The following is a 115,343-nucleotide window of genomic DNA, read 5'->3' on the forward strand; positions in this document are numbered from 1 at the left end:
TACAAACCCAGCAGAAAAAAACATCCTAGGTTTAGTCGAGATTTCATTTTGTGCCCAAACATTTACCAATGTGAGGCCTGCCAGAAGTAATAGTAAACAAGTTTTTTTCATTGTACCAAAATTTAATTGTTAATTAATGGTACAAAAATGAGCGTGCAGAAAGTTAATTTCGTTGACCAAAGTCAATAAATGATATTGAGTAAAAAATTATTTACGAGCCCTTATGCGGCTCAGAGTCTCGGGTTTGATTCCAAGATAAGAGGCTATCATATATTGAGGGATTTCTTGAAGAAGCTTGGAATTTCGATTTACAAGTTCATAATAGCGCTCTTCAGGACTAGATGAATGAAAGGCATCCAAGCGCTTGGCCACCATCAGATAAAGGTTTTCTGCTATTAACCTCCCGAGGCGCTCTATAGATCTGTGTTTATCATAAAGATCATGAAGGTCTTTTTTACTGATTTTGTAAATAGTGGCATCTTGTAACACTTGAATATAATGCTCGGAGGGTCCACCAGTAAGAAAACTGCGGTAATTGGTCACAAAATCTCCTGAAAAAAAGAAAGCAGTGATCTTTTCTTCCCCTTCCACCTCGTGATAAAAACGAAAGATACCTTCTGTAACAAAAGCTATAAAATCGCATGAACCACCTTCTTCCAAAAGAAAGGATTTTTTGGGAAAGCGTTCTTTGACGAGGCAGTCAGCATAATCTGCCCATTCCTGGTCCGTCAACTTGATAAGTTTAGAAAAATAAGATCTTAATTGTTGCATATGGCCTTTGCTAAGGAATGGTTTATTTAGTAAATCAGATCTACTTATTATCGTATCGAAAGCGAGATTGAATCACATAATCCATTTCATCACTTATCCATTCCGAAATTACCAATAGTTTTTCCAAATATCTCAGCCCAAATGCGGTCAGTTTGTATTCTACTCTCAGCGGAACTTCCGGGAAAACTTGTCTGCTTAAATAGCCATCTTTCTCTAAAGTCCTGAGTCTTTCAGTTAAAACTTTAGCGGATATTCCATGAATAAACTTTTTCAAGTCACCAAACCTCAAGATTTCGTGCCCTCCCAGAAATAATACTATCAAAATACTCCATTTATCAGAGGCTACGGATAGCACATCTCTAATAGGGCAAGTCTCAAGTGGTACCAAAGGATCATAATTGAAAATTTTTTCCAACTTTTTTTTGACTTCAACTGCTTGATAATCAATTACAGTTTCTGTTTGGTTACTTGATTTCTCCATGGAAACATATTGCTATAGTTACTTTTAGATACTAGGTTTGTAAAAGTAATTATTTAAATATTTAAGACAAACATTCTTATCCTATAATTCATTAAATCATGAAGAATTTTAAAATGACTACCCCCTTGGTAGAATTGGCTACCGCAGATGAAGTACAAAAAAATCTCTTGAATACTGCAAGAAAGGAGAATAAGATGATTCCAAATATGTACAAGGCCATGGCCAATTCTCCGGCATTACTTGATACCTATATGCATGGCTACAGAAAGTTTAAAGCAGATGGGATATTTTCACCGGCAGAACAGGAAGTAGTCTTTTTAACTATTAGTGCAGAGAACCAGTGTACTTATTGCATGGGTGCACACAGTTTATTGGCAGACACAGTAGCTAAGGTTCCTGTGGAAGTAACCGAAGCTATCCGAAGCAATAAGGAAATACCGCAGGAAAAATTTAGGGTGCTTTCGGAGTTCACAAGTGTGATGGTTAACCAAAGAGGTCTCCCATCCGAAGATGATGTTCAGAAATTTTTGAAGTCAGGCTATTCAGAGCAACATATTTTGAGCATTATCCTGGCGATTTCAGTTAAGACCATCAGCAATTACGTCAATCATGTCTTTGAGACAGAATTGGATAGTGTATTCAAAGCACGAGAATGGAAGGGATATAAGGCTACCAGAAATTTTGTCAACTTTTTTAGAAGGGAGGCAATACCTTAATTCCATGGTGGACTCTTCTCAAGAAAATATTTTTATTGGACATAACGCGAATCTCACTTTAAAAAATTAAGATTTTCCTCCGCCACTATCTGCCATCTTTTTTGTCGGTGCTTGTAAAACTGCTTGGCAAAAGAAGTGATAATACCTGTCATTAGACCCCCGTAAATCGTGATGGAGTCTTCATAATAAATACTGCCATTGTCTAGGTCTTTCATTAATATATTGTGATTCCATACCTTGGCCCCTCTATCCCATTCTTTGGTAGTGATGGTATGGTTTTGTTCATCGATATTATCAATAAACAAATAATGCGTTCCTCCAAAAGGTATAAATCCGAATACCCGCATTTTTACTTTGTAAGTTTCTCCAACCTTCCATTGTTTGGGAAACCCCTCACCAAGAGGTTTAAACCGAATCATTCCTTTGGCTACAAACTCTAAAAGAGCCGGTGATTTTACTTTATTCCAGGCACTGTCAATATCCATGGGAATTTCTGAGCTTACTGTCAGTTTTTTTGCTTTTACCTTTTTGCCCTTATACTCAATAGTGATTGGTTCAACTTTGGCATTGGGCTTGTTTTTTTGAGCATGGGCATGCATACTGAGAAAAAGAAGTAGAGGAGTCATCATCTTGATCATTGCGTTTGTAATTGTATTGATTACAAAATTCGCAACAACAGACCACGCAGTCATTGATTCAAATCAAGAAAGTCGACTTCCAAAAATCACCTTTCAGAGGCCTTTGTGAATGGTGTTTTTGACCTCTTTGTTTTTCATTAATCGCTTCTTCACCCTACTTAAAGTTTCTGGAGTCATATTCAGATAAGAGGCGATCATGTATTGAGGGACCCGCTGTATTAAAGTCGGGCTTTCTACTATGAAGGTATTCAATCTTGTATCATAGTCATCATGTAAAAGCCTGTTTGCACGAAGGACAGAGGTCACATAAGCAGATTCTGCCAGTTTCCTACCTACATGTTCCCACGCTTTCGAGCCTTCAAAAAGCTGATTGAGCTTGTCTCTTTCTATGCTGTAAACCAATGAATCTTCCAAGGCTTGGATAGGTCTTATGGAAGGACTTTGTGTGAGGTAGCCAAAGTAATCCGTCATAAACTGGTTTTCGGAGAAGAACAGCATGATTTTTTCTTCTCCTTCCACCCGGTAAAAAAGTCTAAACAAGCCTGATTCTATGAAAGAGATTTTATTGGAAAACTGACCTTCTCTGAGGTAGAAATCTCCCTTTTTGAATTTTTCCTGATAGAAAAATCCGAGCGCCATATTTAGCTCTTCATCCGAAAATTTATGTAAGGATTGTAGGTTTTTTTTAAGGTTCATTTCTATTTGTCAACTCCCTTTTAATTTCTCACCCCTTGAAGCAAGGTCTGCAATTTGTTCAATTCTAGAGACTCTGGTCTTCTCAGTTTTTGCAAGCTTAATATACCGCAATACAAACCTTTTGCTGGAATCATTGATGGCATAGAAAAATTCAGTGGCTCCTTCATATTTCTTCAATGCATTTTGCAGGTCTTCGGGAACAACCAAATTGTCAACATCTTCCATAAAATCCCATAAGCCAGCCTGCTTAGAAAGCGCAATGGACCGAAATCCTGCATCTTGCATTTTGCCTTCTTCAATTAATTTAGCTGCTCGGTCTTTGTAAGTTTTTACCCAATGTTCAACTTTCCTCGGGGATATCAATTGCATGGTTCTATGTTCATCCAGTTTTCTCCTGATCCCATCTATCCAGCCAAAACATAACAACTCATCGAGTACTTCAGAAGTGGAAAGGTATTTGTCCGTAACCGTTTTCTTGAAGGTGACCAGCCAAACGCTTTCTTTCTGAGTATGATGATGTTCCAGCCATACCCTCAACTCCTGAGTGGAGGAGACTTCAACTTTTTGGAAGTTTTCTGTTTTGATCATTCAATTGATTCTTTTAAGCATTAAAAAGTCCACTTTATTATATCTCATTTCTGTATTTAATTGTTTTGAAAGAGAGTACAGTGGGTAACTTTTACACAATCAATTTACCCAAATAGCTTTATCTCTATCCACAAATTCCTTAACGATGGTCTGCTGCCTCCCCATTAATTTTTCTACCCATTATGACATGGTAAGGGCTTTTTGAAACCGGGGAGAATATTGCAGCATGACATAAACATGATAAATGGAGTGGCTTAGGCCTTACTTCCTTTTTTACATATCTCTAAGACCGGCATATATCTGATGAGTATGGTCAGACGCCTTAACCACCTCCATTCTTACAAATATTTTCACAGCTCACTTTTGGTAACTTTCAACAGGGAAGTGTTCTGGAAATGTCTCTGAGTTATTCCATCAAGTCTAAACAAAATTTTCATTCACCACTTTCCAAAAAGCTTCGGGAGTGAGGGGTTTATTGACCAATTCTTTTACTACAGGTATTGTAGCAGCCCTTTCTTTATCGTCTGGATTAACACTTGTAGTAAGTAAAACCACTACGGATCGATCATGAACATCTTTTGTCAGTTCATTGTATTTGACTAAAAAATCCCAACCGGTCATGCCAGGCATATTGATATCAAGAAAAATAATGCCCGGCTGTGGGTAATCAGCATAAACCCCTTTGCTAAGCAAATAGTCAAGCCCTTCTTTGGCGGATTGCAAGGATTGTATGTGCACCCCTGTTTCCTCTTCCAATATTATCGTATGATAAAAATTTGTTGCTTCATCATCATCAATAAGCAGGACGCAATCTAATTTATAATTTTTATCTATCATGTGATTTTCTCTAAAGTGAAATGAAATGAGCTACCAACCCCTTTTTTTGAGGTAATCCAAATTTTCCCACCATGTTGCTCTACGATTTTACGGCAATAGGCCAAGCCTAAGCCTGTCCCTTCATATTCTTCTGTGGGATTCAAACGTTGGAAAATGAAAAATATTTTTTCATAATCAACCTCATCAATTCCAATGCCATTATCCTTTACGCAAAATTCCACATTCACTTTGTTTTCAATCGCAGATACTTCTATGAGCGGGGAAGTATCTGGTTTCTTGAATTTCAAACCATTGCTGATCAAATTTTGAAATAGCATACGTAATTCAACAGGATTTCCTCTGATATGGGGTAAGTCTTTGATCGAGATTTTCCCGTTAACAGATTTAAGGGCGGAGTCAAAATCAAGCACTATATTGTTTAACAGCTCTTGACAATCTACTTGTTGGGTCTCCCGCTTGTTCCCTATTCTGCTGAATTCCAAAAGTCCTTTAATCATAACTGTCATCCTTTTGGTTGCAGTGGTCACATAATCCAACATCTTTTTTCCTTGTTCGTCGAATTTTGTGTAATGTTTCTTAGAAATCAGGTGGGTCATATTCCCAATGGTTCGAAGAGGCTCTTGTAAATCATGACTTGCAATACTTGTGAACCTTTCAAGTTCACGATTTTTAAGCAATAAATCTTCATTCAGATTTTCAAGCTGTATTTTGTTTTCTGAAAGTTTCTGTTGCTGGATATCTAATTCCTTGACTTTTTCAAATAATGCAGCTGAGCTATCCGATAGTTGGTTGTTGATTCCCTCAAGACTGGAAAAACTACTTTTGGCTATAAAGACAAGCGTGACGCAAGTCCAAATGACCACCAGTGATATCACCATATTCATTCCTGAAAGATTACTTTGGTTGGTGCTCATTTGCTGGGTTTGTACGACAGATATAATTGTGAGCAAAGAACAAATCGCAGCTGCGTAAATACTTGCATACTTTCCGGGTAGGAGCCAACTGTATAATATCACTATAGCATACATACTGGCCACAGCTACTGTGCTATCCGTATTCAAGTCCACTGCAAAAATGACACTGGTGATTAATACTGCCATGAAAATCAAAACAGCATTTTGGAACAGCATCATCGATTGGCGTTGGGTAACCATCATTCAGACTTGATATTTAATCGCTCTCTCAATTCAACAATTTCAGCTTCATACAATTTCAGTTTCTTTTCCAACTGATATGTTTTTAGTTGGTCATCGGGTTTAACTTCTATCAATTTAGGCAAATCTCGAATCAGTACAAAAGCAGTAGCCATACTCACAAGAGCGGTCAGCAACCTTATGAGAGCACTTAGCCGATAAGCAGGCCACCAAAACATCAAGGCATCGATCAGATGTGTACTCCCGCAAAGGATAATAAAGGCACCAAAAAGCCAAAAAACAGGCAAGAATGGCAGATTATGTCGTTTTTGGATGAAAAAAATAATTATGGCCGGTATTACAAAATAAGCTAGCCAAATAGCCATGTCGCTGGTGATATACAACCACCCATGAAAAGATGACCATTCGCCACATACCCACCGAGCTGGCCAATCATCGGCAGAGAATAGTTTGGTAATAAAGTCCTTCACTTGCTCCATAGGGTGTTCGCAATTTTTGGTGTAAGGTAAATATAGGTGTTCCATGGCGGAACTAAAAGGATTTAAGAATTACAAAACTTTGCGGGACCAAAGTGCCAACGAGCAGGAAAAAAGAAGAAAATGGACGGTTAAGCAAACACATACATACCAATTTGAAATATTTCAAAAGCTTGGTCATTTCTTTGTTCAAATTAATTCTATATTAAATTGAGTAAAAAGTTATTGAGCAACCTTAACAATTTGAAAATCTTGAACTGGTATCTTTATAAATAGTCCCGTCTACTTTTGTTTGGTCTTTTAAAATCATTCGATCACAAAAAAATGCTATGAACAAGCTATCAATATTATCATTATTGTTAATTATGTCCTGTGCTGGGACCAAAACCAATACCAAATTTCTAAATATTGGCGCTAATGAAGTTGTTACTGTAACTCCTTACGATTATTCCTACCCCACAGATACCACATTCAAGATCCTCTCTTGGAATGTTGAGCATTTTGTAGATCAGTTTGACGATCCATATATTGACAATGCAAGAGAAGATACCCCACCGGAAAACATGGAGCTCAGGCGTGAACTCTTCTTAAAAGCCTTAAAAAAAGCTGATGCCGATATAGTTGTTCTTCAGGAATTTGAAAGTGCTAAATACTTAAAACAGCTGGCATTAGATTCATTGCCTGAGATGGGTTATAGATTTTTTGCAGATATTCCAAGTCATAACTGGTATATGAATGTAGTCATCATGAGCAAGTTTCCTATGGGAATTATGTATGGCTATGGAAACGTAAATACTCCTTTGCCAAATTATCTCACTGAGACGGGTGTACAGGAAAGTCAAAATCAAATCAACACACGAATGTGGTCAATAGAAATATATCCTGCTGCTGACTATGAAATTCTACTCACAGGAGTACACCTTAAAGCAGGAAGAAGTGATCGCGATGTCGCTATGAGAAAAGGTCAGTTAAACTTCTTAGTCAGCCAATTCAACCGCATGCTTGCAGAAAATCCAGATAGAAATATGGTAATAGTAGGGGATTTTAATGCAATTCCTACCAGTGAGGAATTAAGCATTTTAATAAATAATGACAATTTGAAAAATGCTTTTATTGATCCAATAGATCCGGAAATCTATTCACATCCTGCAAATGATCTAAGGTGGAGACTAGATTACATGCTGGTAAATAAGAATATGCATCCCGAAATAATTGACAATACAATAAAAGTTGATAATTTTTTCCCTGCTGATACCATGAGAATTATTAGTGATCATTTACCTATAACTGGAAGCTTTCTAAAAAAGGATTGACAAAATATTTATTCTAATTTGTAATAAAAAAATCTATGGGATTTTCCCATGCATATATAAGTTTTGAAGTAATTATTTATAATTAAAATCTTAAAACCTAACTACAACCTTCACAGCCGCAGCCATTACTGCTTTTCGGTTTTTTCTTAAAAAATAGCCTGTAAATCCCCAATCCAAGAACCAGAAAAAACAAACTAAACACAATGATTTCCTGCCACATATTATACTAGAATTTGATAAGTGATCAATGCTGCCATATAAGCTACTGCTGTCATGACAACGGTCTGAAGGATGGGCCACTTCCAGGTTTTGGTTTCCCGTTTGACCACTGCCAAGGTACTCATGCACTGCATGGCGAATGCATAAAACACCATCAAGGAAATCCCTGTTGCCAAATTGAATACTTTTTCACCCGTGTCCGGTCGGGTCTCCTGTGCGAGTTTTTCGCGGATGGTCAGTTCATTGTCCACATCACCTCCAATACTGTAAATGGTGGCTATTGTGGCCACAAAAACTTCTCTTGCTGCGAAAGAAGTGATCAGTGCTATTCCGATTTTCCAATCGTAACCCAAAGGTTTGATGGCAGGTTCTATGGCTTTGCCCAAAATTCCTATAAACGAGGCTTCGAGCTTTTTTGAAGCATACAGTTCTTCAATTTCAGTGGCATCCTCTTCTGAGTTTGCTGCCTCCAATAAGGTAATTTTTTCCGCTTCCAATGTATTCATGGTAGTGGGAGGTCCATAGCTTGCCAAGACCCATAAGATAATCGAAATGGACAAAATCACCTTGCCTGCCTCAAACACAAATACTTTGGATTTGCTGTACATGGTCAACAGGACCGCTTTCCATCTGGGGAAACGATAAATGGGTAATTCGGTCAGGAGAAAGCTTCGCTCTTTTTGTTCAAACACCAGATTGAGCAAAAATGCACCTATGAGGGTGGCGACTGTTCCCAGCAGATACATGCCCAATAGCGCCAACGCCTGCATGTTAAAACCGAAAACAGTTTCGGCGGGTATCACCAATCCAATGATAATGATGTAAACAGGCAATCTTGCCGAACAACTCATCCAAGGGGTGACCAAGATGGTAATCAATTTTTCTTTGGTATTGCTGATCGTCCTTGTGGCCATTACCGCGGGTATCGCACAGGCCAAACCCGAAATCAAAGGTACCACACTTTTGCCATGCAAACCGAAGGGTCTCATGATACGATCCATTAAAAACACAACCCGTGACAAGTATCCGGTGTCTTCCAAGAAGGCTAAAAATCCAAATAACAGGGCTATCTGAGGGATAAATATGACGATACCCCCGATTCCCGGAATCAATCCTTCAGCAATAAAATCAGTCAAAACTCCTTCAGGTAAGTAGGAAGAAATCCAAGCAGAAAGTTCGGCAAAACCCAGGTCTATCCAGTCCATTGGCACTCCTGCCCAGGCAAAAATTGCCTGAAAAATCAAGAGCATGATACCGATAAATACCAGATACCCTAATAAGGGGTGCAGCAGAAACCCATCAAGATTTTTGGTGAATTTGCTCGTTTTTGCGGAAGAAGAGGAAATAGTGTCTTTTAAGATTTCTTTGATTTTGGCATATCTTCTCTTACTTTCTTCAATTTGTGCGGCTTGCCTATCAAAGTGAAATTGTCTACATACCTCTTCAATCCACTCCTTTTCCATTGATGAAAGCAACTTATTGGAATCAGCAAAAATCAGGTATTGGAATGCCTGATATAAGTTTTGGAGTCCAAATTTATCCCTTACTTTTTCCAGTAATTCCTGATTGGCAATTTCGGTTATTTCAAGAAACAGCTGGCCTTTCCCGAATTTTTCATCAAAAACCAAAGACCGGATTGCCTCCATTCCCACTGATTTTCGGGCGTCTGTCATGACCAAAGGTACACCGAGGGTCTCGTAGAGTTTGTGGGTTTTAATTTTTACTCCATTTATCTCAGCAAGGTCCTTCATATTGAGTACGAAGGCCAAAGGCAATCCAAGATCTAAAACCTGCGTGCCCAAAAGCAGGCTCCTTTCCAGATTGCAGGCATCGAGGATAACCATTACCGCATCAGGTTTTTCCTCTTCCATTCCCGTGAGTACCCTTAAAGCAATCAATTCATCTTCGGATTTTGGGAAAATACTGTAAGTACCCGGAAGGTCTATCAATTGAATCTGTTTGCCTGAATTATTTAAGTAGCCCAAAGTTTTATCCACAGTGACACCCGGGTAATTGCCTATCTTCTGGTTCAGTCCTGTCAATTGGTTGAAAATACTGGATTTACCGACATTGGGATTACCGATGATGGCGATTGTTTTTTCTTTGGGCTGTACTGTGGGCTGCGTGGCCATTGGGTTAAGAAGGTTGCAGTGGATGATTGCTTTTGATGCTCTTCAATTCTTGAAGTTCCAATTCTTGTTCAGCAACTTCAGGGATAACCTGTATCAGACCTGCTTCGCTTATGCGCATGAAGACCATATTATTACCTACTTCAAATGCAATGGATCCCGAAAATGGAGCTTGATGCAGCAGTTTGATTCTTTTACCAACCAAAATACCTATTTCCAAGAAGTTGACCTGTAAAGGTGAATCAATTATGGAATGGATGATATAGGATTGATTCGGGTGCATTTCTAAAGCAGACTTCATACAAAATCATTTTAAGATCAAAATATAAGACTATTCAGCTGCAATTTGCAGTCGATTTTACATAGAAACAATTTTATTTAGATTAGTTCTTGATAAAATCACTATTTGATCAAAATATAACCGAAACTCATTCCCAAGAACGGTTGAAAATCACTACCGGTGATATTGAAGGATAGGTTTAATTGAGTCCTCCCAAGTAATGCCCCAAGCCTGTACCCGAGACCTAAATTGGTTATCCATGCTTCAGCGTCTTCCCAATTTCCTGCCCTCCGGGAAGTAATAATATACCTATGATGGGTATGGATGTTGATGCTAAGCCCTGAATAGAGTTGATAAACCCCTCCTTTTTTTCCAATTTTTTGGTTACCCAATCTTTTATCCATAAAGAAATAATTGTTGATTAGAAAATTAGATCCCTCCCGGCAACTTGGCATTCCGGGAAATTGGCGATGCACTTGGGTACATCCACCCGGTAAAAGTAAAACGCCATATGCCAATCCCACTGGTTCCAACCGATATCCTATAATCAACCGCTCATTAAAATAAATTTTAGGTTCAAAATAAATACCAACAGCTGTAGTAGTATTCCATTTCATGTTGGATTGGTTATAGACCAGCCCTGTGGTCAAACTAAAATCCGATTTATTCTCTTTTTGGGCATATGAGTTGCTCAAACAAAGAAACAGGAAGATCAAGATCAGGTGCTTTCTCATGATTGAGGAGATTAGGATTTGACAATTTTTGATGGGTATATTATGGGTTTTCGATAAGATATATGACTTTTTCCTCAGGGTTAATGATAGTTCGGAAATGCGAAAGGAAATCCCCTCCTATAATTCCAGCTACTTCAAGATCCATCAAGACTGATAAATCCTGTTCAAAAACCTGTTGCCTAAAAACTTTTCCTTTGATTTCAAATTCAAGGTAGCCTTCATTGGAAAATTTACTTATGCTTGGATCGATTACAGTTACGGGAGAACCTGTATCTATCATAAATTTCAATTGTTGGTTTTGCACTTTGGATAAAAATATCAACTGCCCTGTATCCATAGTGAATGGAAAACTTAACCACTCGTTCTTTGGTTCGAAACCATTTTTATACAAAATAAACCTACTGGTTTTGTAGTCTATCTCTGTAATGTAATTTCTAAAATATCCCCATCCAAGCACAGCATGAAACTCATATCCGATCTGTTGAGCTACAGACTCCATTTCCCCTTCCTGCATGGTAAAAATCATTTCCTTTTCAAGCCAATTCCCAATCATGATATGATCTACTTTGCCTTCAAAAAGCTCCCAAGTGTTTCCAAATAAATCCGCTACTTGAGCATTGGTGCTTTCAATTTTGAGTCCCAAATCTTTTACAAGGCTGGATGATAATTGCAATTCGTGCCCATCTCCAAAATCAATCATAGCTTTAACCGGAGACCCATTAACTATGATTTCTGTAAAAATCAGCCCATATTCCGTGATTTCTAAAGATATTTCTGAAATACTGTCAGGATTGTATAATTTTTCATTTGAATTAAAGGCCTTAGCCTTACCAAAAGTTAAGAGGCAAAGCACAGCAAAAAAAATTACTGTATTTATAGGGTGTTTAAAATCCGTCCTTTTCATTCTTTTACCGAATATGTTAGGAAAATCACAGATGAAGTTTTCTCCCATATTTAGCTTTATTTCACTAAAGCCCTTATTTGACTCTTACAAAGCGTCAAAAAATGCTTTGTAAAATACAGACGAAAGAAAAGCTTTACATGTCCCAGAGTTTTCTATGTTTTTTTGATCTCCAATGGAATGATTAAAAATAATTGGATTACCCAAAACCAGGCTAATGTATTCTATAAAACATTTCCTTCAAATCAGGGGTCGGTATCATGCAGGAATCTTTTTTTCAAATCATTTTTCACCTATTTGATGCTATAAAATCATAAATTGGATCTCTTATGGGTATTCTTTTGTAAATCCATGATTTTAACAACAAGTCTGAAATTTTAGAAAACTGTAAAGTCACTAATTGTAACTTCCGAGTTAAACTGCCAACAAAAGAGTAGAATGAGAAAATAGATGGGTAAAACTATAAATCAGGATTAAGAATTGAATGCAGTGATTTGGAATCCAGGTAGGAATTGACCCGTTTTTTCACCAAAAAATTTTCATCCATCAGCAGCATAAGGGGCGGGGCAAAAGGATTATTTTGACCATTGAACAAAATGGCCAAGTCATGGAGCGGAGTTCTCGATTTTTTCAATTGTCGATTGGAAAAAACCATTCCATCGAAAATCACGTCTTCTGGATTTTCTGCATCGAATTTGACTGCATAATAGTTTTCAGATAGCTCAGCGACAATAAACGGTTTGGTGAAAACCTCAGCCTCCATTTTCCGGCAATAGGTACACCAATCTGTATGGAAATACAAAAAAACAGGTTTTGGATTGACCCGCAATGAATCTTCCAACTGCTCGAAATCCAGCCAAAAATCAGAAGATTTTTCCTGAGCAGGAGAATGCCTGCTCAGGAAAATCAGGATCAATATGACAGGAACTGATTTCATCAGAGGAAGTTACCGATTTTTACCCCTATGAAAAAGGTTCTTGGTCTCATTGGGCCATAAACAAAATCTGAATCCCTGGTTGGACCGGTACTGAAATCACTCTGGAAACTGTCAAACATATTTTGTACACCTCCGCTTAATTCCATATTGAATTTATTTTTCAATTGCCACCTATAAGCCAATCGTAAATTCACGTCAAAGAAGGAAGGTGTATCAATCAGCTCGATAAATGCATCATCATTGACCACCAAAGGAGCTACCATCGAACCGGTGTAGATACCGGTCAGATCCAAGGTAAATTTTTTGTTTGGAGTCCAATTGGCTGCAAGGAAGCCATAGGTATTTGGTGTTCTTATAAATTCAGAAACAGTAATTTCCGGAAATTCAGTGGTACCTTCCTCCGGCTCAAATAAAACTTCGTCTTCGTCATACAATGCCCTTTGGAGGGTACCACCCATCTGGAAGGAAAAATATCGGGAAGGAGATATGGAATATTCAAAATTCACACCCGAAACAGTCGCTCCGCTGCCGTTTCTGGTTTCCTCCAAGAATGAGCCATTGACCTGTTGTCCCAGATTCACTCTTTGAAATTGGTTGTTCAGTTTTGTATAAAATCCTTCAATCAAAAAGTTACTTTGAACGATCCCGGTATTTTTACCAAAATTCAGGGAAGCTGTAAAGGCATCGGATGTTTCCATTTCCAGGTCATTGGCCAAAATGACAAACCTTTGCTCACCCGCTACAGAAGAAATGTGCAGGTCTTCATCGAATGCCTGAGGTGCCCTGAACCCTCTTGCATAGCCTCCCCTCAATTGTGCTCCCGGCATCAATTCGTATAAGACGGTAAATCTTGGACTCAATACCCCATTATTGAAATCTACAGCTCGGTTAATATTACCGATCTCATACACGCCATCCACATTGACAACATCATATCTGGTTCCCATAAAGAGCGTCAATTTATCTGCTGCTTTCCATTCAAATTGACCATAAAAACCTACTGAATTGACTTTTTGATCAATTAATTTTTCATAACCTGCAATTTCATCCTTTACAGAATTTCCCTGATATTCAATTCCACCTACAAAAACATTCCTTCCTGTAAAATTATGGGTGAACTGGGTTCCCAAAACACCGGCAAAGTCATTGGTCAATCCATAGGCACTGGCTGCTGCGATACTATCTTCCAATGTTCGCTCACCTCCAAGGCCGCCATAAAAACTCCTTCTTGTCCCTGAAAGCAAGCTGCCATAGGTGGACACTTTCGATCTCCGGTCCTTACTGAACTGATCATAGGTCAGACCTACGTTTACAATATTATGATCCAGTTGCTCTGCGATATCTGTAAAATGTGGAGGCAGTTCCAATTGATCTCCACCCCTTCTGAATTCATCTATGGCATTTACATCCAAAGTCAGCTTACTGAGCTCTGTAGGCTTATAAAATGCCTTTGCACCAAAAGTGAGGTTATTTAACTGAACAATTTCGGTAAATCCGTCACCATCGGCATCAAATCCGCCCCTGTCTCTTTTCATACCGTAAAAAGTAACACCGCTGTTAAGGTCTTCACTGACGACTGATCCATTGAAATTTAGGGTATTATCGGGAATATCTCCTCTTAACAAACCAAAATTAGACCCAATTTGCCAGGAGTTTTCCACAGGTTCTTTGGTGATGATATTGACAGTTCCGGCTATGGCATTAGAGCCAAATAGTGCAGAACCCCCACTTCTTACAACTTCCACACGCTCAATCATATTGGCAGGGATCATTTCCAATCCATACACTCCGGTCAAAGTGCTGAAGATGGGCCTGCTGTTAACCAGAATCTGGGAGTATGGACCTTCCAATCCATTCATTCTTAATTGGGTAAATCCACAGTTCTGACAGTTGGACTCTACCCTGATACCGGGTTGGTAACTCAAGCCCTCTACCATGGTTACAGATTGTGTGGCGTTGAGGATTTTGGAACCAATGACGGAGACTACGCTAGGGGCATCTTCCCTATTGAGTTCGTATCGGCTGCTGCTCACCACAACTTCATTCAGACCAATTCTGTCCTGATTGATTTCTTTTGTAAATTCTGTGGTTTTACCTCCTTTGATAGTAACATCCATAACAGTCGTAGCAAAACCTATTGCCCTGATCTGCAACTTGTAATTCCCGGCAGGGATATTTGCGATGCTGAATTTCCCGTCAAAATCAGATATGGCCCCGAATCCTGTGTTTTGAACCATTACGGTAGCCTGGACAAGCGGGCCCTCATCACTTGTCAAAATCCCTTGAATATTCCCTATTTGTTGGGCCAAGGAAGGTCTCCACACAAGAAAAAGCATAATTATAATCAGTATGTATTTTTTCATTTTTGGTTTTGGTAAAAAGGTGGTATAAGTTGAAAGATTACTCCAAGACATTGATAGGTTGGAATAACTAATAGCTAAAATCATGGAAGATGACTTTGCTTTAAAAGCAATAGGATTTACTTGTTTTTTTTATTGCCTTATTAAAAAGATCAGACCAAAACCGGAGGTCCCCTTACATCATGGAAGGGTTTATTTTTCCTTTCGTAAGAAGTTAAAACTATTGAAAAAGTTGTATTTAATTCATTGGAAAAAGGGCGTATTTCAAAGTCAAAAAATTCCAATCCCAGAATCGGTGCATTGTATATCAGATCATAGAGCTCATATTCTTTATTGGAATGGGTATCCTTCTTTTTATTACCCTCTTTACCAAAGTCTAAACTATAAGGGTGGGCATGAAGCGCTACAAGATTGCCCTCATACCAATGGGAATGGACAAAAAGAATATTGTTGAAAAGCGACAAAAAATAGATCAGCATGAATATGCCAAAACCTACTTTTCGAATATTTGATATATTACTTTTCAATTCTAAAGGTTTAAAGAAGAGTAACCAATTATCTTGAAACTTGTTTGAAAAATTCTATTTACAAACGAAGATTTGGATGAAGGGTTTAAACTATTTTATCAAGGTTATACTTTTTAATCAGCTGCAAAGATTGTTAATATGAAACAAAGTTGCAAAAAAATAAAATTCAATATCCTTCTGCATTCGAATCTACCTTTCCCCAAAAGGTTCTGTAAACAAAATAGCTGTACAGTAATACCAATGGTCCGCCTACAGCTGCAAATCCCATCATTATCTTAAGTGTCTTGGTAGAAGCTGCCGCATTGTATATGGTGATGCTGTTTTCCTGGACATCATTAGACCACAATAATCTTGGGTAAAGCTCGAAAGCAACGATGACCAAGAGTAATGCAATAGTCAGACTGGTAAATATAAAAGCCCAACCGTACTTTTCCTTACTTGCAAGTCTGGGTACATTGGCGATACTCAAGAATACAAGAAATGGGATGACAAAAAGGATTTGATTTTCTTTGAATACTACCAATAGATGATCTAGGTTAAATAAACCATATGCTGTGGTAATTATATAGGAAATAATAAAAAATGCCATACCCATCTTAAGAAAAACCTGGACCCTATTGTATAGTTTTCCTTCTGTCTTCAAAAGTAAATATATGGCTCCATGCATCATAAACAGCGCAAGACTGGTCACCCCTACGAGTATGGAAAAGGGGTTTAGAAACTCGAAGAATCCGCCTCCAATATATTCGAAATTTTCATCCAATGGCATGCCGTTCAGGATATTCCCTAAGACAACACCTAGCAGGAAAGCCAACATGATACTAGAGATCGAATAACTCCAATCCCACATTTTTCTCCACCACGGCATATCTTCCATATTCCTGAATTTGATAGAGATACCTCTGAAAATTATAAATAATAGGAAAAGTATAAAGGGAGTATACATAGCTGAAAATAAGGTTCCGTAGAACACAGGAAAACCTGCAAACAAAGTTCCGCCACCAATGACCAGCCAAACCTCGTTTCCATGCCAGGTAGGATCTATGGCTTTTAAAGCAACTTCCCGGCTACTGTCTTTTTTGAAAAACATATGCCAGGCTCCTGCCCCAAAATCAAAGCCATCCAAAATGGCATAACCTGAAAAAAGCCCTCCAACTACCAAAAACCACCATGTGGGGTAATCTAATCCAAATAAAGTCTCCATAGCTTCTTGTTATTTTGAAATTAAGTTTGCAATTTCTTTATTCAAACTGCCACCATCAAAGTCTGTATCACTTGATGGTCCTTTTTTTATTGCTTTATTCATCAAATAGATAAAGAGCAATAGAAGTACCGTATAAACGATAAAAAACAAGATCAGCGAGAACAAAACCTGATTGGCTTGGACGCTTTTTGACAGGGCATCTGAAGTTCTCAATAAACCATATACTACCCAGGGCTGTCGCCCCATTTCCGCAGCAAACCAACCAAATTGGTTGGCTAACTGAGGTAATATAGCCGTAAATACGAATACCCACAATAGCCATTTGTTGTCAAATAGTTTGCCCCGTTTCCATTGCAATAATCCAAATAGACTCAAAGCAATCAAAAACATCCCTATAGCAACCATGAGATGGTAAAATTGAAAAACGGCATTGATCTGGGAGGGCTGGTCTTCTTCAGGAAAAGCATTGAGTCCCGTAACAGGCGTTTTAAAATCCTGATGCAGCATAAATGATAGACCGCCTGAAAGCTTTAGTCCCGTTACTGTTTGATTTTCCTTGTCAACCCATCCGAATAAATAAAGGTCAGCAGGAGCTTCTGCCTCAAAATGCCCTTCCATGGCCGCCAGTTTAGCAGGCTGATTCACAGCAACACCCTCGGCTGAATTATGACCTGTAAACAATTGAGCCAAAGAGCTTACAGCGGCTACCACCAATGTGATTTTAAATGCTTTTTTGGACATTACAACAAATCTACCCCTAAGGATGTAATAGGCATGTACGCTTAAGATTAGGAATGCTCCCGCTAAGAATGCGCCTAGCCAAACATGTGTAATACGGTCGACAGAAGATGGGTTAAAGACCATCGCCCAAAAATCCACAATTTCCGCTCTGGCCTGCATTCCTTCACCTACAATATGGTACCCTGCAGGAGTTTGTTGCCAAGAATTGGCCACTACGATCCAAACCGCAGAAAACATGGATCCCAAAAACACCGCCCAAGTCGCTACAAGGTGTACCCAAGGTTTTACACGATTCCACCCGAATAATAAAATACCAAGTGCACTACTCTCCAAAGCAAAAGCAAAAATACCTTCTGCCGCCAGTGCGCTCCCAAAAATATCCCCCACATATCGCGAATACGTAGCCCAATTGGTTCCAAATTCAAATTCCATCACAATCCCTGTGACCACACCTATGCCAAAGGTAATGGCAAAAATTTTGGTCCAAAACTTGGCCAGCACTTCATATTCTTTCTTCTTCGTCCGAATATAGATACTTTCAAAAACCACCATCAACAGTCCTATGCCAATACTCAAGGGCGGGTAGATATAATGAAAGGCGATAGTAAAGGCAAATTGAATACGGGATAAAATTTCTACATCCATGATTATTTTTTTTATTCTCTTATTGAAATGCTCTCATCAAAATCTTTTTTGAACAAACATTGAAGTCATAAGTGCTGGGATGTACGTGATTCAATTAAAGTTAAAAATAATTCTTCGGCAAGACTAATAAGGTGACTTGACTCACATATTCCCTATTTACAGTTTTGTTAAAATTAAATTGTAAGCGCATGAATGATAGAATCACTCAAAATCAGGATTAACCCACTGGAATTAAGACATTAAATTTTTGAGAGATTTTAAGTAATTTATTTGGCCCCATACTTCACCACAATCGCCAACTGCCCAGCATGATAAGCCGTATGGGTCGTAATTCGCCCTAGGGCTTCAGCTTTTGTTTTTTTTCCAAATTCCTTGGTTTCGATGACAGCTTTCCAATCTTTTTGACTTTCGATGGCTTTTTCCAATTGTATTCCAGCTTCATCAACGATAGATTTCAATGACTCTAAATCCGTCCATTCCCCAGTATCTTTTCCGGCCTTTAAGGTTTGGGCATCCACTTTGACATCCATGTTTCCAAAGACATTTTTGGCAAATAGCAACTCTACTTCAGCAATATGCCGGATCAGGAATCCAGCAGAATTTGGAGAATCTCCTAAATTCTTGGTGAGGTCTTCAGGTTTGATTTTGGACAATTGATTGGTAAATCGCGTGCGGCCTTCTTTCCAGAGATCGATCAAAATTTTCATGGTTTCAATTTAGAAAAAATTCAAAACATTTTTGTATCAAAAAATATTTATCGTAATATTGCGATGTATTTATATTTCCACCATATTTCTCGAAGTATATTTCAACCCTTATTTCTAAGATCAAATATCTAGATTCTCGCTTCTAATCTCTAACTGTCTAAAAAATGGGTGTTACCAAAACAGACCTCTTTACCGAAAAGCAAAATGAACTGGCCAAAGTGGCCAAGGTTTTTGCCCATCCGGCACGTGTAGCCATTCTGGAATTCCTGATACAATCCAATTCCTGCATTAATGGAGATTTGGTACAGGAACTGGGTTTGGCGCAGGCTACCATTTCCCAGCATCTACGTGAACTAAAAGAAATCGGAATTATCAAGGGAAGTATCGAAGGTGTTTCAGTCAATTACTGCATAGATCCTATCCGCTGGGCAGAGATTCAAAATCTATTTCAGGAATTATTCAGCGGCTTTCCAAAAATATCAGGCTGCTGCTAGGTTGAGACGCAAGACATTAGACACAAGATTCAAGACTTGGATACTTGTCGTTTTAAGGTTTATGTCTTTAAAAATGAAATGAAATTAAAAAGAGAATTCCTGCATAATTTCACTTATTCAGATTTGTCTTAATCTAAGATTAGAGCAGTCTAGCGTCTTGTGTCTAGCGTCTAAAATCTATAAAAAATGAAAACAACCGAATTCACCAAAATCCTTCAAGAAAACCCGGAAAAGGCACTTTTCTTTGAATACCAGACAGGTCAATATGTAAGGACCGATTACCACATCACTGAGATCAAAAACGTCAATTTTGATACGGTGGACTGTGGAGGTATCCGCAACCAATGGTCAGAAGTGCATGTGCAACTGTGGGAAAATGAAATTCCTGAACCGGACCATGCCGTGGATACTTCCAAAGCCATGAAAATCTTTGATGTCGTCAACCGTGTCAGGGAAACTTATCCAGATTCAGTCATCAAATTTGAATACGGCAATTCCCTTTTTCCAACCGCAGTTTTACCTGTTCACCAAATTAAAGACACCGGCAATGCCCTTATTGTACAATTGGTTTCAGATCAAACGACCTGCAAAGCCAAGGACCGTGCTACTACTCCTGAGGAAAAAGCGGCAGCATGCTGTGGACCGGTAAGCGAAAAACCAAAGATCAGGGTATCCTTAGCCTCCCTTCAGGCTGCTGAAAGTTGTGAACCCGGATCGGGATGCTGTTAGTCAATGTACAAAGTACGATGTACCATGTACCAAGTAGGAAATACATTGAAATATTATTGAAATAAGGTTGAAATAATTTTGGTCAGTGATATGTCTTTCCTGAAATCAATCTTGGGATTAACAAATCCGTGCTGCTTCAAGATAAGATTTAATATTTCTATTTATTTCAAGTGTATTTCGATGTATATCCACCATGTTACAATTTAACTTCTATAACTAATTCTATACATTTAAAAAATGGCAGAAAAGAAACAAATTGCCTTTTTCGAAAGATACCTGACTTTATGGGTGGGCCTGTGTATTGCAGGAGGGGTTTTGATTGGACATTTGGCGGGTGATAGTATGGCCTTTTTGGCCAGTATGGAGATTTATAAAGTCAATATCCCCATTGCCATTTTGATCTGGCTGATGATCTATCCCATGATGCTGCAGATTGACTTTAGTTCGGTCAAAAATATCGGGAAAGCGCCCAAAGGAGTGATTTGGACAGTCATCATCAATTGGATGATCAAGCCATTTACCATGGCATTCTTTGCTTGGATCTTTTTTGATAAACTTTATTCTGCTTATATAGATCCTGATATGGCCGGTGAATATATCGCCGGGGCAATTCTTTTAGGGGTAGCACCTTGTACGGCGATGGTGTTTGTTTGGTCTTACCTGACAGATGGGGATCCGAACTATACTTTGGTACAGGTTTCAGTCAATGATCTGATTATCTTAGTAGCTTTCGTACCATTAGTGGGGTTATTATTAGGGATAACAGATGTAATCATTCCCTATGAAACTTTGGTTTCTTCAGTTGTAATTTTTGTTGTAATTCCTTTGGTGGCAGGGGTGATTACCAATAAAACCATGATCCGACAAAAAGGAGAAGCCTGGTTCAAGACCGAATTTCTCCCCAAATTCAAACCTGTCAGTATGATCGCCTTATTGCTGACTTTGGTATTGTTGTTTGCCTTCCAAGGACCCAATATCCTGAACAACCCCCTGATTATTGTATTGATTGCCATTCCCCTTATTATACAAACCTATTTTATTTTCTTTTTGGCATGGTTTGGAGGCCGGAAAATCAAATTGGAACATCCTATCTGCGCTCCTGCAGCCATGATTGGAGCGAGTAATTTCTTTGAGTTGGCGGTAGCGGTGGCGATTGCACTATTTGGGCTCGAAAGTCCTGCTGCGCTTGTTACAGTAGTTGGCGTTTTGGTGGAAGTTCCAGTAATGTTGAGTTTGGTAGCTTTGGCAAATAAGTGGAAGTATTAGATTGGTTTGATTTGAATACTCGGTAACAGATGTAAAATAATTGAATTATTTTTTCAACTTCATTAACACTTTTGGGAATAAATGGCGCGTACCGATTATAACCATTAATCTATACGCCATGAAAAATTTATTCAAATTTAAATTTATTTTTGCTCTAATAGGAGCCCTTGCATTTTCCTGTCAGGAAATAGAGGAACCATCAATTTTTTCTCCGGATGCCCCGGAGATCAACGACTTGATTTCCACTTTAAGCTATAATCCAAATGAGTTACTAAATGTCCAAAACACCGGTAATTCATCAAGCTTAAGAACAAAAGTGGGCGAAAGTACTAACTCCTCAGGAGTAAGTGGAGGGACTATTGTATGTACCACGGAGAGGTACAATCTGAAGAATAATTTTGAAGAAATAGCCGTGCTTCGACCTACTAACGGGATTGTATATCCAGGATCCCTGGTTGTTGGAGATAAAAGTATGATGGGAGGTTTACCGACTCCTGTCAATTTAGATAGGGCCCCTGTTTCCATGAGATTGGATCTTCCTGGTATGGGAGCGAAAGGTACAATCAAAGTGGAAAAACCTGACAATTCCAATGTTCAGACACAATTGGATGATGCACTAAACTGGTGGCATCAAAATGCCGCGCAAGAAGGATATATCAATGCTGCCAATTCCTCCACGTCCATTTCAACTTCCTATTCCTACCAACAATTGAGTATGGATGTAGGATTGAATGTCAGTTGGGCAGCCGGAAATGTTGAATCCCAACTGAAATACGAAACTACCAAAACCCAAAAAGTGGCAATGATGGTATTCAAGCAGGTTTTTTATACCGTTTCATTGGATGTGCCGAGTAAGCCTTCAGATTTTTTCGGTAGCAAAGTTTCACTTTCCCAGGTGGAATCCACATTTGGCCCCCAAGCTCCGCCTGCCTATGTTCACTCTGTTGCTTATGGTAGAATCATTATGTTTAGGATGGTTACAACAACCATGGCTTCTGATTTGGAAATTGAAGGGGCCTTCAATTATGCTACTGGATTGAAAAATGCTTCAGGTACTCTGGAAAGTAAGTATAAGAATATTCTCAATACATCCAATATAACAAGTTTGGCGATAGGAGGGAATGCAGAAGTAGCCAGTGAAATTGTTTCCGCTACCAATTTTGGTGATCTTGAATCAATTATAAAAGGTGAAAACGCAGTTTTTAGCAAAAGTAATCCCGGGGTACCAATCGCTTATACAGTCAGGTTTCTTAAAGACAATAGTTTTGCAAAATTAGGATATACCACCGATTACCAAATAGAAACCTGTACCCAAAATCAACATCCCGCTAGAGAGATATCAGTTATCAATAGGAATGCAGCAATTATTGGTCCTACAATAAGGTACAGAATTTCCTATAAACAGCAAACAGATGGGATTACTTACAACAGGACCATTAATAGCGGTAATATTAATTTACAGAATAAAGTGACCAGAACTGTTCCGGCAGGATCCTTTGATATCAAATTGACCGTGGAAGTACTTGATGGTTTCAGCTGGAAATTTCTTGCTGAAAGAAATTGGAACAGACCTACCAAAGCCTGCTATGAAACTAATTCGAATTTTACATCTGTGACTTTTAAAACAACACCTTGTTAAAAGTGATGGCGGAAAAAATTAAAAATTCTATGTTGATCAAATCTAGTCCTTGAATTCTCAATTATTTGTAGCTAAATATGCTTTTTCCAAAGAACTATTGATTTTGGAAATGGTTTCCTGAGAAACCTCATCAGAGGATTGATTATTCAATAATGCCATTTCAAGGTATTCTATGGCGGTAGAATAATTTCCTAAGGCTAACGAGCACTCTCCTAGTGCTTGTTGGCACTGGGTTATTAATCTATCGTCTTTTTTTTCTGCAGAATTAAGAATCCTATGGGCTTTTTCGTAAAAATCAATTGCCTCCAAATGGTTTTCTTCACTGACAAATACCTTGGCAAGGTTCATCATAATGACGGCATTTCTTTTGTCATTTTCAGGAAAAAGCTTTTTGTTGACTTCGACAGATTTGGAAAGATAGAATTTTGCTTCTGCGAAGTTTCCTAGATTAAAATAAGTCATCCCTAAACTGTTGGCAACATAGGAATAGTAGTAATGTTCATCTCCAAACAAAGATGAAATCGTCGAAAAGGAAGCTATATACAATGGCAAAGCCTCCTCAAATTTTCCCAAATTGGAATAAGCTCTTGCCAGATTGGAAACACTGGCCATTGTTTCTACATGATTTTTACCCAAAATAGCTTCTCTTTGCTCCAGTGATTTTCTGATGTAAGGAATAGATGCTTCATCATCCCCTTTGTTTTGATAAAGACTACCTATGTGGTTATAGGATAATGCCAGTTCAAGATGTGGTTCATCAAAAAGCTTTTTTTTCATCTCCAATGAGGCCAAAAGGTACTTTTCCGCTTCATCGTAATCTTCCATTTTCCTTCTATTACTGCCTAACATGTGAAGGTCATTGGCCAATAAAAGGTGCGGAGGCGTGAGATGCTTTTGATGAATGGTATAGATGATCCGATTTATGGAGTCTGCCTCTTCATACCTGCCCAAATCATAAATAATATTGCCAAGCCCAACCATCGCATTGGCGAGTTTCATTTCATCTTTGGTATTTGTTTCCAGTAATTGGCTAAAGCCTTTTTTGGAGAAATACTCAGCTGAATCCAGTTTTCCATAAAAAAAATAGACATCTCCTATCAATAGTTCATTTTCGGCAAGAAGAGGGTGCGGATATAAGAATAATTCCGAATTGATTTGGTAGGCTTGCTCTGCTATAAATTTTCCTTTTTCATATTGCCCCAAACTAAGATAAATAGGACTGATTTTAGTAAGCATTGAGGCAAGGATCTCAGGATCATCCCCAAGATTTTTCTCTAGATTTTTCAATCCTTCATCCAAAAGTTGAACTGCTGTGATGGTATCTGCTCCTCCGATATTAGGATCGGCTGCCGAAAATACATCAGTAATCAAATTGGTGATCTGATTGGCACGTTTGGCCTCAGCCTGAGCAATATTCCTTTGCTGCCGAAGCTGAAATGTGTAATAAAGACCCATAGCCAAAAGGATGAAAAAAGCACTATTTACTACAGCCAACACGGTCCTGTTCCGTCGCAAATATTTTTCAGCTTGATAGGTCCAGGCTTTAGCGTGTGCAGTGATGGGATAATCATTCCGAAAATCATTCAAATCACGGTCCAATTCATCTACTGATGCATAGCGATGCTGGGGAAGGACTTTCATGGCCTTTCGGCAAATCAGTTCTAAGTCATTTGAAAACCGAACTTTGCCAAACATCTCCGATAATTTGAAAGAAATTGCATTTCCCTTTATAATTGCCTCCTTCAAACCCTGAGGATCTTTAAAGAGCTTTTCGTAGGGATGATAACCATTCAACAATTCAAATAATATCACACCCAATGCATACATATCAGAAACGGTGCTTGGATTGTTCCGCTCAATCTGCTCTGGAGCAGCATAGGCCAAGGTAAAGCCACTTTCTTTTTCGAATCCTTCATCGACCATCCGGGAAACCCCAAAATCCAATAGTTTTACCTGTCCTTCATCATTGATGATGATATTTTGGGGTTTAAGATCTAAATGGGCAATCAGAGATTGATGGGCATATCGGACGGCATGGCAGACCTGCCCAAAAAAGTTTAGACGCTCATCCAATCCCAAATTTTTATCCTTACAATAGTCAATAAGATTTTTTCCGGAAACCCATTCCATGGTGAAAAAAGGACGGCCATCATCCGTAAATCCACCGTCATAAAGTCTGGCAATGTTAGGATGATTCAGTTTGGCCAAAATCTGTCGCTCCCTTTCAAAATAATCACGAAATGAGGGATTGATCAACAGGGGTTTCATCAATTTAATGGCAACCACCTGATCAAATTGACCATCTGCGCGGTGTCCTTTAAAGACTGTACCCATGGCCCCTTGTCCGATAATCTCCCTCAATTCAAAAGCTCCAATCCTACTTCCCAACAATTCTTGGTCACTTGCCAGTAGGGAAAAGATACCTCCGGATTCTACCTGAAACAACGGATGTGAAGTTTTATCAGCTTCCAAAAGAGTACTCAATTGTTCAAAAAGACCTAAGCTTTCTTTTGAAATTGCAGCAAGCCGGGATATTTTTTCCGGCTCGGTGAGTTGGGTCAACTCATGGAAGAGCTCCTCAAGCTTTTCCCAATTTCCATTGCCTGCTCTCATCGGGTCAATTTTTTAGTTCCTTACTTAACCATGCTTTTGCCAATCTCCAATCCCGTCTTACCGTGTCTATGGATACCTCCAACATTTCTGCGATTTCTTCATGCTTGTAACCTCCAAAAAAATGAAATTCAACTACACGACTAAGCCGTGGATTGAAATGTTTCAACCTTTTCAAAGATTCATCTAGTTCAATGACCTGCTCAGGAGTTGTCAAAACAACATGGTTTAAGGCTCCTTGTGTAAGCTGAATATAATTTCCACCCCGCTTTATTCTTTGTTTCTGCCTTGCATAATCCACCAAATACCTTCTCATTACAATCGCAGCAATTGCCATAAATTGCCCCTTATTTTCGATCATCTTTTTTTGTTGGTCCATTTTCAAATAAACTTCATGAACCAAGGCAGATGTATCGAGAGTATATGCCTGATGCTCATATCTCAACTTATTGGATGCTAGACTGCGTAATTCCTGGTAACAGTTTTGAAATTGCGACCTGAGGATACTGAATTTTTGAGGAGATCTTGAACCGGAAGTTGAAACTATGGTATTCATATCTGAAACAATGCATTTTTTTGAATGGGTATTTTTAAAAATAGTGATAAAATTTATAATACCCTAAATAACAATTGATTATCCTAGAGATAAGTAGCTTCAATGAAACCTAGCAATGAGCATATCATGTTAAAAAAAGATAGTTCTTACTTAATCAACGCCCATGTGAGTGTCTCCACTCACATCCTTAACGTTTTTCACTTTCATGATGCTTATCCTAACCCCAATTTGAGCCTCTCCACTTATTTCCATGAGTCAATATGCTTACCCCAAAAACTGCCTTAAATAATTACTACTTGTCAGAGTTGCATTGTATTTATCAGTTCAGCGAGAATATTGGTTAATTGAGAGAAATTCGAATCCTTTTATTAACGAAAAATTCACGAATATGCTATTGAAAATGATTAGATTTCTATCTAGATTTCGATAAAATCATCCGAGATTTATGAAGAAAATTCTTTATCTATTTGTCCTGATTTTTGTAAGCTAATTTCAAGTTTAACCTCTTAATTTATTAGCACCAATGGCAACCCAACATCCCCTCTCATCATGTTGATTTGCAAAATTATTTGTGTACCCCATTTCCTAAAATCGAGTTAAGTTTTCAAAACCTATCAACCTTTAAAAAACAAAAAATAAACAGATGAAAAAAGTATTTCTTACGTTGTCTTTTGCCCTATTATTTAGTGTAACACAGGTATTCTCACAAAACGCTGAGAAACCAGTTACCGCTAAATTTTTAATTGATGTAGGTTTTGATTGGGGTGGTGATGAAATCTTGCAAGTATTCTTCACCAATGGTGGTGATCAAACGATGCGGGCTGGCCAAGGTATCAACTTGGGCTTTGGCGGAGAATTGCAATTTGCCAACTTAAAGCAGTTTATGGTTCGCTCTGCCATAAGTTTAAAGTGGACTCCTACAGCAGCAGATGATGCAAACATTATGTTTTTGAGGTTCCCTGTTCACTTGACCCCATTTTGGAAAATAAATAATGACTTCAGGTTTGGGGTTGGTATTACCACTCATTTGAATCCTAAATTAAGAGGTGATGGCGTTTTCCCTGATGTATCTTATACAAGTACGACTAACCCTCGATTTGAATTTGGATACAAATGGGTTGCCTTGACTTATACACCCATGAGCTACAAGGATCAGCAGGGAGAAGTTTTCTCTGGAAATTCAGTTGGTGTTTCTTTTTCGGGTACATTTCCCAATAAGAAATAGCATCGATTCAGGAGGCAACTAGTTGTGGCCCCGGTTCGAGATGACCTCTCAAGGTTTACACTTTCCTTTGACTTTTCCCGAAAACTACATCGCCAATGTGAGTGTTTTCACTCATTTCCCTGAATCAATAAGCCTACCCCAAAAACTGCCTTAAATAATTCCTACTGGTCAGAATAGCCTTGAATTTATCTTCTTCCGTTTTTTCATAAGCTTTATCTTCTACTTCAATACAGACCGGTCCTCTGTATCCAACCGAAGTCAAAGCAGAAAAGAAATCCCTCCAATTCACATCACCCAATCCTGGCAATTTTGGAGAATGGTATTCCAATGGATGGGCCATAGTTCCTACATGGTTAAGTTTATTGCGATAAACTTTGGCGTCCTTGAGGTGGATGTGGAAAAGTTTGTCTTTGTAATCGTAGATAGGTTGAATCTCGTCCATCTGTTGCCAAACCAAATGGGAGGGATCGTAATTCAAGCCAAAGTTGTCAGAAGGAATAATGGAAAACATTTCATCCCAAATGGCAGGTGTATGCGCCAGGTTTTTTCCGCTTGGCCATTCATCGGCAGTAAAATACATGGGGCAGTTTTCGATGGCTATTTTGATGTTATGATCCTCGGCAAACTTGATGATGGCAGGCCATTTTTTGGCAAAGGTTTTCAGGTTTTCTGAAATGCTTTTGGTATGGTCAGCACCTATAAAAGTGTTGACAACTCCAAGCCCCATTTTGCTTGCTGCTTGGATGACCTTTTTGATATGGGCAAAATAGTAGTCGCTTTTTTCCTGATCGGCATCCAAAGGATTGGGATAATAGCCAAGTCCTGAGATAGAAATGCCTCTGTTTCCAACATATTCCTGGATATAGGCAATCTTGCCTTTATCCAAGTTATCCACATCAATGTGGGTGATGCCTGCGTACCTTCTTTCAGCTTTGCCCTTGGGCCAACACATGATTTCTACACATTCAAATTGGTTGGCGGCAGCAAAGTCAATGACTTCTTCAAAAGAATTTTCGGCAAGAATGGCACTTACAAATCCAAGGTTAAGCATAGGGGATATATTTAAGTATTAAATGGAACGCTGATGGCGCTGATCTTACTGATTTACACAGATTTTTATCTGTGATTATCAGCCTAATCTGCGTCATCTGCGTTCTATCGTTCATTGGTAAATATTTTTCTTTTGAACTCTGGCTTTTTTCCGAAATTGAGTAATAGACCTACTTCGATCTCAGTTGCCTTAAGATAATTGATTAATTGAAACTAATGGTCTTCACAAAGTGCTTCAGCAGCTTTTAATTCAACTATTACTTTTTCTTCAACGGCCAAATCAGCACAATAATCACCTACCAAATTACCTTCATAAAACACCTTCACCCTTCTTTGCTTTTCTACAAACAAACCCATATTCCTCAATTCTATAAACATTGCATTCTCATAGACCTTCTCCAGAAACCCAAATCCAAGGGTATTGTAAATCTTATAAAAAGCTTTGATTATTTTTTCGGTTAGGTCTTTGTGTTTGAAATTATCGTAGTTCATAGGCTTTATTAAATAGAACGCTGATGACGCAGATTTAGCAGATTTACACTGATTTAATTCTGCTATAATAAGCGCTCCTTCTAAAGTAATACTCACGTGATCCTGTTCCAAAAATTCTTAAAAAAAATCAGCGACCATCAGCCCAATCAGCGTCATCCGCGTTCCATCCACGATTCCAGATATTGGCTTAATTCGCTTAAATCAGGGCTCTTTCCATTTTGGATATAGGCCCCTGAACAGCTCATACCCAGCAAAAGCCTCTCCTCCATTTCCAAATCCAATAAGCAGGCCAAGGCATAACCTGCATTGAAATTGTCTCCGCCTCCTGTGAGAATCTTGGGTTCTGCGACTAATTTACCTTCAACTTGAACCAACCCTTTGTGAGTTACTGCAAAACTCCTGTTGACAGGATGAATCAACATACAAGCGATTGTCATGTTGTCAAATATGGCTTCGGCTTTTTCTTCCGTTGAAGAATCTTTATTACCTGGATTTTCCAAAGCCTCAAAGACGATATTCGTTTCGTTTTCATTTAGACCGAGAGTCACTTCTCCAAATTCACTATACCTGGAAATAATCTGTAGGACTTCCCTGATCTCCTCATTGGATTTTCTGGAGGGATCGCACAAGTCGAAGAAGAATTTCTTGCCAAGAGATCCATTTGGCTTTACTATTTCATCAAATAATCCTAGCCAAATATCAGAGGCATGTGGAAGATTGACCCAATCTACTGCAGCGACCAACTGACTGTCAAGATAAATTTTATTTAGGTCATCAAGACCTATTCTTTCCTTGACTTTTTCCCAATTAAAATCATCAAAAGATCCACAATCAGAAAATATCAACTTGCCATCCTGAAACTCAAATGCATCTGATTGTCCGGGATTTTCCAAACTGTGAACTTGAATATTGGAGTGCAAATCCTCGAATACAGGATAAATCTTCGGAAAACCCAAAGTGCCCAAACAATGGACCTGAAAACCGAGGGCACCCATGGCTTGTGACATGATGGGTGCGTTACCGCCTATTTTGAGCTCTTTGAGTGACAATTCTACTTGTCCACTTTTTCCGGAAAGGCCTTTGATATGGTCTGCAAATCTTGATATGTCCTTGAAAAATTGCTTCTCTGCACCGGATTTTTTGTGGATAACTCCATACAAGCTATCCACATACCCATCAAATCCAATCATGATGGATTGGTCAAGTTTAAGGTTATCAAGTTTTTTGGCCAGTTTCCCTAATCGATCATTTGCGTTTTTGGAAGCCATAAAAAATCGATTAATAGCCTACACTTTCTTTGAATTCAGGCTTATCACCGGATTCTCCGCCATATTTCTTTTTGGCATCTTCCAGAATCGTAGCAGTAGCGGTTGCCCCGATTCTAGTGACTCCCCAGGATTTTACTTTGAGCAAATCCTCCAAAGTCCTTACCCCACCGGCAGCTTTGATCTGTACTTCCGGAGCGCTGTGTTTTCGCATCAATTTCAAGTCATGTTCGGTAGCTCCTTCATAACTGTATTTACCATCGCTTCCTTTGATAAAACCGTAACCTGTGGAGGTCTTGACAAACTCTACTTTGGCCGCGCTACAGATTTCACAGAGTTTGATTTTGTGTTTGTCTTCGGTCAAGTAGTCATTCTCAAAAATCACCTTTAAGGCTGCTTTATGTTTTTTGGTAATTGCTACTATGGCTTCAATTTCCTTGCTTACATAATCCCAATCCTCTTGTAAGACTTTCCCTATGTTGACCACCATATCGATTTCTACAGCACCTTCTTGACAAGCCTTTTCGGTTTCGTAGACTTTTACTTCTGTACTGCTATTGCCATGGGGAAATCCAATCACGGTGCACACCATCACATCCGAACCTTTCAACCACTTGATGGCATCCTTGACGGCATAGGGTTTGATGCAGACTGATGCTACATCATAATGTTTAGCCAATTCACATCCTTCTTTCAGGTCTTTGTCTGTCATTGTGGGATGCAAGAGGCTATGATCAATCATTTTGGCGAGCTCTTTGACTTCTTTTAGCATAATTTCGATTATTAAATTTTTGAATATTTCTATTGAAAATAACTCCCGATAACATAGGAATCGGTATTGAAAAACAAGGAACTGTAAATAAAAAAATCCTTTCGTGAAGTCCCATATTTTCGGTAAGTATGAAGGATGGGTTCTCCTATCTCGGTTTCGAGAAAAGCTGCCAATTCTTCGTCAGCCTTGACTGCCCTTACTTCCTGATCCATTGAAATGATTTCGATATCAAAATTCAAAGCAAGAGTAGTGAACAAAGAATCATTGACAAGTTTCGCTTCTGCAAATTTTGGAAGGTTCATATTCGGTATATAGGTATACTCCAACATAATGGGTGATTGATTGATCAGTCTAAGCCGATGCAGGAAATAGCAACCGACTTTCGATTCTGCTTCTGAAAGGGTATAGAAAAAATCATCCGACCAATTTTGAAGAACAGGCCCTTCCAAAATCTGATTGTTGACTTTGTCATCCGTATGGCTGATTACCTCAGAAAAACCTTTGAAGGACAAAAGCCCCAAACGTTTTTTCTTAAGATTAACAATGCTGCCTTTGCCCTTTCTTTTGATGATATAGCCATCATCTTCCATTTTTTGAAGCGCCTGTCTGACGGTGGCCCTGGTCATGTCATGTTCGGACGATAGCACATTTTCAGATGGAAGTAAATCCCCTTCCTTATAAACGCCTTGGATGATCTGTGATTTGAGCAGCTGTTGTAATTCCCTGTATTTGAAGGTTTCCATTACCAAAAATAAGAATCCCAACTTGTATATACAAGTTGGGATTCATTGAATATTATAATTTATGCAGTCAACACCGCACCACTATTCTACATCTAAAAGCGAAACACCAGTATAGAAAGCTTGTCCCAATTAAACTTTTTTCACGTATATTGGTATATACTTTTGGTAATACGAACAGTAATATGAAAACACTTTCACTAAAATTGGATGAAGGGATCTTCGAGGAGACCGAAAAGATTGTGTCGGAAAATGGGATTCCGCGAAATAGGTATATCAATGAGGCGCTAAGGTTTTACAACCGAGTCCAAAAACGCAAAAAACTTGCGAAGGACTTTGCAATCGCATCAAAGATGGTCAAAAACTCATCGATGTTGGTCAATAAGGAAATGGATAAGTTGATCGATGAAGGCGCAATTTGACATTTGGCTTGCCAACCTAAATCCTTCAAAAGGAACTGAACCTGGAAAAATCCGACCTGTTGTTATCATCCAATCAGATCTACTGAACAAGGTCGGGCATCCCTCAACGCTCGCCTGCCCCATCACAAGTCAGCTTTCGGAAGAAAAGAATGTGCTGCGGGTGAAACTCGATACCGTCGGAACAGGACTGGAACAGGATTCGGAAGTATTAATCGACCAAATCCGGGCTTTGGATAATCAACGGTTGCTTCAGCGCCTTGGCAAAATCGGAGCGGATCAATCGGAAGAGCTGTTGTGGAGGCTGAAGGCGATTCTGGATATTTAGCTGATCATTGGGATGAATCAATAAAATATCACAGTTTTGTTTCCATAAGCCAGCACCTTCCTTTCCAGATGGTATTTGATGGCTTTTGACAATACCACTTTTTCCACATCCTGACCTATTTGGACCAAATCCGAAGGTAAGTTATGGTGCCGTACTCTGGCGATATCCTGTTCAATGATAGGTCCTGCATCCAATTCTTCTGTGACATAATGGGCAGTGGCCCCTATGATTTTGACACCTCTTTCATAGGCGGCATGATAGGGTTTAGCACCTACAAAGGCGGGAAGGAAAGAGTGATGGATATTGATGATTTTGTTGGGATAATTACGGATAAAATCACCACTGAGAATCTGCATGTATCGGGCCAATACCACAAAATCTACCCTGAATTCATTGAGCAATTCCAATTGTCTCTCTTCAACCAGATCTTTATTGGACTTGTCCATGGGAAGGTAATAAAATGGAATACCAAATGCCTCTACGACTTTCTTATGGTCAGGATGATTTGAAATGACCAAAGGTATCTCGACCTCAAACTGTGCAGAATAGAATTTGCTCAAAATATCGATCAGACAATGGGACAACTTGGAAACCATGATGGCCATCCTTGGTTTTCTGAAATTGAAATAGAGTTCAAATTCCATTTCAAACATCTTGGCTACTTTAGCCTCGAAAATAGGTTCTATTTCCTCTTTCTTTAGGGCAAAGCTGTCCAATTCCCATGCAGCCCTCATAAAAAACATCCCGATTTCCTCATCCACATGCTGGTCAATTTCCAAAATATTGCCATGATAAGAAAATAGGAATTCCGATACTGCTGCCACAATACCTTTTTGATCCTTGCAACGGATCATCAAAATTGCTTTTTTCATTTTTTAAAAATATTAGGTTAACAATGCTTCTATATCTTCTTTGTCCAAGGTCTTCATAAAGCTTTCCTCGGTACTGATGAGCTCTCCGGCCAAGGCCATTTTTCTTTGCTGAAGTGCCATGATTTTTTCTTCAACAGTATCCTTGGTGATGAATTTATAGATGATGACTTTGTTTTCCTGACCGATTCGGTGGGCCCTGTCTATGGCTTGGGCTTCCACGGCAGGATTCCACCAAGGATCCAGCAAAAAGACATATTCGGCTTTGGTCAGATTGAGGCCAACACCGCCTGCTTTTAGGGAAATCAGGAAAATCTTTACTTCATCATTTTCCTGAAAAGTAGTGACCTGCTTTTGTCTGTCTTTGGTGGTCCCGTCAAGATAAGCATATTTCATGTTTTCCTGATCGAGATATTCTTTTACAATAGCCAAATGACGGACAAATTGACTGAAGACCAATACCTTGTGTCCTTCACTTGCAGTGGCATGCAACATGTGGATAACATCTTCGAGCTTGCCTGAATCTCCTTCATATTCCTTGTCAGTCAACTTGGGGTGATTGGCAATTTGTCGCAATTGGGTCAGTCCTCTTAACAGCATAAACTGCTGATTTTTCATCCCGGGAACACCCAAATCTTTTACTATTTTCTCTCTGTAATAACCTTTCACCTCTTCATAGGCCTTTTCCTGATCAGAGGTCATGGTTGAGTATTTGATATTGACTACTTTTTCAGGAAGGTCAGTTGCAACTTGGGACTTTAACCTTCGCAGAATGAAGGGCTTGATCATGGCATTCAGCTTAATGGCTTTGTCCATATCATTCTTTTTTTCTATAGGTAGTAAGAACTGTTTTTTAAACATGTTCTGATTTCCCAATAGCCCCCGGTTGATGAAATTCATCTGTGACCACAAATCCATGGTTCCGTTTTCAACAGGTGTACCTGTCAAAATCAGACGATGACGGCAATTGAGTTCATTCACGGCTTTCGCAATGATGCTTCCCGGGTTTTTAATGGCTTGGGATTCATCTAATATAATATAATTGAAATAGAAATCTTTTAAGATATCCACATCCATTCTTGTAATGCCATAGGAGCTCAAAACAAGATCATATTTGGCAAATTGTGTATTGTCTTTAAGCCTCTGTGTTCCGGTATAGGTTAGGATTTTAAGTTTTGGAGTGAATTTTCTGGCTTCCAATTCCCAGTTGTAGATAAGGGAAGTAGGCATGACCAATAGCGAAGTGGCTTCTGGATTTGTCTCTTTTTCATGAGCCAATAATGCCAAGGTCTGAACAGTTTTCCCCAATCCCATATCATCAGCGAGACATCCCCCAAACCGGTATTCACTCAAAAATCTCAACCAATTATAACCTGCTTTTTGATAAGGTCGAAGAGTGCCCTTGAAAGTAACTGGCAATTCATAATCTTCAATACTTGAAAAATCCCTGAGTTTTTCCAGTTTTCTACTAAGGGTCAGTTGGACAAGGTTTCCGTTTTGAAGTTCTTGTGCCAAAGCAATATGGTGCTTTTTGAGTACCAGGACATGTTCTTCATTTTCTTTTTCCTGATCTTCCAAAAATGCAAAAATCTCAGAGTAATTGACAAACCATGAATCCGGAATTACGGCGATTTCACCGTTGGGCAATTCAAATTCGGTTTTACCCAAAAGCAACATTTTTCTGATTTTTTGGAACGGGATCTTATAAGGTCCAAACTGAATGATTGCATGTACATCAAACCAGTCAATGTTTTCCTTAACCTCTACCGAAATGTGCGCACGTCCTATAAAGTATCGTTTGCCCTTCATATTGGTCCCCTGCTGTATTCGGATACCCATATTTTCCATTGATTCTTTATGGGTATTTATCCAATCGAACGCTTTTGATTTGGCTAAGGAATACCGTGCTGTTCTCACAGGCAAACCCATATCTTTCAAATAATCTCCGTAAGATTTTTCTTTATCAAGGTCTCGAATTACTTTGTGAAAAATATAATTGTCTTCAATTTGTTCCAATTCTACATTGTTGGCAGTTTTATCCTCTGCCCTAAAGGCATATTCCCCGTATTGGAACTGAAGATCAAATACTATCTTATCTTCTTCCTCTTCATTTTCGAGGTTATTACCAAACAGATCTACTTTGGGATTGGACGGAAGGTCACTCAGACTGAGTACAGGATTTGGTTTTGATCTTTCCACTTTGATGTCAAAGCCTTTCGCATATACATCAAAAGAAGAAACCAATTGGGTTACAAATTTTTCATAGTATTGTTTTTCCACTTTCCGAGGAATGACGATGAATTTTTTGTTTAGAAAAGGCTTTAGTTTTTTTCCATCGACTCCTTTTTCAAAGCTGTACAATTGATAATTCACAACAAGCCATGCAGGTTCGTGGCAGATCAAAAAACCGTTTTTATACTGCCATTCTAATCGTTCTCCCTGATATTTGATGGTAGGGAAATAATGGGTATTTTCTTCATTTCTTCTAAAATGAAATAGAACGGATGCTTTTTCAGGCATGATTTCGATTTCCCTCCAAATGGGATTTCCATCATTCCCCATTTCGAAAAAACGTTTCCCACTCATTTTATCGAGAATTTTGGCACGGAGGGCCTCTAGTTTCAATTCAATTAACTGCTGGAATTCTTTGTTTCCCGTATTTTCATCATAGATTTTCCGGAGGTATTCTTTTGGTTTGAGTTTTTTGATATTAAATTTTTTGACTACTGCATCCTGCTGCATTTCATCCATCCATCGGATCAGCTGGAAATCGGTTTCATCCAAACCGGAGGCGAACTCAGGGGCGTTTACATGGGAAATATTTTGATGGGCATAGGACAGCCTTCCTTTTTCATCCAACTGTACTACAAAGGATTCAAAAAGCAATCCCAGGAATTCATGGCTGAATAAAGAATAGATAATCTCAAATGGCTGTTCTGCTGATACTTTCATAGGGACAGATTGATGTCAAACGGAGCAAATCCGTCAACCAAACTCATTTTTGCTAAATAAAACAGTTCGAAAAATAAGGAATTAATTTGGATTGAAAAAGTCATATATGTTGAATGTCCAACAGTTATTTTTTTTAAGATGTGGTACTATTATTTCAAAGCACTTAAAAAAATCATAAAAACCACTCGCTTCAGCTACCAGGTTTATTCAATTAAAAAGTGTAAGGCTATCTGAGTGGAATGGTTTTTCAACCTACTAAAAGAGGTGGATGCTTTCCACCCTCTTATAGTAGGTTGCAATTATGGTTTATGAGATTTGATTATTGACCTTGCCCCAAAGAGAAACCTTGTACGCCGTCAAAGAAATATAGGTTTTCTGTTTTGATGACATCGATGTCTAATTGGGAAGCCCTTGTCAATAGCTCGATAATATCGGCTTTGGAAAAAGATCCACCCTCTTTTGGTTTGAATCTACATCTCCAATGGTCTGTGCAGAATGTTTCTTCAAATCCTTCCGGCCAAACTTTGATTCCCCTATTGGTAATCATGGAGAGTTTGATGTCTGAGAAATTCATTTTCTGGACAATGCCTGCAATCTCTTCCGCACTCGTCCCATTCTAGTGGACAAATACATCAACTCCTACCAATTCTTTTTTGGCCGGTTGTTTTTTCTTGTACTTTGGTAAGACCATGGGAATGTTTTTGTCATAGTGAACTGCCGGAAAAACCTCTGGTTTCTGACCCAATCTGTCAATCACTGCCGCAGCAAATTCCTTGGTTCCAACTTTCTCTTTGCTTACTCCTTCTTTAAAAACATCATAGGTATGGATTCCGTCCTCTATGGTTTTGAGCCAGGCATTTTGTACTTTTTCGGCTACATCTGACTGCCCTATATGGTTTAGCATCATAATAGCCCCTTGAAGAAGTCCCGAGGGATTTGCAATGTTTTGGCCGGCCCTGCGCGGGGCTGAACCATGAATCGCTTCAAACATGGCACATTCCTCTCCGATATTTGCCGATCCTGCCAATCCTACCGAACCTGTGATCTGTGCTGCTACATCAGACAAAACATCCCCATAGAGGTTGGGCATGACCAATACGTCAAATGCTTCCGGGCTATCCGCCAACTTGGCCGCACCGATATCAATGATCCAATGTTCGTTTTCTATTTCAGGATATTCTTTAGCGATTTCATCAAAAACTTTATGAAAAAGCCCATCAGTCTGCTTCATGATATTGTCTTTGGTGAAGCAGGTCACTTTTTTCCTGTTCTGTTGTTTGGCATATTCAAAGGCATACCTTACAATTTTTTCACAACCCGGACGACTGATGAGTTTGAGGCACTGTATTACCTCATCTGTTTGCTGATGCTCGATCCCTGCATACAGGTCTTCCTCATTTTCCCTGACGATCACCACATCCATGACAGGGTGCTTGGTAGACACAAAAGGATGCAAACTTCTGCAAGGTCTTACATTGGAATAGAGTCCCAAAAATTTTCTTGTAGTGACATTCAGACTTTTATATCCGCCACCTTGAGGCGTGGTAATCGGAGCCTTCAAAAAAATCTTGTTTCTCCTGATGATATCCCATGAGGAATTTGCTATTCCCGAGGTATTGCCCGACAGGTAAACTTTCTCTCCTACCTCGATCTCTTCAATTTCAATTTTGGCCCCTGCTGCTAAGATAATTTCCAGGGTGGCATCCATTATTTCAGGTCCAATTCCATCGCCTTTGGCTACTGTGATTTTTTTCATATGAAGGTTTTGATTTGGTTCGATCAAAATTCTCAGAAAAATCACATAAATAAAAATATATGTTTATAATGTATATTATAAAAGTAATTAATGATTTTGTGTTTTTTTCCATTTTCTCTGGAGCTCTCGGTAGTGAATAATTTTATTATTCTTGATTCCTTTCTTCCGCTAAAAAAATTCTAAACTTCTATCCCCCGTCTGGGTGTAAAAAATGCGTTTGAATGGGTGGAGTTTCCAACTCTGCCCTATTTTGATCCGGGAATTGAAATCCCAATTTTAACAAGTTCAACCCATTAAAATTCTATCTCCCAATTCGAAGCAATTTGTGTAACCATTTGGAAAAAAGAGAAGATTGGATTTTCCAAGACCGTTTAAACACTACCATTTTTCATGGGTCAGGTAATGTAGAGGCGAATTTAATCTTTAACATAAAGATAATACGGTAGGTGTTCGGTTTGCCTATTGCAGGATTATATTGCGTCGGATTATATAACCACAATGATGAAAAAATTAACTGTTTTAATGCTTTGCTTATTTTTTGTCCATAGTCTATCTGCCCAAGACCAACAAGCCATTAGAATAACAAATCAGACTACCCAAAAGGAGTTTCTCATTAAAGAAAATAAGAGAATACTGGTGGAAACAACTGACGGGGAAAAGTATTCCGGCCGATTTAGCATTTCAAATAATACGCTTATCATTGATAATAAAACGCTCGATATAGCCGATATTCAATATTTGAAGCGCAATACGCTTTTAACTTCTACGCTTACCACCGGCTTGCTTGTCTATGGTGGAGCAATTACGGCAGGTTTTGGGGCAATTATCGGTGTTTTTGGTAATCCAGCCGGCTTTTTTTTGTTTATACCTGCTGCAGGAATGATTTATGCGGGAATTAAATCGCCAAATTTTCACAAAAAATACAAAACGGAAAAGGACTGGACATTCGAGACAGAAACCTTGTCTCAATAAAAGCCTTTAGAGATGTTTTATTAAAGTGTCTGCTTCTAGAATAGGGAGGTCAAAATTTCAATCCTTTTTCTCTCGTATTCACCACAAGGGATATTTCTCTAAACCTTCCTTCATTTCTTCCGCTGAAAAAATTTCCAAACCTCTATGCAAAAAAAAACATAGGATAGAAGAAATGAAAGCATCAAAAAGGTGATTGCCTACATCTTGGAAAATATTCTGTAGGGTGATGCTACAAAATTCAATTTATAGTCTTAAGATTCGCTCAAGAAAAGCTTAATTTGCTTTTAACTAGTGTTTGTTTTCGATTTTGTAGTGATGCATATATTCTTATTTCCATGAGCAACCCCGCACTTACCCGACAATTGGGATTGATGGGCTTGGTAGCTACAGGGGTCTGTTCCATGTTGGGGGCATCGATCAATGTGGTCCCTTTTATGATCCAAAGACATGTTCCCGGAATTGGTCCCTATGTTTTGTATGCGTTTATTTTTGCTGCCATTCCGGCTTTGTTGGCCGCGATGGCTTATGCAATCTTAGCCACCGCAATGCCTCGGGCTGGTGGAAGCTACATTTATGCCAGTAGGGGATTAAACCCCTATTTGGGTTTTGTGGCCAGTTTTTCCCAATGGTTTGGTTTGTCCATTGTCATAGGGGTGGTGGCTTATGTAACGATTCCGTTTTTCAGGGACATTGCAACAGCACTATCTTTTGAAGGCCTTGCCATCATCTTGGATTCAGGCCTTGTGCGGGTAAGTCTTGCGCTATTGCTGGTTTGGATTTTTGTTTATGTCAATATCAGGGGAGCAAAATTGTATGAAAAGACGGTCATTCCTTTGATGATCCTGATGTTTTTGCTTGGTGGGATAGTGATTGTAGCAGGATTCAGTTTTACGCATGAAGATTTCTTTTCAGCCATATTGGAAAGAGAAGGCTCTATTGTTTCCAACTTTCCAACTTCCGACTTCCAACTTTCCAACTTCCTTTCAGCTTCAGCTATTCTTTTTGCAAGTTTCATTGGTTTTGACAGTATTGCCCAAGCTGGTGGAGAGGCAAAGAACCCGACAAAGAAAATTCCCTTAGCTATAGGATTGACTATCTTGATAGTGGGCGGATATTATATGTTGTTTACAGGGGCTGTTTACCAGGCAGTTCCTTGGAATTTTATAGCAGAAGAATCACTTAAAAAAGACATCACCGCTCCGGGGATGATGAGTTATTTGCTTCCTCCGGGTTTGACTGTTGCCATTGTTGCAGGAGCAGCCATCGCATTGATCAACGATTTGCCTGCCATGTTGCTTTCGGTTTCAAGATTGATGTTTGCCTGGGCCGAAGATGGCATTTTCCCAAAAACAATTACAAAAATCCACCCTTCTTTTCACACACCATATTCGGCAATTATACTGAGTGGGGCCATGGCAAGTGTGGGGATTTTGGGCAGTCATTTTGCCGGTGATTTCTTTTTGGGAATTGACATCATGGTAACTTCTATGATGGTCAATTTTCTCCTAATGTGCATAACTTTGCTGAGCATAGATAAAATCAACCCAAGCCTATCCAGCAAAATCACTTTGGTGAAAAATCAGTCATTGAGAAAAGCTATTGGGTGGCTTGGAACATTTGTTTTAACCTTTTTTCTAGTTATCCACACTTGGAAAGACCTGAATACCGAAGCAGCCGCTTGGTATTTTCACTCCACGCCGATTTGGTTGATCGTCATGGCTATTGCATCCATGATATTCTATTTTAAATTTACCCAAATGAAGAAAAAGGGGATTGATGTCAAATCGCTTTTTTCCAGATTGCCTTGATAAAACACCTATGACGAATTTATAAATGGATGCTTTTGAACTACAAAAAACATTCTAGTCTATAAAAAACTTTGCCTTGTCACCTCGACTTCAGGAGAGGTCTGCTACCTTTCTTGATGACATTTCCTTTCTATAAATGCGAAATTTAAAAACTACCTATGACTAATTTATACACTGAACTAGCCCTAGACCTTAGAATCTCAAAAGTACTGACCGGACTTTGGCAGATTGCGGATATGGAGAAAGACGGGAACATGCTTGATCCGAATATCACATCGTTGGAAATGGCGCCATATGTGGAAGCCGGATTGACTACTTTTGATATGGCAGACCATTATGGATCGGCGGAAATTATAGCAGGCACATTTTTTAACCGTCATCCTTTAGGCAAAAAAGCACAGCTCCTGACCAAATGGGTACCGAAACCAGGAAAATCAAGCAAAGAAGCAACCCGGGAGGCCATTCAATTATCCTTGGATAGACTAAAGGTTGAAAAAATTGATTTGTTGCAGTTTCATGCTTGGTCTTATCCGGATGCCACTTGGTTGGATCAGCTTTTTTGGCTTGCCGAATTGAAAGAAGAAGGGCTTATCAAGCATATTGGGCTGACGAATTTTGATGCTGCACATCTCAGAGTAGTATGTGCCAGTGGCATTCCTGTGGTTTCCAATCAAGTCTGTCATTCTTTGATTGACCAAAGGGCTTCAGGGGAAATGGCCCAAGTCTGTAAAGAATATGGGGTGAAGATTTTGGCTTTTGGGACTTTGGCAGGCGGGTTCTTATCAGACAAATGGTTGGGAAAAGCAGAACCTTCTATTGAAAGTGGCGCTACTTGGTCACAGATGAAATACAAAAGATTTATAGATGTAGCCAGAGGTTGGGAAATGTTTCAGCACCTGCTGGAAAATGTGGATAAAGTGGCAAAAAAGCATCAAGTCTCTATTGCCAATGTGGCTACCAAGTACATCATGGAACAAGATTATGTTGGGGGTGTAATTATCGGAGCAAGATTGGGTCAAAGTATTCATATTGAGGACACTAAGCAATTGTTTTCATTTGAATTGGACGATGTGGATAAGTCAGTTATCCACAATGCACAATCCCAATTATTTCCTGTTCCAGGTGACTGTGGCGATGAATACCGGAAGCCTCCTTTTTTGACTGCATCGGGGGACCTTAGTCATCACCTGGAAGAGCTTCCCAAACCATATAAGGTTAAGAATGGAGCTCATGGAAGTTTACAAGTATTCAGCGGGACGGTTTGGGAAGGTATGGCCGGTTACAGCCGTGCAACAAGAAGAGGAAACAGGATTTCTGTATCGGGGACCACCGCAACTCATGGTTCCAAAATGATCGGAGGAACAGATGCAGCTGCTCAAGCCCATTTTGTGTTCGATAAGATCGAGGCAGCTATTATTTCTTTGGGAGGTAAAATGGAGGATGTCATTCGGACGAGGATATTTGTTAACAACATCAAGGATTGGGAACCTGTTGCCCGTGCCCACGGACAGCGCTTTGCCCATATTCAACCTGCTAATACATTGGTTGAGGCAAAATTGGTAGGTGAGGGGTATTTGGTGGAGATTGAAGCAGAAGCGGAGGTATTGTAACTGTCGGAAATCAACATTAATTATAAATCCAAAAGAAATTGGACCATTTTCGGAATTGATTTAAGAACCTCAAAAGTGGCAAAAGAAGACAAAAGTTTATCAATTTCTTTTGTTCACTTTTCTTTCTTTTGTGGTTCCAAAAATTTCTTGTGATTCAAGCACGATGGAATAATTTTAAAGGACCATGTTTGTTAAGTTTAAATTTAAGTTGTAAAAAATAAGCATCATGAAATCAATCTGTTTTAGCCTAATACTGTTCGTTTGTTATACTTCGGTTTTTGCTCAGGAAAGTGAAAAACCGATCCCGGATCCTGTGGTTTTTGAAACTAGCCATCAGGGGACCTTTCATGGGAAAAGTATCAGCTATAAAGCGATTGCAGGGGAGACTTATCTGAAAAACAGCGATGGTGAACCAACTGCCGCCATTTGGTCCACAGCCTATATCAAAGAAGAACCCGATGCTTTCAAAAGGCCGGTAACTTTTATATTCAATGGTGGCCCGGGTTCCGCCTCGGTTTGGTTGCATATGGGAGTTTTTGGCCCAAGAGTGGTTCAGGTAGATTCAGATGCGAAAGAAGACGATGGTGGTGCCCCTTATAAAGTTATCAACAATGATTTGGCCTTGTTGGACATCACGGATTTGGTCTTTATAGACCCCGTTGGGACAGGTTATAGTCAAGTAATTGGTAAGGGTAAAGTTGAAGATTTTTGGGGTTTAAAAGAAGATGCCAACTCCATTGCCCAATTTATGAGAATGTGGATAACTCAACATCAGCGCTGGCAATCACCCAAATATATTGCTGGAGAAAGCTTTGGTACCACGAGGGCGGGGGCAGTTACCGCTGCATTGGAAGGCGGTGGACAAACCATGGCTTTGAACGGATTGATATTGATTTCACAGGCTTTGGATTACCAAGGCTCGACTTCAGCGCATGACAACATCGCTTCCTATTTCACCTACTTTCCAACCATGGCAGCTACTGCTTGGTACCATGGTAAAGCCGGACAGGGCAAAGATTTAAAGGATTTTGTGCAGGAAGCGAGGGAGTTTGCTTACAATGATTATTTGGCCGCTTTGTATAAAGGGAATCAGTTATCCACAGAGGAAAAGAAGAAGATCGCAGAAAAAATCGCCTATTTTCTGGGTCTGGATTCTCAATATGTACTTTTGTCTGATAATCGCATTCTGACCTCTAGATTTAAAAAAGAACTGTTAAGAAAAGAAGGTAAAACCATTGGGACCTTAGACAGTAGGTATTTGGGAGTAGAAGGAGATCAGGCCGCAGATAGGCCGACTTTGGGGGATGCATCGAGTTATGCGATAGATGCAGCCTATACCGCATCGTTACAGGATTATTTTGCGAGGACTTTGAAAGTAAAAATGGATAGGCCCTACCTGACTTCCAATAATAAGATTTATGGAAAGTGGAACTGGAAACCGGTACCTGATGGGGCAGGTTGGGAACCATCCTATGTGAATGTCGCCCGAGGTTTGGGGGAATCCATGAGGAGAAACAAGGACTTAAAGATTATGGTCGCCAATGGCTATTATGATCTGATTACTCCCTTTTTGGATGCTGAATATACTTTTGCCCGGCATGACATTCCGATGGAAAGGGTGCAAATGTTTTATTATGAAGGCGGACATATGATGTACAATCATAGACCGGATTTTGAGAAGTTGGTAGAGGATATCAGGGGTTTTATGGGGAGGTAGGTTTTGAGAGCTAATTTTTCTTCAACCGATTTAAAAATGTATTGGGGTGAACTGATTGGAGATAGAATTTATTATTTTTATGAAACTCGACTAGAATTTCAATTATGAAAAAGCAAAAAGTATTGGACACCGTGAACGAGCTCCCTCAAGAATTCGATTTGGAGGAGTTGATTGAGCGATTGATATTGATCGAAAAAATTGAAAATGGCTTGGAACAGTTGGATGGAGGAAAATCAGTGAGTCATAACGAAGTGAAAGAAATTATCAAAGAATTTTGATTGAAGTTGTCAGAATTCAACATTCTTCAAAACCACTTCGGAAAATTTATTTTTTTTTTGCTTGAAAGAGACTTAAGTTTTATTTGACAGATTTCAACAATCACTCCCCATACTTAATTAAAAACTCAGGATTAATAGCTTTAAAGCTGACTCTTCCCGTGTTGAAACTTTCAATAGACAGTAGCAGATCCATTTTTTCCAAATGTGGACGGATGACAATTCCTTCAGCCCATACATCTTTGCAGATCAGACTTTTGACAGTGGCTTTTTTGACAATGGCCTCAATGTCATTTTCAAGTTTATAGTCAGCTTCCATAATCGGCACAATGGGCAGATCCAATTTTTCCATCAGATCCAAAAATTCCTGATAGGGTAAATATTCAAACCTGTCAATATCAAATGCATTGAAAATCCGGACTGTTTGTCCCCGAAGTCGGAGCTTGTTGTCCTGAATGCCTTCACCGATCAACTCACCCTGAATGGCAATGTTTTTTTTGATACTCCTTAACTTTTCCTCTATATTCAATTCCCGGGCTACCTTCCAAAAGCTGTTCTCATCATCTTCATACAGTTCCATATTCCTGCTGCAAACGCCAAATTCATTGTCTTTTACGAAATAGGTAGCTGAACTGCCATCAAGTTTTTCGCTGACATAGCAGGATACGCCTTGGTACTTGTCCAGGACTTTTTGCAGGATCTGTACCCTGGTCTCATCAGTTTTTGGGATAAAGGAAGGAAACTTACCTTTTACTTTTCCGCTGAGATAGGCTGGAATAGGTGGTTCATATTTGGTGATTCCGAGGATTTCGGTCACATCCAAGTCTTCCTCAGGTGTGATGTGATCAGGTAAAATGGTCAGTGGAAAACAAATTCCCTGTGAGACCTGTCCTCTTAACCTGATTGTCCTGATACGCATCCCACGAGGTTTCAAAAATTCGAATTCAGGCCTGTCAGGCAACAAACTGTCTATTTCACAATAAACGGCCAAATCTCCCACCTGATATTCCCCTTTTTTCACCACCAATTGCCAACCCAAGACAGTAGCTTTTTCTATGGCATCTGCTCCTTCGATTGGTTCCAGGGATTTGATCCTTTGAATGCTAGCAAGTTTTCTCATTTCATCTAATTCATTTTAGTAAAAATAAAACACCAATTCGATCTTGGGTATGAAATTACAATTTTAATTCTTCTACCAAGAATGGATTACATATTTTAAGTTTGTAGTGCCGGTCAATGAAATAGTGTTCCTACTGAAAACTGAACACTTCCAACTGATACTACCGACTGATCACTAAAAACTGAACATTGCCGAATAAAAAAGGAAACCATTTTTTCATAATTCGCATTTAGAAATCTTATAGAATCAATCAAAAATCACCAAAATGGAAAAACCTGATTTTAATATCGAAGAAGTAAATAAAATCATCCGTGGGCGTAGATCCATGTTCGTAGCGCAGTTCAAAGAAAACGATCCTGTTGAAGATGTCATCATTCAGGAAATGTTGGAAAATGCCAATTGGGCACCAACGCACAAATTAACAGAACCCTGGAATTTCAAAGTTTTTACAGGGGAGGGGTTGAAAAAATTCGCTGATTTTCAGGCTGAAACTTACAAAGAAAGAAGTACAAAAACAGGTAATTTTATCGAACCTACTTACCAAAAACTCAAAGAAAATCCACTTAAAGCTTCGCATGTAATTGCCATCATTATGAAGCGGGATCTGAAAGCCAATCTTCCTGTTATGGAAGAAATAGCCGCAGTGGCGATGGCTGTTCAGAATATGTACCTTACTGCTTCCGCGCATGGCTTGGCTGCCTATTGGGGAACAGGCGGACCAACATTTTGGCCTGAAGCAAAGCCTTGGTTTGGTTTGGAAGAAGAGGACATGCTGATGGGTTTCTTCTATGTAGCCAAACCTGCCACAGACAGATGGCCAATGGGAAAAAGGAGACCTGTTGGGGAGAAAGTGGAGTGGGTTAGAGGGTGAATTTAGATTTTAGATTTCAGATTTTAGAATATAAAAAACCCGGCAAATCTGAGATATGTCCGGGTTTTTGTAAATCTAAAATCTACCTTCTAAAATCTAAAATTTTTCTCACATAGCCCTAAACCTAGGTGGCTCGATACCATTTGAGCGGATGTAAGAAATGGCAGCGCCTCTATGATGCGTGGTGTGGTCATCAATCAATGCCAAGGCCTGTCTTCTTGTGGCCGAGTTGCCAAAGACATCAACCGATTCTCCCATTTGGGCATCGGACAATTTTGAGGCTGTGGCTTTCACATAATCATAGCAATTGGCAACGAATGCTTTGATGTCAGCTTTAGAGGTTGGTTTGGCGCTCAAATCGAAACTGGGCTTGTCACCGTTCAGGAATCTTTGACTCATTCCTGCCATTGCTGCTGACAAATGGACGATTTGATCAGTAAAGCTCATGGCAGATTCATGTGGCTTGTATGCCAGTAAATCATCCGGCATTTTATCCACTACTTCAAGGGTAAACTGCTTTCCGTTTTCCCACTTGGCCACAAACTCAGCCATGTTGTTTTGCGCATAGGAGATGGTCTGAATAAATAAAAATGCCATCATACCCATTACAATTGCGAAATTTTTTTTCACATTTTTCATAATTAGTGTTTTTAAAGTTTCTATAAATATCCATTATCCAAGATTCAAATCAAACCAATTTGATAACTTTGGGGCCATGTTAAGAATGAAAAGAATTTTCTTTGGACCGCTTGTTCTCTTCTTGCTATATTCATGTGGAGGAGATTTTCTACCTAAACCAAAAGGATATAATAGAATTGATCTGCCGGAAAGGGGATTTATTTCGCTTGAGGAAGGAAAGCCTTATACCTTTGAATATTCCAAAAACGCCTCGGTTGAACCCGATTCTTTTAATTTGGCAGAGAAAAGCTGGATAAACTTGAATTACAAGGATTTGGGAGGAAAGGTGCACTTGACCTATTTACCTTTGGATACAAAAGGGAAAGACTTGAAGACAGTGATGAATGATGCGATCAATCTTACGGCAAAGCATCAGATCAAAGCTTATGGCATAGAAGAATCAGTTTTGCTCACTCCAAAGGGATATACCGGTGTGGTGGCGGAATTAAGTGGCGAGGTTCCGACACAGTTTCAGTTTTTTGTGACTGATTCGACAAGCAATTTTTTAAGGGGTGCGCTCTATTTCAATACGTCTATGAAAAATGATTCTTTGGCTCCGGTTATTGAATATATCAAAGTGGATTTGATCCATTTGATCAATACTTTGGAGTTTAAAAACTAAAGGAAATTGGTATCAATGAGTTTTGTTCTCCAGCCAAAGACTGTGAAATCATCGAGATTTTTAAAATTGATTAAAAAAAACGATTCACTAAATAGTCATCAAACCTATCTCATTTTTTTCCAGCTCTTAATGATAATTATCCCTCCGACTATCGCGATGACGGTTGCTATGGATGCTGAAACCACATTACCATATATCCAGAATCCTACGGCAAATAAAGTAGCATAAACCATCACAGACCCCACCAACATCAAGCCGATTTCCATAGGTAATTGACCCTGTTCCTGTTTTTCGGCGGGATACCTGTCCAAAAGTTTTTTCCAGCCAAAAGCAGCTGGACGAACTTTTCGGTAAAAGGACAGGAGAATAGCATCTTTTTCGGGCTGCGTGAATATGGTGACTAAAATCCAACCGATAGTGGTAACTCCAACTCCATAAAGCAATTTGAGGTAATCCTGATTTTCAGGAATACTGATCCACTGCATTTTTGGGTTGATGCTTTCAAAGAAAATAGCCACGACAAATGAAATGACCATTGCCGAGATTTCTGTATAGGCATTGATCCGCCACCAAAACCATCTGAGAATGAATATGGCACCTGTACCAGCACCAATCTGTAAAAGGATATTGAAAGCCTCTAAAGCATTGGAAAGTGCCAATGCCAGAAATGCAGCCAAGACCATCAAAAGCACTGTGGATATCCTGCCTACTAGCACTAACTCCTTGTCAGTAGCCTGAGGTTTTAAGAATCGTAAGTAAAAGTCATTGACGACATAAGAAGATCCCCAGTTTAGGTGCGTGGAAAGTGTGGACATTACCGCGGCAATTAATGAGGCGAGTACAATTCCTATTAAACCCGTGGGCAGGAAAGTCAACATGGCAGAATATGCCAGATCATCACCAAGTTTATCGACGGGTATATGGGGAAATGCAGCCTGCATATCTGATATATTCGGGAAAATAATCAGTGAAGCAAGTGCGATGATAATCCATGGCCAGGGCCTCATTCCATAGTGGGCAATATTGAAAAACAAGGTTGCACCTATGGCATTTTTTTCATCCTTGGCAGAAAGCATCCTTTGTGCAATATATCCACCGCCTCCAGGCTCTGCACCGGGATACCAAGTAGCCCACCATTGAATAGCCAACGGCATAATCAATAAAGGAATGACCATGTTCCAATCATTGAAATCAGGAAGAAAATCCAATTTTCCAGCTACATTTTCATGGGTCAACAGGTTATCCAAAGAACCGATCTCCGGCATGTCCAAAATATAAATAGCTGCACCAATGGCGCCTGCCATGGCTATGAAAAACTGAAAAAAATCAGTCAGTAAAACGCCTTTCAGTCCACCCAACGAACTGTAGATAACTGTGACAACACTTGCAATCAACAAAGTTTCAATCGGACTTAAACCCAACATAACCCCGCCGATTTTGATTGCTGCCAAGGAAACGGTGGCCATAATGACCACATTGAAGAAGACCCCTAAGTACAGTGCTCGGAAAGCCCTCAAGAATGCAGCAGGTTTTCCGCCATATCTTAATTCATAAAACTCCAAATCGGTAGTAACTTCTGAACGTCTCCAAAGCTTTGCATAAACAAACACTGTCAACATCCCGGTCAGCAAAAAAGCCCACCATACCCAGTTTCCGGAGACGCCATTTTTTCTTACAATATCTGTCACCAAGTTTGGTGTATCTGCCGAAAATGTAGTGGCAACCATTGAAACACCCAAAAGCCACCAAGGCATATTTCTTCCAGACAGGAAAAACTCTTTGGCTGATGATCCTGCTTTTCTTGAAGTAAAGACCCCAATCAGCATTGAAATCATAAAGAATGCTGCAATAATGGCCCAGTCAATAAAAGAAATGTTCATAGTTCGTCGGGTTAGTTAGGCTTATATTAATTTAAAGTTTATTAAAAATTTCAAATTAGATTAATAAACTTCTTTAATAAATTTTACTAATGTAAAAAAAGAATAAGTAAATGCAAAGTAAGAAATAAAGCAATTTGTAAAATGGTTATCCGCCTCTTTGTCAGTAACCCAATATTTCACTACAACTAGGTCCCCTGCCTGACCGGTAGGCAGGGAAGTCGGATGTCAGAAGTAATAGACATTTCACCTTCCTTGCGAGAATGATATCAAATACCATTTTTCTGGCATCCTTACGTATATACATGTTTTTAATAAGAGTAATCGAAACCTGATAATGAATAATACTCAAATGTTAATGAATTCTTTCAATATTTAGTCAATACTTATATCCTAAAATTTGGATGGGAAAATATTTTAGTATTTTCGTGAGTCAAAAGATATTATAATTGTAAAATATTTGGGAAGTGCTTTTTCATGCAAGCTTTCAATATAGGACTTTGTTGGATGTTTATCTCTTTTGAATTACAAATTATATGCAGATTTGGCCCTTGATTATAAATTATATGACAGGGAAGGATATGAAAATTGACTTCGATTATTGAATAAAATTAAAATTTTAACTTTTTTTTAAACACACTTATGAAAAGAATATTAGTTACCGGTGGCGCAGGATTTCTGGGGTCTCATTTATGCGAACTTTTGTTGAATGAAGGACACGAAGTTTTGTGTGTGGACAATTTGTTTACAGGCAGGAAAGTCAATATCCATCACTTGTTGGATAATAAGAACTTTGAATTCATGAGGCATGACGTGACCTTTCCATTATTTGTGGAAGTTGATGAGATTTACAATTTGGCCTGCCCGGCAAGTCCTGTTCATTATCAATTTGATCCTGTTCAGACCACCAAAACGAGTGTGATCGGGGCGATTAATTTGTTGGGATTAGCCAAACGCTTGAAAATAAAAATTTTGCAGGCAAGTACATCGGAAGTTTACGGAGATCCTGAAATACATCCACAGCCTGAATCTTACAAAGGTTCGGTGAGTACTACAGGTATTCGTGCCTGTTATGATGAAGGAAAAAGATGCGCTGAAACGTTGTTCTTCGATTACCACAGACAACATAAGGTAAATATTAAGGTCATGAGGATTTTCAATACTTATGGTCCAAGGATGCATCCCAATGATGGTAGGGTTGTCAGTAATTTTATTGTTCAGGCCTTGAAAGGGGCGGATATTACCATGTTTGGTGACGGCAAGCAAACAAGGAGCTTTTGTTATGTGGATGACCTTATCAATGGGATGCATTTATTAATGAATTCTAGGGATGGGTTCACCGGACCGGTCAACATTGGTAATCCAGGGGAGTTCACGATGCTTGAGTTAGCAGAAAAAATCATTTTACAAACAGGTAGTAAGAGTAAAATAAAATTTTTCCCTTTGCCACAAGATGATCCTATGCAAAGAAAACCGGTCATCGATTTGGCAAAAAAGGAATTGGGTTGGGAACCGAAAATCAAGCTTGATGAGGGTTTGGCTAACACTATCTCTTATTTTAGAAAAGAACTTGACCTTTAATTGATATAGAAGTTGAGGAACATTAGGGGGTTGAAATCAATAGGATTTCAATCCTCTCTTTACTTAAGCTGAGCGTAAAATCAACCCAAAAGCAAATATGAAACACCCTTCATTTTTGACACAACTCAAGGATGTTTATGGGTTGCAACTACTTGGAGCTCAAATCCAAAGATTCGGTGATGGACATATCCATCAGACCTTTTTGATTGAAGACGGGGTACGTCAATATATTTTACAACAGTTCAACAATTCGGTTTTCAAAAATCCAGAAAGGATTTCCCATAACCTTGGGATCCTCTTGGATCAAATAAATGCCAACGAATTACCTTTTGAACTACCTCTTCCGATACCAAATTTGAAAGGGGAGCTTTTTACAGTCATAGATGGAGATTATTTTAGGTTATCCCCTTTTATAAAAGGGAAATGTATCAACGAGGTCAACAATTCTCATCAGGCCTTTATGGCTGCAAAAGCATTTGCCCAATTCATCAAAGCCGGAAGTCATATAGATGCTTCATTATTTCAGGAAGTGATTCCCGGTTTCAATAACCTTGAGCTGCGGTATGAGCAATTGTTGGATGCCTTAAGCAGCACAAAGAGGAGTGTTTCCGGCGAATTGAAAATATTGGTAGATTTTTATTTATCTCAAAAGGATTTGGTCGAAGAATACCTGATTTGGAAAAAGAAGCTTCCTTTAAGGCTTACCCACAACGATACTAAAATCAATAATCTGATTTTTTCGGAGGATTTAACCAAAGTGAATGCAATCATTGATTTGGATACTTTGACAGCCGGCTATGTATATTATGATTTTGGGGATTTGGTCAGGACTGTGGCCTGTACAGAGTCCGAAAGTTCTACAAACTGGAATAATATTGCTGTTGATCAAGCCAAATATGATGCGCTGTTCAATGGTTTTTTGGAAATTGGTGCTGGGACCTTTACTGGAGAAGAAATCCAATCTCTTTCCTTCGGGGGAAAAATGATGACCTGTATTATGGGTTTCAGGTTTTTGGCCGATTATCTGAACGGAAATATTTATTACACCATTCACTACGGGGAGCAAAATCTTCACAGGTCCAAGAACCATATGTATTTGTTAAAAGCATTGAGAAAGATGTGCCCTTAAAGTAAGATTTGTTGATCTTGGAATTAATTCAGCGAAGTAAATTTTCCTTTCCTCATATGCATTGATTATATTAATCGATGAAAGAGAGATTTTTGCTGTTTTGTTTAGTAGCATAATTTTTGGTGAAAATTCTTTGAAGTTCCAATTGGCCCAAGATTTCCTTCCATTTCTAAGACTAAAAAAAAATCAAGATGAAACATTACAAGCTTATTCTTAGCGCCATAGTTACGATCATATTTATCCTTGTGAAACCAATTGTCGCTTACTTTTTTGATATTACTAATGCTTTTTATTCAATACTATACAATTATAGTTCTATCCTGGTCACAATTAGTTTTACATGGTTTTTAATTCAATTAATTAAGACCTTAAAAACAACCTACTTAAAGAGATATGATATAGAAAAAGAAGATAATCTGGTTTCACGAAAAAAGTATACTCAAATAAATATTTTAGAAAGAGTCGTCATTTTTGTAATCGTTTTATTTGCGGTCGGAATGGTTCTACTATCATTTGAGAGTATCAGGAAAGTTGGTATAGGCCTGTTTGCCTCGGCAGGCGTAGCAGGAATAATAATAGGGTTTTCGGCCCAAAAAGCAGTCGGTACTTTGTTGGCAGGGATACAAATTGCAATTACCCAACCTTTTAGAATTGAAGATGCAGTGTTGGTAGAAAATGAGTGGGGTTGGATTGAGGAAATCAACCTGACCTATGTAGTGGTAAGGATTTGGGACAAAAGGAGGTTGGTTTTGCCCACTACGTATTTTTTGGAAAAGCCCTTTCAAAACTGGACAAGAACCTCTGCTGATATCATTGGATCAATTTTTTTATACACGGATTATACCATTTCTATCCAAGCCTTGAGGGATGAACTCACAAGGTTATTGAATGAAACGCCGCTTTGGGACAAAAAAGTAAATGTACTTCAGGTTACCGATTCCAAAGAGACCACCATGGAATTAAGAATTCTGGTTAGTGCTAAAAACTCACCAACAACATGGGACTTAAGGGTTCATATCAGAGAAAAGTTGATTGAATTTATTCAAAAGAATTACCCGGAAAGCCTTCCAAAAACAAGATTGGTTTTTGAAAATGGGGAAAGGAATCCTAGCAAACTTGAAGGGTAATTCAAACTTTGTCAAAAAAAATATGGATGTACACAATTTTTGCCAGAAGATTGGACATCCATGTTAATTCTCGTCTGAGGTTTGAAATGCCCGATACATCGGTCATCCGACTTCGGTCTTCCCTGCCTACCGGACAGGCAGGCGTCCCGATTGAAAAAGAATATAGGGTTACTGGCAAAGAAGAGTATATCCATAAAAAAAATCAGGTTACCGTCTCCCAAACTCGCTTTTGGCTTCCTCCAGGAAATTCACAAAATTCTGGATATTGGTGTCGTAGGCCTTTGGTTTGATCAGCAGTTCTTCATTGTGGTCCAAAATCACATAATATGGCTGGGCATTGTTGTTGAATCTGGTGATCTGAAAATCGGCATTTTGTTTCCCAATGGTTTTTTTCTCCTTACCATCATATTCCGAAACAAACCATTCAGACTCAGGCAACTCATATCGCTCATCAATATAGAGGGCCACCATCACAAAGTCATTTTTCAGTCTATCCAAAACAAGGGGATCGGACCAAACTCTGGCCTCCATTTCACGGCAGTTGACACATCCATGGCCGGTGAAATCAATAAAAAGTGGTTTTCCTGATCTTTTGGCAGCAGCCAAAGCTTGATCGTAATCGAAGTATCCTTGAATGCCATGTGGGAAATGCAGGAAGTCTGCATATTTTGGAATATCGTCCAATTTACTCTCACTGGACGCTATACCCCTATTTTCCATCACATTAAAGTCATGGGTTGCCATTGGAGGTAAATACCCACTCAAAGCTTTTAAGGGAGCTCCCCAAAGTCCGGGAATCAGATAAACAACAAACACAAAAGTAGAAATAGCCAACATCAACCTTGGAACACCTATGTAATCCATAGGACTGTCATGTTTGGTTCTGATCTTGCCAAGCAAGTAGAGTCCTAACAAGAAGAAAATCACGATCCAAATGGCGATATAGATATCTCTGTCCAATAATCCCCAATGGTAAACCTGATCGGCTACGGATAGGAATTTGAAAGCCAAAGCCAGTTCCAGGAAACCTAAGACTACTTTGACGGAATTCAGCCATCCTCCTGATTTCGGCAAGGAATTCAGCCATTCAGGAAATATGGCAAATAAGGTGAATGGGATGGCAAATGCCAATGAAAAGGCAAACATCCCTGCAATCGGTGTGATAAAATCTCCACCAGCTGCTTTGATAAGAATTGATCCGACGATTGGACCTGTACAGGAGAAAGAAACCAATACCAAAGTAAAGGCCATAAAGAAAATCCCGGTCAAGCCACCTTTATCTGCTTTGGCATCAATCTTATTTACAAATCCACTTGGCAGAGTCAGTTCGAACATACCAAGGAAAGCAAATGCAAAGAAGATGAATATCAAAAAGAAAAAGACATTTGGTGCCCAATGGGTCGATAGCCAATTGGCAAATTCAGGCCCTTGGATTGCAGCTACCGCTGTACCTGCAATGGTATAAATGCCAATGATTGATAAGCCGTAGATAGATGCATTCCTGATGCCTGAAATCCTGGATTTGGACCTTCCGGTAAAGAAAGTCACTGTCATCGGAATCATGGGAAACACGCAGGGAGTCAGCAAAGCTGCCAAACCAGCCAAAAATGCTATAAACATAAAACCCAATAAGCCGCCCTGACTCTCATCTTCATTGATGTCAATATATGTTCTTTCTTCAGGTTCCGAAATTGAGATCGTTTCTGATACCTCAGCATCTTCGGTTTCTGTGACTTCTTGATTTACTGGTTCATCCACTTTTTCTTCAACAGCTTGCGAAGCGGTGGAAGTCGCGGAAGGCTTGGCAGCTGCTTTCAGTGTAAAGTCTTCTTCAAAAGGGATGCACTGACCTGTCACATCCGTACACATCTGATAATCAATAGAACCTACGAGGTTAATATTTTCTGCTGTGAGTTTTATTTGCTGCTCAAAGGTGCCATTCCCGATAAAGTAGGTAACATCACCTTCCCAGATTTCATCATATTTTTTTCTGGGATTGATGGCTTTCAGGCTTCCAACCAATTCGATGCCCTCGGATTTGCTGAGCACCAATTCAGTTAACATGGGTCCCAAGTCAGGATCAAAGTCATTGGAGTAGATATACCAGTCTTTGGGGATTTGGGCTTTGAATACCAATTTAACCTCATCACCTACTTTAAAATCCTTCTCTTCAATTTGGATATTCCATTTTGGAGGTGAAATGATCTGGGTAAAGCCAGCGGTACTGTAAACTAATAAAAAGAAAAGAATCAGTAATTGTCTAAGATATTTTGCCATTTCGGTGGGATATAAGCGCAACTGATTGTTAAAGGAGATTTTATTGGAAATAGTTCAGTGATTAAATTCTTGGAGGGGTACCAAGATTCCTTGGTACCCCTCCAAGAATTTAAATGTTATTTGGTAGCTTCTGATTTGAAGTGTTTGAAGAATAAGGCGATGGTTTCAATGCCCATGAGGTAATTTTTTATGCCGTAATGTTCATTTGGGGAATGTAGGGCATCGGTATCCAACCCAAAGCCCAATAAAATCGGGTCAAGGCCAAGTTCTTTTTGGAAAAGGGAACAAATGGGTATTGAACCTCCTTCTCTTGTTGGAATGGCCTTTTTTCCAAAAGCTTCCTGAATGGCAAGGTCTGCGGCGCGGTATCCAGGAGTCTCTGTAGAAACCACTGCAGGGGCACCACCATGATGGGGGATTACTTTTACCTTCACGGATTTTGGCGCAATGGATTTGAAATGATTTTCAAACAGTTTGGCAATTTCTTTATGGTCTTGATCGGGTACCAAACGCATGGAGATTTTTGCATAGGCTTTGGAAGGCAATACTGTTTTTGCTCCTTCGCCTGTATATCCTCCCCAAATACCATTGACATCCAAGGTTGGTCGAATGCCGACTCTCTCTACCGTAGTGTAGCCTTTTTCACCATGAACATCAGCCACATCAAGTTCTTTTTTGTAAGCCTCTAAATCAAATGGGGCTTTGTTCAACTCATCTCTGTAGGATTTGGAGTATTCTTCCACTTTGTCATAAAACCCAGGTATGGTAATGTGGTTGTTTTCGTCCTGCAGAGAAGCAATCATTTTGCAAAGGATATTGATGGGATTGCCGACAGCCCCGCCATAAGTCCCGGAATGTAAGTCCCTATTTGGCCCCGTTACCTCTACCTGCATATAAGCCAATCCTCTCAAACCTACTGTGACTGAGGGATGCTCCAATGAAATCATATGGGTATCGGAGACGACCACCACATCGGCTTTCAGTTTTTCTTTGTTCTCCTTTACAAAAATATCAAGATTTTCAGAACCCACTTCTTCCTCACCCTCAATCATGAATTTGACATTGCAGGCCAAAGAATTATTTGCCATCATGGCTTCAAAGGCTTTGACATGCATATAGAACTGTCCTTTGTCATCAGCAGAACCACGGGCAAAGACAGCTCCTTCAGGATGCCTTTCGGTATTTTTGACGACAGGCTCAAAAGGGGGTGAATCCCAAAGTTCATAAGGGTCGGCAGGCTGCACATCGTAGTGCCCATAGACCAAGATGGTCGGTAACGATGGGTCGATGATTTTTTCTCCATACACAATCGGATATCCGGCTGTCTGACAGATCTCCACCTTGTCGGCACCTGCTTCAACCAATCTCTCCTTTACAAATGCTGCCGCAGCAAAAACATCTTCTTTAAATTTGGGATCGGCACTCACGGATGGAATGCGCAATAAGTCAAAAAGCTCGTTTAAAAATCTTTCTTTGTTGGATTCGATATAGTTTTTTACTGACATATTTGTTGTAATAAGTCCCGCAAAACTTGTCCCGATTAGTTCGGGAGACACTAAGGCGCAAAGAACAATTTTAATACCTTCAAAAATGTTTGATCAATAATAAAATTTTTTGGAGTTCCTTGACAATCCTAATTTTGCAGGAGGTTGAGTTGTATATGGGTTCAAAATTACGTTTTAATTGAGGAATTGCCTATTTTAACAAAAAAACTTTTGCCTATGAAAGCCATCCTTTGCCAACAGCATGGAACCCCTGAAACCCTTGTCTATTCTGACATTCAAGATCCTGAACCCAATGAAAATGAAGTTGTCATTCAGGTCAAAGCTTGTGCGGTCAATTTTCCCGATGTGTTAATCATTCAGAATAAATACCAGTTTAAACCTGAGTTACCTTTTTCTCCGGGTGGTGAAGTTTCGGGAATTATCGAAAAAGTAGGGTCAGGTGTAAAACATTTAAAGGTAGGACAACGGGTATTGGCTTTATGCGGATGGGGTGGTTTTGCGGAAAAGGTGAAGGTGAGTACTGACAGGGTTTTTCCTATTCCTCCTCAAATGGATTACTTGACAGCCGCTTCAACCCTTTACACCTTCGGCACTTCCTATCATGCACTAAAGGATCGTGCACAAATTAAATCGGGTGAAACCTTGTTAATTTTAGGTGCTTCAGGTGGAGTGGGTTTGGCAACTGTTGAGTTGGGTAAAGTAATGGGCGCAACAGTTATTGCAGCCGCTTCGACAGCTGAGAAGCTAGCTGTATGTAAGGATAAAGGTGCTGATTTTTTGATCAATTATGATACCGAAGATTTGAAGAAAAAAATAAAGGAGTTGACTGGGGGAAAGGGTGTGGATGTGATTTTGGATGTGGTTGGCGGTAAATATGCAGAACCTGCTTTACGTGGAATGGCTTGGAAAGGAAGGTATTTGGTGGTGGGGTTTGCAGCAGGAGATATCCCAAAGCTGCCTTTCAATCTTTCTTTGTTAAAAGGCTGTTCAATAATGGGGGTTTTTTGGGGAAGGTTTTCAACAGAAGAGCCAAAACAGAATCAACAGAATATCATGGAACTGGTAGGCATGATCCAATCCGGAAAAATCAGTCAGTATATTTATAAAGAATATTCCTTGGAGGAAGCACCTCAGGCCTTGCAGGATATGATGGATAGGAAGGTGGTTGGGAAGGCGATGGTGGTTTTTGAAGAAGCAAGAACCAAGAGACAAGAACCAAGACTGGATTCGAGAAGCGAGAAGCGAGAGGCGAGGGACGAGAATTGGGAAGATCGAAAAGTGGTGTTTGGGTCGGTGGGGGATTTGAGGAGAGGGGTTGGGAAATCATTGGGTAGGAGTGGATGGACGACGGTCAGTCAGGAGGTCATACAGAAATTTGCGGATGCAACGGAGGATTTTCAGTGGATCCATGTGGATACTGAAAAAGCCAAGGCCCTGATTCCGGGAGGCAAAAATCTGGCTCATGGGTATCTGACCCTTTCTTTGGTCCCTAAGCTCCTTTATGAAATTCTTCCTTTGGAAGGAGTACAAATGGCATTGAATTACGGGACGAACAGTGTACGTTTTCCTGCTCCTGTGTATTCCGATGATAAGGTCAGGTTATCCGCCACATTGTCCAAGGTGGAAGAAGCCCCCGATGGCAGCATCAAGCTCTTTGTCCATGCAGAAATGGAATCCGATTCGGCTTCGAAGCCGGTTTGTGTGGCTGAGGTTATTACTTTGGTGAGGTTTTGATTTAATATGATTAAATTTATAAAATGAAAACCTTGAAGGAAATCAAATTTATTTTGGAAAGGGAGAAAATAATGCTCTTTCAAAAGTACCCGATTCAGAGTTTGGGGATATTTGGTTCATATGCTAGAGATGAACAAACTGCACTCAGTGATGTGGACTTGCTAGTGGCATTCCATGATCAAATCGGAAGTGGATTTTTTGATCTGGCAGAGGAATTAGAGGATTTGCTTGGGGTGAAGGTAGATCTGGTTTCCAGAAATGGGATAAAGGAGAAATATTTTTTGGCTATTAAGGACGATTTGGCTTATGTCTAAACGAGATAATGATCTACTCTTACAAGATATAATTGAAGCTGCCCAAAAAATCTTAAGATATAACCAAGATCTTAGCTTTGAATCATTTAAATTTATCTAAATAAAAAAAGATCCATGAATATCAAATCACTTCAAGCCAAAATCGAAAATCTTCCGCCGGACTTGCAAAAAGAGGTTGAGATTTTTCTTGATAATCTTTTAAAAAAGAAAACTGATATAAATAAACCAAAGCCTGTATTTGGCTCAGCAAAAGGAGAAATCGTTATTTCCCCAGATTTTGACGAACCATTAGAGGAACTTTCTCAACTTCAATAATGAAACAAATAATCATTTTCGTTGGATTTTTTCTAATCTCACTCCCAACGCTCGCCCAAGAAAAACCCTGGATGCTTGGCCCTTTTGAAAGGGCTGAAAATGCCCAGCCCATTATTTCCCCAACTGACCTAACATCTTGGCAGGACCCCATGAGCGGGAAAGTAGTTAAATGGGAATCCATGGCTACTTTCAATCCAGCAGCCATTGTCAAAGATGGCAAAATCCATGTCCTTTACAGGGCAGAGGAAAAACTCGGTGAACTGGAAATCGGTGGACATACTTCCCGTTTGGGTTTGGCGGTTTCGGAAGATGGGGTGAATTACACAAGGATGAAGGAACCTGTCTTTTTTCCTACCGATGATAATCAAAAAGAATTTGAATGGACAGGAGGTACAGAGGATCCGAGAATTGTGGAAACTGAAGATGGTCTGTATGTGCTTACTTATACGCAGTGGAACAGAGAATATCCCCGTTTGGCTGTGGCAACTTCCAAGGACATGCAGACCTGGGAAAAGCATGGCCCGATTTTCAAGGATTTCAAAGACGGCAAGTACCATAATCAGGAAACCAAATCCGGGGCGATTGTAACCGAATTAAAAGATGGGAAACTCGTGGCTGTCAAAATCAATGGCAAATACTGGATGTATTTTGGAGTACCGCATATTTGGTTGGCTACTTCTGATGATTTGATTCATTGGGAGCCTTTGGAGACCATTGATGGGAATTTGGCTCCTGTCCTCAGCCCAAGATTAGGATTTTTTGATTCCTGGTTGGTGGAGGCCGGTCCACCACCGGTGCTGACCAAAGATGGTATTGTTGTGCTTTACAATGCCGGAAATCAGCAATCCTTAGGTGTGAAGAATTTGGGCAACAGGTTATACACAGGTGGTCAGGCCCTGTTTGACAAAAATGAACCTTGGAAATTACTGGACCGCACCAATCAGCCATTTATCAAACCCGAACTTCCCTTCGAGAAATCCGGTCAATATGTGGATGGGACTACTTTTGTGGAAGGGTTGGTGTATTTCAAAGACCGGTGGTACTTATACTATGGGACGGCGGACTCCATGGTAGGAGTGGTGACTTGGAAGCCTTAAATTTGTTCTTTTTAATACAGACTCAAAATGGTTTCACAATAGGAAGCCGGTTGAAGGTTGATGATTTTTTTGGGGTCGGATTTCATGTCGCTATAGCTTAATTGATTGATCTTATCAAACAATTCCTCATCAACACTAAACTCGCGGGAGGTCGGGGCAGTTTTGAACCGAACATATCCAAGACCATAATCGGTATCTATCACTCCGACATCCAATAGGTTGGGATATTTTTCCAATAGGTAAGCCATGCTCTTCCACACATCTCCACACCATTCACCTGTCCAACCCTTCGCTTGTTGCTGTTGTTCTTCTGTAGGAAAAATGTCCGCATAAATAGAGGCCGCTTCATGTGGAGGATAACAATCGTGTAGGATAATGATGCCATCATTACTCAAATACACCAAGGAATGCAACACGTCATGTAAAGCCCCTCTGAAATTGTGGAGCCCATCTACCAAAACCACATCCAATTGCTCTAAGTTTTGGAGGTAAGCTTTTTGTGAATCAAAAAACACATCACTCTCAAGCGTAAAATACCTAGCTTTGCTGTTGGCAGGCCATTTAAAGAGCCATTTGAACCTTCTACCTAAAGGGATTTTAAAAACAGGATCTACGGCAGTTTTATTTTTGGCCCGGATAGGCAGAAATGATTTGCCTGTTTGGCAACCTATTTCAAGGTAGTTTTCAAATTCTGTTTTTTGAAATATTTTCTGAATCAATTCAATTCTATCCATGGGATTGCCTTAAGTTGTTTTGACTATGAAGAATGATGCAAATAGGGATAATTTAAGCTAACTATCAATCTGTTGAATACTTTTAGCTCAAGAAATGGGGCATTTTTTGAATACTTACTATACCTGTGTTACCAAAAAGATCAGCGCGTGATTAAAAATTATACGCAGTTACGGATTTAGTCATGTTTGCTAACTTCTCCCTATAAATCTCAGCTCCCGGAAACAATTCCTTCATTTCACTGATTGAAAGCAGCCTGATTTCATCCAAATACTGTTGGGCATATTCAGGTTTCCAACGCATGCCTCTGCTGAGTTTGGTCTTAGTCAGGATAAAATAGATCAATTTTTTTGGCAAATATTGTGCATAAGGCAAAGCATAATGTGCCTCTATAAAAAACCGCCTATTTGGGGTCTGAACCCAATATTTTTTACCGACTCGGATGATCTCTTTGGCCATCTTTTCCTGGTTTTCCCAAGTGTAAAGATGTTCGATGACTGAGTTGGAAAACACCAGATCAAAACTTTTGTCGGCGTATTCGGAAAGGTTTGTCGCATCTCCCGATACGGCATGAAGTCCTGGAGTAGTTATTTCCTCTTTTTCAAGATTGAGTAAAGTGATTTCTACCAAGCCCTTTTTCAGTAATTCTTTGTCTTTCCAAAAATAAGCCATCCCTCCAATATCAAGGATTCGAATGGGGAATTCATTTCCAAAGTGTTTATGTATCAAACCTTCAAAAAATCTATACCTATTATTTCTGAATTTATCACCTAATGAGCCCTTTTGATCAGAGGATGCCAACAAGGTTTTTAAATTAATCATTTTTAAATGTAAGTCTTTGGCGCAAAGATATCTGTTTTAGCAAATTAATTACTTGAAAATTGGTTGTGCATCGATAATCTTTTATAATTTTGCCAGCAATTCGGCATGATAAAAATAATTTCACTAAATCCTTCGCGAATAAATCTTTTGTGTATGAGGTACGTAATGGAATGGTAGATTTACGATTTTTATGAAAAAACGCTTATATAAATATTTTCCGTGGGTTTTCGTTTTAGGTGACATTGCGGCAGTATCTCTTTCCTTTTTTATCTCCACCTTCCTATTTCAGCACTTTTCTGATTTCAAAGGCTTGGATTTTTTGAATTTCCCTGTTTTTATTATGATATGGATGGTAATTACCATTCTGAAAGAAGACTTCAAATTTGAACGGACCAGCGAACCCAATCAAACTTTCAAAAAATTAATGGGTTCGCTTGCATGGTTTTTGGTGATTATTTCCATGATTTGGATGCCTTTTCATGACAATGCATTGAGGTTGCTTTCCTTTGTGTCTTTGGCGGCAATCCTGTTTTTTGTGCTTTTATTCTATAGAATTTCATGGCATTATTTTATCAAAAGACTGCATGTGCAAGGTTTTGATTTTAGGAAAGCAGTAATTATTGGCAGTGGGGGAATGGGAAATCGCCTTGAAGATGTATTTAAGTTAAGAAAAGATTTTGGGATTAAATTTTTGGGATATTACGATGATATTGAGAAAAGCACTAATACAAGGGGTAAGATAGAGTCCTTTTTTGAAGAGGCTGAGACTTTGGGTATAGACCTGATCTATATCAATGAATTTTTGGATAAAAAGATCATCAAAAAGGTAATTGCTTTTGCAGATGATCATTTTATCAAAGTTAAAATTATTCCCAGTGGAGCACTTCAACTGGAGAAAAATCTTTCTTTTTCCAGGTATGGGGACTTGACAGTCATCAATGTCAATGAGATTCCCTTGGACCATGTTGTACATAGGTTTCTTAAGCGCTCGTTTGATATTATTTTTTCGCTCTTCGTTATCATCTTTATTTTGAGTTGGCTGATACCATTGGTAGGTATTTTGATCAAGCTTGAATCCAAAGGTCCCATATTCTTTATTCAGGAAAGAAATGGCGTAAACAATAAAATATTTCTTTGTTTGAAATTCAGGTCTATGACCCCGAATGATTATGCGGATACGCATCAGGCGGTAAAAAATGATCCGAGAGTGACCAGAATCGGTTCATTTTTACGACATTCTTCTTTGGACGAAATGCCGCAATTCATCAATGTACTGTTGGGGGATATGTCCATTGTAGGACCAAGACCACACCCTATTCCAATCAACAAGGCTTTTAAGAATCAGATAGAAAAATACAATTCCCGCCACAAAATCAAGCCCGGGATTACAGGCTTGGCACAAGTGAAAGGATATAGAGGAGAAATAGAAAAACCCCATCAGATACGTTCAAGGGTTCGCTTGGATTATTTTTATATCCAGAATTGGACCTTGTTACTTGACCTTAAAATATGCATTCTAACTGTATATGAATTGGTATTAAACAGAAAAAATGCCTATTAAATCTTCATAAGCGCATCAAAGAAACTCATGGTTTCGCCTTTCTTTTTGAAGATCAACATGGGTACTTCATTATTTGCCTGAACAAGTTTTTCTGCGATACTGCCCAGTAGTACTGCTGCAGATGAGGTCCTGCCTCGACTACCCATCAGAATCAGATCTATATTCAATTCATTGGCTTTGTCTATAATGAACCTTCCTTCGTTTCCACTGTCATTGAGCACAAACATGCACTCAAATGGATTATGCGCATATTTTTCAAGAAATTTTTCGTAGTCATTCTTTGCATGAGACTTCATGATTTCGGCAAATTCATCAAATGATTTCCCTGTTTTGTAATAACCGGAAGGTACTTCGTACAAGTGCAGCCCAAATATGGTGGAGTTGAATTCTTCAGCTGCTTTTTCTGCAAATTGAAAAGTAAAGTGAGAGTGCGCCGAGAAATCCATTGGGACTAATATCCTTTCAGGAATTTTGATATTAACCAGTTCGGGGATAAACATGACCGAACATGGTGCTTTTTGGGCCAGTGATTTTGCCAATGAACCACTTCCTTCCAACACTTTTTTCCTGCCCATGATCATCAGATCAACATCTTTAATTTTAGCCCATCTCAGGACTGTGGACATGGGATTTCCCTCTTCCACTACAATTTCAATTTCTATGTTTTTAGGGAAATTACTTGATGCAAGCAGGGATTTAATCTCCGATTTAATGGCTTCATCAGCAGGGGCTACCAAGTCGGGGAAATTTTTTTTGACCTCTTCAGGAAGGGAAAGGTCTTTTGAAACATGGATAAAATATATCTTTTGTATACCAAGGATGCCGGATACAGCTGAAATTTTAGGGATGAGAATTTCATCCATTTCTGTAAGGTCCAAACCGACCATTGCCTTTTCAAAATTCTTCATATGAGCAACAATATTAATTGAATTTCAATTTACACTTTTAAAATTTTCTTTGGAATATTTGTTTTTACAATTTAATCGAAACTCTCCGAAATTTGACCACCTCCTTCTCTAAAAGCTTTATATTTGTTTTAAATGGCATATACTCAAGCAAAATATTTTTTGGCAATCGTACCTGAGGGACTTGTACAGCTGCAGGCTACGGCACTGAAAAACCTAATGAAAGAAAAGTTCAATCTGAAATACGCCCTCAAGTCGCCTGCACATATTACCTTGAAGATGCCCTTTCTATGGAATGAAAACAAAGAAGAGAAATTGGGGGATTTATTGGCGGGGTTTTGCAGGTCAATTGAACCTTTTAGTTTGAATTTGAACGGGTTTGATAAGTTTGGTAAGAGGGTTATTTTTATCCACGTGAAGAAGAATCAGGATCTCACCGATATTCAGCTATTATTGTCAAAATTTTGCAAGACAGAACTGAAATTGGTTGAAGAACTCAGTGACAGGGCTTATCATCCCCACATGACCATTGCCTTTAAGGACATCAAACCGAAATTATTCGATGCGTATTGGGCCTTTATCAAAACCCAAACATTCAAAGAGAAACTTGAGGTAAATGATATTGCTTTGTTGAAGAAAGTAGAGGGGAGATGGGAGGTGGTACGGAGGTTTGATTTGGGGAAATAAGTTGGTTCAAGTCTTCAGGCTTGGACCCCACAATTTAAGTCTTCAGACTTTATCACTTGTTACTTCCCACCAAAGTAAGGGATAGTGCGAACTTACCCCCCCCCCCCCCCCCCCTTTAGCTTTGATTTTTTTGATTACCACACAGAACATGTAGAGCACATAGCCTTTGAAGTAATGTTATTTTTGAAGCTATGTGTTCTATGCATCTATGTGGTAAAAGAACAAATTCCTCTGTGGTAAATTACACCTTCCCTGTTTTGGCGATTACCCACCTTCTCAATTAACCATCAAATTAGCCAAAACCTACTTGATCATTACTTTGTCATGCAATCGATAAACATGTCACCCTTTTAGGATGGAAAAACAATAATTACCACATAGAAACATAGAGCACATAGGACCCAATCAATATTGTGTTGAAATCAATATTTACCACATAGTAGAATAGAGCACATAGCACTGAATCAATATGTGGTAGAATAAATTGAAAGCTAATCTGGAAGCATCTCGTAGTGTTCATTCACAAAGGTTTTTTGACCATGGTGAAAAATATTAATCGAGTTAAAATTTATCAAAATCCCTTTAGGAGCCTTAAGTAATTTCATATAGGCCAAGGTTTGTGCGTGGAACAAGGGGATTACTTCTTGTACAGCTTTGATCTCCACAACCAATATATCTTCAATAAAGAAATCAAATACCAAATCCAGATCGACAAATTCACCTTTGTAGTCAAAGGGAATTTTGATCAGTTCTTTGAATTTTATATTCCTGAGATACAATTCCCGGGCAAGACATTTTTGATAAACTTTCTCCAAAAGACCTGGACCTAAAATCCTGTGGACTTCAATTGCAGCTCCAACAACATTGTAAGTTAATTTGTCAAGATACTCCTTCGACTTTTCCATATTTTAAAAATTTGAGGTTTAAAATCATTTCAGCTTTAATTTCCACAAAATATTGTCAAAAACATAGCCATTGAGGAAGTGTTTATTTTAACATTTTGAATGCTAGTAAAAAGTAAAAAACTATGTGTGCTATGCATCTATGTGGTAAAAAATTAAACCCTTGAGGTTATTTGATTACCACATAGAACATGTAGATCACATAGCTATTGAGGCAGTGTTTTTTAAGCCATTTCAAAGTAATGGAATAGTAAAACTATGTGCTCTATGTTTCTATGTGGTAACAAGCACAACCTTTGAGGTCTTCCTATCCGCGACGGCAGGACCTCGAAGGTTTTTTTTCAGGAATTGCTTTAATTTAAAAAAAGAAACATATCCTCACCCGAAAGACCTTCTCGGTTAAAAAAAAACCTCAAAGGTCTAACCCATCCAACCTTTGAGGTCTTCCCATCCGCGACGACAGGACCTCGAAGGATTTTTTTCAGGAAATTAGGTCAAAATTAAAAGAAACATATCACCACCCGAAAGACCTTCGCGGTTAAAAAAAAACCTCAAAGGTCGACACCCACAACCTTTGAGGTCTTCCCATCCGCGAAGCCAGGGCCTCGAAGGTTTTTTTCTGGTAATTAGGTCAAAATTAAAAGAAACATATCACCACCCGAAAGACCTTCGAGGTTGAAAAAAAACCTCAAAGGTCTAAGATTTCCTCAACCCCTCAAACACCTCCAAGTACCTATCGGTCACCCGATCCCAATTGTATTTGTCTGTCAATCCTGCTCTTGCGGTATCGCGGAGTTTCTGTATTTCTTCAGGGGACATTTCAGCTTTTTCAATCAATTTCGCAACCGAAGTCTTATTTTTTTCAAAAAACCATCCATGCTTTCCGTTCTGCAAGGTCTCCCGACTGAAGCGGGTATCCAGGGCGAGGATGGCACAGCCATAGGCCATAGCTTTGATCAGGGTAGGGTTGGTGCCGCCAAACTCATGTCCATGAAAATAGGCAAAGCAATTGTGGTATAGTGCTTTCAGTTCTTCGGGATCGGTGACATAACCTGTGAACAGCAGTCTATCATCTTTCATGTTCTTGAGTCGTATAGCATATTCATCCTGAAAGGGAACATCACCTACAATGACCAATTTTCTGGTTGAATCGGATTGTATAAATCCTTCTAGGATCAAGTCAGCATTGTTGTCAGGGATCATCCTGCCCACTATCAGGTAATAGCCTTCTTTTTCAAGTCCCCATTTTTCTATTTTCTTTGGATCAGATTCGTAAGAAGGATTGGCCCCGTAAGCAATGACGGTGGATTTGGCATTGAACAATTCTTCGTAGACTTTTTGCATTTCATCCGAATCATTGATGATGCGGTCGTAGAATTTGGTCGCCATACGAGAGGCAAACAGGAAATACTTCGCACCAATCCCTTTCCATTTTGGACGCAACCATTCCATTCCGTCCACATTGATGGCTGTCGGTTTTCTGAATAGCCTGGAGATGATTCCAAAAAGTCCATTTCCACTGTTGACCATAAAAATGACATCCACATCCGAAAAGCAGGCATGGATCATGGAAAAAAACGAATGGGTCAATTGTGCCAGGCTCTTTTGTTCAATGGCAGGCATGTAAACCAACTTGATGCCATTGACGGCTGTGGGTTTGTTTTTAAAAAGTGAGCGGTGGCAATAAACCCTAACTTCCACGCCTCTTTTTTGGAGTCGTTCCCCGAGTTCTTTAATCAAGGTTTCGTATCCACTATAGACATACGGATAGCCCCTTGATCCAAGTATGGCCACTTTCAGTGTTTGTTTCTCTTTAGTCATTTTCAAAAATCCTGACGAAATTGGATTGATAGGCCTCGGGCGAGAATTTTTCGAGAACCCGCTTTTTCCCTTTGATGCCCATTTCCAATCTCCTGCTTTTATCCAAAATCAATTTTTCAATCAATGTAGCTGCTTTGGCTGCATTGTCCCAATTCATCAAAAACCCTGTTTCCTCATCCAACAGCATCTCACATGCCCCACCATGGGCTGTCGCTACCACAGGTTTGGCAGAAGCCATGGCTTCCAGGATTACTGTGGGTAGCGGGTCAGGAAGGATGGAAGGCAATACGAAGATATCCAAACTTCGTAGAATTTCAGGAATGTCCTCCCGATAACCCAGATAAGTCACCTCTTTTTCCAAAGCCAAGGTTTTGATTTTTGCCAGCATCTCGGTTACAAAATGATCAGTCCCAGGATAGGCATCACCAACGATCAAAAAATGGATGTTTTGGTGCTTTTCCAACAGATTTTGGGCAATATCCAAAAAGTATAGCTGACCTTTCCAATGACTTACCCGTCCGATCATGCCGATGATGACTTTGTCTTCTCCAGATGGGATTTCATGAAGGATATTGGGACTGTCTTGCAAATAGGGGTCATAGTCAATGCCATTGTACAACAAAACCATCTTGGATGCATCGATCCATACTTTCCAACTGTCCCAAACTGCTTGGGACACGACCACTACCTGATCTGCATAGCGGTTGATCATTTTTCCCATTAAGAGGACAAACCACTTTGGGGAAACCAAGATCTCGTGCAGGTGCCAAATGTGTTTTGTGCCGGTATTTTTGGCTGCCAATGCACCCACTAGGACTGCTGCGGTATTGGAGTAGACATGGGTAATTTTCTTTTCTTTGATCAGGTTTTCCAAAAAGACATTTGCCTTTCGAATGGTCTTGGCCCTATTGATTAATCCTGATGGGTTGAAATATTTTCTTCTCAATATCCCCAGCTTATGCAAAAAGACCACGGCACCGCTTCCTTCCAACCCTTTTATCAATGGGCCATCTTCGGACAAAACAATGTACACCTCATGCCCAGCTGCTTTCAGTGCTGTTACGGATTTGAGGAAGATTTTGCTGGCACCATACAAGTCGGAAGAGCCATGAAGCATCAGAATCGAAGCCATCTTTAACTTGGGTTATCTTTTCTGTTTTTGATTACTTTGGCGGGGTTGCCAGCTACAATGGAATAAGGAGGGACATCCTTGGTCACAATGCTTCCCGCGGCTACGACAGAACCCTTTCCAATGGTGACTCCAGCCAAAATCACAGAGTTGGCAGCTATCCAGCAGTCATCCTCAATTTTCACAAAGGAACGGGTCACGCCCTGCTCGTTCATGGGGATTTCCGGATCTGAAAAATTATGGTTTTCTGAATAGATACTGACCCGGGGCGACATCATCACATTGTCTCCTATCTCTATATATCCCGAGCAGCCTATATAACTGTAGGGCCCGATATTGCTGTTATTACCAACTTTTAATCCAACCCCAGCCTCACCGCCGTACAGGTTGCTGGGCCGGATAATGGCATAACTGCCTATCGTGACTTTGTCCCCAAAGACCAAGCCTTTTTGGGAAAGTCCGTTGATCTCACAATGGTCCTGGGCGATAAAATTTTTACCCACATGAATGTAAGCCGCTTGACGGATGGTCACCCGCTTGCCGACCAAAAACAAACCTTTGGATGAACCCAAACGCCAACGCACCCACATCCCCCTCAACCAACAGATAGCCATTCTGACCAACACTCCGGTAGTGGAGAGCCTGTCCCAATCGGCACCAAAGCGGTCACTGAAATTGTTTTTGGTAAGATTACTGATGGATTTACCCAAGAAGTTACCCATTCAAGATGTGTTTAAAAGTCTCCTCCAAAGATAGGAAAAACTTCTCCGTTGAAAATTCATTGAGTCTAATTCTGCCTTTTTTAGAAAGTTCATTCCTAAGGTTTAGGTCTTCCAATAACCGAACCATGGCAGCTTGGAGTGCTTCTTTGGTGTTTTCTTCCAAAACCATGGCTGCATCTCCTGCCACTTCCATCAGTGCACCTTGCTTCGAAATGATGACCGGCAAGCCAAAAGAAAAAGCTTCCAATACCGGCAAACCAAATCCTTCATTCAGCGATGGAAAGACATAAGCAATGGCATTTTCAAAATATCCTGCTAGTTCTTCCTCAGTAACATACCCAGGGAAAATCACTTTTTCCTCTAAGTGTAGCTTTTCTACAAGATTTTTAAGGTGGTCATGATCATCCAAAGTTTTTCTGGTTCCCCTTGAACCTACCAAAACCAATTTCAGGTCTTTGTATGTTTCTTGCTGAACAAGTTTACCAAATGCCTCGATAAGCATTCCCAGGTTTTTCCGCTTTTCCATGACTCCTACATGTAAGAAATATTGAAACTCAGGTTGATGGTTCCTGCTTTCCTTATTCGATACCAAACCTGTGGCAGGGTAAACCACTCTTTTGGAAATATTTTTGAAAGCCTCAATTTCCCTTAATCGTTCTTTGGAAAAGTTGGTGATCGTGATGATTTCACCTTGATGCTTCAAGCCATTTTTCAAAAAGAACAAGAAAAACTTAAGCCAAAGGGCTTGGTAGTGTTCCGGACTGTCCCAAAAAAAGGTATCGTGGATGACAGAAACTTTTTTCCCACGAGACCATATGGGACTGAGTATATCAGGACTGAAAACCAAGTCAGCTTGATGGTAATAGGATAGTAAAGGCAGGATAACCTGTTTTCTGAAAAAATAGAGCAACTGAAATAGGAGGTTTTTCCACTTTGATGTATTACCCCTAAAGTATTTCTTGGTTTTGGTCAATTGGTAATCGGGACTGATGATATATTCAAAGTCTGTTTCTTTCCTCCTTAATATCTCCTCACAGAGCGAGGTAATATAGGTTCTGATACCTGTCTGCGCCACATGCAGGTAGTAGACGTCGATAAGAATCCTAGGCTTTTTCATCACGAATCTTTGCTTTTGAGTAATGGTTCATGGCATAGCCGATCATCCACCAAGATATCCAACTGACATAAGCATACATTTCTGCATTCGCTGTAAACAAAGGCAGCAGCATGCCGACTTTTACCGCAGCAGCTGTAAATGCCACCCGGGCGGTCATCACATTTTCCTCCTCCCTGAAAACTTTGATGCTGTAGGAAATTCCATAAGCGAGGAGTAAAATATATAGGATCATTCCAATGAAACCCATTTGCACCCCATAAATCAGGAATTGATTTTCTCCACCTATCCTGACCTCATCAGTTACGCTGCCCTGATTACCGCTCATGGCAAGACCTATTCCAAAAGGACTTTCAATCATGGAATCCAAAGCCAGAAACCATTCAAGTAAGTGGCCCACACTTGAGGCATTTTGAAAGGTAATTGTATCTACTACAAAGAAATAGAAATCCTCCGAGGCGAAAAACAAGATATACACCACAAATGCCAATGCGACAACTATTCCAAACAAAATCAATTTGTACAGCCTGAACACCATGGCAATAAAGAAAATCATGACAAAAAAAGCAGCAAAAGCAGCCCTCGAAGCTGAGAAGATGAGGCTGCCCAAAGAACAAAACATGACCAATAAATAAAAGAAGCTGTATGCTCTTTTGGTCGTCAAAAACCAAATCAGCCCTGCCGCAAAACCCATCAGGACCGAACTCGCCAATTCAAGTGGGTCGGCAAAAAAAGAAGCAAATCGTTTGGTAATGGCTTGGGTTTCAAATGTCCATTGAAGTCCAAAATTTCCGCTTGGTTCAATCTGATTGATTCCCTGAATAAACATGGCATAACCCGTATAACTTTGGAGGTGCGTATCCAAAATCCCTTCGACAATATTGAAGGCAAATGCTGCTATGGCAATGACGAAAATGATGCGAAACACATTGTTTATTTCCCGATCATTGAATGTTGTGTTTCTGCCCAAAAAATAAACCAAAGCAGGAATAAGCATATTTTTAAAGTATAACACTTTGCTGATAAAGGTAGCTTCCCCCAAAGGTAAAAACAGGTATAAAAATGCAAGCCCAATAAAAGCCGAGAAAATCATATCCACCCTGTTCAAGCGGAAGGGGTATTCAAAGATGTTTTTATGATAAAGAATAAAAAGCAAGAAGGCCAGAATGACCAAAAGGTCCTTGGTTAGTTGGAAAAAAGTAACAGGTATGCTTGAATAGGAAACCTGATAAACAATACTCAATACTGAAATGTGAAATGGGAGGTAGGCCAAGAGGAAAAACACCACATATTCCCATTTTCCTTTGAAGACCATGGCTTTGAGGGTGATGTACAGCAGCGGTACAAAACCCAATAAGACAAAAATAAACAGCGAGTATTCTATCAACGGTTTTCAGGCTTTTGGCAGATCAAAGTTACAGTAAACCTGATGGGGCACCTTCCTTTAACTTTTATCCCCCTGAATATATTCAATAAAAATTTACTTTTCTCTATCCCAATGATTCCGTTAGGCTTTATCCTGTTGTTTTTAAACAGGGTGTATTTGTATTTCGGAATGGGCAGGACTGTTTGGAAGTTACCAAAACCCACCTTGGAAAGTGCGGCAGTCATTTCGTAGTAGGTGGATTCATTCAAATGTCCCCCTTTTGCTTCGACTTTTCCCGAACTGGAATTATCCAATATCCGCGTGATGTCCATGGGTCCAAAAAGGCGGTTTGGCATGACCAAAATAAATTTTCCTCCCGGCACCAAACTGTCATAGACAGATTTGAGGTGGTCATTCAAATCCAAGGGTGCCAAATGTTCAATCACATTATCCGAAAAAGCCACTTCAAACTTTTCGTCGGTTTGAAAATTGATGATCCCAGCAGCTATAAAATTAATCTCAGGGTGTTTTTTTAGATTTTCAGGAATAAAAACATCTACACCTGTCAACTTCTTATAGGGAAGCTTTTTTTGGATATTCATCAAGAAATGACCCTCACCGCATCCAAAATCAATAATTGATTTTCCTTTGAGTTCCTTTTCAAAAAGCGTGACCTGTGGATCTTTACTGGCAATCTTGATTTCAAGTGAATCGTCTTCCTTTGTGGTCCTACCATAAAACTGCAGCAAGTTGCTGTAGAACTCATCATACAACTTTTCCCGCTTTTGTGCGTCTTTTTCTTGGATCAACAAGTCGTGGTACCGGTTTTCCAAAAGGAAAGCTTCTTCCAGCATTTCTGGAGAAAGCCCTATTTCTTTGGAATAAGCTTCGATATCAGGGAATAATTTGGAAGAATTCATAATTTACTTTTTACAAAGAGGCCATCATAATGACCTTTTAGGATGGCCTTTACTTTATTGAATCTTCCTCTCATCGCGAGGTATAGGACAAAGGCAGCATTCTTGATCGTTTGATATAGCAAACTTAATACAAAGGAGATCGGATTTGCATGGTTTCGGATCAAAAAGAGATGATTCCTGGTCCGATAGTAGTGAATGATCGGGGGGATAGTGCCTTCTTTGGTTTTGATGGGTTTTATGGAAGAAGCGCCTGCCACATGGTAAATCTTTGATTGGGGAAGATAGCGCAGGTTATATCCCTGTTTTTTCATTCTCAAAGACCAATCCACATCTTCGTAGTAGGCAAAAAACCGCTCATCCAGCATTCCAATTTCCTTGATCACTTTTGCTCGGATCAGAATCGCGCATCCTGTGATCCAATGGGTGTCTTTTTCAGTTTGGTACTGACCTACATCCTCTTTGCCGATTCCAATGGACCAACTCATCTGCAACCACCTGAAATATCCCCCTCCTGCATTCCAAACTTTGTTCCTTTCCTTTTCATACATGATTTTAGGCTGAACGGCAGCATAGGTGGGGTTCCCTTTTAAGAAATCGACCAATGGTTCCAGAAAATCAGGTTCCACAATGGTGTCATTATTGAGTAGCAGTATATAATCAAATGGCTTGCCCAAGGCCCATTCCATTCCCAGGTTGTTGCCACCGGTAAATCCAAGGTTGGTATTGCTCTCAATGAATGTGATATTGGGGAATTCTGATTTTAGTTTTGTGACCGAACCGTCCACTGACCCATTGTCCACCAATATCACCTTGAAATTGGGATAGCTGACCTTGCTGAGAGAAATCAGACAGGATTGGGTCAAGGCATATCCATTCCAATTGACAATAATGATGGCTACAGAAGGGTGGGATTTTGGATCCATTCAAAAATCTGATCAATACTGATATAACTCAGGATAAGGTTGAAATATATTTTTTGGTTGAGAAGGATACTTCAAAATTAGCCTTTTCGGTGAATTTTTATGCTATGCTTTTCCAAAAAGCAAGAACATCGGTTCTGTTTCTGGAAAAGTTTAAAATTGTGCAGATAGCAAGAATGATCAGTTCTGTGGAAAGTAACCCAAAACACAAGCCCAAACCTCCAAAATGATAAGTCAACAATGAACAAGCGGGAAGCATGTATAGTGTGGACATCCAAGAAGACCTGAACATGAGGGACTTTTGATCTTTAACCAAAAAGACCATGACATTGGGAATGTTTAGGCATGCTAAAAACGGGACAAACGCCAATAGCCGCATAAACTGAATAGACTCTTCCAAATAGCTTTTTGCCAGTAATTGAATAATAAAAGGTGCAAATCCAAAAGTCAGGAGTGACCCAAACAGACCTAATATGAGCGTGACGAAGTAAGATTTTTTCAGAAAGGAAAAGAATCGGGTTTTGTCAGTCTGGAAAAGACGGGCAGCATTGGGGTAAATCGCCTGAATAACCAAAGAAGGAAATAGTCGTAATACCATGGATATTCGCTCTGCCAAACTGAACATGCCGAGTGTTGCTGCTGTTGAAAAAAAACTCAGGATGATTAGTCCGCCATTGATCGAAATATGTCCTGCCATATTTGAAAGGAAGAATAACCCATTTTCTTTGATAGAGTCAAAAACCTGTAAAAATTTTGGTTTATAGAATTTGATATTCATCTGGAAATGAATGTACAAAAGCAGCAATAGGTTGATACTTAGCCCTGTAATTCCCATAAGGAAATTCACCCAAATGGATTGTTCAGGGGAATGAATGAACAAAATGATCCCCAACAGGTACAATAATTTGCTAAAGACATTGGCAATGGAAATCACTTTCATTTTTTCCATTCCCTGAAAAAACCAAAGTGGAAGCGTGGCTTCTGAAAAAAGCAATAAGGTCGAAAACAAAAGAATCCATTGATACTCCTGAAACATCCCGATGGCAAAAATTGCAATAAGGATACACAAGCTTGCCAACATGGCCATCAGCATTTTGCTAAAAATGATATTGGAAACCAAATGCGAAAGTGCCTGCTTGTCTTGATGGTTCAAAGCGACCTCACGGGGACCACTGAGGTTGTAGCCAAATCCCACGAGGATATTGAAAAGCACGATAATCGACAGGGCCAAATTGACCAAACCGAATTGGTCCACCCCGACGGATTGGATCAGTAAGGGAATGGTGATCAGTGAGATGATTACATTTGAGGCTTGAATGGTAGCCAAAAATGCAAAATTCTGAATGGGTTTATTTCTGATCAGATTGGAAAATGAATATGAATTTAGTTTTTCAATCATGTCAAAAAATCAAAATTGATCAGGATCCGGTGAAATGCAGGCTGTACAGTTTCCTGAAATACAAATATGCCAAAGCCAGAAAAAAGAAAATAATACCCCCAAAAACAATCCCTTTGAGGAGTTTGATTTTAGTCATTCTCAACGGTAACCTTGGTCCGTCTATGATCTGAATGAGTGGGGAATTGTTTCTATGGTTGACTTTTGCAATCTCCAGGTTTTTGGTGATTTCGGCATAGACTGCTGACGCTGCCTGAATATCGATCTGCTTTTTTCTTCCTTCTACAGTGGCGGTTTGAAGTAGGGGATTGGGAAAAGGGATCTTATCAGCCATGCCTGCAAATTCTACCAAGTTCTCATCCAAAACCGCCCTGACACTATCAGATTGGACCTGTAATATGCCTACATTTTCGGCAGTTTTTTTGGTCTTGGTTTCGAAGTAGAAAGAATTGACATTGTCAACCAAGGTTTCATTGAAGACCTTCGCAAAGTGTTCGTCTTTCGAACTGATATTAACCTGAATAATGCTTAGCTTTCTGTTGGGTTTTTCTACTGCCAGGTATTTTTCTCTGATGATTTTCGAAATTTCTTTGACGACTGAATCCTGGGTAACCGTAAACATCTCCCTTGAAATAGAGAAATCCATTTGGTCTAAATCTACTTTTCTTTTCCATTTATCAGAAAGCTCATTGAATTCAATGAATCTATCAATCAGCAATAATTCTGAATCGAAAGGACTCAGCAATGTTTTGCCCAACATATTGTCGGACTTATACAATTCCATGATGTTGTCACCTTGGAAAATCCCACTGGAAGATCCACCAAGAGAACCGATATTGATTCCCATAAGGGAGGCTAGGCCAGACATTTGATTCAAGCCGCCCATATCAGACTCTTCAAGTACAAAAGTCGTCTCGGCATGGTAAACAGGTTTTTTAATAATTGATACCAAAGCGCCAATTACTGCACCAATAATTCCTGCAAGAAATAAAAACTTCCACTTGCTGAGAAAAAACCCGATCCAAATACGGAATCTCTCCACAATCTCTTTGAAGGTGATTTTATCATCCAAAATATGTTGTTGCCCCTTCATGCTTATTCAAAATTGAGTTGTGTAATGATCAGTGCCAAAGTTGCAATGCCAGTAGTGATGCCAATTATTTCACCGGGTCTCACAGGTAGTCTTGGTCCTTTGGTAGGGACGATGACTTCAGCCCCAGGGGCTACTGAAGGATAGGATCTGATACCCAGAAATCCTTTTGTTCTTGCCACTTCTCCATTGGCATAGACTACGTAGGTCCGCTTTCTGTTGGCCCGAATATCGTACCCACCCGCTCTATTGATGTAGTATTTCATTCCCCTATCCTTTTCATACCTCACCGTTGCAGGATAAACCACATCTCCACGCATCCTCACTGTTTGCAATTGTCTGGGAATGGAAATGATATCCCCTTCTTCCAAAATCAGGTCTTTATCGGATCCAGGATTTTTCAAGATAGATTCCAGATCAATGGCCACGGCTTCCCTTTGTTTGATTTTAATTTCACTAAGACCGCTTTTAGTCTCTGCTATTCCCGCTAAGGCTTCTCTTTTAGATTGGGTGGCGACGGCACCCTCGGTAACATCTGTCGGAGTATTTCCCAAATCTTTGAATAGACGCTCCAACAACAATTCCTGAGCTTCGGTATTGTTGGGATCGGATTGCAATTTCACTTGAAGGTCCTGAAGGTTCCGCTGTCTTCTCAATTGTTCCGATTCCGTTTCAAAGAATTCAGTTCGACGGATTAATGTAGCACCTTTTGGATAGGCATAAGGGGTCAATCCTCCTGCCCTTTGGATCAGGTCAGAAACCCGCTCTTCTGCTGTAGTCACCGAAAAAATCCCTGGGGAATTTACCTGTCCCTCTACTTGAACCAACTTGTCCAAAGTGAAATTGGGTTTTCTCCTGACAATTACATTATCGTAAGGGGATAGGGTAATGGGGTTTTCTTGAGGGGTGAGTTCAATATCAATGTTTACAGGAATCAGTTCAGAAAAGGTACCTACATTTACATCTTGTGATCTTCTGGCAATTTCGATGTCTTTCGCACTTGCAGATTCCCGCAATCCACCCGCAAGGATAATGAGGTCTTCAACCGTCATTTGTTTGGAGTAAGGAAAAGTACCGGGATTTCTGACCTCTCCTGTTATCTGCACATAAAATTCTTCCTGTAGGTCATATATACTCGATATCCTGACTACATCTTCCCTTTTTAATAAAATGTCTTGTGCGTCACCGCTGAGTATATCCCGGAGATTGACTGAAATGACTTCTGTACTCAGGTCATCATTTGTTCTGAGGATACTCGCCCTTTCAAGGTAAGCCTCGCCTCTGATACCGTCGGCATTTTTGATCAGTTGTCCGAGTGTAAGTCCTTCAGTCAGGGCAAAATTCCCTTCTCTGAAAACAGCCCCTTTTATCTGTACGCGATTGGAGTATCTATCCAGAACTTTTCCGACAGTATATTGGTCACCGCCTTTGACCATAAAAATTGAGAATTGGTTATTGAAAATATCAGAGACAGCCCTTTCTTTCCCCGTAATTCTAGTTACTGAAATCCGGTCTTCGAAAGCTTCGTCAGTAAATCCCCCGGCATATTCCAGAAGCTGACTGAAATTCTCGCCTTCCTTGACTTCAAAAATTTTAGGTCTTTTTACTTCTCCCATTACTGTTACCCGGCCAAGAAATGGATCAACCATGATCACATCCTGATCTTGAAGTCTAAAATTCAAACTGGCATTTCCATTTACCAAAAAATCATAAATATCAAGTGTATTGACAACTTTTCCGTTCCGTATGACTTTAATGCTTCGCATGCTACCGTTGTCATTAGGACCTCCTGCTGCATACAATGCATTGAATACTGTACTGAAAGCACTGAGTGTAAATGTTCCGGGAAGCCTTAACTCGCCGACCAAATGGACCTTGATTGTTCTGACATTTCCCAAGGTCAATTGCATGAAAGTTTGGGGATTGGAACCTCTCAGTTCGGTAAAAAATGAGGAAAGTCGGTTTCTGATAATCCCTTCTGCCTCATCGATGGTTTTTCCGGAGATATTGACCGGACCGACGTTGTCCAGCAGTATAAAACCATCAGCTGTGACAATGGATTCATAATACTTTTCGGATTGGCCATAAACGTCTACATAAACCAAATCACCGGGCCCAAGCACATAATTTTTTGGTGTGGCAATATTCAGGTTGGGTTCAAAGGTCAATCTCCTTTTTTTGTTGAAAAAAATATCCCCCCCAAAATACGGTGAAGGTTCTTCCTCCATCCCGATCAATTCGCTTTGTTCCTTAAAAAACCCCTGAGTGATTTCATTCAGGTCTGCTTGTTTTCTAGGTTCTCTTTTGGAAGCAGTTGCACCTAACCTACCTCCTACAGCCGAGATGTCCATTTTCTCTACCCGTTCTTTCAATTTTTCCAGTTCAACTTCAGAGACTCCCCTTAGCCTTGCCATCTGAATAAGTTCAAACTCCGACAAGCCGGCTTCGTTGGCCCTGCGTATTAATTCCCGGATTTGAGCATCGGAAAGGTCATCTACTTTGATATTGCTGATATCTGAAATGGATTGTGCATGTATGTTTTGAGGGAAAATCCAAAGTAGTGAAAAGGCTAAAACCAAAATTCCTGTTATTTTTTTCAGGTTTTGGATAGATGAGGTATAATGGGGTAAAGATGGTGTCATTGTGTTTATTTCCTGCTTATACTTTTTTATTTCTAGTATAAACCTTGGGTATCTGCTAACTAAAATATGAGAAAATCTGCGTAAAGATAATTATTCCATGCTGTAAAGAAATATTAGCAGAATTAAATTCAAACTAGCCGGACTTTACTCAGTACAGTTTTTGCAGATTTCAATTTGGGAACGGTCATTCAATAACTGTTTTCGAAATGAATTATAGGAAGCATTTCTCCAAATATCTTTCAATGGGTTATTCTGGATTTCCCCCATTACCTGTTGCCCATCCTTGTCAAAACAACAGGGCAACATCCTACCGTCCCAGGTCAGGACAGCACCTTGCCACATCCGCCAACATTTATTTTTAATTTCTTTTTTGAGTTTCCATGTACCGTTTTTAGCGGGGATATACCTGGAATATTCGGGATTTTGTGGGATCAATTCAGAACCGTTTTCAAAACCATAAATCTGAGCGGTTTTTAATTGGAGCTCATCTACGCCCATGTTTTTTGCCCAAATCTTTAAATCCGGGATTTGATGTTCATTTTTGCCTGTCACCAAAAACTGAAGGATGATTCTGGGAAATGGTTTGTTCATTTCCTTTTTCCTTTTCAATATTAAGGAAAGCCCTTTTTGAACCTTTTCCAAGTTTCCTCCTACCCTGTATTCTTGATACACTTCTTGGTTGATGCCATCCATCGAAACGATCATGTGTTTCAAGCCTGATTCAATAATATGATTTACATTTTTTTCGCTGATATAATGGGCATTGGTAGAAGTTGCCGTAAATACTCCCGATTCATCAGAATACCGGATCATGTCAAGAAATTGAGGATGTAAAAATGGTTCGCCCTGAAAATATAGGTGCATGTAGGTAAGTGACTTTTTTGACTGGTCAATGATCTTTTTAAAAAGTTCATAATCCAACATTCCCGTAGGTCTTGTAAAGCTTCTCAGTCCACTAGGACACTCAGGACAGCGTAGATTACAACTTGTAGTGGGTTCTATTGATAGGGTTGTTGGATAACCCCAAATGGCTGGTTTTTTGGAAAGTCGACTGAGTTGGAAAGAGATGAATAGAAGAAAGTAATTTGTGAGTTTGTAGAAACTCATATAATTCAAATATTCTCTAAAAGTGATCCACTGATTTTTCACAGTTTGAAGTAATCAAAAAATCAGGGAATAAAAAAGGTTTTTTTAGAACGCTGATAACGCTGATTTTGCAGATAAACACAGATAAAAAAAAAGCAGTGAAAATCATCTGTACCAGCGGTATCAGCGTTCCCTTAAATGAGATTGCCCAAAAAATTCAAAACCATCTGTAGGTTTTGTTGTAGATTTGGCTGCGATCCCAATCAGATAACTTTCTTATGAACCAATCAAAACTGATTTATTGCTGTTTGTTGCTCTTGTTTTATTTCCCTTCATGCAAGGAAAAAGACCAAGGTTGTGAGTTGGATTCCGAAATTCTGAAAACCAATTTAAATGTTGAGATTGTCAGGTTGGAAAATGAATTCTTTAAAGCGGAATCAGCCGAAGACTTTTTGTATTTGCTTGAAAAATACCCGGAATTTTCTGATAAGTATCTTTTATCAAGAGAATATGAATCTAAGCTTGAAATGGCTAATGAACTTTTTGTATTTCATCAGGACACGATCATGTTGGAGTTGTACCAAGAAGTAATGTCAAATTTCCCTGAACTTGATTCTCTTGAGAAAGAGATTACCAATGCCTTTAAATATATCCAATACTATTTTCCTGAATTCAAAATACCAAAAGTCTATACCTATGTAAGTGGGTTTGCGACAGATTTGTATTTGGACGATGAAATGATAGTCATCGGATTGGATTATTATCTACCATTTGAACATAAGTTCCAACCTCCCGATCTTCCTCAATATATCTCCAATAGGTACCAAAGACCCTATATTGTTCCCATGATTGTCATGGCCATTTCATCCAAATTCAATAAAACAGACCTGGCCCAAAGTTCACTTTTGGCCGAAATGGTATATTATGGCAAGGCCTATCATTTTACCAAAAGTATTCTTCCCTGTACTTCTGACGAATATATCATTGGATATACACCTGAGGAGATTGTGGCTTGTTTTGACAATGAAGAATATATTTGGTCCTACTTTGTAGAAAACGATCTTTTTTTTGAAACCAATCCTTTTGTCATCAGGAAATACACAGGTGAGGCACCTGCTACAGATGAAATCAGTCCTGATGCACCAGGAAGAATAGGTAGATGGTTGGGTTGGAATATTGTAGATGATTTTAGATTTAACAACGAACTTGATCTGAAGGAATTGATGAATATATCAGATACGGGAATGATTTTCAGGCAGTCAGGATATAAACCTCGTCCTTAAACTCTCTGTTGTATTTTTCAGGGTCGATCACCGCCAATAGCCTCAATATGGCAATTTCTTTTGAAAAGTAGTTTTCTGCCAGTTGTCTTGAATTGGTTTGGTGTTTTTTGAGCAGTTGTGGGTTTTCTGATAGCTGCTGTATCATTTCCAAAACCTCTGAAGGCTTTTCGGGATTAAAATAATATCCCAATCCATATTGTCGGACCAAGTCATGAACCCAGCCTTTATGGTTGACCAAAATGGCCTTTCCTGCTGCCAAAGCATCAAAAAATTTGTTTGGACTGTTGGTCTTTAATACCGGCAAATGCGCAAATGAGACAAACGCCATATCAGAAACTGACAACAATTCTTTAACTTTTTCTTTGTTGCCAAATGGCAAATAGTGAAAATTTGGTAATCGCAGTTTTTTTGACTCCATAAGCAATTCATTGACATGGGTGCCTTTGCCCATGACTACAAATTGCAGTTCAAGATTCCTTTCCTTGGCCATTCCGGCCAAAATCAGAATTTCATTGACTGCATTGACTTTTCCGATTGCACCTGCATAGGCAATGGTGAATTTGTTGGATAGACCAAGTTTTTCAAATACATCATCTTGTTTTTCAATTGGTTTAAAAAATTCCGTATCCGCAAAATTGGGAACCAGATTGATTTTACAATCAGGGCATCTTTTTCTGATTGCATTGGCAATTCCAGGGGAAAGGGCCACAATTTTGAATGCATTTCTATAGATTTTTCTTTCGAAGTAGTATAAAAGTCGCTTTACTAAGGGATTTTTGATGACTCCAACTTGAATCGGTGCGTCCGGCCAAAGATCCCTTACCTCAAAAATATAAGGAACTGCGAACTTCTTTTTTGCCCAAAGTCCAATCCAGCCTGTGGTCAGTGGGGTAGAGGTAATGTAGAAGTAATCAGGCCTTGGTAGTTTGGTAATGAGGTTTTTTGCCATTCTGACAAAAGTCAGAAAAGCCCAAATCCTCCTCATGAATCCAAAATGCTGCTGATATCCTACAGGAAGATAATGAACCTTGATTCCTTCAATCAGTTTGAAATCATATTCATGCTTCTCATGGGTGGTTACCATTTCCACCTCAATTCCTGCATCTACCAAGCCTTTGGCCAAGTGATAAGAACGTGTGCCCCCCCCTTCAGCAGGTGTCTTAAAATATTGGTGGATGTAGTGGATTTTCATTGGTGGAGGGTTTTTGTATGTTTTTCCGTATGCTTACAATTTGTTTACATTCAATTGGTAATGGACGGAAGACGGGAGACGGAAGTTTGGTAATTTAAATATCTAGCCTTGATAAAACCAATTAAAACTAGTGTATTGTTAACTCTATTATTTAAAAGTTATAGCAAAAAGATTCAAAGTAACCTTCTTTGCACCTTTGTGTCTCTGCGGGAATTAATCCTTAACATAGCACTAAATTTCTATTCATTGTTTTTCAACCAACTAGCAAGAATGAACAGGTTCCATAATTGGAGGAAATGTCTTTTTTCAGATTTTTCAGGATTGACAGCCAATTTACGCATTTCAGGAGGAAAATCCAGACCCCAAGTTTTCTCCATTTCTCGAATAGGCTCAAACACCCAGTTTCTGAAATCCTTTTCTTCAAACCACTCCAACAAAGGCAATCCAAAACCAAGCTTTTTCCTTTTGGCGATTTTGCCCAAGCCTCTTTGTAGAAGTGCAGTTTTGATGAATTTTTTTCCGATCATGTTGTCAAGGTCAGATTGGTCTTGTACCATAGACAGCAATTCCAGGTCCAAATAAGGCGACCGACCTTCAATACCATGTGCCATACAGGCATTGTCATGGATCTTCAAAATATCATTGACCAAATAGAAGCTACGGTCCCATTCCAAAGCATTCTTGATAGGACTTTGATTTTGAGGATACCATTTTTGAAAATTCTCAAGAAACTGATTGGGAATTGGCTGTAAGGCCGCCATTTGGATAAATGTCAGATCAGGATCTTCATGGATGCTTTGGAGCACTTTTTTCCATGGATCAGGAAAAAGAAAATTCGGCCCAAAAGCTTTCAGAAATTGATATAGCTTGGGGTTTTTCAGATAATGAATAAATGCCCTGTGCCTGTTGTATCCTCCAAATAGTTCATCCGCACCAGCACCTGAAATCAAGACCTTTACTTTTTCCTTAGCCGTTTTAGCCACTATCCAAGTGAGGAACCCCGCACTATCACCTACAGGTTGGTCCATCGATTGGATATATTCCGGCCAGTTGTCCCGCAGGTCTGATTGACCGACCAGGATTTCATGATGGAAACTAGGATATCTTTTACCCAAGTACTTTGCAAAATAAGGGTCACTATATTTTGACTGATATTTCTTTTCCAAAGCAACGGTAAAAGTATTCAGCGGCTGCCCTGTTTCCTCATACCAAAGTGAATATAGCAGGCTGCTGTCAGCGCCTCCACTCAACACCATTCCTACAGGTCTTTCGGCATTGAAGTTTTTGAGAACAGCGTCTTTCAATGTTTCTTCAAAAACAGTTTGAGACAAGTGATTGGTTTTCAGATGGGCTATCTCTAATTTTTCCTTATTCAAGAGTTTTCCCGATAAGTCAAGCACCATCACATCTCCAGGTAGAACTTGGTGGATCTGCTGATAAAAAGAACTGTCTGGAAATGAGTGTCTGTAATAAAAATAGGGTAAGAATTGTTGGGAATTGATGGGAAGTTGATGCTCATACCCTGCAAGAATCCCTTTGGTTTCTGAGGAGAAGTACCAGGTTTTGTCTTTTTGTAAAAAATATAAAGGCTTCTCTCCTGAAATATCCCTACTGATAATGATTTGTTTTTTTTTGAGATCTGCAAAGGCAAAGGCAAACATTCCTTTCAGGGCGTTGATTCTTTCTGTTCCATAATATTTCAGCCAATTCATCAAGACCTCTGAATCTGAGCTTCCGATAAATTCACATCCAAGGTCGAGTAAATCATTTCTTAGATCCTGATAATTGTATAGTGCCCCATTCCAAATCAAAACAGCATCTTGGTCTTTATTCCACAGCGGCTGATTGGAAGCATTGCTAAGATCCAATATTTTGAGTCGGTTCCCCGAAAAAAATACATTGTCGCTTATTTTGGAAAACCCCGAATGGTCGGGTCCCCGATGCAAGGTAGCGTTCATCATTGCTTCAATGGCTTTTTGGCCATCCAAATCCGCATTGATCAAAACGTGTATTCCACACATATCACTTTTTTTTCTTTGGGGGTAGTGTCCCTTCGTTAAGGATGGCTTCCCTGTTTTTTTCAAAGTAACGACAAAAATGAGTCAATGTACATTCACCGCATTTTGGTTTTCGTGCAATGCACACATATCTACCATGTAATATCAGCCAATGATGTGCGATATGAATATGTTGCTTGGGAATGTGTTTCACCAATTGCTTTTCAACTTCCAAAGGAGTATTGGCATTCTGATTGACCAAGCCTAATCTTTTTGAAACCCTGAATACATGGGTATCAACGGCCATATTCGGTTGATTCCAGACCACAGAGGTGATGACGTTTGCCGTCTTCCGACCTACACCCGGGAGTTTTACTAATTCTTCCACGGTGGAGGGTACCTCGCTGTTAAACTGTTCGACCAACATTTTCCCTAGACCGATCAGGTGTTTGGTTTTATTGTTGGGGTAGGAGATGCTTTTAATATAAGGAAAAAGCTCATCAAAATCTGTGGCTGCCAGATGGGCGGGTGTGGGAAAGCTTTCAAAAATAGCAGGAGTGGTCATATTCACCCTTTTGTCGGTACATTGGGCACTCAATACCACTGCGACCAATAACTGAAAAGGCGACTCATACAGCAGTTCCGTTTCAGCAATGGGCATGTTATTGGAAAAATGATCTATAAAGGCGGTATATCTTTCTTTTTTGAGCATTGTTTTTTTTCAAAAGGACGGAAGACAGAAGACAGGAGACGGAAGATTTGGGCAATTTAACTTTTTAACATTAATTAAGTTGACTAAAACCGACCATTGTAAATTAGCAGAGATGTATAAATCGTAATTTGAATATTGGTAATAATACAACTAATTAATTTTTAAAATCTAATAGACAGTTTGTCAAAATCTAAATTTTGGGTTTCTTCGGTCTTCGGTCTTCCGTCTTCTAGCCAATTAAATTGAGAACTGATGCTACATTCACAAAAGCGGATGTTCATATATAACAATAACAAGTAACGCTTACATTCGTTGACATACAAAGAAAATTAATTTTATAATGGATAAGTTTTACAAATTGAGAATTGCTGCAGGTCTTTTTCTTGGAATTTCACTTTTATTTTGGTCTTGCAGTGAAGATGTCGAGCCAGGGCTAGATGCCAATGTGGCCATAGATTTACTGGATATCAAATACAGTCAGGAACGCCCGAATCAATTGATGGATGTCTTTTTACCTGCCAACAGGAATTCCAATACCACAAAAGTATTTGTGTGGGTGCATGGTGGGGGCTGGGTAGACGGCAATAAATCAGAGTTTAAGACCTTCAAACCTTGGTTGGAAGAAGTACAGGATGGTTATGCCTATGTAGCTATCAATTACAGTTTGTTCAACCTTGCCACAGGAAGTAACAAATTTCCAACGCAAGAGGAAGATATCAAAAAAGCCTTATCCTTTATCAAATCACAACTTTCTACATGGAATGTTTCTGACGAGGTGATTTTGGCAGGGGGAAGTGCAGGAGGACATTTGGCTTTGTTGCATGGACACAAAAACAATGAGGATAAATTAGTCAAAGCAACCGTTGCCTTTTTTCCTCCTACGGACCTGACATCTTTCTATGGGTATAATTTATTCACCAATTTGTTGCTGGAGAATCTATTGGGAGGAAATCCTTCAAATCGAGAGGAAGCTTATTTCAATGGCAGCCCGCTAAATTTTGTCGATTCGCAGAGTGTGCCGACTGTGCTGTTTCATGGTGATACTGACATAGTGGTTCCGATCTCCCAAAGCAAAATCCTGGAGGAAGCACTTATTGCAAAGGGAGTTCCTCATTTGGCCGAATACGTCATTGGGCAGGGTCATGGTTTTAACGTTGAAACAAATAAGGATCTTATTGGTAAGATGCAGGGGTTTTTGAATGGGGTTTTGGAGTGATTCCGGAAATATATTTTTTTGATTGTGAGATTTTGATGTTTTTATTGATTTATTTTTTGGTCAAGAAGGCTTTCCATTTTCCAACTTATGTTTTAAAAAGAAACTAAGATAGTAACCTTGGCCAATACTAGAATTTTTTGCGAAACGCTGTTACAGTATATTTATAATTCACACAATTAAGATATTTAAACTTTAACAAAAGTGAATTGTGTTTGATAAAAAGGAGGAACCACAAATTGCCACCTGCGCCTTTCAAAATACTTCAAAACACCCTATAGAAATGGTATATGCCTTCTCTGATTTTAGGTTTATGGGCACGGCATCATTTATCATTATTTTTTATGTTTTTATACTAATGGTCAAGGGTTTAGAAATGATAAAAAAAGTATATTTAATATAGTGGATATGTAATTAAATATTATTATTTTTAATAAAGAGCATCTACTTGAGGTGGATATTAAAAGAAATTATGGGATATATGCCATTTATGACATATATAAATTGTCAGCACGAAAAGAAAGAAACAAATCATTGAAGGTCAAATAAGAATTTCAACGACAAACGAATTCATTAATACCCTCTAAATTCAAATATCTGATGAGATCTTTAGCCCTTTTCTTGTTATCGATATTCATACTTTTTTCCCCGCTCAAAATCTTTGCTCAATTAATAGCTATCAATGAGATTTTAGCATCTAATTCCTCAGTTAATTCTGACGAAGACGGAAATTACGAAGATTGGATTGAGCTCTATAACTACGGTGCGATACCTGTAAATTTGAATGGTTTTGGTTTGTCAGATGATGAGAGCCGACCATTTAAATGGGTTTTTCCAAATTTCACACTTGCTGCCAACAGCTATATGTTAGTTTGGGCTTCCGATAAAAACCGGACCAACCCAACACAGCCATTGCACACTAATTTTAAGATTAGTGCCAATGGCGAAACCATCACCCTGACGCATAGCAATGGTACATTGGTCAACAAGGCTCCGGCAACAGCTTTGCAAACCAATACATCATTAGGCAGATTGCCCAACGGCACCGGAGATTTTGTAGTTTTTCAAAACCCTACGCCCAAGCAACCCAATATCGCCGAAAACGAGTCTTTATCACCCCCTGATTTTTCGCATGTTTCGGGTTTTTATTCAACAAATATAAGCTTAGTATTGAGTCATCCGGACCCGGATGCTACCATAATTTATACTACCGATGGTTCCGAGCCTAACATCAATAATATAACGGGAACAGCTTACAGGTACAAAAATATTTATCATAATGGTCCATTTATAACAAAAACCTTTCGTTCTAATGAGTATTCGAACGAAATATTGTTGCAGGACAAAACAGCAGAACCCAATAAACTAGCAAATATTTCCACAACTCTTAGTAAGTCCACTCCAGAATACTTTCCAAAAACTACTATTCCAAAAGCCAATGTTATTAAAGCCAGAGCCTATGTAAAAGGTGTGGCTTCCTCAACCATTAGTCATACTTTTTTTATTAGCAGCGCCAATTCATTTAATCATTCCCTGCCAGTAATATCCATTACAGTGGATGAAAACAAGCTTTTCGACTATCATGATGGTATTTATGTAGCAGGTATTGACAATTTGAATAATTCAGGAGAGAATAGGTTTGGATTTTTTAATTGGAACAGAAGTACCGAATTGACAGCGAATTTTCAATATTTTGAGAATCAACAAAACATGATCAATCAAAATATTGGTTTAAGAATACATGGAAGTTTCACGAGAACTGCTCGTTTAAAATCTCTTCGGTTGTATGCCCGTTCTGATTATGATGTAAATAATACTTTTAATTTTCCTTTTTTTGAGAACTACAGCTACAGTAATTTCAAAAGATTAATATTAAGGAATTCAGGCAATGATGGCGAGTATGCTCTCATTAGAGATGGTTTTATGCAAAGGCTAGTTCGGCATTTGAATTTTGAGATACAGGAATATCGTCCTGTTGTTCACTATATTAATGGAGAATATTGGGGCATTATTAATTTAAGGGAAAGGTATGACAGACATTACTTCGAAAGGGTTTTTGGAATTGAAGAAGATGACCTTGATTTTTTAGAGCTTGATGGACGTAATGATGACTTTATCAAAGAAGGAGATAATGTTCATTGGAAAAATCTCTTCAGTTACATTGATCAAAATGACTTATCCCTGACTTCCAATTATAACTATGTAATTACTCAGATGGATGAGGTGAATTTTATAGATTACCAAATCGCTAATATATACTTTGGAAATACCGATTGGCCAGGAAATAATATCTTATATTTTCGTAAAAAAACTTCAAATTATATACCAAATGCTCCTCATGGGCAGGATGGTAGGTGGCGGTGGGCATTGAATGATACAGATTTTGGTTTTGGTCTGTATAACTCAACGGCAAGACATAATACTTTGGAATTTGCCGCTTCACAGAGCCTATCAGCATGGCCTAATCTCACATGGCCAACCTTGTTTTTACGGAAATTATTATTAAACGAATCTTTTAAAATTCAATTTATCAATCGATATGCGGACTTATTAAACACAGCTTTTATTCCTGAAAGAACAATTTCTTTGATCAACCAAATGAAAGATGTTATTAGTAGTGAAATTCCCAATCATCGCGGCCGATGGGCTATTCCTTTAAGTTGGGAATCACAAATCAACACAATGATCAACTATGCCAACCAACGTCCTGACTTTGCAAGACAACATATCAAGGATTTTTTTGATATTTCTGAAGATCACACAATTCAAGTCAATGTTTCTGATAATCAGCATGGCCATATTCAAATAAATAGTATTGCTATTGAAGGTAATACACCTGGTGTTGCAGAAAATCCCTACCCTTGGACAGGCGTATATTTTGATAATATCCCGATTTCGGTAAAGGCAATCCCGGCAAAAGGATATGGGTTTAGTCATTGGTCCGGTTCTTCTGAAAGTACCAATGAAGAAATCACTATTTCACTTTCTGAAGATTTATCACTGACTGCTCATTTTGTTGAAAAAGAACCAGAAGAAGACGAATCAGAGCTTCTCTATTTTTGGTTAATGGACAACGAACTTCCAAACGATACACCGCTTGAAAGTATAGAACCAACCTATGTCTACGATAACGATTTGAATAAAGCAATTATTTATTACGAATCTTCTTTGGATGGTTACCCTTTCAATTCTGATCATCCCAATTGGCGCAAGGCTTCTATGGAACGTAGGAATAAACCGACTTCATTAAATTATATTCCTCAAGCTAATGAAGGTATTACGTTTGAAGAAGTGAACATGCGTGGATTGCAAATTAAGCAACCGTTTAAAAATGAAGATGCCGAGAATACCCTTTATGTAAAAATGAACATAATTGGCTTCGAGTCTATAAAACTTTCATTTGCGGTTGTAGATGAAGGTGCTGCTCAAAAGATCAAGATTGATTATTATGATGCAAGTGCTGACAAATGGTCTGTTAGTGGATTACCTCATGATTCCTTTCCGATATCTGATAGTTACGAATTGATTGTGGCAGATTTTTCATCTATAGCATTCTCCAATCAAAATGAAGACTTTACAGTTCGCCTACGTTTTGATGGAGAGGACATGACTGCTAGTAATGGTGATCGAGTTACTTTCAACAATATTTCTGTTTCAGGCATATACAATCCGATATTGAATGAGTTAGACATTACTAGGCCTGCTATAGTAGTTTACCCCAACCCATTTGAAGATTATGTATTTGTAAAAACCAATCTAAATTCAAATTATACCTATCAGCTTTTTGATGTAAATGGCAGAGAACTACAAAACGGAAATTTATTAAACGAAAGAATTGAGACAGGCAATCTGGCAGCGGGTGTTTATATTCTGATTTTGTCTGATAATATCTCTTTTAATCGCTTTAAATTGTTGAAGAGGTAGTTTATGTTAAATGTGTCAGTTTTTTGAGAATCAACGTAAAGGTATACGTCTTGAATTTTTTAAATTTAAAGGAATAAAGCTGACCGATATTTAAGACAAATTGATCTTAGCTATATTCTTTTGAATACCATTAGAGAAATGAGGTGTTCAAATTTTGGCACTTCATGAAATTTTAAGCTGATTAAACAAATGAAAAAAAGCGGAAAAGCGGAAAAGCCTGAAAAAATTTCCCAGATAGTTGTTATTGGCACATCTGCGGGAGGGCTGAACGCATTAAAAAAACTCATCAGCCAAATCCCAAATGATTTTTCCTTGCCAATATTAGTGGTCCGACATATTTCTCCCGATGCTACGGGAAATGTAGTGTTAGACGAGCTGAATAAGTTGGATAGCGTAAAATGTCAGCATGCAGAAACAGGGGGCGACTTGAAATCCGGAAATTTATACCTTGCGCCATCAGACCATCACTTTTTAATTGGAGGAGATCAAAAAATGTTGGTGACCAAAGGAGCACATGAAAACAGGTCGCGTCCTGCAATTGATCCATTGTTTCGGTCAGCTGCTGTAGCATTTGGTTCTGGTGTTATAGGAATAATTCTGACTGGTTATCTTGATGATGGCACCTCAGGAATGAAAGCGATTAAAAATTGTGGAGGAATATGTATTGTACAGGATCCTGACGAAGCCGAGTATCCTGATATGCCAAGAAATGCACTGAATAACATAGAAGTAGATTATTGTCTGCCTATAGCTGAAATGGGGGCTTTAATTAAGAAACTCATTCCACTACAATCGCATATTCGTAAGCCTATTCCGGAAAATATCTTAACAGAGGCAAAAATTGCCGAACGTGTTTTGAGCGATCTATCTTCAGTGAATGAATTGGGCGATCAGGTTCCATTTAACTGTCCTGGTTGCGGAGGTGTTTTATGGAAAGTTGGAAAAGACAGTGATTTAAGGTTCCGATGCCATACCGGACATGCCTACACGGCAGCTTACCTTTTAGCAGAACAGACAAGCAAGATTGAAGAAACCATGTGGACTGCACTTCGGATGTTTGAGGAGCGAAAGAACCTACTCACGGAAATGGCAAGGGGGAAAAAAGGTATTGGTTCTCAAACAGCCCTTGAAAGGGCAAAAAGCTCCCAGGTTCATATTGATCGGATCAGAGCAATTTTAAAAACAGATGAGAATAAAAGTGGTGATGATATGCCATCCTGACTGTTTGCGACAGACTTTTTGCCCAATCTAGTGGCACGTTCAATTGACAGAGCCTGCGTTTATCTTAAAAATGGGCAAGATTGTCATTCTATCAGGGACATTTTTTAAAAGATTTTTGTCTTTCCTGTACTTTCATGGAAGTTTTATCAGTTTTCGATGCATGGTTTCTACCTCATTATTAAAGTAGTCTGCATAAAAAAACCTGATTTTCTAGAAAAGTCCATAGAAAACCAGGTTTTGTTAATCTTCATATTCAAAAGATAATTTACATTTCTTTAATGTAGAACGATGACATTAGAATCCGAATCCAAGAAAAATCTGGGCTACACCATTTCTGGAATTGTTGGTAAGCGTACCACCTAATCCTGATGAACCTACTTCACGCAATCCATGATTGTATCTCGCACCAATGGTTACATTCCCAATGTCGAAACCTAATCCGGCAAACACCCCATAATCCAATGAATTGAAATCATCCTTGTCCAATTCTATTGGGTCACTCGTGGAAAGATCTGAAGATTGAAGATTTTTCACATTGGCCGAAAGTAGATACGACACATAAGGCCCTGCATTTATCTTCAATGGACCAAGATTGAATGCCAACCCTAATGGCAATTGAATATAATTCAAATTGAATCTTACTTCACCCTCTCTAATTCCTAAAAGGCTTTCCACGTCACTTCCACCATAGGAAACCTTAGAACCTAAGCTTGTATAGAGCAATTCGGGTTGAATAGCTAGGAAATCTGTTAAAGCTATTTTGGTAAAAATACCAAAGTGTAATCCTACCTTCATATTTTCATCATCAACAGTAGGTTGGTCTACGAAGAATTGGGAAAAGTTTAGGCCACCCTTTATTCCAACTCGTGGTCCGGGATTGTCGCTTTGTGCGTGTCCCTGTGGAGCAAAAGTCAATAGGAGGAATGCAATTCCAATCCCAGTTAAAATGCCAAATTTTTGGTTCTTTTTCATGGTAATTTTGTTTTGTAATGTTGGTTTTAATTTTCAAAAGGCAAAATAAATAATTATATTATCTCAATTATTAATCAAAATTAATACTTATTTTTTTGTTAAAATTTCATATATAATGTTAAAAATATTAAATATTACATAATTGTAGTCAGTCCTATTAGGTATAATCTGGCTTTACCTCAGTTACAAATAACCAGACTTAATTGCAGGGGATACTAAATGCCTTAGCCAAGTTCACCGCTTAAATCCGATGAAATGGCTTTGTATTTGTCTAAAGAGCTTTCTCTTTATAATTGCACAAAACTTTAGTAAAATTGCTTTTGGATTGCTCCTCCATTTAATTTTCTCAATGTGAACACTGATTTGATTCTTTCAAATATCTGCAAATACATTTCTTTGAATAATGAAGAAAAAAACCATTTCCTGAGTCTTTTAGAGGAGGAACACATTGTCCGGAACAAATTTATTCTTAGGCAAGGAGAGCTTTGCAATCATATTAACTTTGTCAATGAAGGTATTCTACGGGCATATTATTTAAATCCTGATGGCAAAGAAGCCACAGTAATGTTTGCAGTGAAGGATTGGTGGATTACGGATATGTATTGTTTCCTGAACGGTCTTCCTGCTATGGTCAATATTCAGGTTGTGGAGTCTTGTGAAATTTTGAAGTTGTCAAAAGAGAATCTTGATAAACTATATGATCATATCCCTCAATTCAATAAGTTTTTTAGAATTTTAATGCAAAATGCCTATTGTAGGGAGCAACTCCGAATAATTCAAAACCTATCCCTACCCGCAATAGACCGCTATGATCAATTTGTCCAAAAGTATCCTCAGATAGCCAATAAAATTACCCTCAAACAAACAGCAACCTATCTTGGAATTACTCCTGAATTCCTGAGCTCAATAAGAGGTAAAAAGGATTGAGGAAGGTAATTTTTTTGATTTCTTAATATACCTTATTTTTTTTAGGGATTAGAAGAAGTTAATTTGACAAAAAGATCTTATGCTGATTCTAATTGCAGGCCCATATCGAAGTGGCACAAATGATGACCCCGTCCTTATCCGTAAAAACCTTGACAATCTTGAAGCCATGGCTTTACCGATTTTTAGAAAAGGGCATGTTCCTATGATTGGAGAATGGGTGGCTTTGCCCTTGCTCCATCTTGCAGGTTCACAAAAACCCGGAGATGATATCTGGAATGAAATCCAGTATCCTGTTGCTCACAGGTTATTGGAAAAATGTGATGCCATCCTGAGAATTCCCGGTGAATCCAAAGGTGCAGACCAAGATGTTAAAATCGCCAAAGAAAGAGGGCTCAAAATTTATTTTCATATAAATGAAATTCCTGATGCAAAGTAATAGGGTGAAAAACTTAAAAAAGGAACTCCTTTCGGATAATTGGTACCTATTGGAAAAGGTAAAGTTCTTTGGCAATGGTTATTTTTGAAAAAAGATTTGAATACTAATGAATTTTAGAGTTGATACAGATACCTGGTTTGTTTTCAGTGTGCTGTTTATAAGTGCCCTCCTTTTTTTTATTGTGGGATACGTTGCTATTCCTTATTTCATCAGAAAAAGACAACTGAACCGAATCCGGCACAAATTTATCTGGAAAAGAAATCTATCTGAGCAACTTGAAAAAAGGGCTTTTGAACGGGAGATTTCAAATCTAGAATCAAGAAATCTGATTCTGGAAACAAATATTGATGAATCTTTACAACAGTTGATCAAATCTGATTTCAACCCCAATCAAGTCAATTCATTTTATGCGGATTTCGAAAAAGTCTATCCTCATTTTAGTGAAACCCTCTTAAAATTGATCCCCAATATTACTGCCCATGAGTTAAGGGTCTGTTCTTTGATCCGATTGAAGCTTACAGCAAAAGAAATCAGCAGAATCATGAACATTACCCCTGCAAGCGTAAATAAAGCACGATACCGACTTCGAAAAAAGATGACATTAGCAGCCAAAGAAGACTTGGACCTTTTTCTTTTAAATATATGATTGTGTGATTGTTATATTCCTGTCTATCATTTGTCCATCAAGCTTTTGCTAACTATTAAGTAACAGAACATTAAGTTTGTTCAAAACAATAGCGCATGAGACTGTTTGAAGTGATATTATTGATTGTATGTACTGTATTTCCTTTCCTTTATTTATTTAATTTTTCCAGTAGAAACAAATTAACAGGCCTTTCAATTATTTCAGTGCTATTTATCATGCACGTTTTTCTTGAGGGGTTGCGATGGCAGATGATTTCTGGATATTTGATAGCCTTGGTTATTATTATATTTCTTTTGGGGAAAATCAGATTTCAGGCAAAGGGAAAGTTAGCTGTTACCCTCACTTTGTTTTTTTTGATCATATCATTAGGCATCGGGTGGACAATACCTATTATTTTCCCGGTATTCAAATTGCCGACACCAAGCGGTGAGTATAAGGTGGGTTCTCAATATTTGAAAATCATGTCAGATCATCTCGAAGTAATTACGGAAGACCCCGAAGACAAAAGAGCAATTATGGTAAAGGTCTGGTATCCCTCAGTTGTAGTCAATGAAGAAAAAGAGTCCTATCTGAATCAAGGGAACAGACTAGGTTTTTCGAGTAAATATGGGCTTCCCGAGTCAATTACCCACTATCTCGATTACGTAGAAACCAACACTTACCAAAAGCCGCAAATTGCAGAGGAAAAGTTTCCTATTCTGATTTTTTCACATGGGTCTAATGCCGAGGCGTTTGGTTACTATGCCTTGATGGAAGAAATAGTGAGTCATGGCTATATTATATTCAATATCAACCATACCTATGAAAGTAGCGGTTCTCTATTTCCCGATGGAGAAATCAAACTATATGACAAAGCTTTTGACCAGAAAACCAATACTGAAATAATGGGAGAGATGGCTTGGAATGCCATACAAGAATATGAGAAAGCAAATAATGAATATGATCAATTGTTAGCAGTTGAAGACCTGATTAGAAATTATGTTGCCGCTGAAATTTCTTTGAGGTGGAGTAAAGATATTTCTGAGGTGATTGACCGCTTAGCTCAATGGAATGAGACCTCGTTTCTTTCAGGACATTTGGATTTATCCAAAGTTGGCGTATTTGGTCATTCCCAAGGTGGGTCAGCTGTTGGCCAAGCGATGCTCGATGATGACAGAATAATGGCTGGAATTAACTTAGATGGGGTGCAGTGGGGTGTTATGATTGATACCACAATACAGAAACCCTTTCTATTGGTCTCTTCGGATTGGGATCAAGAGCATCTCAACCTAAACAAGTTTGCCTACCGGAATTTAGATAATTTTAATAGCATTGTTATTAGAGATGCCGGTCATTCAAATTTCATGGATATTCCACTTCTTGTAAACTTTTCACTGATCAATGAAGCCGGAAAGATCAACCCATATAGGGCATACCAAATTACAAGTGAATTAATTTTGGATTTCTTTGACAAAAGCCTGAAAGGTAGATCTGAAAATCTTATAGATTATGCCAATACTTACCAAGAAGTTGAAATTGCAGATTAAAAATAGCGATTACGAACACCTTATATATGGTGACTTGCGCATGCCTCTTGAAAGCTAATTATCGATTAATAACCTATTCGATTAATTGGTGAAGTTTGAAAAAAAAACCTGAAAGCTCTTCGCTTTCAGGTTACCATGTCGTCTGAATCTATCAAACTTTTTCGAGTCCTGTAGATTTGGCCCTCTTAAGGATGGCCTTTACTACTTTTTCCGAAGGTTGTAGAATGAGTTGGTCCAATTGTCCGATAGTGCTCAGCATCTCTAAATAGTCTTGCATCAAGGTTTCATTACCGCGCAAGGCCTGCACAAACAGCTCATTCTCACCCTCGCTCATTTCCTGATAGATATATCTAATCAGGTCATTTGGGGTAAAAGATTTTGTCATAGGCAACGTTTAATTGTTTTAGTTTTTTCCTCATGTTTATCAAAGCGTATCGCATTCTTCCCAAAGCTGTATTGATACTCACTCCGGTCTGTTCTGCAATTTCCTGAAAACTCAAATCCATATAATGTCTCATGATGAGCACCTGTTTCTGTGTTTCGGGAAGCTCGTCTATTAGCTTCCTGACCAGTTCAACAGTATCTTCTTTGACTTTGAGGTCCTCTATATTTTCCTCGGCAAATCTCAGTGTATTGAAAATATTGGCACCATCCTCCATGACTATGGTCGGATAGCGTTTGCATTTTCTGAAATAATCGATGGCTAAATTGTGCGCTATGCGCATCAACCATGGCTGAAATTTACCCTCTTCGTTATAACCGTCAGAACTCAAAGTCTGTACTACTTTTACAAATACATCTTGAAGTAAATCCTCTGCTACGCCCTGATCTTTGACGATCAGATAAATGGTGGTGTAAACTCTCGGACTGTATTTGTTTACTAACTTTTCAAATGCTGCTTCACTTCCGCTTCTATACTGTGCGATCAGTTCGGCATCTTTAGGAATTAACCTATTGCTCATACAAATTGACTTTTTTAATAACGTAGAGGTTTATGCCATAGTATATCTTAAGGGGTGAAACAATTTAAAGATTGCTTTCAAATGTAAAAATTCAATAACATTGATGCAATAGAAACTGTGTTTTTTTTGAAAATGAAATTAACTAAAAAAAGTCAAAATAGAATATTTTGTACTTTACAATAAAAAAACTGAAATTTAATTCGGAAGTCAGACGCTCTTTTTACAAAATAAAAATTTTAAATTTTAACTCTATAACGGATAAACTCCTGTTTTTAGTATAGAGTTGTCTTAATTCCAAAATATATTCATGAAAATTTATTTGAATAGCGAAGTTGATCAAGCTTTGGGTAAAAAGCTTAAGGAAATCTTGTCTTTTTAGTAACTTCGTTTTTCAATACTAATAAAAATTATGGAACTAAGCGGAAAAATAGTACAAATCTTGCCTGAACAAGGTGGAACTTCAGCAAAAGGTAGCTGGCGAAAAAGAGATTATGTTTTGGAATTACCTGGCACTTACCCTAAAAAAGTTTGTCTTACTGTTTGGGGAGATAATATTGATCAGTTTAATATGAATATGGGTGACGAAGTCAATGCCTCAGTGGACATTGAAAGCCGTGAATACAATGGAAAGTGGTATACAGATGTCAAAGCATGGAAGGTCGAAAAAGGAAATCAGCCTAAAGCTAACCCAAACTCAGCTGCTACATCAGTCCCTGATGTGACTACTTTCTCTGATGAAAGCGGAGATGATGTATTGCCTTTCTAGTGGGATTGCCCAAATATGAAGAATAGAAAAGAATTGCCTCATTTTATCTATCATGAGGCAATTCTTATAGTTTATTATGTTTTTTTAAATCAGATATTACGATGTGGGACGACTTTGATGATGAGGACTGGGATGAAAATGACGAAGAGGAATTCCGAAGAGAAAATGAAAGGATAGACAAGCATCCTTTGATGAAGAAAGGTATGGATATCTTTGAACTCACCCGGGCTTTGGTAGGCTCTTTGGATGAGGCTAGGATGGAACTTTATGGAGGATTGATGCTCGAAAGTGCGGGTGTTTTACCAGCGAAATTCGCAGGAGCTGAAGGTGTTGATGATTATATTCTCAAAATGGAAAATGCCGTACTGATGAAAATCAACGCTAGAAGCTTACATTCAATGACATATCAACTGGCATTGGAAGGTACGCATGCAGAGGAACACCTTCAGTTGTTAAGGGATGCCATCAAAGATTATAAATCCATGTTTGTGGATTGGGTCAAAGGATTTGATCCCACTCAAAAAAATAACGATGGTTGGGGGATTTTTGAGGATTAGGTGATGTTTTGACCAAAGCGGAATCCCATATAGGCCCCTACTATCATCAATACCAAAGAAATACCCAAAAGTAAAAGCAATATACCCAAAGGCATTTCCCAATTTTCACTACCTATTTTGAAACGAATATTTTTTTTGAGGTCCATGGGGTAAATATCGGATTTCTTATCAAGTTATTTATAAAGCAAAAAAAGAAGCGAGACATATTTGCCTCGCTTCTCTAATAAAATTAAAAGTAATTAAACTTTAATTTATAAGCCTACTAGTTTTTACGTATTCCTCCATCCCTTTGTTTCAATTTCTTTTGCAGAGATTTCAACTTTTTCTTTCAAGGATTCCTTAAATGCTGATAATTTTGCTGAAGTCTCCTCATTGAAAGCACCCAAAATTGATGCGGCAAGTATTCCTGCATTTCTTGCGCCGTTCAATGCAAGGGTAGCTACAGGAATTCCTGCGGGCATTTGAAGGATGGAAAGAACACTGTCCCATCCGTCAATAGAATTGGAGGATTTGATGGGGACACCCAAAACCGGAAGTGTGGTCAGTGAAGCCACCATTCCGGGCAAATGGGCAGCACCACCTGCCCCGGCTATAATTATTTTAATTCCTCTACTTTTGGCGGACTCTGCGTATGATACCATCCTGTGCGGTGTTCGGTGGGCAGAGACTACTGTCAATTCATAAGTTACACCCAATTCTTCCAAAACGATTGCCGCTTCTGACATGATTGGTAAATCGGATTTGCTTCCCATGATAATTCCTACTTGTATGGACATTGCTCAAGCTTTTATTTTTATGATTTCTTTGATTTCTAAGGCACGTTTTTTCAATACTGAGACGTCTTCGTCCAAAATGGTAACATGGCCCATTTTTCTAAATGGTTTTGTAACCTTTTTACCATATAGATGTACATAAACCCCTTTTTGGGAAACTGCATTATCCATTCCTTCTACAAGGGCATTACCGGTAAAACCGTCTTCCCCCAATAGATTCACCATGGCAGCAGGACATCTTAAAGCAGTATCTCCCAAAGGCATGTTCAAAACTGACCTTATGTGTTGTTCAAATTGTGAAGTAAAATTTGCTTCAATGGTATGGTGTCCGCTGTTATGTGGCCTTGGAGCGATTTCATTGACGAGTATTTCACCTGATTTGGTCACAAACATTTCAACGGCCAGGATTCCGACCATGTCCAGTTTTTCAATAACCTGAAAAGCAAGTGATTTTGCTTTCTCCTCAATTTTTGCTGAGATGTTTGCTGGTGCAAATAGGAATTCTACCAAATTGGCGGTTGGATGGAAGGAACATTCGACCGATGGATAAGCAATAGTTTCTCCTTTTTTGTTCCGGGCTACAATTACTGACAACTCCTGTTCAAAGTCTATTAATTTTTCCAAGAGGCCAGGTGCATCGAAAGCCTTTTCTAAGTCTTCTTTGGTTTTTAGTACCTGTACGCCCCTGCCATCATAGCCTTCTCTTCCTAACTTATTGACTGCAGGTAAAAATTCGGAATTGGCCTTGACCTCTTCCTTGTTGGCGGTCAATATAAAATCCGCTGTTGGTATATTATTTTTTTTATAAAATTCCTTTTGGAGCCGCTTATCCTGTATCATTTTGATGATATGGGGTTGAGGAAAAACCTCTTTCCCCTCATCGACAAGTCTCTGAAGTGCTTCGGTATTTACATTTTCTATTTCAATGGTAATGATATCACAGTTTTTTCCAAAACGATATACTGTATCAAAATCAGTGAGTTTACCCTGAGTGAAATCCTGACAGATATCTTTACAGGGGGCGTTTGGGTCGGGATCTAAAATATGTATGTCTATATTATAGCTGATAGCGGATTGAATAATCATTCGACCCAATTGACCGCCTCCCAAAATGCCCAAAATCTTTTGTTGATAATTTTCTTGCACCTTCTTGCATTTATTTGCTCAAAAATAAGAGAAAAATGCAGGATATCGAAAATCAGAATTTTATTAAAAAAAAAGCCCTTAAAAAAAGGGCTTGAATATTCAGTTTTAAGGATTAGACAGGTCTTCCTCCGATAAGTCTTAATAAAATAGCGACGACAGCCAATACAAGTAAGATGTGGATTATACCTCCAACACTATAAACAAAGAATCCGAAGATCCATCCGATGATCAATATGACAGCAATCAAATATAATAAAGAACTCATGGTATAGTTGGTTTAGTTAAATAATTGATTATAAATGATATAAATCCAATTATCATGCCATAAACCCTATTTGCTAAATTTAATACCCATCAGTTCCATGAGTTTGTGAGCATTGAAACTAGGACATGGTCCATCCTTTATTTTGTAATCGAAGTAGATTTCATTGTCTGCAATCTCACTGTGAAAACTTTTATTTTCAAGGTAATCAAGTTTACTTTCCAGCTGACTGAGTTCAATATCATGTGTAGAAATAATTCCTTTGCAATTGGAGTTTGCCAATTGCTTAATGAGGGATTCACTTCCCATGATGCGGTCAACTGTATTGGTTCCTTTTAGAATTTCGTCTAAAAGGAATAGAACCTTTTCTCCATTTTCGGCCATGGTAAGTAATTGCTTGATCCTAGCCAATTCTGCATAAAACGAACTCACGCTTTCTCCCAAATTGTCCGTATTTCTCATACTGGTAAATAGTTGAAAAGTGCCTGTCTTAAATGTAGAAGCGAAGGGTGAAAGTCCTAAATTGGCAATAACAAGATTGATTCCCAACGTTCTCATAAAAGTTGTTTTTCCGGACATATTGGATCCTGTCAGCAAAACAATTTTAGTGTTTTCATCTAAAGAAAAATCATTTCCTACAGCTTCTTTGGGATGAAGAAGCGGATGGACCAAATCTTTCGTATCTATGATTCTATCGCTTGACCAATCCACCTGACATTTGAGGTCTTCTTCATTACTGAAAGTGGCCAGCGAAACCAAAGCCTGCCAAATATCAAAATAACCTTCCCACTCAGCTAAATGATTGGCAAATCTCTTTTTCCATTTAACTGTTCTCCAATAAAGGAAAAAATCAATCCAAAATAGCATATTAAAAATCAAATACATCAGATTGAACCTGTTTTGAAGCATAAAGGATTTTTGCTCTAAGGATTTCAAAATCACCGAGGCATCAAAATCTTGGTTTTTAAATGGTTTCTGAAGTTGATTGAGATATTCGCCATCTAAACGCATTCTTTCTATTTCTGATGCCCATTTGCTAAAAGTCTTGATATCCCCCTGATTGGGCATGATAGAGGAAGCTTGCTGCAGGTTTTTGAAAATCAAGGATAAAAATACAATGCCGATAATTATCCAAGCCCCGACCCAGGCAGGGGCTATCAATCCAAATACCGCAGCAAGGATGATTGAAATACCTCCCAAAGGACCAACGATTAGAGGTAGAAAGTAAACAGCACTCCAGTTTTCCGGTTGACTAAGCCATGCATAAAATTTAGTTTTTGGGTTTTCGTTTTTCATAAAAGCCCTTCCAGATGCCTCAAAAGATGCTAAAAAGCTACTGTTAGTTCTAAGTTCCTGAATAGCCTCAGCTTTTTGTTTGGCAGCATCGGGGTTGATCCTATCTTTCATCCAAGCTGCAAGAAGTGATTTCCCACTTTTACTCACTGTGTGGTTGATCAATTGAAAAAGTGAATGTTGACCAAAAAGATCAAGGTCATTGGAGTAGGGGTGGAGCTTTTCTATAAATTCCGAACCTGAATCTAAGTCCTTGAGATTTCTTGATTTTCTTTTGGTTTTTTCTACTTCCATTTCGTTCAATTGTGTAAAAAATTCGATCCAATCTTTATTGGTATTGTATTGAATAATAAGGTAAACAAAGAGAACCGAACAAATCAGGAACGCAAGAATAAATATCGGCTTATCAGTTAGCCCGATTATCAAAGCAGCTATTATGAACAAAAAAAGAAAAAACCTACCTGTAGCAAGCCCAAATCCCTTTCTTTTACATCTCTTCAGGGCATCTTTTATGTCGGTTGTTCCGTGTTCAAATTTCATGTTCCAAAGATATTAAAAGATTTAGGAGGCGGCATTAAAAATTATAAATGCAATATTGTTGCAATAATTATTTTTTTTAAAGATATTTGAATTATCTCATTCTTATAGTGTTCTCTTCATTAGGATGATGGTGGTTGACAGCAAGACTCCGGTTCGTCCGGAGTCTTCATTCAATCCAAGAGGACAATAAATATGAAAAGATTTACAATGGTGTTTTTTTTGGCCTTTTCCTTAGGTTTAGGAGCGACAGTAAAGAGTCCTGACATATGGGCTTTATTGTCAAAAACAAGGTTTGTAGAAAAGTTGAACAGAGAATATGGGATGTATTTTCTATATCCCATTTTCCCGGATGAGCTTAAAGCGATGGAGGGGAAAACAGTAGAGGTCACAGGTTTTTATATTCCTTTGGATGTCAGTACCTCTGACTTTGCAGTACTTAGTAAATTTCCAAATGCAGAGTGTTTCTTTTGTGGAGGTGCCGGCCCGGAGAGTATTGTGGTGGCCTACCTCAAAAATAAACCATCCAAACGGATCAAAGTGGATGAAATTATCACGATCAAGGGAACGCTTAAACTTAACGATACCGATATTGATGAATTGAATTTTATCTTATTGGATTCAGAAATAATTAACTGAAATGAAAAAAAAGAAAAAAAAAGTCTTAGAAGATGAAATATTTTCAGAAGTTGATTATTCTGAAGGTTTCGGTGGTATACCGGAAAATGTATCTCTTACCAAAAATATTGGATGTGCCTCAGATTCAAAGGCTAAGGGCAGAAAAAACAAAAAAAATGATTAGTTAACTCTGTATTTATTCTGATTTTTTCTTTTACTTTCATGGATAAAACTTAATCTATATGAAAGTAAATCACCCACAAAACCCTACTTTCCTGTTTGCATTTGGATTCCTATTTTTTTTGGTTTCCTGTGAAAGAACAGAAGAACTTTTGCCCAGTCAAGACAGTGCTGTCTTGCAGGAGGAAGCACAAGTTACAGCATCTTTTGAGGACGTAGATTTCCTCGCATTCTCTGCTATGCAAAGCAATGGGCTTAGTTCCAGAACAAATTTGGATGTAGGCACTGATTTATGTGAAAACACCAAAGTTGACTTTTTCCCTAATAACAAATCTATTGTTATCGATTTTGGGGAAGGATGTCTTAGTCCCAAAGGAATCATGAGGAAAGGTAAAGTCATGCTATTTTACTCAGGATTTACATTTGATTCCAATGCTGAAATCACCATTTCTTTTGATGGCTATGAAGTAAACGGGCTTAAAATAGAAGGAAGGAGAAAATTGATTCACAAAGGATTTAATGCAGAGGGCAAATATTTTCTTTTTGAAACAGTGATTGCTGCAGGTAAAGCGACTTGGCCTGACGGAACATTTGCTACCATAGAAGGAGAGTATGAAAAGAAGTTTTTTCTTCCCACCGATTCGAATGGAATAAAATTGAAAGTAACCGGTGGCTCGGGAGGTAAAACCAGAACGGGAGTATCTTACATGTCATTGATTGAACAAGAGTTGTTGTTTATCCAGTCATGTACTGACAAGGGTAATTGGATTCCGTCTTCGGGCAAGGTTGAGATTACCTTAGATACAAGTCAGAAGTTTTTGATTGATTATGGAGATGGTGCCTGTGATAAAACAGCGTCCGTCACGCATAATGATAAAACCATTCCCATCAAATTTGATTAAAATATAGAAAAAGCCGGAAAATTTGTCCGGCTTTTTTCTCATTTTTTTCCTTCAGGATAATAGTGATGCACATCTCTTTGTGGGAAAGGAATCCCGATGTTTTCTTTATCAAATGCCTTTTTGATGTTTTCTTGCATGAAAAAATGCACATTCCAAAAATCTTCCGTCTTGCACCAAGGTCTTACTGCAAAATTCACAGATGAATCTCCAAGTTCAGAAACAAGAATATCGATAGTCTGACTATGGTCGATGAACTCGCATGATTCGGCAACTTGCTTAATTACAGCCCTGGCTTTGTCAATATCAGCACCATAACTTATTCCAAAAGTCAAAGGCACTTTCCTGATAGAATTTGCCGTGAGGTTTTCCAAAGGGTTGGATGAAATCAAACCATTAGGAATAATAATGACTCTATTGTCAAGCGTAGTCAAAATGGTATTGAATATCTGGATTTCTTTGACTGTACCTGAATAGCTATTGGTGACAATGAAGTCGCCGACCCTAAATGGCTTGAAAAATAAAATTAGTACTCCTGCAGCAAGATGACTCAAGTTTCCCTGCAAAGCCAGACCTATCGCAAAGGCAAGTGCACCAAAAATTGCAATAAACGAAGTGACCTCAATGCCAAACATTGATGCTGCACTAAATAATACTAAGACTTTAATGGTAATGGAAATCAAAGAAAAAATAAATGGTACCAAGGTCGGGTCCACATTATTTTTATCCATTAATTGTCTTGTCTTATTGGCAATGAGTCCTGCAAGCCAAAAGCCTACAATAAGAGTTACTAATGCGCCCAATACTCTTGGTGCATAAAGAATAATCATGTCTGTAATAAGAGAAAGGTCAAAATCCATAATTGTTTATTTTAAATGGTGAATGAAAGAATATCATTACAAGTTAATTTTTTCTAAACAATTGAGAAATATAAATAGCCCTATTTTTGGAAAAAATAAGGCTATAGTAATTTTTGATTTTACCTATCGATTATTTCTTATCACCATCAGGGTATATGTGGTGAAGTGTCCTTTGAGGGAATGGAATTTCAATCTCATGTTCTTCAAGTGTTTCTTTGATGACTTCCATATTGTCCCAATATACTGGCCAAAGGTTAGCTGCATCTGTCCAAACTCTAATGGTGAGGTCAAGTGAACTATCCCCAAAGTTGACGAATTTGACGATCGGTTCAGGGTCGAGGTGAATTCTTTCATCTAATTTAAGTACCTCAAGAATTACATTTCTTGTTTTCTTTAGGTCAGTACCATAAGCTACACCTACGTTGATTTCAACCCTCCGGGTAGGTTTCTGGGAATAATTGGTTATCGAATTATTGGCCAGTGCACCATTTGGGACAGTAACCACTTTATTGTCGAAATTCCTTATTTTGGTATAGAGGATATCAATGCTTTCCACTGAACCTAAAGTTCCTTGGGCTTCCACAGTATCACCTATTCGGAATGGTTTGAAAACCAAAATCAAAACACCACCTGCGAAATTGGCCAAAGAACCCTGTAAAGCAAGTCCTATTGCAAGTCCTGCGGCACCGAGAATGGCTACAAATGAGGTCATTTCCATTCCCAATGTGGTGGCAACACTGATGATCAACAATACCCACAAAAGGGCATTTAAAAAACTCTTGAAGAAAGTAGCCAATGACGGCTCTATCTCATATTTGACAAGCGTATTACCAAAGACTTTCATGATAAGCCGGATGACATACCGTCCTACCAAAAGTAAGATGATAGATTTTAATAATACGGGGCCTAACTGAAACAGCAGGTCAATTGCCTTTTCTTTATAAACATCTAAATTGTCTAAATCAAAATTGTAATCCATAATGTATTTTTGAGGTTTAAGAATGCAAACCTATAGAATGTAGCCGGTAACTCTCCATCGGAATGCCCATTTCCATTTGATTTCGAATTCTGTAATACCCGAAGTTTTTAAAATATTGGCGAGTTCAGATTTTTTGAAACTTCTGAGTACTGAAAGCGGGCCATCATTTTTGACCATGGCAGAATTAGAAAATAATCCTGTCAAAAGCTTAATGCTATAAAATGCTATTGGGTGGCGATGCAGGTCATTGATGACTATTCCAAGCTTTGCTTTCTTTTTAAAAGAGGATAACAGTAACAATAGTTCCTCATTTGTAAAATGATGTGTAAAAAGTGTGCACGTAACGATATCTACTTTTTTTTCTAAAAATGATCTTTCAAAAATATTCTGAGTTTCGAAAGAAACTTGGCTGATATCAGAAAGGTTGGATTTGGCGATCTTGATAATATTTGGGTTTGCATCAATCCCGGTAAACTGACAGCTGACTTTTTTTTGTTTTGCCCAATTTGCCATTACTCTGATCATATCCCCACCTCCGCAGCCTATGTCCGCAATGGAATAGCTTTTTTGGGGATACTTGTTCATGATCTGCCTTAAGCTCGATGTGGTCACGTTATTTCCGCCTAGGAGTTTATTGATGATCTTGAGCTCTTTTAAAGTCACCTCCATCAATTTCCCACCGGCATCAAGGTCATCCATTATTTCTTTTTGATAGCTTCTTTGGCTGAATTTCCCCATCATTTTTCTAGTAATAGGGTTTCCAAAGTTAACCCCGGCCCAAAGCCCATTGCCAAAATATCTCCTGGAGGTTGTGTTTCTGTCAACCACTTTTTCAAGACAAACAAGATAGTGGCTGAAGACATATTGCCAAAGTTTTTCAGGATTTCATGAGAGGGAAGATTCTGTGATTTTTCAATTCCAAAAACCTCCTCCACTTTTTGAAGAATTTGCTTTCCTCCTGGATGTATAGCGAAATTTCTGATTTTTGACAATTGAAATATTTCTTCTAAATAATCATTGATTTCAAAAAGGCCTTTGCTAAGCAATTCTGGGACGTATTTACTCAATCGCATTTCAAAACCAAAGTCACCAATTGACCAAGCCATGTCTTTCTCTCCTTCTTTGAAAATCCTGCTGTGAAACTTCTTGATGGATAGTCCGACTTCTTCTCTCATGACCAAAGCAGCTGCTGCACCATCTCCAAAAAGCGCATTGGCCAAAAGGTTATCTTCATTATAGTCCTTTTGAAAGTGAATTGTACATAATTCTACAGATAAGATAAGGACTTTTGCTTTAGGGTCACTGTCACATATTCTGTCTGCTAATTTAATACCATTAAATGCGGCATAGCATCCCATAAAGTGGATGGCATACCGTTCCACATCTTTGCGAAAACCCATAGCATGCATGATTTCCAGTTCTAGTCCAGGGGCAAACATGCCAGTGCAGGACACCAAAATCATATGTGTAATATCTGAGGCTTGGTAACTTGTTTTCTTTAAGCAATCCAGGATGGCAACCTTTGCTAGACCAAATCCTGATTTTTCAAAAAGCCCCATTCTTTGTTTTGTCCCAGGAAAAGGTTCCAATGTGGCGTTGGAAGGAAAAAAATTGAATTCTTCCGGATCTTCATACATGAAATCTTCTATAACACTGTACCGATTTTCTATACCTGTTTGTCTGTAAACAAAATTCAGCTTTCGGGCTTCCTGGGAATCCAGGTTATGTGCCATTTTCATGAATGCCCCTATCTGGGACTGTAAAATTGGTTTTCCTGGATTGGCGGTACCAATACTAACAATATGGTTATTCATCAACTTAAGTTAAGCTTATTTTTTCTAACTTCGATATTGAAGACTAAACATCTCCTATTCCTAAAAGTTAAAAACAAAAATGATTTATGTTCAAGCTGTCTAATTGGAAGCATCTTAGGATTCCTTTCTCGGTTTATTTGATGCCTGTTTTCTTTTTTGCTCTTGCATTGTCCCCCAATTTAAGTGGAGATAGACTAATGATTGTCTTTATTTCTCTTCACCTTTTTTTGTATCCTTCAAGTAATGGCTATAATAGCTATTTCGACAAAGATGAAAAAAGCATCGGTGGATTACGAAATCCCCCGAAAGTTACTAAAGGTTTGTATTATCTTTCCTTGATTTTTTTTGCTATTTCACTGATTTTGGGATTTATGGTCAATTGGCAGTTCAGCAGCATGTTGTTGGTCTATAGTCTGGTGTCCATGGCCTACAGTCATCCTGCAATCAGACTGAAAAAATATGCTTATCTCAGCTGGATTGTAGCAGGATTCTTTCAGGGTTGTTTTACTTTCGGTTTGGCCTATGCAGGATTAAGTGATTTTGGTTGGGAAGTTTTTACCAAAAGTCATGTCCTGATTCCCGGGTTATTGACCAGTTTGATGCTTTGGGGTTCGTATCCGCTCACTCAAGTGTATCAACATGAAGAAGATGCGAAGAGGGGGGATATTACCTTGAGTCTGAAACTTGGGAAAAAGGGTACCTTTTTGTTTTCCAGCATTTGGTTTTTGGTGACAGGGATATGCTTTAGTTGGTTTTTCCTGGATAGAAATCAGGAAAGCGGCTTTTTCGGGTTTTTGTTGGCAATGCTGCCGGTGGTGCTTTACTTTCTGATTTGGTTTTCTTTTGTAAGAAAAGATGAGGATAAATATACTACCTACACCTGGACCATGTGGATGAACAGGATTTCAGGCATTGCATTGAATATTTTCTTTGTTTGGTATTTTTTGGAAAATACGCAGGTGATGCAGGTTTTTTAAAAAAGGCGAACAGCAATCACTTTATTTGCAAAGGCTTTATATTCGTAAAAAGTAAGCCCAGTTGAAAAATACATAATGATGCTCTTCAAATCATCTTTTTCTGTACTGCTCCAATAAACATCGTCTTCAAACCCACCCAAATTGGTCAAATAAAGTTTTTCCCGAACTTCCGCCAATTCTTCTATAGAAGGCAAAAACCAATCTTTATAACCATTTGAACTCATATTTGCCAATACCTGCATACTACTCAGTTGGTTAATAGCTCTAGTCTGAATATTGAATTTGTAACTGTTTATTTCTCCTTTCCCTATGCCAGGAAAGGTTCCAATAGGAATGTACTGGTGATCAAACCAAAAAACGTTATTGTGATTAGGATTATCTAGAGGAAGGGCTTCCATATACCTCCACCCATTTTCATAATTTCCCATATCCATAAATATAATACCACCTCCGGGGCCAGTATCGAGTATAGAGTAGTTTGCTTCTGCTTCGGTTGTAATCTCCAGTTCATTACTGAAAGTTAAGCCCACACTATTCTGAGCAAAGGCTCTAACATAATAAGTTGTATTGGGGAGTAAATCAAAAAGTTTATAATCAAAAGCGCCATAAAATCTTTGGTCCTCTTGCACTGAATCATCTAAATCAGGGTTTCGATGGATGCTATAGGTTATCCCTCTTCTCGTCACCCCTCCTGTCCCATCTCTTTTCAGTCTGGATGTCATGACCGCTCGGACCGCACTTATACTTTTAGGTTGATCTAAAGAGATTTCTGGCAATATTTGAGGCTCCTCCTCAGTACAGGAAAGTGCGAACAATAGCGTCATAATAAGGCCAATATCACGGAGGTATTTTGTCATTAGATTAATATTGAATAAACTAATCTAGTAAATTTTAACTAAAAGACCTCCCCATGGGTTCGCTTAATAATTTGAGTGGCGGCAAAAGTAGAGTTTTTGATCAGTCCGACCGAAAATTCTGAAACAGCTTTGGACCCAAAAAGCCACTGTACCTTTCTCCCGATCCATAATCGGTTTTTGAAAAAATGATTCCATTGAACAGCATAGTGTTTTTCAATAGAGTTCCTGTCCTTGTGTTGCAGAATAGCCTCTGCAGCCAATTTTCCTGTATGAATTGCAATGGCCATCCCATTTCCACACAAGGGAGTAATCAAACCTGCCGCATCTCCGGCCATCAGGATATGGTTTTCCACAGGTTGTTTTGGTGAAAAATTGATTTCATTGATCACCTCAGGTTTTTCAAATATGAATTCGCTGTTTTGAAATAGATGTTTTAGATGAGGGTTTTTATGAAGCACATTTTTCTCCATTTCAGGAATATTCCCATACAGACGTAGCTGTTCTTTTGAACCCAAATAACAAAGGTTGAAGGTCCCGTTTTCTACTTGGTTGATACCACAATAGCCTCCATCAAAATTATGCAGAGCGACGGTATTTGCGTCAAAGTCTGTTTTGATATGGTATTTGACTCCAATAAATGGACTTCTTTGATGCATAAAAGACCGGTTCATGGCTTTATCCACTTTAGATCTTTTTCCGAAAGCGCCAAGGACATGATCAGCTGAAAATGAATCACCCTTATTCAATTTGAGTATAAATCTGTTCCCCTCGGTTTCAAATTCCACTTCTTCTACTTGGGATTGGAGTAAAAATTTAACTCCTACGTCCTTTGCTTTTTGATAGAGAAAAAAATCGAGGGCAAACCTGCTGATCCCAAATCCGCCTAAATCCAAATCCATTTTTGCTTCATTTCCTTTGCTGGAAGTCAAAAGGAATTTGGTGATATGAGATGGACCGATTTCAGTTGGGTATAGACCCTCTTTTTTCAGAAAATCTTTTACTTCATTGGAAATGTATTCACCGCAAACACGGTGAAAGGGATAAGTTTTTTTTTCAATCAGTAAAACCTCCCTGCCATTTTTTGATAATTGATGCGCAGCGATCAGTCCCGCAAGTCCACCTCCTATGATGATTGTTTGATAATGATGCATAAAATATAGTGTAGCTTTTTAAATGGGTTGAATTGCGGTTTATCAAATTTCAGGTTTTTGAAATAAATAAAAGCACCGAATCATGGGGTAAGTTCAAAACTTTATTATCAAATCAACCATATATGACATGAAGAAGTTTACCCAAATAGAATTTATAATACTCATCCAAAAAATAGTTAAGCTGAACAAGTTTGACCTTTTTTTGTGTTATCCCCATAAGTACCTAATTTTACCCAAACATCAAAATCAGAAATGCCCCATAGTCCTCTTCAAATACTTCAGGAACACAACCTAAGAATTACAAATTGTAGAAAAGAAGTGTTAAAACTTTTTTTGGAAAGGCAGTCTGCACTATCCCATTCAGATCTTGAGGAAGTGCTTGATAAGGATTTTGACCGGGTTACGCTTTACAGGACGCTTAAAACATTTCTGGACAGTGATCTCATCCATAAGGTGCTTGATGACAGTGGTGCTGCAAAATATGCCTTATGCTCCCACAATGGACAAGAGAGCAAACACAGCCACGACCATGAACACGTACATTTCAAATGTGAAAAATGTGGTAAAACTATTTGTATCGAAGAAGTAAGTTTGCCAAAAATCAGCCTCCCTGCAGGATATATCAATAAGGAGGTAAGTTTACTTGTACAGGGTGTTTGTGACAAATGTAATTGATCAGGCTTCCACGGGATCTTTGGGGGATTTTGTTTTTGGTCCATCAGATGGCCATATTACACCTGGAGGCAGATCAATTTTTGGTGGAGTAAAATCCTCGATTCCACCGTCACCATCATCGTCATTATTTTGACTTCTACCCAGTCTTGATTTTGTCATGGTCGCAACAAAATAAATCAGTACCACATAGGCCATTCCACATAACATCAGATCAACAGCTAAGCTACTCATAACAAAGAAATTTTGTATAATTTACTACAAAAGGACATAGAAGTCAATTAATTAACTCATTGGTTACAATTTTGATTAAAGAAATCCCAAAAATATTGACAGTAATTCGGATTAACTTGTGAAATAGGCCATATCGTTAGATATTTGCGCTTTGAAAAATAAAGGTAATGATAGTAAAAACAAAAAAATATCAATTAGAGACAGGTACTTACATCAAAGCAGGCTTGGCAAATATTTTAAGAGAGCAATGGTGGGTAGTATTGATCGCAATAGCAATTGGCTGCGGCTATTTTTGGATCGCATCATGGTGGTGGATTAGCATGGCGATTTTGGCCTATGCTTTATATTGGCTTTTTTGGGTCATCCAATTTGCCGGAGTTACCCAAATGGAACAGAATAAAGTAATTTTTGAAAGGATGTCTTATGAAATAGATAGCAGGCAGGTTCTGATGAAACTGAATGCCAAACAAGGCATGCCGATTAAATGGGATATGATCAAGAAAGCAGAAATTAAAAAGGATGCTTTTATACTCACCATGTCTAAAGCACAGTTTATACACCTTCCATTTAAGATTTTCAATTCCGAAAACGATAAGAAATTTGTAGAATCAATTCTTAAAAGAAAAAATTACTTACAATAGCATGAACAAAAAAAGCTCCATCATTTTTGATGGAGCTTTTTAGTTTTAATCAATTACAATTACATTGAAGGAAGGATTACCGTATCGATAACATGGACTACTCCGTTGGAAGCCTCGATGTCAGCAGCTGATACAGTAGCATTGTTTACCATTGCTTTTCCATCTTTCAAAGTGATGGTCACATCAGAACCTTGAACAGTCTTAGCTTTCATGCCATTTTTTAAATCTTTGGAATAAACTTTTCCAGGAACAACATGGTAAGTCAATACTGCTACCAATTGTGCTTTGTTTTCAGGCTTCAAAAGATTTTCAACAGTCCCTGCAGGTAATTTTGCAAAAGCTTCATTGGTTGGAGCAAAAACAGTGAATGGTCCGTCGCCTTTCAACACATCTACTAAATCTCCAGCTTTTACAGCTGCTACCAATGTAGACAAAAATTCGGTTTGGACCGCTAAGTCTACAATGTCCGCATCAGGATTGATTGTGGCATTTTTGTTTGCAGTGAATGCGGAGGTTGCAAAAAATGCAACAAGGACCGCGAAAGTCAATAATTTTTTCATAGTTATAATAGTTTTGGTTTGTAGGTGTATAAGATTAAAATGCATCTTATTGTTTATCAAAAAGTTATAAATTTTTGTTAATGATTTTTCACTTACAGGAAGCAGATGTTGGTTTACAAAAAATGGGTGTTGGGATTGGTTTCTTTAAATTGACCATATTCTAAAAGTTATCTCATAAGATAATATCTTCCAGAAATGTGAGGATTCTTTTATTGCACTCTAACGTTTTGCCTTCCGCCACCTTTGGTGCTAATCATTCTTCCAGGAACCATTAGCGCCATAAGTTGTGCATATATTTTATTATCTAAACTTAGAGCCAAAATCCTAATTATCCAACCTGTCATTTGGGCTTTCCTCCAAATCTACCAAACAAAATTTTTTTCCTAATAAAATCTCTTTTTCAATATAATTAGATCGGGCTTTGATTATTTTGCAGGATGCAGATCAGACTTATCGCCGTCGGCAAAACAGACCATTCCGCTATCCAATCCCTTTTGGAGGAATATATCAAGCGTTTGGGGTTTTATATCAAGTTTGAAATGGAAATCATTCCGGATCTAAAAAATGCTAAAAACCTTTCCGAAGCAGCCCAAAAGGAAAAAGAGGGGGAGCTAATTTTAAAAAAAGTACAGGCTTCTGATGAATTGGTTTTGCTGGATGAACAGGGGAAGCAATATTCCTCCGTGGATTTTTCGGACTATCTCCAAAAGAAGATGAATGCGGGCCTGAAGCAATTGATTTTCGTGATTGGAGGGCCTTATGGGTTTTCTGAAAGTGTGTATCAAAGAGCTAATGGCAAAATCTCCCTTTCCAAAATGACTTTTTCACACCAAATGGTCAGGGTGTTTTTTATAGAACAGTTGTACCGGGCTTTTACCATTTTAAAAAATGAGCCTTATCATCATCAGTGATGACTTTCGCGTTTTTTTAAGGTAAGGGCTCTTGAATAAATTGCCTCCTGCTTTAGCTGGAGGAAAAAAAGAGGCCTAATCCCCCTGGCTTTAGCCAAACATAAATGACTACCTTATATCCTATTTTTTTGTTTTGGCTAAAGCCTGTTTTATTTTGCTTCTATTTATGAATGGGCTGATTCCTATTGATACCCTCCTCCCAAAAAGACGACCCCAGGTGGCAGATCTTGCTGTGGTCCAATTTCGGTGACCTCAATATCATTCCCTATTCTGAACATTTCCAAAATTTTTTCGACTTGAGATGACGCCTGCCTGCCGTAGGTAGGAGAAAATTGATATCATCTCATTTCCGTAAATGCCAATTTTCATTACTGAAGAGGACATATTTTCATCCCCAATGTTAACTTAACATTAACATAACTTCAAAATATTTTATCAATGTTAATTTAATGTTAACTTTGGGTTAACCATAAGTTATCATATGCTTGCTATCGGTCATGAAAAAGTTTTTGAGCATCCTTACATTGATTTTCCTTTTGGGCTTTCATGCAAAGTCTCAGGATGACTATGTGAAGATTAAACTGACGCTTTTTGAGACCAATTTAGAAAAGAAATATTTTACCCAATACCAAGATGACCCCTTCCTTCTGCTTCAGGCGCTTAACCCTGAAGAAAACCCTGATTTTAAGCGTTGGGATAAACTTTTGAAAGTTTTAGATAAAAGAGCTCAAAGAAAAAATGTAGATGTTCAATTGCTGTCGGATATCTTTTATAAAACCCATCAACATTTATTGAAGCGTTATGCACCTCATTCCTTTTTTACAGGAACACTGAAAGATGGGGTCTTTGATTGTGTTACAGGTTCAGGTGCTTATGCATTACTTTTAGAGCGTTATGGTATTCCTTACATTTTGGTTGAAACAGATGAACATATATATCTGAAAGGTCAATTTGAGGGAATACCATTTATTATCGAGAGTACATT

General features: G+C 38.8%; 109 protein-coding genes and 2 pseudogenes (1 of these 111 running past the window's edge). 43 read left to right on the top strand and 68 right to left on the bottom strand.

Going from position 1 to position 115,343, the window contains the following annotated elements; genetic code table 11:
• Positions 1-207: 207 nt before the first annotated feature.
• Positions 208-771: a Crp/Fnr family transcriptional regulator gene (locus tag HMJ38_RS06090; RefSeq protein ID WP_194973487.1), complete on the bottom strand. Its 564-nt coding sequence runs from the start codon at positions 769-771 to the stop codon at positions 208-210.
• Between the two features lie 40 nt (positions 772-811).
• Positions 812-1,252, bottom strand: coding sequence for a winged helix-turn-helix transcriptional regulator (locus HMJ38_RS06095; protein ID WP_194973488.1), 441 nt, complete (start codon positions 1,250-1,252; stop codon positions 812-814).
• 98 nt (positions 1,253-1,350) lie between these two features.
• Between HMJ38_RS06095 and HMJ38_RS06100 the strand changes: the two genes are divergently transcribed.
• Positions 1,351-1,968 carry a carboxymuconolactone decarboxylase family protein gene (locus tag HMJ38_RS06100; RefSeq protein ID WP_194973489.1) on the top strand — a complete coding sequence of 206 codons (618 nt, stop codon included), beginning with the start codon at positions 1,351-1,353 and terminating at the stop codon, positions 1,966-1,968.
• 53 nt (positions 1,969-2,021) lie between these two features.
• Here HMJ38_RS06100 and HMJ38_RS06105 read toward each other — a convergent pair whose 3' ends face one another.
• From HMJ38_RS06105 to HMJ38_RS06130, 6 genes are all read right to left on the bottom strand, one after another.
• The gene (locus tag HMJ38_RS06105) at positions 2,022-2,597 is read right to left on the bottom strand and encodes a hypothetical protein (RefSeq protein ID WP_194973490.1); all 576 of its coding nucleotides are present in this window, start codon (positions 2,595-2,597) and stop codon (positions 2,022-2,024) included.
• A 102-nt stretch (positions 2,598-2,699) separates the two neighbouring features.
• Entirely contained in the window at positions 2,700-3,302 is a 603-nt protein-coding gene (locus HMJ38_RS06110) for a Crp/Fnr family transcriptional regulator (protein WP_194973491.1), read from the bottom strand.
• A gap of 9 nt (positions 3,303-3,311) precedes the next feature.
• The gene (locus HMJ38_RS06115) at positions 3,312-3,890 is read right to left on the bottom strand and encodes a YdeI/OmpD-associated family protein (protein ID WP_194973492.1); all 579 of its coding nucleotides are present in this window, start codon (positions 3,888-3,890) and stop codon (positions 3,312-3,314) included.
• A 420-nt stretch (positions 3,891-4,310) separates the two neighbouring features.
• On the bottom strand, positions 4,311-4,727 hold the full coding sequence (locus HMJ38_RS06120; protein ID WP_194973493.1) for a response regulator: 417 nt from the start codon (positions 4,725-4,727) through the stop codon (positions 4,311-4,313).
• Positions 4,724-5,884 (bottom strand): sensor histidine kinase, encoded by a 1,161-nt coding sequence (locus HMJ38_RS06125; protein ID WP_194973494.1) that lies wholly within the window; start codon positions 5,882-5,884, stop codon positions 4,724-4,726. The genes HMJ38_RS06120 and HMJ38_RS06125 overlap by 4 nt, the downstream gene beginning before the upstream one ends.
• On the bottom strand, positions 5,881-6,360 hold the full coding sequence (locus HMJ38_RS06130) for a hypothetical protein (protein ID WP_228779919.1): 480 nt from the start codon (positions 6,358-6,360) through the stop codon (positions 5,881-5,883). The genes HMJ38_RS06125 and HMJ38_RS06130 overlap by 4 nt, the downstream gene beginning before the upstream one ends.
• A gap of 326 nt (positions 6,361-6,686) precedes the next feature.
• Here HMJ38_RS06130 and HMJ38_RS06135 point away from each other — a divergent pair, with 326 nt between their 5' ends.
• Positions 6,687-7,670, top strand: a complete 984-nt coding sequence (locus HMJ38_RS06135) for an endonuclease/exonuclease/phosphatase family protein (protein ID WP_194973496.1) — start codon at positions 6,687-6,689, stop codon at positions 7,668-7,670.
• Between the two features lie 97 nt (positions 7,671-7,767).
• Here HMJ38_RS06135 and HMJ38_RS25760 read toward each other — a convergent pair whose 3' ends face one another.
• The 11 genes from HMJ38_RS25760 to HMJ38_RS06190 all read right to left on the bottom strand — a co-directional run bounded on the left by HMJ38_RS25760 (position 7,768) and on the right by HMJ38_RS06190 (position 19,054).
• Complete coding sequence (locus tag HMJ38_RS25760) at positions 7,768-7,890, bottom strand: FeoB-associated Cys-rich membrane protein (RefSeq protein WP_194973497.1); 123 nt, start codon at positions 7,888-7,890, stop codon at positions 7,768-7,770.
• 1 nt (position 7,891) lies between these two features.
• On the bottom strand, positions 7,892-10,021 hold the full coding sequence (gene feoB, locus HMJ38_RS06145; protein ID WP_194973498.1) for a ferrous iron transport protein B: 2,130 nt from the start codon (positions 10,019-10,021) through the stop codon (positions 7,892-7,894).
• Positions 10,022-10,025: 4 nt separating this feature from the next.
• Positions 10,026-10,319, bottom strand: a complete 294-nt coding sequence (locus tag HMJ38_RS06150; protein WP_194973499.1) for a FeoA family protein — start codon at positions 10,317-10,319, stop codon at positions 10,026-10,028.
• A gap of 101 nt (positions 10,320-10,420) precedes the next feature.
• Positions 10,421-11,032 (bottom strand): hypothetical protein, encoded by a 612-nt coding sequence (locus HMJ38_RS06155; RefSeq protein WP_194973500.1) that lies wholly within the window; start codon positions 11,030-11,032, stop codon positions 10,421-10,423.
• Positions 11,033-11,072: 40 nt separating this feature from the next.
• The gene (locus tag HMJ38_RS06160) at positions 11,073-11,984 is read right to left on the bottom strand and encodes an aspartyl protease family protein (RefSeq protein ID WP_194973501.1); all 912 of its coding nucleotides are present in this window, start codon (positions 11,982-11,984) and stop codon (positions 11,073-11,075) included.
• Positions 11,985-12,393: 409 nt separating this feature from the next.
• On the bottom strand, positions 12,394-12,870 hold the full coding sequence (locus tag HMJ38_RS06165; protein ID WP_228779920.1) for a thioredoxin family protein: 477 nt from the start codon (positions 12,868-12,870) through the stop codon (positions 12,394-12,396).
• A complete protein-coding gene (locus tag HMJ38_RS06170; RefSeq protein WP_194973502.1) occupies positions 12,870-15,233 on the bottom strand; it encodes a TonB-dependent receptor in 2,364 nt (787 codons plus the stop codon). The genes HMJ38_RS06165 and HMJ38_RS06170 overlap by 1 nt, the downstream gene beginning before the upstream one ends.
• Before the next feature lie 149 nt (positions 15,234-15,382).
• Positions 15,383-15,757 (bottom strand): hypothetical protein, encoded by a 375-nt coding sequence (locus HMJ38_RS06175; protein ID WP_194973503.1) that lies wholly within the window; start codon positions 15,755-15,757, stop codon positions 15,383-15,385.
• 166 nt (positions 15,758-15,923) lie between these two features.
• The gene (cydB, locus tag HMJ38_RS06180; protein ID WP_194973504.1) at positions 15,924-16,961 is read right to left on the bottom strand and encodes a cytochrome d ubiquinol oxidase subunit II; all 1,038 of its coding nucleotides are present in this window, start codon (positions 16,959-16,961) and stop codon (positions 15,924-15,926) included.
• A gap of 9 nt (positions 16,962-16,970) precedes the next feature.
• Entirely contained in the window at positions 16,971-18,347 is a 1,377-nt protein-coding gene (locus tag HMJ38_RS06185) for a cytochrome ubiquinol oxidase subunit I (RefSeq protein ID WP_194973505.1), read from the bottom strand.
• Positions 18,348-18,613: 266 nt separating this feature from the next.
• Positions 18,614-19,054, bottom strand: coding sequence for a DinB family protein (locus HMJ38_RS06190; RefSeq protein ID WP_194973506.1), 441 nt, complete (start codon positions 19,052-19,054; stop codon positions 18,614-18,616).
• A 164-nt stretch (positions 19,055-19,218) separates the two neighbouring features.
• Between HMJ38_RS06190 and HMJ38_RS06195 the strand changes: the two genes are divergently transcribed.
• The 4 genes from HMJ38_RS06195 to HMJ38_RS06210 all read left to right on the top strand — a co-directional run bounded on the left by HMJ38_RS06195 (position 19,219) and on the right by HMJ38_RS06210 (position 23,182).
• On the top strand, positions 19,219-19,548 hold the full coding sequence (locus HMJ38_RS06195; protein ID WP_194973507.1) for an ArsR/SmtB family transcription factor: 330 nt from the start codon (positions 19,219-19,221) through the stop codon (positions 19,546-19,548).
• Positions 19,549-19,734: 186 nt separating this feature from the next.
• Positions 19,735-20,277 (top strand): DUF6428 family protein, encoded by a 543-nt coding sequence (locus tag HMJ38_RS06200; RefSeq protein ID WP_194973508.1) that lies wholly within the window; start codon positions 19,735-19,737, stop codon positions 20,275-20,277.
• A 237-nt stretch (positions 20,278-20,514) separates the two neighbouring features.
• Entirely contained in the window at positions 20,515-21,543 is a 1,029-nt protein-coding gene (gene arsB / locus HMJ38_RS06205; RefSeq protein ID WP_194973509.1) for an ACR3 family arsenite efflux transporter, read from the top strand.
• Positions 21,544-21,661: 118 nt separating this feature from the next.
• Positions 21,662-23,182, top strand: a complete 1,521-nt coding sequence (locus HMJ38_RS06210) for a thiol-activated cytolysin family protein (RefSeq protein ID WP_194973510.1) — start codon at positions 21,662-21,664, stop codon at positions 23,180-23,182.
• Positions 23,183-23,239: 57 nt separating this feature from the next.
• Here the strand turns inward: HMJ38_RS06210 and HMJ38_RS06215 are convergent, their stop codons facing one another.
• Both HMJ38_RS06215 and HMJ38_RS06220 read right to left on the bottom strand, forming a co-directional pair.
• Positions 23,240-25,795, bottom strand: a complete 2,556-nt coding sequence (locus HMJ38_RS06215) for a serine/threonine-protein kinase (RefSeq protein ID WP_194973511.1) — start codon at positions 25,793-25,795, stop codon at positions 23,240-23,242.
• Between the two features lie 4 nt (positions 25,796-25,799).
• The gene (locus HMJ38_RS06220) at positions 25,800-26,348 is read right to left on the bottom strand and encodes an ECF-type sigma factor (RefSeq protein ID WP_194973512.1); all 549 of its coding nucleotides are present in this window, start codon (positions 26,346-26,348) and stop codon (positions 25,800-25,802) included.
• Between the two features lie 643 nt (positions 26,349-26,991).
• Here HMJ38_RS06220 and HMJ38_RS06225 point away from each other — a divergent pair.
• Positions 26,992-27,573, top strand: a complete 582-nt coding sequence (locus tag HMJ38_RS06225) for a hypothetical protein (protein ID WP_194973513.1) — start codon at positions 26,992-26,994, stop codon at positions 27,571-27,573.
• A 133-nt stretch (positions 27,574-27,706) separates the two neighbouring features.
• Here the strand turns inward: HMJ38_RS06225 and HMJ38_RS06230 are convergent, their stop codons facing one another.
• The 5 genes and pseudogenes from HMJ38_RS06230 to HMJ38_RS06250 form a co-directional block, all read right to left on the bottom strand.
• A complete protein-coding gene (locus HMJ38_RS06230) occupies positions 27,707-28,624 on the bottom strand; it encodes a sugar phosphate isomerase/epimerase family protein (RefSeq protein WP_194973514.1) in 918 nt (305 codons plus the stop codon).
• Positions 28,625-28,728: 104 nt separating this feature from the next.
• Positions 28,729-29,115, bottom strand: a pseudogene (locus HMJ38_RS06235) (GxxExxY protein).
• Positions 29,116-29,267: 152 nt separating this feature from the next.
• Positions 29,268-30,383, bottom strand: a complete 1,116-nt coding sequence (locus HMJ38_RS06240; RefSeq protein ID WP_194973515.1) for a carbohydrate kinase family protein — start codon at positions 30,381-30,383, stop codon at positions 29,268-29,270.
• A 10-nt stretch (positions 30,384-30,393) separates the two neighbouring features.
• Positions 30,394-31,152 (bottom strand): deoxyribose-phosphate aldolase, encoded by a 759-nt coding sequence (gene deoC / locus HMJ38_RS06245; RefSeq protein WP_194973516.1) that lies wholly within the window; start codon positions 31,150-31,152, stop codon positions 30,394-30,396.
• A 29-nt stretch (positions 31,153-31,181) separates the two neighbouring features.
• Entirely contained in the window at positions 31,182-31,895 is a 714-nt protein-coding gene (locus HMJ38_RS06250; protein WP_194973517.1) for a GntR family transcriptional regulator, read from the bottom strand.
• A gap of 182 nt (positions 31,896-32,077) precedes the next feature.
• Between HMJ38_RS06250 and HMJ38_RS06255 the strand changes: the two genes are divergently transcribed.
• Both HMJ38_RS06255 and HMJ38_RS06260 read left to right on the top strand, forming a co-directional pair.
• Positions 32,078-32,314, top strand: coding sequence for a hypothetical protein (locus HMJ38_RS06255; RefSeq protein ID WP_194973518.1), 237 nt, complete (start codon positions 32,078-32,080; stop codon positions 32,312-32,314).
• Complete coding sequence (locus tag HMJ38_RS06260) at positions 32,298-32,639, top strand: type II toxin-antitoxin system PemK/MazF family toxin (protein ID WP_194973519.1); 342 nt, start codon at positions 32,298-32,300, stop codon at positions 32,637-32,639. Before HMJ38_RS06255 ends, HMJ38_RS06260 begins: the two co-directional genes overlap by 17 nt.
• Positions 32,640-32,656: 17 nt before the next feature.
• Here HMJ38_RS06260 and purU read toward each other — a convergent pair whose 3' ends face one another.
• From purU to HMJ38_RS06275, 3 genes and pseudogenes are all read right to left on the bottom strand, one after another.
• Positions 32,657-33,511, bottom strand: coding sequence for a formyltetrahydrofolate deformylase (gene purU / locus HMJ38_RS06265; RefSeq protein ID WP_194973520.1), 855 nt, complete (start codon positions 33,509-33,511; stop codon positions 32,657-32,659).
• Positions 33,512-33,523: 12 nt separating this feature from the next.
• Positions 33,524-36,460, bottom strand: coding sequence for a DEAD/DEAH box helicase (locus HMJ38_RS06270; RefSeq protein WP_194973521.1), 2,937 nt, complete (start codon positions 36,458-36,460; stop codon positions 33,524-33,526).
• A gap of 319 nt (positions 36,461-36,779) precedes the next feature.
• Positions 36,780-38,216, bottom strand: a pseudogene (locus HMJ38_RS06275) (NADP-dependent isocitrate dehydrogenase).
• Between the two features lie 498 nt (positions 38,217-38,714).
• On the opposite strand from HMJ38_RS06275, the gene HMJ38_RS06280 reads away from it, so the two are divergent.
• The 5 genes from HMJ38_RS06280 to HMJ38_RS06300 all read left to right on the top strand — a co-directional run bounded on the left by HMJ38_RS06280 (position 38,715) and on the right by HMJ38_RS06300 (position 44,601).
• Positions 38,715-39,188: a hypothetical protein gene (locus tag HMJ38_RS06280; RefSeq protein ID WP_194973522.1), complete on the top strand. Its 474-nt coding sequence runs from the start codon at positions 38,715-38,717 to the stop codon at positions 39,186-39,188.
• A 335-nt stretch (positions 39,189-39,523) separates the two neighbouring features.
• Complete coding sequence (locus HMJ38_RS06285; RefSeq protein ID WP_194973523.1) at positions 39,524-40,996, top strand: APC family permease; 1,473 nt, start codon at positions 39,524-39,526, stop codon at positions 40,994-40,996.
• Between the two features lie 158 nt (positions 40,997-41,154).
• Positions 41,155-42,606 (top strand): aldo/keto reductase, encoded by a 1,452-nt coding sequence (locus HMJ38_RS06290; RefSeq protein ID WP_194973524.1) that lies wholly within the window; start codon positions 41,155-41,157, stop codon positions 42,604-42,606.
• A 226-nt stretch (positions 42,607-42,832) separates the two neighbouring features.
• Positions 42,833-44,323: a S10 family peptidase gene (locus HMJ38_RS06295; RefSeq protein ID WP_194973525.1), complete on the top strand. Its 1,491-nt coding sequence runs from the start codon at positions 42,833-42,835 to the stop codon at positions 44,321-44,323.
• Positions 44,324-44,427: 104 nt separating this feature from the next.
• Positions 44,428-44,601 (top strand): hypothetical protein, encoded by a 174-nt coding sequence (locus HMJ38_RS06300; protein ID WP_194973526.1) that lies wholly within the window; start codon positions 44,428-44,430, stop codon positions 44,599-44,601.
• A gap of 100 nt (positions 44,602-44,701) precedes the next feature.
• On the opposite strand, the gene HMJ38_RS06305 is transcribed toward HMJ38_RS06300, so the two are convergent.
• Positions 44,702-45,718, bottom strand: coding sequence for an RNA ligase (ATP) (locus tag HMJ38_RS06305; protein ID WP_194973527.1), 1,017 nt, complete (start codon positions 45,716-45,718; stop codon positions 44,702-44,704).
• A gap of 265 nt (positions 45,719-45,983) precedes the next feature.
• On the opposite strand from HMJ38_RS06305, the gene HMJ38_RS06310 reads away from it, so the two are divergent.
• The gene (locus HMJ38_RS06310; RefSeq protein ID WP_194973528.1) at positions 45,984-46,589 is read left to right on the top strand and encodes a nitroreductase family protein; all 606 of its coding nucleotides are present in this window, start codon (positions 45,984-45,986) and stop codon (positions 46,587-46,589) included.
• A gap of 108 nt (positions 46,590-46,697) precedes the next feature.
• Here HMJ38_RS06310 and HMJ38_RS06315 read toward each other — a convergent pair whose 3' ends face one another.
• Positions 46,698-47,228, bottom strand: coding sequence for a DinB family protein (locus HMJ38_RS06315; RefSeq protein ID WP_194973529.1), 531 nt, complete (start codon positions 47,226-47,228; stop codon positions 46,698-46,700).
• 85 nt (positions 47,229-47,313) lie between these two features.
• Between HMJ38_RS06315 and gldD the strand changes: the two genes are divergently transcribed.
• Entirely contained in the window at positions 47,314-47,889 is a 576-nt protein-coding gene (gene gldD / locus HMJ38_RS06320) for a gliding motility lipoprotein GldD (RefSeq protein WP_228779921.1), read from the top strand.
• A 104-nt stretch (positions 47,890-47,993) separates the two neighbouring features.
• Here the strand turns inward: gldD and HMJ38_RS06325 are convergent, their stop codons facing one another.
• Positions 47,994-49,769 carry a sodium:solute symporter family protein gene (locus tag HMJ38_RS06325; protein WP_194973531.1) on the bottom strand — a complete coding sequence of 592 codons (1,776 nt, stop codon included), beginning with the start codon at positions 49,767-49,769 and terminating at the stop codon, positions 47,994-47,996.
• Between the two features lie 639 nt (positions 49,770-50,408).
• Here HMJ38_RS06325 and HMJ38_RS06330 point away from each other — a divergent pair.
• From HMJ38_RS06330 to HMJ38_RS06340, 3 genes are all read left to right on the top strand, one after another.
• Positions 50,409-51,347: a UDP-glucuronic acid decarboxylase family protein gene (locus HMJ38_RS06330; protein WP_194973532.1), complete on the top strand. Its 939-nt coding sequence runs from the start codon at positions 50,409-50,411 to the stop codon at positions 51,345-51,347.
• Between the two features lie 97 nt (positions 51,348-51,444).
• Positions 51,445-52,476: a phosphotransferase enzyme family protein gene (locus tag HMJ38_RS06335; RefSeq protein WP_194973533.1), complete on the top strand. Its 1,032-nt coding sequence runs from the start codon at positions 51,445-51,447 to the stop codon at positions 52,474-52,476.
• A gap of 497 nt (positions 52,477-52,973) precedes the next feature.
• Complete coding sequence (locus HMJ38_RS06340) at positions 52,974-53,603, top strand: mechanosensitive ion channel family protein (protein ID WP_228779922.1); 630 nt, start codon at positions 52,974-52,976, stop codon at positions 53,601-53,603.
• A 207-nt stretch (positions 53,604-53,810) separates the two neighbouring features.
• Here HMJ38_RS06340 and HMJ38_RS06345 read toward each other — a convergent pair whose 3' ends face one another.
• Together HMJ38_RS06345 and HMJ38_RS06350 are read right to left on the bottom strand one after the other, a co-directional pair.
• Positions 53,811-55,880 carry a protein-disulfide reductase DsbD family protein gene (locus tag HMJ38_RS06345; RefSeq protein ID WP_194973535.1) on the bottom strand — a complete coding sequence of 690 codons (2,070 nt, stop codon included), beginning with the start codon at positions 55,878-55,880 and terminating at the stop codon, positions 53,811-53,813.
• A gap of 116 nt (positions 55,881-55,996) precedes the next feature.
• On the bottom strand, positions 55,997-57,385 hold the full coding sequence (locus HMJ38_RS06350; RefSeq protein ID WP_194973536.1) for a dipeptidase: 1,389 nt from the start codon (positions 57,383-57,385) through the stop codon (positions 55,997-55,999).
• A gap of 216 nt (positions 57,386-57,601) precedes the next feature.
• On the opposite strand from HMJ38_RS06350, the gene HMJ38_RS06355 reads away from it, so the two are divergent.
• From HMJ38_RS06355 to HMJ38_RS06370, 4 genes are all read left to right on the top strand, one after another.
• Complete coding sequence (locus tag HMJ38_RS06355) at positions 57,602-59,119, top strand: zinc-binding dehydrogenase (RefSeq protein ID WP_194973537.1); 1,518 nt, start codon at positions 57,602-57,604, stop codon at positions 59,117-59,119.
• Between the two features lie 23 nt (positions 59,120-59,142).
• Positions 59,143-59,433 (top strand): nucleotidyltransferase family protein, encoded by a 291-nt coding sequence (locus tag HMJ38_RS06360; RefSeq protein WP_194973538.1) that lies wholly within the window; start codon positions 59,143-59,145, stop codon positions 59,431-59,433.
• Positions 59,434-59,547: 114 nt separating this feature from the next.
• Positions 59,548-59,748 carry a type II toxin-antitoxin system VapB family antitoxin gene (vapB, locus tag HMJ38_RS06365; RefSeq protein ID WP_194973539.1) on the top strand — a complete coding sequence of 67 codons (201 nt, stop codon included), beginning with the start codon at positions 59,548-59,550 and terminating at the stop codon, positions 59,746-59,748.
• On the top strand, positions 59,748-60,845 hold the full coding sequence (locus HMJ38_RS06370; protein WP_194973540.1) for a glycoside hydrolase family 130 protein: 1,098 nt from the start codon (positions 59,748-59,750) through the stop codon (positions 60,843-60,845). The genes vapB and HMJ38_RS06370 overlap by 1 nt, the downstream gene beginning before the upstream one ends.
• A gap of 11 nt (positions 60,846-60,856) precedes the next feature.
• Here HMJ38_RS06370 and HMJ38_RS06375 read toward each other — a convergent pair whose 3' ends face one another.
• Complete coding sequence (locus HMJ38_RS06375) at positions 60,857-61,579, bottom strand: class I SAM-dependent methyltransferase (RefSeq protein ID WP_194973541.1); 723 nt, start codon at positions 61,577-61,579, stop codon at positions 60,857-60,859.
• Between the two features lie 151 nt (positions 61,580-61,730).
• Positions 61,731-62,399, bottom strand: a complete 669-nt coding sequence (locus HMJ38_RS06380; RefSeq protein WP_194973542.1) for a class I SAM-dependent methyltransferase — start codon at positions 62,397-62,399, stop codon at positions 61,731-61,733.
• A gap of 190 nt (positions 62,400-62,589) precedes the next feature.
• Between HMJ38_RS06380 and HMJ38_RS06385 the strand changes: the two genes are divergently transcribed.
• A complete protein-coding gene (locus HMJ38_RS06385; RefSeq protein WP_194973543.1) occupies positions 62,590-63,960 on the top strand; it encodes an exopolysaccharide biosynthesis polyprenyl glycosylphosphotransferase in 1,371 nt (456 codons plus the stop codon).
• Here HMJ38_RS06385 and HMJ38_RS06390 read toward each other — a convergent pair.
• Entirely contained in the window at positions 63,957-64,868 is a 912-nt protein-coding gene (locus HMJ38_RS06390) for a universal stress protein (RefSeq protein WP_194973544.1), read from the bottom strand. The two genes, HMJ38_RS06385 and HMJ38_RS06390, sit on opposite strands and share 4 nt — an antisense overlap.
• Positions 64,869-65,000: 132 nt before the next feature.
• Here HMJ38_RS06390 and HMJ38_RS06395 point away from each other — a divergent pair, with 132 nt between their 5' ends.
• Positions 65,001-65,552: a 2'-5' RNA ligase family protein gene (locus tag HMJ38_RS06395; protein ID WP_194973545.1), complete on the top strand. Its 552-nt coding sequence runs from the start codon at positions 65,001-65,003 to the stop codon at positions 65,550-65,552.
• Between the two features lie 491 nt (positions 65,553-66,043).
• Here the strand turns inward: HMJ38_RS06395 and HMJ38_RS06400 are convergent, their stop codons facing one another.
• The 12 genes from HMJ38_RS06400 to HMJ38_RS06455 form a co-directional block, all read right to left on the bottom strand.
• Positions 66,044-66,457: a GxxExxY protein gene (locus HMJ38_RS06400; RefSeq protein WP_194973546.1), complete on the bottom strand. Its 414-nt coding sequence runs from the start codon at positions 66,455-66,457 to the stop codon at positions 66,044-66,046.
• Between the two features lie 693 nt (positions 66,458-67,150).
• A complete protein-coding gene (locus HMJ38_RS06405; protein ID WP_194973547.1) occupies positions 67,151-68,275 on the bottom strand; it encodes a glycosyltransferase in 1,125 nt (374 codons plus the stop codon).
• A complete protein-coding gene (locus HMJ38_RS06410) occupies positions 68,268-69,407 on the bottom strand; it encodes a glycosyltransferase family 4 protein (protein ID WP_194973548.1) in 1,140 nt (379 codons plus the stop codon). The genes HMJ38_RS06405 and HMJ38_RS06410 overlap by 8 nt, the downstream gene beginning before the upstream one ends.
• A gap of 2 nt (positions 69,408-69,409) precedes the next feature.
• Positions 69,410-70,126, bottom strand: a complete 717-nt coding sequence (locus tag HMJ38_RS06415; RefSeq protein ID WP_194973549.1) for an acyltransferase — start codon at positions 70,124-70,126, stop codon at positions 69,410-69,412.
• Positions 70,119-71,243, bottom strand: a complete 1,125-nt coding sequence (locus HMJ38_RS06420) for a glycosyltransferase family 4 protein (protein WP_194973550.1) — start codon at positions 71,241-71,243, stop codon at positions 70,119-70,121. Before HMJ38_RS06420 ends, HMJ38_RS06415 begins: the two co-directional genes overlap by 8 nt.
• Positions 71,230-72,627: an O-antigen ligase family protein gene (locus HMJ38_RS06425; protein WP_228779923.1), complete on the bottom strand. Its 1,398-nt coding sequence runs from the start codon at positions 72,625-72,627 to the stop codon at positions 71,230-71,232. Before HMJ38_RS06425 ends, HMJ38_RS06420 begins: the two co-directional genes overlap by 14 nt.
• A complete protein-coding gene (locus HMJ38_RS06430; protein ID WP_194973551.1) occupies positions 72,624-73,526 on the bottom strand; it encodes a class I SAM-dependent methyltransferase in 903 nt (300 codons plus the stop codon). The genes HMJ38_RS06425 and HMJ38_RS06430 overlap by 4 nt, the downstream gene beginning before the upstream one ends.
• A complete protein-coding gene (locus HMJ38_RS06435) occupies positions 73,523-74,449 on the bottom strand; it encodes a glycosyltransferase family 2 protein (protein ID WP_194973552.1) in 927 nt (308 codons plus the stop codon). Before HMJ38_RS06435 ends, HMJ38_RS06430 begins: the two co-directional genes overlap by 4 nt.
• A 97-nt stretch (positions 74,450-74,546) precedes the next feature.
• Positions 74,547-75,845, bottom strand: a complete 1,299-nt coding sequence (locus HMJ38_RS06440; protein WP_194973553.1) for an oligosaccharide flippase family protein — start codon at positions 75,843-75,845, stop codon at positions 74,547-74,549.
• Positions 75,846-75,864: 19 nt separating this feature from the next.
• The gene (locus tag HMJ38_RS06445) at positions 75,865-76,935 is read right to left on the bottom strand and encodes a GumC domain-containing protein (protein WP_194973554.1); all 1,071 of its coding nucleotides are present in this window, start codon (positions 76,933-76,935) and stop codon (positions 75,865-75,867) included.
• 2 nt (positions 76,936-76,937) lie between these two features.
• Positions 76,938-79,574 (bottom strand): SLBB domain-containing protein, encoded by a 2,637-nt coding sequence (locus tag HMJ38_RS06450; RefSeq protein ID WP_194973555.1) that lies wholly within the window; start codon positions 79,572-79,574, stop codon positions 76,938-76,940.
• A gap of 144 nt (positions 79,575-79,718) precedes the next feature.
• Positions 79,719-80,723, bottom strand: coding sequence for a radical SAM/SPASM domain-containing protein (locus tag HMJ38_RS06455; RefSeq protein ID WP_317174498.1), 1,005 nt, complete (start codon positions 80,721-80,723; stop codon positions 79,719-79,721).
• Positions 80,724-80,938: 215 nt separating this feature from the next.
• On the opposite strand from HMJ38_RS06455, the gene gldB reads away from it, so the two are divergent.
• The gene (gldB, locus tag HMJ38_RS06460; RefSeq protein ID WP_194973556.1) at positions 80,939-81,943 is read left to right on the top strand and encodes a gliding motility lipoprotein GldB; all 1,005 of its coding nucleotides are present in this window, start codon (positions 80,939-80,941) and stop codon (positions 81,941-81,943) included.
• On the opposite strand, the gene HMJ38_RS06465 is transcribed toward gldB, so the two are convergent.
• The 3 genes from HMJ38_RS06465 to nth all read right to left on the bottom strand — a co-directional run bounded on the left by HMJ38_RS06465 (position 81,912) and on the right by nth (position 85,844).
• Positions 81,912-83,135 (bottom strand): glycosyltransferase family 4 protein, encoded by a 1,224-nt coding sequence (locus HMJ38_RS06465; protein ID WP_194973557.1) that lies wholly within the window; start codon positions 83,133-83,135, stop codon positions 81,912-81,914. The genes gldB and HMJ38_RS06465 overlap by 32 nt on opposite strands.
• Before the next feature lie 239 nt (positions 83,136-83,374).
• On the bottom strand, positions 83,375-85,156 hold the full coding sequence (gene asnB, locus HMJ38_RS06470) for an asparagine synthase (glutamine-hydrolyzing) (protein WP_194973558.1): 1,782 nt from the start codon (positions 85,154-85,156) through the stop codon (positions 83,375-83,377).
• Between the two features lies 1 nt (position 85,157).
• Positions 85,158-85,844 (bottom strand): endonuclease III, encoded by a 687-nt coding sequence (gene nth / locus HMJ38_RS06475; protein ID WP_194973559.1) that lies wholly within the window; start codon positions 85,842-85,844, stop codon positions 85,158-85,160.
• Positions 85,845-86,184: 340 nt separating this feature from the next.
• On the opposite strand from nth, the gene HMJ38_RS06480 reads away from it, so the two are divergent.
• From HMJ38_RS06480 to HMJ38_RS06490, 3 genes are all read left to right on the top strand, one after another.
• Positions 86,185-87,060 (top strand): alpha/beta hydrolase, encoded by an 876-nt coding sequence (locus tag HMJ38_RS06480; RefSeq protein WP_194973560.1) that lies wholly within the window; start codon positions 86,185-86,187, stop codon positions 87,058-87,060.
• 597 nt (positions 87,061-87,657) lie between these two features.
• The gene (locus HMJ38_RS06485) at positions 87,658-90,981 is read left to right on the top strand and encodes a CotH kinase family protein (protein ID WP_194973561.1); all 3,324 of its coding nucleotides are present in this window, start codon (positions 87,658-87,660) and stop codon (positions 90,979-90,981) included.
• Between the two features lie 189 nt (positions 90,982-91,170).
• A complete protein-coding gene (locus HMJ38_RS06490) occupies positions 91,171-92,202 on the top strand; it encodes a chemotaxis protein CheB (protein ID WP_194973562.1) in 1,032 nt (343 codons plus the stop codon).
• Positions 92,203-92,496: 294 nt separating this feature from the next.
• Here the strand turns inward: HMJ38_RS06490 and HMJ38_RS06495 are convergent, their stop codons facing one another.
• On the bottom strand, positions 92,497-93,174 hold the full coding sequence (locus HMJ38_RS06495; protein ID WP_194973563.1) for a porin family protein: 678 nt from the start codon (positions 93,172-93,174) through the stop codon (positions 92,497-92,499).
• Positions 93,175-93,525: 351 nt separating this feature from the next.
• Between HMJ38_RS06495 and HMJ38_RS06500 the strand changes: the two genes are divergently transcribed.
• The 4 genes from HMJ38_RS06500 (at position 93,526) to HMJ38_RS06515 (ending at position 96,709) form a co-directional block, all read left to right on the top strand.
• A complete protein-coding gene (locus tag HMJ38_RS06500; protein WP_194973564.1) occupies positions 93,526-94,101 on the top strand; it encodes a Crp/Fnr family transcriptional regulator in 576 nt (191 codons plus the stop codon).
• Between the two features lie 79 nt (positions 94,102-94,180).
• On the top strand, positions 94,181-94,537 hold the full coding sequence (locus HMJ38_RS06505) for a DUF4406 domain-containing protein (RefSeq protein WP_194973565.1): 357 nt from the start codon (positions 94,181-94,183) through the stop codon (positions 94,535-94,537).
• Positions 94,538-94,643: 106 nt separating this feature from the next.
• Positions 94,644-95,183, top strand: a complete 540-nt coding sequence (locus HMJ38_RS06510) for a helix-turn-helix transcriptional regulator (RefSeq protein WP_194973566.1) — start codon at positions 94,644-94,646, stop codon at positions 95,181-95,183.
• 95 nt (positions 95,184-95,278) lie between these two features.
• Positions 95,279-96,709 (top strand): alpha/beta hydrolase family protein, encoded by a 1,431-nt coding sequence (locus HMJ38_RS06515; protein ID WP_194973567.1) that lies wholly within the window; start codon positions 95,279-95,281, stop codon positions 96,707-96,709.
• 151 nt (positions 96,710-96,860) lie between these two features.
• On the opposite strand, the gene HMJ38_RS06520 is transcribed toward HMJ38_RS06515, so the two are convergent.
• Both HMJ38_RS06520 and HMJ38_RS06525 read right to left on the bottom strand, forming a co-directional pair.
• Positions 96,861-97,094 (bottom strand): hypothetical protein, encoded by a 234-nt coding sequence (locus HMJ38_RS06520; protein ID WP_194973568.1) that lies wholly within the window; start codon positions 97,092-97,094, stop codon positions 96,861-96,863.
• A complete protein-coding gene (locus tag HMJ38_RS06525) occupies positions 97,069-97,671 on the bottom strand; it encodes an RNA polymerase sigma factor (RefSeq protein WP_194973569.1) in 603 nt (200 codons plus the stop codon). Before HMJ38_RS06525 ends, HMJ38_RS06520 begins: the two co-directional genes overlap by 26 nt.
• 409 nt (positions 97,672-98,080) lie before the next feature.
• Here HMJ38_RS06525 and HMJ38_RS06530 point away from each other — a divergent pair, with 409 nt between their 5' ends.
• Both HMJ38_RS06530 and HMJ38_RS06535 read left to right on the top strand, forming a co-directional pair.
• A complete protein-coding gene (locus HMJ38_RS06530; RefSeq protein ID WP_194973570.1) occupies positions 98,081-98,437 on the top strand; it encodes a DUF3127 domain-containing protein in 357 nt (118 codons plus the stop codon).
• Positions 98,438-98,538: 101 nt separating this feature from the next.
• Positions 98,539-98,994 carry a hypothetical protein gene (locus HMJ38_RS06535; protein ID WP_194973571.1) on the top strand — a complete coding sequence of 152 codons (456 nt, stop codon included), beginning with the start codon at positions 98,539-98,541 and terminating at the stop codon, positions 98,992-98,994.
• Here HMJ38_RS06535 and HMJ38_RS06540 read toward each other — a convergent pair.
• The 5 genes from HMJ38_RS06540 to HMJ38_RS06560 all read right to left on the bottom strand — a co-directional run bounded on the left by HMJ38_RS06540 (position 98,991) and on the right by HMJ38_RS06560 (position 103,008).
• On the bottom strand, positions 98,991-99,140 hold the full coding sequence (locus tag HMJ38_RS06540; RefSeq protein ID WP_194973572.1) for a hypothetical protein: 150 nt from the start codon (positions 99,138-99,140) through the stop codon (positions 98,991-98,993). The two genes, HMJ38_RS06535 and HMJ38_RS06540, sit on opposite strands and share 4 nt — an antisense overlap.
• A 123-nt stretch (positions 99,141-99,263) precedes the next feature.
• A complete protein-coding gene (purE, locus tag HMJ38_RS06545) occupies positions 99,264-99,770 on the bottom strand; it encodes a 5-(carboxyamino)imidazole ribonucleotide mutase (RefSeq protein WP_194973573.1) in 507 nt (168 codons plus the stop codon).
• A gap of 3 nt (positions 99,771-99,773) precedes the next feature.
• Positions 99,774-100,913, bottom strand: coding sequence for a 5-(carboxyamino)imidazole ribonucleotide synthase (locus tag HMJ38_RS06550; protein ID WP_194973574.1), 1,140 nt, complete (start codon positions 100,911-100,913; stop codon positions 99,774-99,776).
• 112 nt (positions 100,914-101,025) lie between these two features.
• Positions 101,026-101,178 (bottom strand): lmo0937 family membrane protein, encoded by a 153-nt coding sequence (locus HMJ38_RS06555; RefSeq protein WP_194973575.1) that lies wholly within the window; start codon positions 101,176-101,178, stop codon positions 101,026-101,028.
• A gap of 66 nt (positions 101,179-101,244) precedes the next feature.
• Positions 101,245-103,008, bottom strand: a complete 1,764-nt coding sequence (locus HMJ38_RS06560; protein ID WP_194973576.1) for a MutS-related protein — start codon at positions 103,006-103,008, stop codon at positions 101,245-101,247.
• Between the two features lie 192 nt (positions 103,009-103,200).
• On the opposite strand from HMJ38_RS06560, the gene HMJ38_RS06565 reads away from it, so the two are divergent.
• From HMJ38_RS06565 to HMJ38_RS06575, 3 genes are read left to right on the top strand one after another with little or no spacing between them, the layout of a single operon-like run.
• Positions 103,201-103,644 (top strand): hypothetical protein, encoded by a 444-nt coding sequence (locus tag HMJ38_RS06565; RefSeq protein WP_228779924.1) that lies wholly within the window; start codon positions 103,201-103,203, stop codon positions 103,642-103,644.
• A gap of 1 nt (position 103,645) precedes the next feature.
• Complete coding sequence (locus HMJ38_RS06570) at positions 103,646-103,807, top strand: hypothetical protein (RefSeq protein WP_194973577.1); 162 nt, start codon at positions 103,646-103,648, stop codon at positions 103,805-103,807.
• Between the two features lie 58 nt (positions 103,808-103,865).
• Positions 103,866-104,705, top strand: coding sequence for a hypothetical protein (locus tag HMJ38_RS06575; RefSeq protein ID WP_194973578.1), 840 nt, complete (start codon positions 103,866-103,868; stop codon positions 104,703-104,705).
• 38 nt (positions 104,706-104,743) lie between these two features.
• Here the strand turns inward: HMJ38_RS06575 and HMJ38_RS06580 are convergent, their stop codons facing one another.
• The 4 genes from HMJ38_RS06580 to HMJ38_RS06595 all read right to left on the bottom strand — a co-directional run bounded on the left by HMJ38_RS06580 (position 104,744) and on the right by HMJ38_RS06595 (position 108,355).
• A complete protein-coding gene (locus HMJ38_RS06580) occupies positions 104,744-105,562 on the bottom strand; it encodes a mechanosensitive ion channel family protein (RefSeq protein ID WP_194973579.1) in 819 nt (272 codons plus the stop codon).
• A gap of 130 nt (positions 105,563-105,692) precedes the next feature.
• Complete coding sequence (locus HMJ38_RS06585) at positions 105,693-106,541, bottom strand: mechanosensitive ion channel family protein (protein ID WP_194973580.1); 849 nt, start codon at positions 106,539-106,541, stop codon at positions 105,693-105,695.
• A gap of 30 nt (positions 106,542-106,571) precedes the next feature.
• A complete protein-coding gene (locus HMJ38_RS06590; RefSeq protein WP_194973581.1) occupies positions 106,572-107,282 on the bottom strand; it encodes a methyltransferase domain-containing protein in 711 nt (236 codons plus the stop codon).
• Positions 107,279-108,355, bottom strand: a complete 1,077-nt coding sequence (locus HMJ38_RS06595) for a type III polyketide synthase (protein WP_194973582.1) — start codon at positions 108,353-108,355, stop codon at positions 107,279-107,281. Before HMJ38_RS06595 ends, HMJ38_RS06590 begins: the two co-directional genes overlap by 4 nt.
• Positions 108,356-108,441: 86 nt before the next feature.
• Between HMJ38_RS06595 and HMJ38_RS06600 the strand changes: the two genes are divergently transcribed.
• Positions 108,442-109,332: a UbiA family prenyltransferase gene (locus tag HMJ38_RS06600; protein ID WP_194973583.1), complete on the top strand. Its 891-nt coding sequence runs from the start codon at positions 108,442-108,444 to the stop codon at positions 109,330-109,332.
• Here HMJ38_RS06600 and HMJ38_RS06605 read toward each other — a convergent pair.
• Both HMJ38_RS06605 and HMJ38_RS06610 read right to left on the bottom strand, forming a co-directional pair.
• Positions 109,329-110,189, bottom strand: a complete 861-nt coding sequence (locus HMJ38_RS06605) for a hypothetical protein (RefSeq protein ID WP_194973584.1) — start codon at positions 110,187-110,189, stop codon at positions 109,329-109,331. The genes HMJ38_RS06600 and HMJ38_RS06605 overlap by 4 nt on opposite strands.
• 38 nt (positions 110,190-110,227) lie before the next feature.
• On the bottom strand, positions 110,228-111,340 hold the full coding sequence (locus HMJ38_RS06610) for an NAD(P)/FAD-dependent oxidoreductase (protein WP_194973585.1): 1,113 nt from the start codon (positions 111,338-111,340) through the stop codon (positions 110,228-110,230).
• 252 nt (positions 111,341-111,592) lie between these two features.
• Here HMJ38_RS06610 and HMJ38_RS06615 point away from each other — a divergent pair, with 252 nt between their 5' ends.
• Entirely contained in the window at positions 111,593-112,015 is a 423-nt protein-coding gene (locus HMJ38_RS06615) for a Fur family transcriptional regulator (protein ID WP_194973586.1), read from the top strand.
• Here the strand turns inward: HMJ38_RS06615 and HMJ38_RS06620 are convergent, their stop codons facing one another.
• Positions 112,016-112,246: a hypothetical protein gene (locus HMJ38_RS06620; RefSeq protein ID WP_194973587.1), complete on the bottom strand. Its 231-nt coding sequence runs from the start codon at positions 112,244-112,246 to the stop codon at positions 112,016-112,018.
• Between the two features lie 167 nt (positions 112,247-112,413).
• Here HMJ38_RS06620 and HMJ38_RS06625 point away from each other — a divergent pair, with 167 nt between their 5' ends.
• The gene (locus HMJ38_RS06625) at positions 112,414-112,887 is read left to right on the top strand and encodes a YcxB family protein (RefSeq protein WP_194973588.1); all 474 of its coding nucleotides are present in this window, start codon (positions 112,414-112,416) and stop codon (positions 112,885-112,887) included.
• Positions 112,888-112,946: 59 nt separating this feature from the next.
• Here HMJ38_RS06625 and HMJ38_RS06630 read toward each other — a convergent pair whose 3' ends face one another.
• Positions 112,947-113,447: a fasciclin domain-containing protein gene (locus HMJ38_RS06630; protein ID WP_194973589.1), complete on the bottom strand. Its 501-nt coding sequence runs from the start codon at positions 113,445-113,447 to the stop codon at positions 112,947-112,949.
• A 437-nt stretch (positions 113,448-113,884) separates the two neighbouring features.
• Between HMJ38_RS06630 and rlmH the strand changes: the two genes are divergently transcribed.
• Positions 113,885-114,358, top strand: coding sequence for a 23S rRNA (pseudouridine(1915)-N(3))-methyltransferase RlmH (gene rlmH, locus HMJ38_RS06635; protein ID WP_194973590.1), 474 nt, complete (start codon positions 113,885-113,887; stop codon positions 114,356-114,358).
• Between the two features lie 497 nt (positions 114,359-114,855).
• Positions 114,856-115,343: the 5' portion of a hypothetical protein gene (locus tag HMJ38_RS06640; RefSeq protein WP_194973591.1), read on the top strand. Its footprint extends 340 nt past the window's final position; 488 of the gene's 828 nt are visible here — the first part of the coding sequence; it begins with the start codon at positions 114,856-114,858; the stop codon falls past the right edge of the window.

This window comes from Aquiflexum lacus, assembly GCF_015476655.1.
GTDB classification, from domain to species: domain Bacteria; phylum Bacteroidota; class Bacteroidia; order Cytophagales; family Cyclobacteriaceae; genus Aquiflexum; species Aquiflexum lacus.

Coding starts and splice junctions, on each gene's coding strand:
- HMJ38_RS06225 (WP_194973513.1), top strand. CDS start 26,992: ATGAAAAAAGTATTTCTTACGTTGTCTTTTGCCCTATTATTTAGTGTA.
- HMJ38_RS06480 (WP_194973560.1), top strand. CDS start 86,185: ATGGATAAGTTTTACAAATTGAGAATTGCTGCAGGTCTTTTTCTTGGA.
- HMJ38_RS06090 (WP_194973487.1), bottom strand. CDS start 771: ATGCAACAATTAAGATCTTATTTTTCTAAACTTATCAAGTTGACGGAC.
- HMJ38_RS06120 (WP_194973493.1), bottom strand. CDS start 4,727: ATGATAGATAAAAATTATAAATTAGATTGCGTCCTGCTTATTGATGAT.
- HMJ38_RS06185 (WP_194973505.1), bottom strand. CDS start 18,347: ATGGATGTAGAAATTTTATCCCGTATTCAATTTGCCTTTACTATCGCC.
- nth (WP_194973559.1), bottom strand. CDS start 85,844: ATGCTCAAAAAAGAAAGATATACCGCCTTTATAGATCATTTTTCCAAT.
- HMJ38_RS06135 (WP_194973496.1), top strand. CDS start 6,687: ATGAACAAGCTATCAATATTATCATTATTGTTAATTATGTCCTGTGCT.
- HMJ38_RS06380 (WP_194973542.1), bottom strand. CDS start 62,399: ATGATTAATTTAAAAACCTTGTTGGCATCCTCTGATCAAAAGGGCTCA.
- HMJ38_RS06495 (WP_194973563.1), bottom strand. CDS start 93,174: ATGAAAAAGAACCAAAAATTTGGCATTTTAACTGGGATTGGAATTGCA.
- HMJ38_RS06395 (WP_194973545.1), top strand. CDS start 65,001: ATGGCATATACTCAAGCAAAATATTTTTTGGCAATCGTACCTGAGGGA.
- vapB (WP_194973539.1), top strand. CDS start 59,548: ATGAATATCAAATCACTTCAAGCCAAAATCGAAAATCTTCCGCCGGAC.
- HMJ38_RS06560 (WP_194973576.1), bottom strand. CDS start 103,008: ATGAAATTTGAACACGGAACAACCGACATAAAAGATGCCCTGAAGAGA.
- HMJ38_RS06610 (WP_194973585.1), bottom strand. CDS start 111,340: ATGCATCATTATCAAACAATCATCATAGGAGGTGGACTTGCGGGACTG.
- HMJ38_RS06250 (WP_194973517.1), bottom strand. CDS start 31,895: ATGGAAACCTTCAAATACAGGGAATTACAACAGCTGCTCAAATCACAG.
- HMJ38_RS06195 (WP_194973507.1), top strand. CDS start 19,219: ATGGGTGTTACCAAAACAGACCTCTTTACCGAAAAGCAAAATGAACTG.
- HMJ38_RS06340 (WP_228779922.1), top strand. CDS start 52,974: ATGGTTCTACTATCATTTGAGAGTATCAGGAAAGTTGGTATAGGCCTG.
- HMJ38_RS06385 (WP_194973543.1), top strand. CDS start 62,590: ATGAAAAAACGCTTATATAAATATTTTCCGTGGGTTTTCGTTTTAGGT.
- HMJ38_RS06540 (WP_194973572.1), bottom strand. CDS start 99,140: ATGGACCTCAAAAAAAATATTCGTTTCAAAATAGGTAGTGAAAATTGG.
- purU (WP_194973520.1), bottom strand. CDS start 33,511: ATGAAAAAAGCAATTTTGATGATCCGTTGCAAGGATCAAAAAGGTATT.
- HMJ38_RS06345 (WP_194973535.1), bottom strand. CDS start 55,880: ATGGCAAAATATCTTAGACAATTACTGATTCTTTTCTTTTTATTAGTT.
- HMJ38_RS06525 (WP_194973569.1), bottom strand. CDS start 97,671: ATGAGCAATAGGTTAATTCCTAAAGATGCCGAACTGATCGCACAGTAT.
- HMJ38_RS06310 (WP_194973528.1), top strand. CDS start 45,984: ATGGAAAAACCTGATTTTAATATCGAAGAAGTAAATAAAATCATCCGT.
- HMJ38_RS06415 (WP_194973549.1), bottom strand. CDS start 70,126: ATGGGTAACTTCTTGGGTAAATCCATCAGTAATCTTACCAAAAACAAT.
- HMJ38_RS06555 (WP_194973575.1), bottom strand. CDS start 101,178: ATGAGTTCTTTATTATATTTGATTGCTGTCATATTGATCATCGGATGG.
- HMJ38_RS06095 (WP_194973488.1), bottom strand. CDS start 1,252: ATGGAGAAATCAAGTAACCAAACAGAAACTGTAATTGATTATCAAGCA.
- HMJ38_RS06490 (WP_194973562.1), top strand. CDS start 91,171: ATGAAAAAAAGCGGAAAAGCGGAAAAGCCTGAAAAAATTTCCCAGATA.
- HMJ38_RS06125 (WP_194973494.1), bottom strand. CDS start 5,884: ATGATGGTTACCCAACGCCAATCGATGATGCTGTTCCAAAATGCTGTT.
- HMJ38_RS06370 (WP_194973540.1), top strand. CDS start 59,748: ATGAAACAAATAATCATTTTCGTTGGATTTTTTCTAATCTCACTCCCA.
- HMJ38_RS06565 (WP_228779924.1), top strand. CDS start 103,201: ATGAAAAGATTTACAATGGTGTTTTTTTTGGCCTTTTCCTTAGGTTTA.
- HMJ38_RS06285 (WP_194973523.1), top strand. CDS start 39,524: ATGAGCAACCCCGCACTTACCCGACAATTGGGATTGATGGGCTTGGTA.
- HMJ38_RS06515 (WP_194973567.1), top strand. CDS start 95,279: ATGAGACTGTTTGAAGTGATATTATTGATTGTATGTACTGTATTTCCT.
- HMJ38_RS06220 (WP_194973512.1), bottom strand. CDS start 26,348: ATGAATACCATAGTTTCAACTTCCGGTTCAAGATCTCCTCAAAAATTC.
- HMJ38_RS06270 (WP_194973521.1), bottom strand. CDS start 36,460: ATGAAAGTATCAGCAGAACAGCCATTTGAGATTATCTATTCTTTATTC.
- HMJ38_RS06505 (WP_194973565.1), top strand. CDS start 94,181: ATGCTGATTCTAATTGCAGGCCCATATCGAAGTGGCACAAATGATGAC.
- HMJ38_RS06130 (WP_228779919.1), bottom strand. CDS start 6,360: ATGGAGCAAGTGAAGGACTTTATTACCAAACTATTCTCTGCCGATGAT.
- HMJ38_RS06240 (WP_194973515.1), bottom strand. CDS start 30,383: ATGGCTTCCAAAAACGCAAATGATCGATTAGGGAAACTGGCCAAAAAA.
- HMJ38_RS06160 (WP_194973501.1), bottom strand. CDS start 11,984: ATGGGAGAAAACTTCATCTGTGATTTTCCTAACATATTCGGTAAAAGA.
- HMJ38_RS06530 (WP_194973570.1), top strand. CDS start 98,081: ATGGAACTAAGCGGAAAAATAGTACAAATCTTGCCTGAACAAGGTGGA.
- HMJ38_RS06305 (WP_194973527.1), bottom strand. CDS start 45,718: ATGAGAAAACTTGCTAGCATTCAAAGGATCAAATCCCTGGAACCAATC.
- HMJ38_RS06420 (WP_194973550.1), bottom strand. CDS start 71,243: ATGAAAAAGCCTAGGATTCTTATCGACGTCTACTACCTGCATGTGGCG.
- HMJ38_RS06115 (WP_194973492.1), bottom strand. CDS start 3,890: ATGATCAAAACAGAAAACTTCCAAAAAGTTGAAGTCTCCTCCACTCAG.
- HMJ38_RS06590 (WP_194973581.1), bottom strand. CDS start 107,282: ATGATGGGGAAATTCAGCCAAAGAAGCTATCAAAAAGAAATAATGGAT.
- HMJ38_RS06400 (WP_194973546.1), bottom strand. CDS start 66,457: ATGGAAAAGTCGAAGGAGTATCTTGACAAATTAACTTACAATGTTGTT.
- HMJ38_RS06450 (WP_194973555.1), bottom strand. CDS start 79,574: ATGACACCATCTTTACCCCATTATACCTCATCTATCCAAAACCTGAAA.
- HMJ38_RS06535 (WP_194973571.1), top strand. CDS start 98,539: ATGTGGGACGACTTTGATGATGAGGACTGGGATGAAAATGACGAAGAG.
- HMJ38_RS06625 (WP_194973588.1), top strand. CDS start 112,414: ATGATAGTAAAAACAAAAAAATATCAATTAGAGACAGGTACTTACATC.
- HMJ38_RS06295 (WP_194973525.1), top strand. CDS start 42,833: ATGAAATCAATCTGTTTTAGCCTAATACTGTTCGTTTGTTATACTTCG.
- HMJ38_RS06330 (WP_194973532.1), top strand. CDS start 50,409: ATGAAAAGAATATTAGTTACCGGTGGCGCAGGATTTCTGGGGTCTCAT.
- HMJ38_RS25760 (WP_194973497.1), bottom strand. CDS start 7,890: ATGTGGCAGGAAATCATTGTGTTTAGTTTGTTTTTTCTGGTTCTTGGA.
- HMJ38_RS06440 (WP_194973553.1), bottom strand. CDS start 75,845: ATGATTGAAAAACTAAATTCATATTCATTTTCCAATCTGATCAGAAAT.
- asnB (WP_194973558.1), bottom strand. CDS start 85,156: ATGTGTGGAATACACGTTTTGATCAATGCGGATTTGGATGGCCAAAAA.
- HMJ38_RS06215 (WP_194973511.1), bottom strand. CDS start 25,795: ATGAGAGCAGGCAATGGAAATTGGGAAAAGCTTGAGGAGCTCTTCCAT.
- HMJ38_RS06405 (WP_194973547.1), bottom strand. CDS start 68,275: ATGACTAAAGAGAAACAAACACTGAAAGTGGCCATACTTGGATCAAGG.
- HMJ38_RS06410 (WP_194973548.1), bottom strand. CDS start 69,407: ATGGCTTCGATTCTGATGCTTCATGGCTCTTCCGACTTGTATGGTGCC.
- HMJ38_RS06325 (WP_194973531.1), bottom strand. CDS start 49,769: ATGAACATTTCTTTTATTGACTGGGCCATTATTGCAGCATTCTTTATG.
- HMJ38_RS06600 (WP_194973583.1), top strand. CDS start 108,442: ATGTTCAAGCTGTCTAATTGGAAGCATCTTAGGATTCCTTTCTCGGTT.
- HMJ38_RS06335 (WP_194973533.1), top strand. CDS start 51,445: ATGAAACACCCTTCATTTTTGACACAACTCAAGGATGTTTATGGGTTG.
- gldD (WP_228779921.1), top strand. CDS start 47,314: ATGAAAAGAATTTTCTTTGGACCGCTTGTTCTCTTCTTGCTATATTCA.
- HMJ38_RS06230 (WP_194973514.1), bottom strand. CDS start 28,624: ATGCTTAACCTTGGATTTGTAAGTGCCATTCTTGCCGAAAATTCTTTT.
- HMJ38_RS06110 (WP_194973491.1), bottom strand. CDS start 3,302: ATGAACCTTAAAAAAAACCTACAATCCTTACATAAATTTTCGGATGAA.
- purE (WP_194973573.1), bottom strand. CDS start 99,770: ATGTCCATACAAGTAGGAATTATCATGGGAAGCAAATCCGATTTACCA.
- HMJ38_RS06155 (WP_194973500.1), bottom strand. CDS start 11,032: ATGAGAAAGCACCTGATCTTGATCTTCCTGTTTCTTTGTTTGAGCAAC.
- HMJ38_RS06350 (WP_194973536.1), bottom strand. CDS start 57,385: ATGTCAGTAAAAAACTATATCGAATCCAACAAAGAAAGATTTTTAAAC.
- HMJ38_RS06580 (WP_194973579.1), bottom strand. CDS start 105,562: ATGGATTTTGACCTTTCTCTTATTACAGACATGATTATTCTTTATGCA.
- HMJ38_RS06575 (WP_194973578.1), top strand. CDS start 103,866: ATGAAAGTAAATCACCCACAAAACCCTACTTTCCTGTTTGCATTTGGA.
- HMJ38_RS06465 (WP_194973557.1), bottom strand. CDS start 83,135: ATGAAAATCCACTACATCCACCAATATTTTAAGACACCTGCTGAAGGG.
- HMJ38_RS06485 (WP_194973561.1), top strand. CDS start 87,658: ATGAGATCTTTAGCCCTTTTCTTGTTATCGATATTCATACTTTTTTCC.
- HMJ38_RS06210 (WP_194973510.1), top strand. CDS start 21,662: ATGAAAAATTTATTCAAATTTAAATTTATTTTTGCTCTAATAGGAGCC.
- HMJ38_RS06300 (WP_194973526.1), top strand. CDS start 44,428: ATGAAAAAGCAAAAAGTATTGGACACCGTGAACGAGCTCCCTCAAGAA.
- HMJ38_RS06375 (WP_194973541.1), bottom strand. CDS start 61,579: ATGGATAGAATTGAATTGATTCAGAAAATATTTCAAAAAACAGAATTT.
- HMJ38_RS06260 (WP_194973519.1), top strand. CDS start 32,298: ATGAAGGCGCAATTTGACATTTGGCTTGCCAACCTAAATCCTTCAAAA.
- HMJ38_RS06620 (WP_194973587.1), bottom strand. CDS start 112,246: ATGAGTAGCTTAGCTGTTGATCTGATGTTATGTGGAATGGCCTATGTG.
- HMJ38_RS06170 (WP_194973502.1), bottom strand. CDS start 15,233: ATGAAAAAATACATACTGATTATAATTATGCTTTTTCTTGTGTGGAGA.
- HMJ38_RS06315 (WP_194973529.1), bottom strand. CDS start 47,228: ATGAAAAATGTGAAAAAAAATTTCGCAATTGTAATGGGTATGATGGCA.
- HMJ38_RS06360 (WP_194973538.1), top strand. CDS start 59,143: ATGAAAACCTTGAAGGAAATCAAATTTATTTTGGAAAGGGAGAAAATA.
- gldB (WP_194973556.1), top strand. CDS start 80,939: ATGAACCAATCAAAACTGATTTATTGCTGTTTGTTGCTCTTGTTTTAT.
- HMJ38_RS06585 (WP_194973580.1), bottom strand. CDS start 106,541: ATGGATTACAATTTTGATTTAGACAATTTAGATGTTTATAAAGAAAAG.
- HMJ38_RS06355 (WP_194973537.1), top strand. CDS start 57,602: ATGAAAGCCATCCTTTGCCAACAGCATGGAACCCCTGAAACCCTTGTC.
- HMJ38_RS06390 (WP_194973544.1), bottom strand. CDS start 64,868: ATGAAGAATTTTGAAAAGGCAATGGTCGGTTTGGACCTTACAGAAATG.
- HMJ38_RS06280 (WP_194973522.1), top strand. CDS start 38,715: ATGATGAAAAAATTAACTGTTTTAATGCTTTGCTTATTTTTTGTCCAT.
- HMJ38_RS06100 (WP_194973489.1), top strand. CDS start 1,351: ATGAAGAATTTTAAAATGACTACCCCCTTGGTAGAATTGGCTACCGCA.
- rlmH (WP_194973590.1), top strand. CDS start 113,885: ATGCAGATCAGACTTATCGCCGTCGGCAAAACAGACCATTCCGCTATC.
- HMJ38_RS06570 (WP_194973577.1), top strand. CDS start 103,646: ATGAAAAAAAAGAAAAAAAAAGTCTTAGAAGATGAAATATTTTCAGAA.
- HMJ38_RS06165 (WP_228779920.1), bottom strand. CDS start 12,870: ATGAAATCAGTTCCTGTCATATTGATCCTGATTTTCCTGAGCAGGCAT.
- HMJ38_RS06150 (WP_194973499.1), bottom strand. CDS start 10,319: ATGAAGTCTGCTTTAGAAATGCACCCGAATCAATCCTATATCATCCAT.
- HMJ38_RS06435 (WP_194973552.1), bottom strand. CDS start 74,449: ATGGATCCAAAATCCCACCCTTCTGTAGCCATCATTATTGTCAATTGG.
- HMJ38_RS06595 (WP_194973582.1), bottom strand. CDS start 108,355: ATGAATAACCATATTGTTAGTATTGGTACCGCCAATCCAGGAAAACCA.
- HMJ38_RS06520 (WP_194973568.1), bottom strand. CDS start 97,094: ATGACAAAATCTTTTACCCCAAATGACCTGATTAGATATATCTATCAG.
- HMJ38_RS06290 (WP_194973524.1), top strand. CDS start 41,155: ATGACTAATTTATACACTGAACTAGCCCTAGACCTTAGAATCTCAAAA.
- HMJ38_RS06255 (WP_194973518.1), top strand. CDS start 32,078: ATGAAAACACTTTCACTAAAATTGGATGAAGGGATCTTCGAGGAGACC.
- HMJ38_RS06605 (WP_194973584.1), bottom strand. CDS start 110,189: ATGACAAAATACCTCCGTGATATTGGCCTTATTATGACGCTATTGTTC.
- HMJ38_RS06510 (WP_194973566.1), top strand. CDS start 94,644: ATGAATTTTAGAGTTGATACAGATACCTGGTTTGTTTTCAGTGTGCTG.
- HMJ38_RS06630 (WP_194973589.1), bottom strand. CDS start 113,447: ATGAAAAAATTATTGACTTTCGCGGTCCTTGTTGCATTTTTTGCAACC.
- cydB (WP_194973504.1), bottom strand. CDS start 16,961: ATGGAGACTTTATTTGGATTAGATTACCCCACATGGTGGTTTTTGGTA.
- feoB (WP_194973498.1), bottom strand. CDS start 10,021: ATGGCCACGCAGCCCACAGTACAGCCCAAAGAAAAAACAATCGCCATC.
- HMJ38_RS06615 (WP_194973586.1), top strand. CDS start 111,593: ATGCCCCATAGTCCTCTTCAAATACTTCAGGAACACAACCTAAGAATT.
- HMJ38_RS06445 (WP_194973554.1), bottom strand. CDS start 76,935: ATGAAGGGGCAACAACATATTTTGGATGATAAAATCACCTTCAAAGAG.
- arsB (WP_194973509.1), top strand. CDS start 20,515: ATGGCAGAAAAGAAACAAATTGCCTTTTTCGAAAGATACCTGACTTTA.
- HMJ38_RS06190 (WP_194973506.1), bottom strand. CDS start 19,054: ATGAAAATTTTGATCGATCTCTGGAAAGAAGGCCGCACGCGATTTACC.
- deoC (WP_194973516.1), bottom strand. CDS start 31,152: ATGCTAAAAGAAGTCAAAGAGCTCGCCAAAATGATTGATCATAGCCTC.
- HMJ38_RS06105 (WP_194973490.1), bottom strand. CDS start 2,597: ATGATGACTCCTCTACTTCTTTTTCTCAGTATGCATGCCCATGCTCAA.
- HMJ38_RS06200 (WP_194973508.1), top strand. CDS start 19,735: ATGAAAACAACCGAATTCACCAAAATCCTTCAAGAAAACCCGGAAAAG.
- HMJ38_RS06430 (WP_194973551.1), bottom strand. CDS start 73,526: ATGAATTCTTCCAAATTATTCCCTGATATCGAAGCTTATTCCAAAGAA.